This is a genomic window from Burkholderia sp. SR8 (assembly GCF_052851275.1).
In genome coordinates, this window is record NZ_JAULUC010000002.1 from 1 (window position 1) to 115,343 (window position 115,343).

The 115,343-nt window shown below is 62.1% G+C and carries 103 protein-coding genes, 1 tRNA gene and 1 pseudogene (1 of these 105 running past the window's edge); 43 read left to right on the plus strand and 62 right to left on the minus strand.

Annotated elements, in window-relative coordinates; translation table 11 throughout:
* Positions 1-792: 792 nt before the first annotated feature.
* From Q3A80_RS02285 to Q3A80_RS02315, 7 genes are all read right to left on the minus strand, one after another.
* Complete coding sequence (locus Q3A80_RS02285) at positions 793-1,992, minus strand: MFS transporter (protein WP_446327479.1); 1,200 nt, start codon at positions 1,990-1,992, stop codon at positions 793-795.
* Positions 1,993-2,075: 83 nt separating this feature from the next.
* On the minus strand, positions 2,076-3,419 hold the full coding sequence (locus Q3A80_RS02290) for an MFS transporter (RefSeq protein ID WP_446327480.1): 1,344 nt from the start codon (positions 3,417-3,419) through the stop codon (positions 2,076-2,078).
* An 86-nt stretch (positions 3,420-3,505) separates the two neighbouring features.
* Complete coding sequence (gene acdA, locus Q3A80_RS02295; protein WP_446327481.1) at positions 3,506-4,711, minus strand: 3-sulfinopropanoyl-CoA desulfinase; 1,206 nt, start codon at positions 4,709-4,711, stop codon at positions 3,506-3,508.
* 8 nt (positions 4,712-4,719) lie between these two features.
* The gene (locus tag Q3A80_RS02300; RefSeq protein ID WP_446327482.1) at positions 4,720-5,919 is read right to left on the minus strand and encodes a CaiB/BaiF CoA transferase family protein; all 1,200 of its coding nucleotides are present in this window, start codon (positions 5,917-5,919) and stop codon (positions 4,720-4,722) included.
* A 270-nt stretch (positions 5,920-6,189) separates the two neighbouring features.
* Positions 6,190-7,404, minus strand: coding sequence for a MalY/PatB family protein (locus tag Q3A80_RS02305; RefSeq protein ID WP_446327483.1), 1,215 nt, complete (start codon positions 7,402-7,404; stop codon positions 6,190-6,192).
* Positions 7,405-7,459: 55 nt separating this feature from the next.
* The gene (locus tag Q3A80_RS02310; RefSeq protein WP_321803485.1) at positions 7,460-8,749 is read right to left on the minus strand and encodes an amino acid permease; all 1,290 of its coding nucleotides are present in this window, start codon (positions 8,747-8,749) and stop codon (positions 7,460-7,462) included.
* A gap of 112 nt (positions 8,750-8,861) precedes the next feature.
* Entirely contained in the window at positions 8,862-9,335 is a 474-nt protein-coding gene (locus Q3A80_RS02315; protein ID WP_446327484.1) for a PaaI family thioesterase, read from the minus strand.
* Between the two features lie 257 nt (positions 9,336-9,592).
* Between Q3A80_RS02315 and Q3A80_RS02320 the strand changes: the two genes are divergently transcribed.
* A complete protein-coding gene (locus Q3A80_RS02320; protein ID WP_446327485.1) occupies positions 9,593-10,522 on the plus strand; it encodes a LysR family transcriptional regulator in 930 nt (309 codons plus the stop codon).
* Positions 10,523-10,699: 177 nt separating this feature from the next.
* Complete coding sequence (locus tag Q3A80_RS02325; protein ID WP_446327486.1) at positions 10,700-11,278, plus strand: cysteine dioxygenase; 579 nt, start codon at positions 10,700-10,702, stop codon at positions 11,276-11,278.
* Positions 11,279-11,419: 141 nt separating this feature from the next.
* Here the strand turns inward: Q3A80_RS02325 and gcvA are convergent, their stop codons facing one another.
* Entirely contained in the window at positions 11,420-12,328 is a 909-nt protein-coding gene (gene gcvA, locus Q3A80_RS02330; RefSeq protein ID WP_446327487.1) for a transcriptional regulator GcvA, read from the minus strand.
* Between the two features lie 176 nt (positions 12,329-12,504).
* Between gcvA and Q3A80_RS02335 the strand changes: the two genes are divergently transcribed.
* The 7 genes from Q3A80_RS02335 to tehA all read left to right on the plus strand — a co-directional run bounded on the left by Q3A80_RS02335 (position 12,505) and on the right by tehA (position 18,010).
* Positions 12,505-13,278, plus strand: coding sequence for an SDR family NAD(P)-dependent oxidoreductase (locus Q3A80_RS02335; protein WP_446327488.1), 774 nt, complete (start codon positions 12,505-12,507; stop codon positions 13,276-13,278).
* A 116-nt stretch (positions 13,279-13,394) separates the two neighbouring features.
* Positions 13,395-13,676: a hypothetical protein gene (locus tag Q3A80_RS02340; protein WP_446327489.1), complete on the plus strand. Its 282-nt coding sequence runs from the start codon at positions 13,395-13,397 to the stop codon at positions 13,674-13,676.
* A gap of 51 nt (positions 13,677-13,727) precedes the next feature.
* Entirely contained in the window at positions 13,728-14,072 is a 345-nt protein-coding gene (locus tag Q3A80_RS02345; RefSeq protein ID WP_446327490.1) for a carboxymuconolactone decarboxylase family protein, read from the plus strand.
* A 65-nt stretch (positions 14,073-14,137) separates the two neighbouring features.
* A complete protein-coding gene (locus Q3A80_RS02350; RefSeq protein ID WP_446327491.1) occupies positions 14,138-14,806 on the plus strand; it encodes a cupin domain-containing protein in 669 nt (222 codons plus the stop codon).
* Between the two features lie 2 nt (positions 14,807-14,808).
* Entirely contained in the window at positions 14,809-15,930 is a 1,122-nt protein-coding gene (locus tag Q3A80_RS02355; RefSeq protein ID WP_446327492.1) for a flavin monoamine oxidase family protein, read from the plus strand.
* Positions 15,931-15,986: 56 nt separating this feature from the next.
* Positions 15,987-17,072 (plus strand): alcohol dehydrogenase, encoded by a 1,086-nt coding sequence (locus Q3A80_RS02360; protein ID WP_446327493.1) that lies wholly within the window; start codon positions 15,987-15,989, stop codon positions 17,070-17,072.
* The gene (gene tehA / locus Q3A80_RS02365; RefSeq protein ID WP_446327494.1) at positions 17,051-18,010 is read left to right on the plus strand and encodes a dicarboxylate transporter/tellurite-resistance protein TehA; all 960 of its coding nucleotides are present in this window, start codon (positions 17,051-17,053) and stop codon (positions 18,008-18,010) included. Before Q3A80_RS02360 ends, tehA begins: the two co-directional genes overlap by 22 nt.
* A 481-nt stretch (positions 18,011-18,491) precedes the next feature.
* Here the strand turns inward: tehA and Q3A80_RS02370 are convergent, their stop codons facing one another.
* Entirely contained in the window at positions 18,492-18,701 is a 210-nt protein-coding gene (locus Q3A80_RS02370) for a hypothetical protein (protein ID WP_446327495.1), read from the minus strand.
* Here Q3A80_RS02370 and Q3A80_RS02375 point away from each other — a divergent pair.
* The 4 genes from Q3A80_RS02375 to Q3A80_RS02390 all read left to right on the plus strand — a co-directional run bounded on the left by Q3A80_RS02375 (position 18,700) and on the right by Q3A80_RS02390 (position 22,737).
* Entirely contained in the window at positions 18,700-19,029 is a 330-nt protein-coding gene (locus Q3A80_RS02375) for a hypothetical protein (RefSeq protein ID WP_446327496.1), read from the plus strand. The two genes, Q3A80_RS02370 and Q3A80_RS02375, sit on opposite strands and share 2 nt — an antisense overlap.
* Positions 19,030-19,226: 197 nt before the next feature.
* Positions 19,227-19,748 carry a carboxymuconolactone decarboxylase family protein gene (locus Q3A80_RS02380; RefSeq protein ID WP_446327497.1) on the plus strand — a complete coding sequence of 174 codons (522 nt, stop codon included), beginning with the start codon at positions 19,227-19,229 and terminating at the stop codon, positions 19,746-19,748.
* A gap of 144 nt (positions 19,749-19,892) precedes the next feature.
* Entirely contained in the window at positions 19,893-21,131 is a 1,239-nt protein-coding gene (locus Q3A80_RS02385; RefSeq protein WP_446327498.1) for a MalY/PatB family protein, read from the plus strand.
* A 172-nt stretch (positions 21,132-21,303) separates the two neighbouring features.
* Positions 21,304-22,737, plus strand: a complete 1,434-nt coding sequence (locus tag Q3A80_RS02390; protein WP_446327499.1) for an amino acid permease — start codon at positions 21,304-21,306, stop codon at positions 22,735-22,737.
* A 63-nt stretch (positions 22,738-22,800) separates the two neighbouring features.
* On the opposite strand, the gene Q3A80_RS02395 is transcribed toward Q3A80_RS02390, so the two are convergent.
* Positions 22,801-23,619, minus strand: coding sequence for an AraC family transcriptional regulator (locus Q3A80_RS02395; protein WP_446327500.1), 819 nt, complete (start codon positions 23,617-23,619; stop codon positions 22,801-22,803).
* Between the two features lie 165 nt (positions 23,620-23,784).
* Here Q3A80_RS02395 and Q3A80_RS02400 point away from each other — a divergent pair, with 165 nt between their 5' ends.
* The 5 genes and pseudogenes from Q3A80_RS02400 to Q3A80_RS02420 all read left to right on the plus strand — a co-directional run bounded on the left by Q3A80_RS02400 (position 23,785) and on the right by Q3A80_RS02420 (position 28,268).
* A complete protein-coding gene (locus Q3A80_RS02400; RefSeq protein WP_446327798.1) occupies positions 23,785-25,107 on the plus strand; it encodes a tetratricopeptide repeat protein in 1,323 nt (440 codons plus the stop codon).
* A gap of 163 nt (positions 25,108-25,270) precedes the next feature.
* Entirely contained in the window at positions 25,271-26,509 is a 1,239-nt protein-coding gene (locus Q3A80_RS02405; RefSeq protein ID WP_446327501.1) for an MFS transporter, read from the plus strand.
* A 104-nt stretch (positions 26,510-26,613) separates the two neighbouring features.
* Positions 26,614-27,522, plus strand: coding sequence for a LysR family transcriptional regulator (locus Q3A80_RS02410; RefSeq protein WP_446327502.1), 909 nt, complete (start codon positions 26,614-26,616; stop codon positions 27,520-27,522).
* A 197-nt stretch (positions 27,523-27,719) separates the two neighbouring features.
* Positions 27,720-27,923, plus strand: a pseudogene (locus Q3A80_RS02415) (hypothetical protein); the annotation flags it as partial.
* 78 nt (positions 27,924-28,001) lie between these two features.
* Positions 28,002-28,268 carry a hypothetical protein gene (locus Q3A80_RS02420; protein ID WP_446327503.1) on the plus strand — a complete coding sequence of 89 codons (267 nt, stop codon included), beginning with the start codon at positions 28,002-28,004 and terminating at the stop codon, positions 28,266-28,268.
* Between the two features lie 288 nt (positions 28,269-28,556).
* Here Q3A80_RS02420 and Q3A80_RS02425 read toward each other — a convergent pair whose 3' ends face one another.
* The 3 genes from Q3A80_RS02425 to Q3A80_RS02435 all read right to left on the minus strand — a co-directional run bounded on the left by Q3A80_RS02425 (position 28,557) and on the right by Q3A80_RS02435 (position 34,047).
* A complete protein-coding gene (locus Q3A80_RS02425; RefSeq protein ID WP_446327504.1) occupies positions 28,557-29,429 on the minus strand; it encodes a restriction endonuclease in 873 nt (290 codons plus the stop codon).
* 344 nt (positions 29,430-29,773) lie between these two features.
* Positions 29,774-32,860 (minus strand): TrlF family AAA-like ATPase, encoded by a 3,087-nt coding sequence (locus Q3A80_RS02430; protein WP_446327505.1) that lies wholly within the window; start codon positions 32,858-32,860, stop codon positions 29,774-29,776.
* A 158-nt stretch (positions 32,861-33,018) separates the two neighbouring features.
* Entirely contained in the window at positions 33,019-34,047 is a 1,029-nt protein-coding gene (locus Q3A80_RS02435; protein WP_446327506.1) for a hypothetical protein, read from the minus strand.
* Between the two features lie 976 nt (positions 34,048-35,023).
* On the opposite strand from Q3A80_RS02435, the gene Q3A80_RS02440 reads away from it, so the two are divergent.
* Complete coding sequence (locus Q3A80_RS02440) at positions 35,024-35,857, plus strand: DUF932 domain-containing protein (protein ID WP_446327507.1); 834 nt, start codon at positions 35,024-35,026, stop codon at positions 35,855-35,857.
* A 140-nt stretch (positions 35,858-35,997) separates the two neighbouring features.
* A complete protein-coding gene (locus Q3A80_RS02445) occupies positions 35,998-38,214 on the plus strand; it encodes a ParB N-terminal domain-containing protein (protein WP_446327508.1) in 2,217 nt (738 codons plus the stop codon).
* Here Q3A80_RS02445 and Q3A80_RS02450 read toward each other — a convergent pair.
* From Q3A80_RS02450 to Q3A80_RS02465, 4 genes are all read right to left on the minus strand, one after another.
* On the minus strand, positions 38,211-39,014 hold the full coding sequence (locus Q3A80_RS02450) for a hypothetical protein (protein ID WP_446327509.1): 804 nt from the start codon (positions 39,012-39,014) through the stop codon (positions 38,211-38,213). The two genes, Q3A80_RS02445 and Q3A80_RS02450, sit on opposite strands and share 4 nt — an antisense overlap.
* Positions 39,007-39,711: a nucleotide-binding protein gene (locus tag Q3A80_RS02455; RefSeq protein ID WP_446327510.1), complete on the minus strand. Its 705-nt coding sequence runs from the start codon at positions 39,709-39,711 to the stop codon at positions 39,007-39,009. Before Q3A80_RS02455 ends, Q3A80_RS02450 begins: the two co-directional genes overlap by 8 nt.
* 9 nt (positions 39,712-39,720) lie before the next feature.
* Entirely contained in the window at positions 39,721-40,197 is a 477-nt protein-coding gene (locus Q3A80_RS02460; RefSeq protein ID WP_446327511.1) for a hypothetical protein, read from the minus strand.
* 346 nt (positions 40,198-40,543) lie between these two features.
* Positions 40,544-40,975, minus strand: a complete 432-nt coding sequence (locus Q3A80_RS02465; RefSeq protein WP_446327512.1) for a hypothetical protein — start codon at positions 40,973-40,975, stop codon at positions 40,544-40,546.
* A gap of 152 nt (positions 40,976-41,127) precedes the next feature.
* Between Q3A80_RS02465 and Q3A80_RS02470 the strand changes: the two genes are divergently transcribed.
* On the plus strand, positions 41,128-41,607 hold the full coding sequence (locus Q3A80_RS02470; RefSeq protein WP_446327513.1) for a hypothetical protein: 480 nt from the start codon (positions 41,128-41,130) through the stop codon (positions 41,605-41,607).
* Between the two features lie 161 nt (positions 41,608-41,768).
* Here Q3A80_RS02470 and Q3A80_RS02475 read toward each other — a convergent pair whose 3' ends face one another.
* From Q3A80_RS02475 to Q3A80_RS02600, 26 genes are all read right to left on the minus strand, one after another.
* Positions 41,769-42,779: a relaxase/mobilization nuclease domain-containing protein gene (locus tag Q3A80_RS02475; RefSeq protein WP_446327514.1), complete on the minus strand. Its 1,011-nt coding sequence runs from the start codon at positions 42,777-42,779 to the stop codon at positions 41,769-41,771.
* A 546-nt stretch (positions 42,780-43,325) separates the two neighbouring features.
* Complete coding sequence (locus Q3A80_RS02480; protein WP_446327515.1) at positions 43,326-44,849, minus strand: LPD7 domain-containing protein; 1,524 nt, start codon at positions 44,847-44,849, stop codon at positions 43,326-43,328.
* Positions 44,850-44,906: 57 nt separating this feature from the next.
* A complete protein-coding gene (locus Q3A80_RS02485; protein ID WP_446327516.1) occupies positions 44,907-46,763 on the minus strand; it encodes a PriCT-2 domain-containing protein in 1,857 nt (618 codons plus the stop codon).
* Positions 46,760-48,475: a type IV secretory system conjugative DNA transfer family protein gene (locus Q3A80_RS02490; protein WP_446327517.1), complete on the minus strand. Its 1,716-nt coding sequence runs from the start codon at positions 48,473-48,475 to the stop codon at positions 46,760-46,762. Before Q3A80_RS02490 ends, Q3A80_RS02485 begins: the two co-directional genes overlap by 4 nt.
* On the minus strand, positions 48,472-48,846 hold the full coding sequence (locus tag Q3A80_RS02495) for a hypothetical protein (protein ID WP_446327518.1): 375 nt from the start codon (positions 48,844-48,846) through the stop codon (positions 48,472-48,474). The genes Q3A80_RS02490 and Q3A80_RS02495 overlap by 4 nt, the downstream gene beginning before the upstream one ends.
* Positions 48,847-48,854: 8 nt before the next feature.
* On the minus strand, positions 48,855-49,973 hold the full coding sequence (gene virB11 / locus Q3A80_RS02500) for a P-type DNA transfer ATPase VirB11 (RefSeq protein WP_446327519.1): 1,119 nt from the start codon (positions 49,971-49,973) through the stop codon (positions 48,855-48,857).
* Entirely contained in the window at positions 49,970-51,205 is a 1,236-nt protein-coding gene (gene virB10, locus Q3A80_RS02505) for a type IV secretion system protein VirB10 (protein WP_446327520.1), read from the minus strand. Before virB10 ends, virB11 begins: the two co-directional genes overlap by 4 nt.
* The gene (locus Q3A80_RS02510) at positions 51,198-52,022 is read right to left on the minus strand and encodes a TrbG/VirB9 family P-type conjugative transfer protein (RefSeq protein WP_446327521.1); all 825 of its coding nucleotides are present in this window, start codon (positions 52,020-52,022) and stop codon (positions 51,198-51,200) included. The genes virB10 and Q3A80_RS02510 overlap by 8 nt, the downstream gene beginning before the upstream one ends.
* Positions 52,019-52,717 carry a virB8 family protein gene (locus Q3A80_RS02515; protein ID WP_059676217.1) on the minus strand — a complete coding sequence of 233 codons (699 nt, stop codon included), beginning with the start codon at positions 52,715-52,717 and terminating at the stop codon, positions 52,019-52,021. The genes Q3A80_RS02510 and Q3A80_RS02515 overlap by 4 nt, the downstream gene beginning before the upstream one ends.
* A 209-nt stretch (positions 52,718-52,926) precedes the next feature.
* Positions 52,927-53,622: a P-type DNA transfer protein VirB5 gene (virB5, locus tag Q3A80_RS02520; RefSeq protein WP_446327522.1), complete on the minus strand. Its 696-nt coding sequence runs from the start codon at positions 53,620-53,622 to the stop codon at positions 52,927-52,929.
* Positions 53,623-53,638: 16 nt separating this feature from the next.
* Positions 53,639-54,808, minus strand: a complete 1,170-nt coding sequence (locus tag Q3A80_RS02525) for a type IV secretion system protein (RefSeq protein ID WP_446327523.1) — start codon at positions 54,806-54,808, stop codon at positions 53,639-53,641.
* On the minus strand, positions 54,808-57,273 hold the full coding sequence (locus Q3A80_RS02530) for a VirB4 family type IV secretion/conjugal transfer ATPase (RefSeq protein ID WP_446327524.1): 2,466 nt from the start codon (positions 57,271-57,273) through the stop codon (positions 54,808-54,810). The genes Q3A80_RS02525 and Q3A80_RS02530 overlap by 1 nt, the downstream gene beginning before the upstream one ends.
* Position 57,274: 1 nt before the next feature.
* A complete protein-coding gene (locus tag Q3A80_RS02535) occupies positions 57,275-57,595 on the minus strand; it encodes a type IV secretion system protein VirB3 (protein WP_413144194.1) in 321 nt (106 codons plus the stop codon).
* Between the two features lie 18 nt (positions 57,596-57,613).
* Positions 57,614-57,955: a TrbC/VirB2 family protein gene (locus Q3A80_RS02540; RefSeq protein ID WP_446327525.1), complete on the minus strand. Its 342-nt coding sequence runs from the start codon at positions 57,953-57,955 to the stop codon at positions 57,614-57,616.
* A 48-nt stretch (positions 57,956-58,003) separates the two neighbouring features.
* Complete coding sequence (locus Q3A80_RS02545; protein ID WP_446327526.1) at positions 58,004-58,675, minus strand: lytic transglycosylase domain-containing protein; 672 nt, start codon at positions 58,673-58,675, stop codon at positions 58,004-58,006.
* Between the two features lie 537 nt (positions 58,676-59,212).
* Entirely contained in the window at positions 59,213-60,055 is an 843-nt protein-coding gene (locus tag Q3A80_RS02550; RefSeq protein WP_446327527.1) for a ParA family protein, read from the minus strand.
* 757 nt (positions 60,056-60,812) lie between these two features.
* Positions 60,813-61,064 (minus strand): helix-turn-helix transcriptional regulator, encoded by a 252-nt coding sequence (locus tag Q3A80_RS02555; RefSeq protein ID WP_081052594.1) that lies wholly within the window; start codon positions 61,062-61,064, stop codon positions 60,813-60,815.
* Between the two features lie 280 nt (positions 61,065-61,344).
* Entirely contained in the window at positions 61,345-61,803 is a 459-nt protein-coding gene (locus tag Q3A80_RS02560; protein ID WP_407972617.1) for a hypothetical protein, read from the minus strand.
* Between the two features lie 154 nt (positions 61,804-61,957).
* Entirely contained in the window at positions 61,958-62,995 is a 1,038-nt protein-coding gene (locus Q3A80_RS02565; protein WP_446327528.1) for a porin, read from the minus strand.
* Between the two features lie 61 nt (positions 62,996-63,056).
* The gene (locus Q3A80_RS02570) at positions 63,057-63,611 is read right to left on the minus strand and encodes an amino acid synthesis family protein (protein ID WP_111020982.1); all 555 of its coding nucleotides are present in this window, start codon (positions 63,609-63,611) and stop codon (positions 63,057-63,059) included.
* Positions 63,608-65,020 (minus strand): amidase family protein, encoded by a 1,413-nt coding sequence (locus tag Q3A80_RS02575; RefSeq protein ID WP_446327529.1) that lies wholly within the window; start codon positions 65,018-65,020, stop codon positions 63,608-63,610. Before Q3A80_RS02575 ends, Q3A80_RS02570 begins: the two co-directional genes overlap by 4 nt.
* A gap of 52 nt (positions 65,021-65,072) precedes the next feature.
* Positions 65,073-66,251 (minus strand): ABC transporter substrate-binding protein, encoded by a 1,179-nt coding sequence (locus Q3A80_RS02580; RefSeq protein ID WP_446327799.1) that lies wholly within the window; start codon positions 66,249-66,251, stop codon positions 65,073-65,075.
* A gap of 8 nt (positions 66,252-66,259) precedes the next feature.
* Entirely contained in the window at positions 66,260-67,030 is a 771-nt protein-coding gene (locus tag Q3A80_RS02585; RefSeq protein WP_446327530.1) for an ABC transporter ATP-binding protein, read from the minus strand.
* Positions 67,017-67,751 carry an ABC transporter ATP-binding protein gene (locus tag Q3A80_RS02590; protein WP_446327531.1) on the minus strand — a complete coding sequence of 245 codons (735 nt, stop codon included), beginning with the start codon at positions 67,749-67,751 and terminating at the stop codon, positions 67,017-67,019. The genes Q3A80_RS02585 and Q3A80_RS02590 overlap by 14 nt, the downstream gene beginning before the upstream one ends.
* Positions 67,751-68,824: a branched-chain amino acid ABC transporter permease gene (locus Q3A80_RS02595; protein ID WP_446327532.1), complete on the minus strand. Its 1,074-nt coding sequence runs from the start codon at positions 68,822-68,824 to the stop codon at positions 67,751-67,753. The genes Q3A80_RS02590 and Q3A80_RS02595 overlap by 1 nt, the downstream gene beginning before the upstream one ends.
* Before the next feature lie 3 nt (positions 68,825-68,827).
* On the minus strand, positions 68,828-69,703 hold the full coding sequence (locus Q3A80_RS02600; RefSeq protein ID WP_446327533.1) for a branched-chain amino acid ABC transporter permease: 876 nt from the start codon (positions 69,701-69,703) through the stop codon (positions 68,828-68,830).
* A gap of 250 nt (positions 69,704-69,953) precedes the next feature.
* On the opposite strand from Q3A80_RS02600, the gene Q3A80_RS02605 reads away from it, so the two are divergent.
* Positions 69,954-70,193 carry a helix-turn-helix domain-containing protein gene (locus Q3A80_RS02605; RefSeq protein ID WP_059493326.1) on the plus strand — a complete coding sequence of 80 codons (240 nt, stop codon included), beginning with the start codon at positions 69,954-69,956 and terminating at the stop codon, positions 70,191-70,193.
* A 341-nt stretch (positions 70,194-70,534) separates the two neighbouring features.
* Positions 70,535-71,959, plus strand: a complete 1,425-nt coding sequence (locus Q3A80_RS02610; RefSeq protein WP_446327534.1) for an amidase family protein — start codon at positions 70,535-70,537, stop codon at positions 71,957-71,959.
* Positions 71,960-72,160: 201 nt separating this feature from the next.
* On the opposite strand, the gene Q3A80_RS02615 is transcribed toward Q3A80_RS02610, so the two are convergent.
* Positions 72,161-72,994, minus strand: a complete 834-nt coding sequence (locus Q3A80_RS02615; RefSeq protein ID WP_446327800.1) for a FadR/GntR family transcriptional regulator — start codon at positions 72,992-72,994, stop codon at positions 72,161-72,163.
* Between the two features lie 234 nt (positions 72,995-73,228).
* Here Q3A80_RS02615 and Q3A80_RS02620 point away from each other — a divergent pair, with 234 nt between their 5' ends.
* From Q3A80_RS02620 to Q3A80_RS02675, 12 genes are all read left to right on the plus strand, one after another.
* The gene (locus tag Q3A80_RS02620) at positions 73,229-74,488 is read left to right on the plus strand and encodes an acyl-CoA dehydrogenase family protein (RefSeq protein ID WP_446327535.1); all 1,260 of its coding nucleotides are present in this window, start codon (positions 73,229-73,231) and stop codon (positions 74,486-74,488) included.
* Positions 74,489-74,520: 32 nt separating this feature from the next.
* The gene (locus tag Q3A80_RS02625) at positions 74,521-74,799 is read left to right on the plus strand and encodes an acyl carrier protein (RefSeq protein ID WP_043177519.1); all 279 of its coding nucleotides are present in this window, start codon (positions 74,521-74,523) and stop codon (positions 74,797-74,799) included.
* Between the two features lie 121 nt (positions 74,800-74,920).
* Positions 74,921-75,820 (plus strand): 3-oxoacyl-[acyl-carrier-protein] synthase III C-terminal domain-containing protein, encoded by a 900-nt coding sequence (locus tag Q3A80_RS02630; RefSeq protein WP_446327536.1) that lies wholly within the window; start codon positions 74,921-74,923, stop codon positions 75,818-75,820.
* Complete coding sequence (locus Q3A80_RS02635; protein ID WP_446327537.1) at positions 75,817-76,764, plus strand: 3-oxoacyl-[acyl-carrier-protein] synthase III C-terminal domain-containing protein; 948 nt, start codon at positions 75,817-75,819, stop codon at positions 76,762-76,764. The genes Q3A80_RS02630 and Q3A80_RS02635 overlap by 4 nt, the downstream gene beginning before the upstream one ends.
* A gap of 50 nt (positions 76,765-76,814) precedes the next feature.
* Positions 76,815-78,434: an acyl-CoA ligase (AMP-forming), exosortase A system-associated gene (locus Q3A80_RS02640; RefSeq protein WP_446327538.1), complete on the plus strand. Its 1,620-nt coding sequence runs from the start codon at positions 76,815-76,817 to the stop codon at positions 78,432-78,434.
* On the plus strand, positions 78,431-79,639 hold the full coding sequence (locus Q3A80_RS02645; protein ID WP_446327539.1) for a pyridoxal-dependent decarboxylase, exosortase A system-associated: 1,209 nt from the start codon (positions 78,431-78,433) through the stop codon (positions 79,637-79,639). The genes Q3A80_RS02640 and Q3A80_RS02645 overlap by 4 nt, the downstream gene beginning before the upstream one ends.
* Before the next feature lie 28 nt (positions 79,640-79,667).
* Positions 79,668-80,777: an acyl-CoA dehydrogenase family protein gene (locus tag Q3A80_RS02650; protein WP_446327540.1), complete on the plus strand. Its 1,110-nt coding sequence runs from the start codon at positions 79,668-79,670 to the stop codon at positions 80,775-80,777.
* A complete protein-coding gene (locus Q3A80_RS02655; RefSeq protein ID WP_446327541.1) occupies positions 80,774-81,367 on the plus strand; it encodes a GNAT family N-acetyltransferase in 594 nt (197 codons plus the stop codon). The genes Q3A80_RS02650 and Q3A80_RS02655 overlap by 4 nt, the downstream gene beginning before the upstream one ends.
* Positions 81,364-82,404 carry a 3-oxoacyl-ACP synthase gene (locus Q3A80_RS02660; RefSeq protein ID WP_446327542.1) on the plus strand — a complete coding sequence of 347 codons (1,041 nt, stop codon included), beginning with the start codon at positions 81,364-81,366 and terminating at the stop codon, positions 82,402-82,404. The genes Q3A80_RS02655 and Q3A80_RS02660 overlap by 4 nt, the downstream gene beginning before the upstream one ends.
* A complete protein-coding gene (locus Q3A80_RS02665) occupies positions 82,401-83,327 on the plus strand; it encodes a 3-oxoacyl-ACP synthase (RefSeq protein WP_446327543.1) in 927 nt (308 codons plus the stop codon). Before Q3A80_RS02660 ends, Q3A80_RS02665 begins: the two co-directional genes overlap by 4 nt.
* A gap of 422 nt (positions 83,328-83,749) precedes the next feature.
* Entirely contained in the window at positions 83,750-84,454 is a 705-nt protein-coding gene (locus Q3A80_RS02670; RefSeq protein ID WP_446327544.1) for an autoinducer binding domain-containing protein, read from the plus strand.
* Positions 84,455-84,691: 237 nt separating this feature from the next.
* Positions 84,692-85,342: an acyl-homoserine-lactone synthase gene (locus tag Q3A80_RS02675; protein WP_446327545.1), complete on the plus strand. Its 651-nt coding sequence runs from the start codon at positions 84,692-84,694 to the stop codon at positions 85,340-85,342.
* A gap of 65 nt (positions 85,343-85,407) precedes the next feature.
* On the opposite strand, the gene Q3A80_RS02680 is transcribed toward Q3A80_RS02675, so the two are convergent.
* Positions 85,408-85,974, minus strand: coding sequence for a hypothetical protein (locus Q3A80_RS02680; RefSeq protein WP_226281331.1), 567 nt, complete (start codon positions 85,972-85,974; stop codon positions 85,408-85,410).
* A gap of 697 nt (positions 85,975-86,671) precedes the next feature.
* Between Q3A80_RS02680 and Q3A80_RS02685 the strand changes: the two genes are divergently transcribed.
* The gene (locus tag Q3A80_RS02685) at positions 86,672-86,965 is read left to right on the plus strand and encodes an H-NS histone family protein (RefSeq protein ID WP_059708362.1); all 294 of its coding nucleotides are present in this window, start codon (positions 86,672-86,674) and stop codon (positions 86,963-86,965) included.
* Between the two features lie 347 nt (positions 86,966-87,312).
* Here the strand turns inward: Q3A80_RS02685 and Q3A80_RS02690 are convergent, their stop codons facing one another.
* The 8 genes from Q3A80_RS02690 to fdnG form a co-directional block, all read right to left on the minus strand.
* Positions 87,313-88,566 (minus strand): tyrosine-type recombinase/integrase, encoded by a 1,254-nt coding sequence (locus Q3A80_RS02690; protein WP_446327546.1) that lies wholly within the window; start codon positions 88,564-88,566, stop codon positions 87,313-87,315.
* Between the two features lie 170 nt (positions 88,567-88,736).
* A tRNA-Sec gene (locus Q3A80_RS02695) sits at positions 88,737-88,832 on the minus strand.
* Between the two features lie 31 nt (positions 88,833-88,863).
* Positions 88,864-90,789: a selenocysteine-specific translation elongation factor gene (gene selB, locus Q3A80_RS02700; protein ID WP_446327547.1), complete on the minus strand. Its 1,926-nt coding sequence runs from the start codon at positions 90,787-90,789 to the stop codon at positions 88,864-88,866.
* Positions 90,786-92,225, minus strand: a complete 1,440-nt coding sequence (gene selA, locus Q3A80_RS02705; RefSeq protein ID WP_446327548.1) for an L-seryl-tRNA(Sec) selenium transferase — start codon at positions 92,223-92,225, stop codon at positions 90,786-90,788. The genes selB and selA overlap by 4 nt, the downstream gene beginning before the upstream one ends.
* Positions 92,226-92,297: 72 nt before the next feature.
* On the minus strand, positions 92,298-93,239 hold the full coding sequence (gene fdhE, locus Q3A80_RS02710; RefSeq protein ID WP_446327549.1) for a formate dehydrogenase accessory protein FdhE: 942 nt from the start codon (positions 93,237-93,239) through the stop codon (positions 92,298-92,300).
* Between the two features lie 108 nt (positions 93,240-93,347).
* On the minus strand, positions 93,348-93,974 hold the full coding sequence (locus Q3A80_RS02715) for a formate dehydrogenase subunit gamma (protein WP_446327550.1): 627 nt from the start codon (positions 93,972-93,974) through the stop codon (positions 93,348-93,350).
* Positions 93,971-94,885 (minus strand): formate dehydrogenase subunit beta, encoded by a 915-nt coding sequence (gene fdxH / locus Q3A80_RS02720; RefSeq protein ID WP_151062377.1) that lies wholly within the window; start codon positions 94,883-94,885, stop codon positions 93,971-93,973. The genes Q3A80_RS02715 and fdxH overlap by 4 nt, the downstream gene beginning before the upstream one ends.
* 10 nt (positions 94,886-94,895) lie before the next feature.
* On the minus strand, positions 94,896-97,967 hold the full coding sequence (gene fdnG, locus Q3A80_RS02725; RefSeq protein ID WP_446327551.1) for a formate dehydrogenase-N subunit alpha: 3,072 nt from the start codon (positions 97,965-97,967) through the stop codon (positions 94,896-94,898).
* A gap of 139 nt (positions 97,968-98,106) precedes the next feature.
* On the opposite strand from fdnG, the gene Q3A80_RS02730 reads away from it, so the two are divergent.
* The 3 genes from Q3A80_RS02730 (at position 98,107) to Q3A80_RS02740 (ending at position 101,583) form a co-directional block, all read left to right on the plus strand.
* Positions 98,107-99,039, plus strand: coding sequence for a YihY/virulence factor BrkB family protein (locus Q3A80_RS02730; RefSeq protein ID WP_446327552.1), 933 nt, complete (start codon positions 98,107-98,109; stop codon positions 99,037-99,039).
* 407 nt (positions 99,040-99,446) lie between these two features.
* Positions 99,447-100,604, plus strand: a complete 1,158-nt coding sequence (locus Q3A80_RS02735; protein ID WP_446327553.1) for a porin — start codon at positions 99,447-99,449, stop codon at positions 100,602-100,604.
* A 505-nt stretch (positions 100,605-101,109) separates the two neighbouring features.
* Positions 101,110-101,583 (plus strand): VOC family protein, encoded by a 474-nt coding sequence (locus Q3A80_RS02740; protein WP_446327554.1) that lies wholly within the window; start codon positions 101,110-101,112, stop codon positions 101,581-101,583.
* A gap of 295 nt (positions 101,584-101,878) precedes the next feature.
* Here the strand turns inward: Q3A80_RS02740 and Q3A80_RS02745 are convergent, their stop codons facing one another.
* Complete coding sequence (locus tag Q3A80_RS02745) at positions 101,879-102,196, minus strand: hypothetical protein (RefSeq protein WP_446327555.1); 318 nt, start codon at positions 102,194-102,196, stop codon at positions 101,879-101,881.
* A 258-nt stretch (positions 102,197-102,454) separates the two neighbouring features.
* Complete coding sequence (locus tag Q3A80_RS02750) at positions 102,455-102,904, minus strand: HU family DNA-binding protein (RefSeq protein ID WP_006492882.1); 450 nt, start codon at positions 102,902-102,904, stop codon at positions 102,455-102,457.
* A 268-nt stretch (positions 102,905-103,172) separates the two neighbouring features.
* Between Q3A80_RS02750 and Q3A80_RS02755 the strand changes: the two genes are divergently transcribed.
* Positions 103,173-104,291 (plus strand): acyltransferase family protein, encoded by a 1,119-nt coding sequence (locus tag Q3A80_RS02755; RefSeq protein WP_446327556.1) that lies wholly within the window; start codon positions 103,173-103,175, stop codon positions 104,289-104,291.
* Positions 104,292-104,499: 208 nt separating this feature from the next.
* Here the strand turns inward: Q3A80_RS02755 and Q3A80_RS02760 are convergent, their stop codons facing one another.
* The 3 genes from Q3A80_RS02760 to Q3A80_RS02770 form a co-directional block, all read right to left on the minus strand.
* Positions 104,500-104,781 (minus strand): hypothetical protein, encoded by a 282-nt coding sequence (locus tag Q3A80_RS02760; RefSeq protein ID WP_446327557.1) that lies wholly within the window; start codon positions 104,779-104,781, stop codon positions 104,500-104,502.
* Positions 104,782-104,917: 136 nt separating this feature from the next.
* Positions 104,918-105,805, minus strand: coding sequence for a UTP--glucose-1-phosphate uridylyltransferase GalU (galU, locus tag Q3A80_RS02765; protein ID WP_040139440.1), 888 nt, complete (start codon positions 105,803-105,805; stop codon positions 104,918-104,920).
* 229 nt (positions 105,806-106,034) lie between these two features.
* Positions 106,035-106,178, minus strand: a complete 144-nt coding sequence (locus Q3A80_RS02770; RefSeq protein ID WP_006479318.1) for a hypothetical protein — start codon at positions 106,176-106,178, stop codon at positions 106,035-106,037.
* A 208-nt stretch (positions 106,179-106,386) separates the two neighbouring features.
* On the opposite strand from Q3A80_RS02770, the gene Q3A80_RS02775 reads away from it, so the two are divergent.
* Together Q3A80_RS02775 and Q3A80_RS02780 are read left to right on the plus strand one after the other, a co-directional pair.
* Positions 106,387-107,562, plus strand: a complete 1,176-nt coding sequence (locus Q3A80_RS02775; RefSeq protein ID WP_446327558.1) for an acyltransferase family protein — start codon at positions 106,387-106,389, stop codon at positions 107,560-107,562.
* A 203-nt stretch (positions 107,563-107,765) separates the two neighbouring features.
* Positions 107,766-107,960: a hypothetical protein gene (locus tag Q3A80_RS02780; RefSeq protein ID WP_446327559.1), complete on the plus strand. Its 195-nt coding sequence runs from the start codon at positions 107,766-107,768 to the stop codon at positions 107,958-107,960.
* Between the two features lie 194 nt (positions 107,961-108,154).
* Here the strand turns inward: Q3A80_RS02780 and Q3A80_RS02785 are convergent, their stop codons facing one another.
* From Q3A80_RS02785 to Q3A80_RS02800, 4 genes are all read right to left on the minus strand, one after another.
* The gene (locus Q3A80_RS02785; protein ID WP_446327560.1) at positions 108,155-110,620 is read right to left on the minus strand and encodes a glycosyltransferase family 4 protein; all 2,466 of its coding nucleotides are present in this window, start codon (positions 110,618-110,620) and stop codon (positions 108,155-108,157) included.
* Positions 110,617-112,083: a flippase gene (locus Q3A80_RS02790; RefSeq protein WP_446327561.1), complete on the minus strand. Its 1,467-nt coding sequence runs from the start codon at positions 112,081-112,083 to the stop codon at positions 110,617-110,619. The genes Q3A80_RS02785 and Q3A80_RS02790 overlap by 4 nt, the downstream gene beginning before the upstream one ends.
* A 52-nt stretch (positions 112,084-112,135) precedes the next feature.
* Positions 112,136-114,328, minus strand: a complete 2,193-nt coding sequence (locus Q3A80_RS02795; RefSeq protein ID WP_446327801.1) for a hypothetical protein — start codon at positions 114,326-114,328, stop codon at positions 112,136-112,138.
* Between the two features lie 140 nt (positions 114,329-114,468).
* Complete coding sequence (locus Q3A80_RS02800; RefSeq protein ID WP_446327562.1) at positions 114,469-114,744, minus strand: hypothetical protein; 276 nt, start codon at positions 114,742-114,744, stop codon at positions 114,469-114,471.
* Positions 114,745-114,823: 79 nt separating this feature from the next.
* Here Q3A80_RS02800 and Q3A80_RS02805 point away from each other — a divergent pair, with 79 nt between their 5' ends.
* Positions 114,824-115,343, plus strand: partial view of an acyltransferase family protein gene (locus Q3A80_RS02805; RefSeq protein ID WP_446327563.1) — the start only. The gene runs 545 nt beyond the window's last position; only the first 520 of its 1,065 coding nucleotides appear in the window; the start codon lies at positions 114,824-114,826; the stop codon falls past the right edge of the window.

Sequence of the window (115,343 nt, forward strand, 5' to 3'; positions counted from 1 at the left end):
CTCTCCACACATCGATGTGTGTTTTATTGTGTGCAGCGTTGTGTGCATATTAGAAGGGCAAAATTCGACGTGTCAACGAGAAATCGCGCTGTGCGGTGGTCGGGTTTTCCCCGGGGGCATGGGGCATGGCACTTGATTGCTTCCGTGCGCGGGGTATCAGACGCAGCAAATCGCCCTGGGTGTTCCTGACCACGATCGATCGCACGGCAAGTGCAGCTACGTCTTGGCGATGCAGTTCGTCTATTGGATCTAATGCTGCATTGCATTATCGCTATTGAACTGCACAAAAATGCCCGGACACGTTATTGGCACTGTCCGGACGGCCGAGAGAGACCGAAGACGCCATTCGCGTAATCGAAGCGGAAATGACGACGGGAAGACCCGCTATTCAGTCGCTCTCGCTTGCCGTCCACACATGGGCCAATGCGCGGTTGAACCGATTCCAGCAGGAATTTGCATCGATCGACCCAGATTCCACATGACCTGGGCGCATCGGCCTGTCGCTCCGTGTGCAATACGACTCTCAATCCCTTGCCGCAAAAAAAGCCCCGTCAGACCGAGAGGACAGAACGAAAAGCGTCAAGGTATGGGTAGTGATCCAGTTGCGGTGTCACCATCACAATTGGACGATCTCGTGCACGGGGCAGGTCACGCCTCGTCGAAGAATGCGTCGATTCTCCACGTTGCCAATAACTCTTGTATCGACACGGAGCGTGTTGGCTGCGGTACCGCGTTAACGGTCCTCGAGAATCGCGGCGCCGGTGCCGGCTGTCCACCTGCGCCGTCGATCGCTCAGCTACGCTCTGCGGCGCCGGCCAATGAGCGCAGTGACGATTTCATCCAAATCGCGCCGATTATCGCCACGACCACCGGCGGCAGAATCAAGGCCGATACAAGCGACCACCCGAATTCGCTCAACAGGCTGCCCGACACGAAAGAACCGACGACCATCGCACCGAATACGACGAAGTCGTTGAGCGACTGCACGCGTGCCCCTTCTTCAGGCCGATGGCAAGCCAGAACCTGCGCCGACGCGCCAAGAAATCCGAGGTTCCAGCCCGCACCGAGCAGCAGCAGCGCAACCCAGAAGTGATTGACCGTCATTCCTGCCAGACCCGCCAACGCGGCAAGCGCGATTAGCGCGAGACCAGCCAGCGTTACGTTCAGCGCGCCGAAACGCGATATCAGGCGACCGGTAAAGAAGCTCGGCGCATACATCGCTATCACATGAATCTCAATGGCGACGTTCGCATTCGCCCGAGAGATGCCGCATAGCTCCATGGCGAGCGGCGCCGACGTCATCATGAAGTTCATCATCGTATAGCTCACGATGCCGCAGAGCATCGCCACAATAAAACGCGGCTGAGCCAGAATCGTCGCAATCGGGCGGCCGGATGCGCGGTCAGGGTTAGATGGCTTGCGCTCGGATTTCACGCCCGCTAATACGATGGCGGACAATACGGCTACGCCGGCCGCAGTAATATAGGTCACCGCATAAATGTGCGGTGACCACAAATTCATCGTGCCGGTGACCAACTGTGGTCCGAGCACCCCTGCAGCGACGCCGCCTGCGAGAACCGCCGACAATGCCCGTGGACGATGCTCCTCGTCCACACATTCGGCAGCTGCGAAGCGGAAAGTCAGTACAACAGCCGCATACGCGCCACCGAACAGCAACGCGAAGCAAAATAACGGGAAGGACTGGATCACAAGGGCCACCGCGGCGCCCAATCCAGCGACGACTCCGCACAGATTGCCGAACAGGAAGGCGACGTGCCGGCCGTAGCTCCGCGCCAACATACCAACCGGCAGCGTCGTCAGCGCCATCCCGACGACGAACACAGATATCGGCAAGGTCGCCAGTTCGGGGCTCGGAGCAAGAAGATTGCCGATGATCGCGCCGGTCGCATAGACAACGGTCGAATTCGCACCTGCCAGCGCCTGTGCGATAGCCAGTCGCACGACAGAGCTATTGAGTTTAGGATTGGACATCAGTAATGGGCTCCGGAAACCAGTCATCAACGTTCAAAGCTCCGGCTGAGGATTCGAATCCTTGGGATAGGCCGATGCTTTGCTTATCGTGCGATCGACGTCGACGACCCGCCGGCACCGACAGTGGCCGACTGCCCGTTTTTTTGAAGCGCTAGCGCGGCAACGGACGCTACGAGCCCGCCAGCGGCAAGCGGCATATACGCCCATCCCCACTGATGAGTCCAGTCAAGCGTCGCTCCGAACGTCATCGGCGCAAACGCACCGATGCCGAATCCGAGGATCGATCTGACTCCCATCACGCGCCCAAGGTACGCAGCGGGGATCTCTTCGGTCATCGCCGCTGAAAGCACGCCCGAATCAGCGAGAATAAAGAAGCTACCGACCGCCCCCAGGGCCACGACCCAGCGAGTGCCCCACTGCTCCGACCACCCGATGAGCATCGAGCACAGCGCGCCGATCGCGCCGACGCAAATGAGTACGCGCGCCCGTCCGCAGCGATCAGACAGCGCGCCGACGACCCCGGTTGCAATCATGCCCGATAGATGAATCGTGCACGCGACGATCAGGCTTGTCGTCATCGCGCCAAATCCGCAGGGGCGAAGTGCCGTCGCCAGTAACGTGGGCGTCCACGCCCAGCTTCCAAGTAACTCCCAGCAATGCGCAACATAGCCAATCAGAAGGCATAGAGACGCGGGGCCAAACACGCGCCGCCACTCGATCCTGGCCGAAGATGCGGCTCGCGCGGACCTGTGTTGTCGATTCTCGACTCCGATGAGGCCGATTTGCCCGAACACCGCACCCATTAGCGCGCCTATGGCGCAAATGCCGAATCCTGCCGCCGCACCATAGGCACTCGCCGCCCACATCGAGAGAAACACCGAGAGCAGATAGCCCAGCGACGCAGCGGCTAATATCTGCCCCATCGCTCGCCCTCGTTCGGCTGTCGGACTCAAATCTGCGATTAGCAGCAGTGCTGGCGCATACGCACCACCTTGTGTCAGCCCGACCAGCACGATAAGTAGCAGCGCGCTGTGCGGCGACCGGGCAAAGATCGCGAAGAGCATCAACGCCACAGCACCCGCCCACATACTGGTTAGATAGACGCGTTTAGCCCCAAGACTATCGGAGAGCCATGCGGTCACCAGCAACGCCAATGCATTGGACAGATTGAATGCTGACTGTATCGAACCTGCGGTTGCGGCATCCATGTGCCATGCCGCGCGTAATACCGGTAATGCACCCGCGAAAGCCATCGTGCCCATGCAGGTACCGGCACGACTCAGGCACAAAAGGAGTTGACGATTCATGGCCGCCTCCGCGTCGGAATACAGATGGGCATTACAGAGCGGCGTGCGCAGTGGCGAGACAAAAAAGACACGATGATCGTCAGTGTATTGAAGTCCATGATCGACGACGGGCAGACTCATGCGCGTCGTCGGGTCGTATAAGCGAGGCGCGGGCCATCGAAACATCCGAAGCGAGCCGGCGAACCAGCTCGCGCATCACCTCTTCATCATGCGGAGTTGTGCTGTGCGGCTCGCATGTAGCCTTCGCGCGTCTGCGGCAGTTTCATTCCAAGCAACGTTGCAGCGACCTGGGTCCGCAGAATCTGCGCAGTGCCGCCAGCAATGGTAAACATGCGCGCATCGCGCACATGCCGCTCCATCGCGTTATGCCGCCCGTAACCAGACGATCCGTAGAATTGCAGCGCGTCGTTGGTGACCTTATTGGCCGTTTCCGCCGCAAAGATCTTCGCCCGCGCCGCCTTGTCGATATCGGGAAAGTCCACACCGCTGGCAGCCGCTGACCGCAACAGCAAGCGCGCGGCTTCCAGTTGAGTCGACATGTCCGCTAGCATCCACTGCAATCCTTGGAATTCGGCAATAGGCCGACCGAACTGCTGCCTGGACTTGAGGTAAGCCATGCCCTCCTCGAAGGCGCCTTGGGCGATACCTAGCGCAACCGTTCCCGCGCCGACACGCTGGGCGTTGTAGGCAGTCATCAACGATGCGAAACCACGCTTCAGGCCGCCGGGAGGCATCACCAGCATCGACTTGTGTACCTTGAGGTCATGGAACTCGAGATGCGTTTCCGGAATGCCCCGTACGCCCATGGCGTACAGCCTGCGGCCAACGACGAGTTCAGCGGGTGTGTTGCCGTCTCGGACGCAGATGAACGCCCCAATGCCCTGCTCGACACCGTCGTCGAATACCCGCGCGAAGATGAGGTGCAACTTCGAAACACCACCGCCGGTAATCCAGTACTTCTCGCCGTTCAGGATGTAGTCATCCCCTTTCTTGTCGGCACGCGTCGTCATCTCGCTGGCGGCGCTACCGGCATTAGGCTCCGAGATGCAGATTGCCGGTTTGTCTCCCGCCAGCACGAGGTCAGCGGCCACCTTCAGTTGCGCGTCCGTACCGTACTTCGCAATGGCACCGATCGCACCCATGTTCGCCTCGACGGTGATGCGGCCCATGGTCGCGCACGCCTTGGCCATCTCTTCAATGACAACCACGGTATCCAAGTAGGAAAGACCACGTCCGCCAATACTACTGGGCAGAGTCATCCCCATGAATCCTGCATCGCGCAACGCTGCGACGTTGTCCCACGGATACCCTTCGGTGAGGTCGGTATTCGAAGCCGTGGGCGCGAACACAGATTGCGCAAGCTCACGCGCCTGCGCCTGCAGTTTCAGTTGTTCGGGGGTCAGTTCGTACATGGCGTCTCCTAGATTGTTCGATCGTTTGCAAGCCAATCCATCAGGACTTCTTCAGCATGCTCATCGAGCCGCGGCGGCGGTCGCCTGTAGCTCGGCGGCGTTGCGGACATCTTCAACGGGTTGGCGAGGAGACCAATCTCTCCGTCCATCGCCCAGTCGCACGGCATCTTCAGTTCGGCGCCGCGGGCCTTGACATGGGGATCGGCGAACACGTCTTGGAGATTGTTCACCGGACCGCACGGGACACCCACCGCCTCGAGCGCTTGCAACCAGGCCGCACGACGCCTGCCTCTCAGCGCCTTGTCAACGAGCTCACACAGTTCGACTCGATGACGGATCCGCATCGGATTTGTCGCGTAGCGTTCATCTGACGCCAGCTTGTCGACGCCGGCGACCTCGCAAAACCGGCGGAACTGGGCGTCGTTTCCAACGGCGAGAATCATTGGTGCGTCAGCTGTCTGGAACACCTGGTACGGAACGATATTCGGATGACCGTTTCCCAGACGCGGCGGAACCTTCCTGTCGGCCAGATAATTCGTCCCCGCGTTGACGAGCCATGCGATCTGCGTATCGAGCAGGGAAATGTCGATGTGCTGCCCTTCGCCAGTTCGCTCGCGATGGTGCAGGGCGGCCAGGATCCCGACCGTCGCATACATGCCCGTCATCACGTCAGCAATCCCGACGCCCACCTTCATCGGCTCCCCGTCCGGTACACCGGTCAAGCTCATGATCCCCCCCATCCCCTGGATCAGAAAGTCGTAGCCGGGCCGGGTCGCGTACGGCCCCGTTTGCCCGAAGCCGGTAACCGAGCAGTAGATCAGGCGCGGATAGCGATCCTTGATTTGCTCATATGCCAGGCCGTACTTGGCGAGGCCGCCCACCTTGTAGTTCTCCACCAGCACATCGGCCTGTGCAATCAGCTGATGCAGGAGCTCCCTGCCCGAATCCGACCCGAGGTCGATGGCGATCGACCGCTTGTTGCGATTGGCCGAGAGGTAGTAAGCACTTTCATCGGTTTCCTCGCCGGACGTCCCGCGTACATACGGTGGCCCCCATTTGCGCGTGTCGTCCCCTTCATCGGGCTTTTCGACCTTGACGACATCGGCGCCCAGGTCTCCTAGAAGCTGGGCTGCACTGGGCCCTGCCAGGATGCGGGATAGGTCCAGTACCTTGATTCCGGTCAACGCCGTCTTTCGATCTGCCGTCATGCAACACCGCCGTTCGAGCGTTGTTCGGCAGACTGGACGGTGCAGCCTCCTGCCCATCCCGAACCGCGTGAAAAGACAACCCGATCCATCGTCTTCCTCCTAAGTTGATATCGTATAGATCACGTTTCTCACAAACAATTGAACTGAACTTCAATAGTGAGCCGCATGTCGGCCCTGCATCGCAGGGCGGCCGCAATAGGTAGGTCGCCCATCAACCCTCGCGAACGCTCTCAGTCGGCGCACCTAGGCAAACTGAACCGCCGATGCTGCTCAACGTCCTGCAAGTGCTCTGGAGATGCGTTCGATCGCCAAGTCCACCGTTTGTCGCGAACAGCCGAGATTTGCCCGCATGAATCCGCACCCCTCTGCTCCAAACTTGGGCCCCTTGTCCAGCCACACCCGTGCCTTCACAAGCATGAAGTCCTCCAGCTGATCTGGCGACATTCCCAGGCCACGGCAGTCCATCCAGGCTAGGTAAAGCGAATCCATATCGATCACGCTGACGCCCGCATCGAGTGCATTGATGCGATCGGCAAAGTGCTTCTGGTTCTGCGAAACGTAGTTCACGAGCGCGTCCACCCACTCGGCGCCGTGCGCAAAAGCGGCTTCCGTCGCGACCATTCCGAGCAGGTTGATGCGCGTGTTGTGGTTCCTGTCGATGGTTCGCACGACCTCATCCCGCTTTGCCTTGTCGGCAATGAACATGTTTCCGCATTGCAGTCCTGCAAGATTGAAGGTCTTGCTCGCGGACGTGCACGTGATGCTGTTACGGGCGAACCTGGCATCGATCGATGCAAACGGCGTATGCTTCCGGTTCGCAGTCAGCACGAAATCGCAATGGATTTCGTCGGCCAGAACCAGCACACCATGCTTGAGGCAGATCTCGCCCATTGTGCGCAGTTCGTCTTCTGTCCACACATTGCCCGTGGGATTGTGCGGGTTCGAGAGGATGAAAACCTTTGTGTTGTCGCGAATCGCGTCTTCGAACACCTTCGCATCGAAGCGGTATCGCACACCATCGAACTGGAGTGGCGCCGCGGCGACGTGTCGACCATTGATCACGACGTCATTGTGGAAATGCACATATACCGGCGGCTGGATCAGCACCGAGTCGCCCGGCTGCGAGAACGCCTGCACGACGATCTTGATTGCGGCGACGACGCTCGCGACTGGCACCACCCACTCCGGACGCACGTCCCAGCCGAAGCGCTTGCGCTGCCATCCCGTCACTGCATCGAGGTAACCCTTCGTCGGCCCGGCGGGATACCCATAAATACCGTGCGCCACCGCATCGTACAGCGCCTCGCTCACCGCAGGCGGCGACCTGAAGTCCATATCCGCAACCCACATCGGCAAAGGCTCGGCTCGTGCCTGTTCAGCGCTCATGAAACCTGACGGATCGCCCCACTTCATCGAATTGCTTCGACTACGGTCCACGACGGTATCGAAGTCGAATCGGGGCCTCTCGGCCGGGGACGTGTTCATCACTTGAGTCATAATCTTTCATCCTCTTTCGGTCTGGCGTGGGTTGCAAACCGCATCAGTACCCCAGCGCCTTGAGTACGGGCGACAGGCTCACAACGACGCCAAACAGAAACACGAGCAACAAGCGGTAAGATCGATACTTCTTAAGGGCGGGTACCTTGCACACGAGCACGCACGGAATGATGAACGACGCGATGCCATAGATCGGAGAGGCAAGCTGTTGCAAGAGCAGAATCGAGAAGCGTGTCTGCACCCAGACCCACAAACCGAGCACGATGAATACGCACACGCAAACGGATACGACGCGGGAGTCGATACGCTCTTGTGGAACGAAGCGCGCGAGAATATTCAACACCATACCTTTGATCGATTCCTCGAACCCCAAGTAGATCCCTAGAAATGCAGTCAAAATGGCGAACACGTTAAGAGCCGTCGTCATATACAGCACAGCGTTCCCCGGCATAACGCTACCCGCCAACGCCAGGGCCGAAATGTTCTGCGCCTTGGCCGACAACGCCTGTTCATGGGAGATGGAAAGTGAAAACGAGGTTGCAAAGAAGAGGACCGCAATGACCAGTACCGCGTATGCAATACGGTTGGCCCGAACAGCTCGGTACGTCGCAACACACGGGTCTTTCTCTACCCTGCGGAACGCCACATTCATTGGACTGAGGATCTGCACGAACAGAATAGAAAACAACGTGAAGGGAACGGTCAAGATGGTGTCCACAACGAAGCGCTTGAGTTCGGGTAATGGCGGCAAGTTCGCACGAATATCCCAATGTGGGATCATTACCACACCAAGAAGGACAACCACGCCGAGCTTAAAGATCACCAGCGGGCCGGACACCTTGAATATCAGCTTCTCGCCCTGCGCCGCGATGAGCACCAGCCCGCACAGAAGTGATAGCGAGAATAGCGGGCTGTCGGAAAGCAACCTAGTCGTTACACCGAAGCTTTGCAGGTACTTGGCCGTGTCGAAGGTGACTGCCAGCGAGTACGTGAGCATGCCCTTGAGCAGCATAAGGAAGTACACGATGGCGAGCACGATTCCCCAATTCTTGCCAAAGTACTGCGAGATGATTCCCGCATAGTTTTCGCACTCAGTGCTTTCAGACAGGGTCTGCAGGTACAGTTTCTGCATCATGTACAACGCCGGATAAGCGAGTGCTACCGATGCGGCAAACACCCACACGCCGGTGATCCCTACCTGGACCGGCAGAAAGACGATGCCAGCGCCAATCGCCATACCGATGCAAAGGATGACCCATCCCATGTCATATCGAGTGAATGGAATCTTGCCAGCGGATTCAACGGGCGATACCAAATCAGCTAAAGCGCTCAATGTTGTCTCCTTTGTGTACGAGCGTGGCAACGCATCGAGACTCACATCACCACATTCAGTATTTCTTATTATCTATTTTGTAAGGTTCCGTGAACCAGCAACCAAAGCTCGGTTAATTGGCGCTTCGCTCCGGCAGCCGAATTGCCAGCATTTCGCCGACAGCGCATGTGACGCCACTCGCTGTCAATGTCAGGTCGATCCACGCCTTGCGCCCCTCCAGAGACCGAAGCGTGCCGGTTACGACGAGTTCGACGCCGAGCGGAGTGGGTCGCTTGAAGTCGATCTTCAGCGACGCCGTCACGAAGCGAATCGACTGCGGCCCCTCGCCGATCTCACGCCCCTCGCTCTGGTAAGCGAATGCCGCAGCCGACGCGGCGCCGTGACAGTCGAGTAGCGACGCGATCATCCCGCCGTACACGTGATCCGGAACGCCTCCGCTGTATTGAGCTTCGGGCGTAAACCTCGCGACTGTCTGGTCACCGACTAGGTGGCTCTTCAGGTGATGGCCGTGCTGGTTTTCAGGTCCGCAGCCATAACAGTGAGCAAACTCCGGGGTGTACAAGTCTTGGATCGCGCAAGTAGACATCTGTATGCCTCCTTTTCCTTGAATTTGAGGCTCCGGCAACTACCAAAACGCCATTGCGTGGCAACGGTTGGCTGTTTTCGGAGCCTGCAGTTATCGTACGTTTCATCAAATTCATGAACAATTGAATTTAATATCAAGTCTAAGACTAGGCTGACCGACTGCCGCGCTCGTCCCATGTGGCCCCAATCGACGTACCTTTCGGGATCAACTTGCAAGCGAGATGATTGGCAAATAGGATTCATGTAATCGACAATGACTTGAAGGGAAATTCAATGGCGCGTCGACTTGGCACAACGTCCCCGACCCTCCGGCAACTCGAGCTTCTGCTTGCCCTGACTTCCTCCGACGGAATAGCCGGTGCCGGAGCGAAGCTCGGCATGTCGCCGTCAGCTACCAGTCACGCGTTGCGCGCGCTGGAGACAGCGCTGGGTACGGAATTGATCGACCGGAATGCATCCGGCGTCGCACTGACCTATACGGGAGAACATGTTCTCCCTCACGTGCGAGATGTTTTTGCATCGCTTCAATTGGTTCAGGCGACGGCGCTGGCGGGGGCGGAACTGAAAACCGGCTTGCTGCGTCTGGGTTCATTCGGAGCGAGCGCCACGACGAGGGTTCTTCCACCGCTGCTCGATCGTTTCAAGGCACGCTATCCCGGCGTTGACGTCATGGTGACGGAGAAGCCGGATGAACAAACGTCGCGAGATTTGATCGAGCGGCGGCTGGAACTCGCCGCAGTCACGCTTCCAAAGTCGGATTTCGATTCGCAAACTCTTGCCGTTGACGAACTCGTCGCCGTGCTTCCCGCCGACCATCGGCTCGCGAAACTGGATGTCGTACCGCTCAAGGAATTGACGATGGACCCTTTCATCCTGACTCGCGCCGGATCGCAGACACTGGTCACCAAGTTGTTCGCGAGAAACAACCTGCATCCGCGAGTGGCGTACGAACTTCTCCAGTTGATGTCGATACTGGAGCTGATCGCAGGCGGGAAAGGAATTTCGGTTCTCGCGAAGCTCGCCCTTCCCAACCAGTACAACGGTACGGTCTTCCGCCCTATTTCGCCAAGTACTTCGCGGCGTATCGGACTGGTATGCCTCAACGAGAACCGCCTTTCACCAGTCGCACGCGCATTTTGGCAAGAAACTCGGCGACATCAAGCAAGCATCAAACCAACGTCTCGGTAGCTATTTCGCAAATCGGCAGGGAACAGCCACAGGCGACGCGGAAGTTGAAGTCAGATTCAATTGCTGATGATGACGGGTTGGAGAAGAATCAGTCATGGCCCCCATCGTGAAGCTAAATAGGCCTTGCAGAGAGAAGTTGGGATGGCCACGCCAATAGCCAATGTCCGGAGACACCCGATGCCCGTTTCATCGCCTCGCTTCGATCGCTTCGTCCACGAATTCACAAAGCTCGTTGACAATCTCTCGAACGACGAGCAGCAATTGCTCAGCAAAGGTCGCGAACTCCTTGCTGACATCGTCCGTCACGATGACTGGCTTCCGGATGAATACGCTCGCCCCCATCCTCAGTACTATCAGCAGTACCTTCTGCATGCTGATCCGGCCAATCGATTCTCGGTCGTCAGTTTCGTTTGGGGGCCGGGGCAGAAGACTCCGATTCACAACCACACGGTCTGGGCACTGATCGGCATGCTGCGAGGTGGGGAGCGCGCAGAGTCATTTGAACTGGGGCTGCCCAGCCAACCCATGCGGTCCGTCGGAGTTGAGTATCTGGAACCCGGCATTGTCGAAAGCATTTCACCAAAGACCGGCGATATTCACCGGGTCTCCAACATGTATGAGGATCGCATCTCAATCAGCATCCATATCTACGGCGGAAACATCGGGAGGATTTCGCGGCACGTCTTCGATGCTGAAACGAGCATGCTGAAACCGTTCGTCTCCGGCTACTCCAACGAGGCGGAGATACCCGCGTAGCCGCTCCGCGCTCGTAGTAATCTGTCCGTGCAAGGCGCGCTAATTTGCACGATGAAATCCTGATGCCATTCGCCCGCGTCAACGGCAACGTACTACGCTTGGCCATCGTACTCTTGGCTAAGGGCCGTGCGAGGCCATTCGCTACGACGCCGCTTCCTTGAGCAGCCAATCTCGAAAAGCCACGAGTTTCGCGAGACTAGAGCACTCTTCGCGAAACACAACGTAGTAAGCCAGCGGCGAAGCGTACGATATTTCTGGGAAGAGTCGCACTAGACGTCCGGCTGCGAGATCGTCGCGCGCCATGACACTACGTGCAAGCGCAACGCCGTGCCCGTCAATTGCGGCCTGAAGGACCGCGGCAGAATTGTTGATCTGCATCCCGCGCCCGGTCGCGACATCCATCACACCGGCTTTCTGAAGCCACGTATCCCAAGCGGGAAAGCCCGTGCGGCTATCCATCGACAGGTCGTGAATCAAGGTCTCCCGGGCCAGATCAGCCGGCTTTTGCGGCGAACGTCCGCGTAGCAGTTCGGGCGAGCACACGGGATAGACATCTTCGTCCATGAGCTTCTCCGCAACAAGCCCCGGCCAATTTCCCGTTCCATAGCGCACGCCGATATCGATCTGCTGCGTAACGAAATCTACCGGCTTGAGGTTGGTGTCTAGTCTCACATCCGTTTCTGGCCACGCGCTCTGAAAGCGCTCGATCCGCGGCAACAGCCACTTGGCCGCAAAAGCCGGGCTGATCGCCACGGTGAGCACCCCGCTCGCGGATCCCTCCTTCAACCGCTCCAGACCAACCGTCAGCCTGTCGAAGCCGGCGCGGATATCCGGTAGCGCTCGTTCGGCGGCCTCGGTCGGCACGAGTCGAAGGCGCCCACTGGAGCCGCGGCGGAATAGCGGCGTACCCAGCCATTCCTCCAGCCCGCGTACGAGTTGGCCAACGGCCGCGGGCGTCACATGTAGTTCGGCCGCAGCGGCCGAAAAGCTCTGATGACGAGCGCTTGCCTCAAAGGCACGTAATGCATTCAGGTGGACGGGCGACTTCATGGCGATAAAGATTTTCTTTCAATGAAGAACACTTTATCTCGTTTGCCGACGAAAGTGAATCGGCGAAGAATCCATTGCGTGTCAGTTCTTTACTCGATGCGGCGACGTGCGGGCCCGCGTCAGGGTTCATTCTGAGCTTCCTTTATCAATAGCTTTTCTTCTCAACGGATTTCACCATGAGCAGTCAATTCCACGGCAAGAAGCTGCTGGTCGTCGGCGGCACCAGCGGAATGGGGCTGGAGACGGTCCGCCTGGTTCTCGCCGAAGGCGGCAGCGCGGTCATCGTCGGGCATCGGGCTGACAAGGCCGACGCGGCACGCAAGGAGCTGGCAGCGCTGGGCTCGGTCGAGGTGCTGATGGCGAACCTGTCCAGCGACGATGGCCTCGCCGCACTGCTTCAGACGCTCGACGAGCAACACACGGATATCGATCTGCTGGTCAACGCCGCGGGTGTGTTCTTCCCCAAGCCGTTCCTCGAGCATGGGGACGCGGACTACGACCAGTATATGAAGCTGAACAAGGCGTTCTTCTTCATTACGCAGAAAGTCGCCGCGAACCTGGTCGCCAACGACCGCCCGGGTGCAATCGTCAATGTCGGCTCGATGTGGGCGAAGCAGGCGATCGCCGCGACGCCTTCGTCAGCGTATTCGATGGCGAAGGCCGGCTTGCACTCGCTGACGCAGCACCTGGCGATGGAGTTGGCCCCGAAGCACATTCGCGTCAACGCGGTGTCGCCGGCGGTCGTCCAGACACCGATCTACGAAGGCTTCATCCCGAAAGCCGACGTTCACGACGCGTTGCAGGGCTTTAACAGCTTCCACCCGATCGGCCGGGTCGGCACGCCGCAAGACGTGGCCGAAGTCGTCGCGTTCCTGCTGTCGGACAAGGCGAGCTGGGTTACGGGCGCAATCTGGGACGTGGATGGTGGAGTGATGGCCGGCCGCAACTGATGGACGGTGGGCAGAAGCACGACGTGCTCACCTGCCCCGTTCGATCCGGACTATCGAACCGCGCGGATCGACGCCAAAAATTCAATACGCATGCTCGCTTAATGAGGAGAAACGAAATGGTCTATTTGCAGATCACGCTGAAGATTGCCGACGTCAACCGCGCCGCAGCGGCCGAGATTTACAGGAAGTACAAGGCTTCCTTCCTCGACTCTGTCGTCGGAGCGAAATCGAAAGAACTGCTCCTGCGTGATGAAGACGTGCAAGTGCTGCATGGCTTCGATAGCGTGGAGCACGCCAAGTCCTATCTGCAAAGCGCGCTGTTCACCGCCGATGTCGTTGTCGGTCTTGAGCCGCTGCTGGATGCCGCGCCTGACGTGCGCATCTACCAGGTCGCATAGCCACACCGCTGGGCCCCCACCCGGCCCTCGGATCAGTTTGGAGAATTTGACATGATGAACGATTGGAACGCCTACCGCGCCACCCTGATGGAGCGCGTCGGCGACTACGCGAAACAGAGCCCTGACGTGGTGCGCGGCCTGGCTACGATTGACAATTCTGCCGCGACGACGGGTCATCTGGATCCCAAGATCCACGAACTGATTGCGCTGGCCGTGGCCGTGACCACCCGCTGCGACGGCTGCATTTCCGTGCACACCAAAAAGGCGGTCGAGCATGGCGCCACGCTGGAGGAAATTTCCGAAGCGCTGGGCGTCGCGATCGCGCTGAACGCGGGGGCCGCGCTGACCTACTCGACACGCGTCATTGAAGCACACGCGCAACTGTCCAATCAGTAATACGCACCTTGGCCAGCCGATCGGTGATCGGCTGGCCAAGTGTTCATCACGCAGGAACAGCATCCATGCTCGTCAACGCCGATTTCTCGCGCCGTGTCGTCGTCGCGCCTCACCAGTATCGATGGGTCGCCTCGCCGCAAGCGGGTATAGAGCGCGTGATGCTGGATCGGCTGGGCGGAGAGCAAGCCCGCGCCACGAGCATCGTACGGTACGCGCCCGCGTCGTGCTTCCCGGCCCACCTGCATCCTGAGGGTGAAGAGATCCTCGTGCTATCCGGCACCTTCTCGGAAGACGGTGCGCATTACCCGGCAGGCTGGTATCTACGAAATCCGCCCGGCTCCAGTCACCAGCCTTCGAGCAGCGACGGCGCGATCATCTTCGTCAAGCTTCGGCAGATGCGCCCGATCGAGCACCGGCGGGTACGCATAGACACCAACGACCCAACTACTTGGCGACGTCGTGACGGCCGAGAAATTTGCCCGTTGTTCACAAACGATACCGAACAGGTCAGTCTGCAGCGGCTGGTACCGCATGAAGCACTGTTTTCGGCACCGACAGACTGCGCCGAAGTGCTCGTTCTGACCGGGGAGATCGAAGACGGAGTTCAGTCTCACACAAAAGGCAGCTGGATGCGTTTACCAAAGGGCAAGTATCCGGAAATCGTCGCCGGAGCCAGCGGGGCCACCATCTATCTCAAGACCGGCCTTCCGGTCGGCATGACGGTGGAGGTATAGGCATGCAAACGGCGCGCATCGCCATCGTTGGCGCAGGCCTCAGCGGCCTCTACGCGGCCTTTCTGCTAGAGCAGCAAGGCCTAAGGGATTACGTGCTGCTCGAGGCGCGCGAGGTACTCGGCGGTCGCATCGCATCCACTTCGCAACACCTGGCTCGGGGAACAGCGACTGCGTCTAACGGCATGGATCGTTTCGATCTCGGCCCAACGTGGTTCTGGCCGCAGATCCAGCCTGGGCTGGACCACCTGATTCACGATTTGGGCCTGCAGCGTTTCGAGCAATACGAAGCAGGCGACATGATGGTGGAACGCTCGCCGAATGCCGCTCCCATCCGCATGCGGGGGTACGCGAACACGCCGACGTCAATGCGCGTGGTCGGCGGAATGAGCGCGTTGATCGACGCGCTGCACCGCCGCCTCGACACAACCCGCATCGTCACGGGCCAATCCGTACTGCGCATACGCGGCAACGAAACTCACGCAGAAATCGACAGCACAAGTGCCGCGGACGGCATGACAACCTGGCGCGTCGAACACGTATTGTTGGCGATGCCTCCACGGCTAGCCGAGGAACGCATCGAGTTTATTCCGCCATTACCAACGGCACTGGCCAGGCAATGGCGTGGGACAAGTACCTGGATGGCGCCGCATGCCAAGTACATCGCCGTCTATGACACCCCGTTCTGGCGCGCGCACGGATTGTCCGGCGAGGCGCGAAGTGCACGGGGGCCGCTGGGTGAGATCCACGACGCGTCCATGCCCGGTGCCAGTGCGGCATTGTTCGGCTTCTTCGGTATTCCGGCGCGCGTTCGCAGAACCGTGGCTGATGACGTACTGCGCGCGCATTGCCGCGCACAGTTGGTGCGCCTGTTCGGCGCGGACGCTGCGACGCCCGTTTTCGACGTCGTCAAAGATTGGGCGCAGGATCCTTTCACGGCCACCGCTACCGATCTCGACGACAACGGTCACCACATGGCCCCCCCTGCCGCAACCGCCTCATCAGGTGTCTGGCACACGCGTCTGACCGGCATTGCGAGCGAATGGTCACAACAGTTTCCGGGCTATGTCGCTGGCGCCATCGAAGCGGCAAGCGCGGGTGTGCACGCATTGCCGAAGCTCGGCTAACGGGACGGCGTTGCTTTTCCACGCCGAGTCCCATTCACGATTGAGGACAGACGATCATGAAAACCCATTACAGAGCCATGCAGGTCGCCCACCCCGGCGTTCTTGAACTAGTGCAACGCAAGACGCCCACGCCAGCGGCCGGAGAAGTGCTGATTTCAGTCGAGGCTTGCGGGATATGCGGCGCTGACGCCGCCGACATTGAACGCGCTGATCCGACCTTGCAACCACCGCGTGTTCCCGGCCACGAGATCATCGGACGGATCGCCGCGCTCGGTGCAAATGTGCCGTCGCGCTGGAAAGTCGGACAGCGCGTCGGTGTCGGCCGGCTTGGCGGCTATTGCAACGAGTGCGTTCAATGTCGCCAGGGACACTTTCAGCTTTGCCGCAATCAACCGGTTGTTGGTGCGACCTGTGACGGCGGCTATGCCGAGATGATGCTCGCACGCGGCACGGCGCTCGTGTCGATACCGGACGAACTTGGCACAGTCGAGGCTGCCCCGCTGCTTTGCGCGGGGATTGCGACGTTCAACGCACTCAAGAAGTGCGGCGCCACGGCCGGCGACGTCGTCGCCATTCTCGGTGTCGGGGGTTTGGGGCACATGGCGTTGCAGTATGCCCGCAACATGGGCTTCAAGGTCGTCGCCATTGGCCGCCGTGGAGAGATCGCCGCAGACGCACTGGCGTTAGGCGCACACGTCTACATCGATACCAGCCTGGAACATGCCGCCACCCGTCTGCAAAGCATGGGCGGAGCAATCGCGATCGTGAGCACAATCGGTAATAGCGATACGGTGTCAGGTCTGCTGGAGGGCCTTGCCCCGACCGGCCGCCTGGTCGTGCTCGGTGTCACCAAAGATCCGCTGTCCATCACATCAGGCCAACTGGTTGTTGGCGAGCGGACAGTACAAGGTTCGATTACGGGCTCGCCCTACGAGTGCGAGAAAGCGCTGGACTTCAGCGTGCTTACCGGAATTCGCCCCATGATCGAAGTCATGCCACTGGAGCAGGCCAATGAGGCCTACCGGAGAATGAAGTCGGGCGACGTCAAATTCCGGATGGTGCTCACGATAGCCGAAGAGTCCTCTGCTGAAGCAAGCGATGGTCCCCAACGGGAACAGGCATGGCAAGCACACGAGCGGTGAAGATCCCGGCGTCGCACTTCGGGATGGTGCTAGGTCTCGCCGGCCTTGGGCAGGCGTGGCGTGCGGCCGCGCGGCTATGGGCGCTACCCCCACTCGTGGGCGAAACGCTGCTGGTTATCGCTGCACTGACATGGGCCGTGCTAATCGTCGGTTACGTACGCCAGGCCATTCGTCAATTCGAGCAGGTGAAAGCGGAATTTCTGCATCCCGTGCAGGGTGGCACGCCGGCATTGATGTCGGCAGCCTCTTCACTTGTCGCGATGGCGGTCCAGCCGTATTCGATGATGCTGGCGTGGATATTATGCATCGTCAGCATCGCGTGGCACATTGGATTCAGTCTGTGGCACACGGGCACGCTCTGGCAAGGCGGGCGGAATTCGGAGGACACGTTGCCCACCGTGTATCTACCGACCGTCGCAGGAAACTTCACCAGCGCGGCGGTACTTGGTACGTTGGGTCGTCCGGATTGGGGATGGCTGTTTCTCGGCGCGGGCGTCTTCTCGTGGGTGGCGCTCGAGTCGCTGGTCGTCCAGCGACTGTGGCACCCGACGGCAGTGCCGGCATCGCAGCGCCCGTTGATCGGCATTCACCTGGCACCGCCCGCTGTATGCGCGATGGCCTGGCTGGCGTTGTCCCCCGGAAGCACCGATCACTGGATTCTCATGCTGTGGGGCTACGGTCTCTTTCAGCTGCTGCTCGGCCTGCGGCTCGCCACCTGGCTGCGCGCACAACCATTCGTCCCTGCGTACTGGGCCTATACGTTCGGCGCCGACGCTGCATTGGTTACCTGCCTGAAACTGGCTCAGGCAGGTGTCGGATCGGCCCGGGTACTAGCGCTACCCGTGTTCATCGGCACCAATCTTCTGATCGGGTATCTCGTCGTGCGTACCGTCGGGTTGCTCATCAGGATTCCGGTGCCCCGAGTCGGACGCCTCTGACTGATCGACGGTCGCAAATGTGATGCCGTCAGAAGTCTCGTGCTGTCGTGGCTGGATGCATCAATCCTGCTGCCGATCGGCGGCTCCGCCCTTCGCGTTTACACGGCAGGAAACGTCGACGTTTCAGGGATTGCACCGAAGTTGTTTGTTCTTGTCGATTCATCGGTACAGGTTGACGACCTATCGACATACAAGGAGCCGGCGCGGCGATAAATTGCCTCTTCGAAAATTCCGTTTGTCGTCCTGGAAGAGGAGAAGTCTCGAATGTTCATCGGTTGTATTCCGGTGCTGTTCGCGTTCGCCGCAGCACTCGTATCGCTTCGCAACTTGGCCGCCGCCAGGCTGATGTGATCGGCGAGCGCATTACTTGTCGTCGCGTGGACCGTCCATCACGGAAGCCATCACATGAAGGATCTGATGACGTTGGGTCATGGTAATGAAGCTTGATGCACATCGTCTCGAAGCATTCGACAGCGCAGCGCTACTCGGCATCGCCATCACGCTTCTCGCCGCCTTTTACTTCCAGCTTGCGCTGGGCTAACTCCCCTGCGCATTCTGCAACCTGATCCGGGTAGGCTTCATGATCTTCGGCAGCGGCCTGCTGCTGAATCTGCGTTTCGGCGCCCAGGCCTGGAACTATCTTGTCAGCGCCGTCGGCGCACTGATTGGTAGCCTGATCAGCCCTGTTCATGTTCGCAAAGGCGCCCTCCTATACGATCCCGACGGGTTCGGCGATTCTGGGTCTGCACATGTACACGTGGACTTATGTGATCTTCACGGCCGCGGTCATGTATTGCGTACTGATGCTGTGCTTGCACGCGCAGACCAACGCAACCTCGTCCGCGAACACGTTGCAGCGCCCGCGCTCGGCAGTTCGCTCGCTTGCGATGGTGCTCTTCATCGCGCTGGTGGGCGCCAATCTCGTATCTGCATTCCTGCAGAACGGCTTCCACTCGTTCAAGGCGGGCGGACAGAAGCACTACGAGATGCTATACGACGGTGACGTCATGAAACCCTGACACCGGTCAGGGCCAGGCGCCCGTGCCGCGTGACGGTCGGGTGCCGCCTCCGCTGGACATCATGCTAACGCGCCAGCCGCGTCTCACATCAGCCCATTCGCACGATACCACGCGTTGTATCGGCCAACCTATCCATGTCGCGATAGTCCGACCGGCCGTCAATAGCGGATCAACGAAATTTTCTTCTGGAGATAAAGATGTCGGATGTCAGAGTCGTCCCTTGGCAGGATGGGGAACCAGCCCCCGAAATATTGCTTGCCGAGATGCGTGCGCGTCGTCCGGGAGGTGAATTGATCGGCATCGACCGCGTGCTGCTCAAAAACGAGCCGCTGGCGACGGGATGGAACGAACTGCTGCGCCGGGTGCGTGCCGACTTCGGTTTGCCGCTCGTGCACCGCGAACTGATCATGCTGCGCGTGGCCGTGCTGAACGGTGCCGATTTCGAATGGAACGTTCATTACCCGGCCTATCTGGCGGCCGGCGGTACACACGCGCAAAGCGAAGCGCTGAAGGGGGTGAGAGTTGACAGCACGCTCTTCGGTGCCGCGGAGTGTGCATTGATTCGCCTGACGGATCAGTCGACCCGGCACGTGAACGTCGATGCCGACGTGATCGCCGAACTGAAGTCGTATTTCGGCGAAAGGCAGACGGTAGAAGCCGTCGCCACGGTGGCCGCCTATAACATGGTCTCGCGCTTTCTCGTGGCGCCGGCGATCTGAAATCCGCCGCGAGCAGGCATCCATGAACAGGGCTCACTGCTCCATGAGAACATACCATTGTTGCTCAAAATTTCGCGCTGCTACTCTATTCGCCATACGTGGTCACGCCGTCGGTGTGCCGTTATATCGCGAATGGAAGGGAACGTGAAGTCTCATTCTGAATTGTCTGCCGGCGGGGGCGCGTCCGAAACGCCCGGTTCGATCTTCGACGAAGTCATCGACCGCAAATCATCGAACTCGTTGAAATGGGCGTTCGGCGCAACGCTGCTGTCGCCCGAGGAGCATGCGGCTGATCCGTTGCCGATGTGGGTCGCAGACATGGATTTTCGCGCGCCGCGCCCGGTCATCGATGCGCTGCACGACGCAGTCGAATACGGCGTCTTCGGCTATTCGTGCGGCGCGACCGCACGCTATGTCGATGCCGTGATCGACTGGCAGGCGCGTCGCTTCGGTTGGGAAGTGGATCGCTCGTGGGTGATACAGGCGAGTGGCATCATCACGGCGCTGAAGACGGCAATTCAGGCCTTCTCGTTGCCCGGCGATACCGTCCTGATTCAGCCGCCCGTCTACGCACATTTCCACGACGACGTTCTACTCAACGGGCGACACCTCGTATTCGCACCGCTCGAGCGCGCGGGCACCGCCTATCGTTTCGACGAGCGCGCATTCGAGGCGGCGATACGCGACAACACACGGCTCTTTATTCTAAGCAACCCGCACAACCCGACCGGCAATGTCTGGACCGAGTGCGAATTGAGGGCGATGGGTGAAATTTGCGCGCGGCGCGGCGTGATGGTCATCTCCGACGAGATCCATCAGGATCTGATCCTCAATCCGTCCAAAAAGCACGTACCGTTCGCGTCGCTTGGAGAGCCGTTCGCACGTAATAGCATTACGTGCACTGCGCCAAGCAAAACCTTCAACCTTCCGGGTCTGCAGAGCGCAAACATTTTCGTACCCGATCGCCGTGTACGTGAAGCATTGCGGCGGCAGTTCGATCGGAACATGTATCAGTCGGTCAATACGCTCGGCATGGTCGCGGCCGAGGCCGCCTATACCCACGGCGAGTCGTGGCTCGAAGCGCTACTGACATACCTTCGTGGCAATCAAGCGCATTTTCGCGAAGCGATCCACGGCATCACCTCGCGCATCGAGGTCTTGCCGGCCGATTCCCTCTATCTGGCCTGGATGGACTGCCGCGGGCTCGGCATGGACCCCGACGTACTCAACCGCTTCATATTGACCGAGGCACGTCTCTGGCTGGACAAGGGGCAGAAGTTCGGTGTCGAAGGACATGGCTATATGCGCGCGAACCTCGGGTGCCCACGTATCCTGATCGACGAGGCCATCGAGCGCTTGAGTCTGGCACTAGCCGCGCTCTGACTTTATTGACGCAAGTCCGAGCGAAGCGGGACTAGCCCTCGCTTCGCATTCGATGCTCCGGTTCCGGATGCGCATGTCCCTCGAAAAGACAGCATCAATTATTAAGCAATACATACAAAAATTAAATTTCCATGCACCTGCACAGACAGATGAAGACACTCCCGGAGAAGACATGACACAGAACTCTGAAATCACGGCTTACGAACAGGAAGACCTGAAGCGCGACCTGTCAAACCGGCACATCCAGATGATCGCCATCGGCGGCGCAATCGGAACCGGCCTTTTCTACGGTTCATCATGGGCGATCCGCACGGCCGGACCGGCCATCCTGCTCGTCTATGTGCTCGCCGCCATCGCGATCTACTTCGTGATGCGCGCGCTGGGCGAGATGGCGGTCGAGGAGCCGGTCTCCGGCTCCTACATCTCATATTCGAACCGCTATATCCACCGCTTCGTGGGCTTTCTGAACGGCTGGAATGCCTTCATCTTCCTGTTGGCCACCAGTGCAGCGGATCTGAACGCGCTCGGCAACTACGTGCACTTCTGGTTCCCCGGCATCCCGATCTGGGTGACGGCAGGCACGGCCGTCTCGATCATGTTTTGCGTCAATATCATCGGCGTGAAGTTTTACGGCGAGGCCGAGTTTTGGTTTGCGCTCGTCAAGGTGGCGGCGATTGTCGCGCTGATCGTCTTCGGTACCGGAATGATCGCGTTCGGCATCGGCAACCACGGCGTACCGATCGGATATCACAATCTCGTTGCCAATGGCGGATTCTTCGCCAAAGGCGTGGGCGGCACCTTTCTCGCGATCGTGATGGTGGCCTTCTCGTTCGGTGGCGTCGAGAATCTCGGGTTGGCTGCCGGCGAAGCGAAAGACGTCCGCACGACCATGCCGAAAGCGATCAACGCGACGTTCTGGCGCCTGTTGATTTTCTATGTCGGCGCGATCGCGGTTCTTCTGATGGTGTTCCCGTGGACCTCGTTGACGACCAAGGGCAGCCCCTTTGTCGAGGTATTCACGAAGATCGGCATTCCCGCCGCAGCCGGCATCATGAACCTCGTCGTGATCATGGCGGTGCTCTCAGCCGTGAACGCAAGCGTATTCACCAACAGCCGCACCTTCTACAACCTTTCGCTGCAGAAAAACGCACCAGCTTTCCTCGGCACCGTCAACAGTCGCAAGGTTCCGTCCCGCGCGATCCTGATGGTCTTCGCAACGATGTTTGCGGGCGTACTGCTGAACTACTTGATGCCGGATCAGGCCTTCGAGCTGTTCTCGTCGGTAACCGTGTTCGCGCTCGTCTGTGCGTGGGGATCGATCGTCATCAGCCACTTGCGCTTTCGCAAGATTCGGATCGAGAACGGCGAAGCTGACAAACTCACTTATAAGATGCCGTTTTATCCGTACAGCAACTATATCGCGCTCTGCTTTGTCGCGGCGGTGCTGGCCTGTATTGCGATCTTGCCGGACATGCGGATGTCGCTGGTGGTGTCGGCGGTCTGGGTCGCGGTCGTGTACGTAGCGTATCGCTTCTACGTTCGAAACGAATCCGCAAACGCCAATGCCGCGTGCGAGTCGTGCGATACAAAGAATCTTCCGGTGTAAGCATCAGTGGGCGGATACGGGCATGCGAAACATCAGCCGGTATCCGCCCCGGCTCGGTTGGCTTCAACGTGTATGCAATGGCGCCCGTTCGCCGAATTCGGTCCCGCGGCCGCGCATGTAGGCCTGCGGGCTGCTACCCATCTCCAGCCGAAATGCATAGACGAAAGCCGATGTCGAGCCGTAGCCAAGTTCCATCGCGGCACGCGTCACGCCGTGTCCCGCCGCGAGTAGTTCAATCCCCCTGAAAAGGCGCATGCGACGGCGCCACGAACGCAGGCTCATGCCGGTTTCGGCGACGAACCGGCGTGCCAGCGTGCGCGCCGACATTCCTAACATCGCACCCCACTCGTCCGGGCCGCACGGATCCGCAGGATCTGCGTAGAGTCGCTCGCAGAGCGACATCAACGCAGCATCGCGCGGCCAAGGCAGCGCCGACGGGAGTGTTGGTGCGCGTCGCAGTTGATCCAGAATCAAATACGTGATTCGACCCGCATAGCCATCCTCGTCAGGTTGTCCGTCGATCTCGCTCGCCTCGACGATCAGCGCTTTCAGCAAGGGCGACACGGTAAGAACGCTCGGGCTCGCGTTCGGCAATGCCGCCCCCGCGTCATCCGAAATCCACAGGCTTCGAAATTCCGCGCCCAGGAGCGAGCCCACGCGATGCCTCGCGCCGGTAGCCAGCCAAACGGCCTGATCCGGCGAAATCACGTAGGAACCGCCTTCGGCTATCACCGTCAATGCACCAGAGATGGCGTATACCACCTGATGCCAGCGATGATGATGCTCGGGAAAGGAGTGGCGGGCAGGAATGAACTGCGCACGCACCCTAAGCGGTGCCGGTGGCGCCGCGTTTGCGGGTGCTTCGATCGTCTCCCAGACCATGATGATTCTCCAGTTGGCAGATATTCTATACATTCTGGCCATCAGTCGAAATACAGACATTGTGAATCTTGGTCTAATGACGATCACGCCTGACTCGCGGCAACGTGCGCAACTGAAATGCCGCTGTCCCGAACGCCCACGATTCATACTGGAGTTTCCCGCTTCATGGCCTGTTTCGACCGCTACAGCCTGCCCCTTTCGACACCCTCCGAATACGCAGCCAACCGCTATCGCACCGGCGTCGACTTGCTCCTGTCCTTGTGGCCGGGTGCCGCCGAAGCACTCGACGAGGCGATTGCTGCCGATCCGGAATTCGCGCTCGCACAGGCTGCCCGTGCGCGCCTGCATGCGATCCGGGCCGAGATCGGCGACGCGCGGGCGATGATCACGAACGCGGTCGCGCTCGTTGGCCGTAACGGCACACCGCGCGAGCGCAGCCATGTCGAGGTGCTGTCGCTCGCGATCCATGGGCAGGCCGCAAAGGCCCTGGCGGCTGCGCTCGAGCATGTCGATCGCTGGCCGCGCGACGTGGTCGTGCTTTCGCTGCCGCTCGGCGCGTTCGGCCTGTTCGCATTTTCTGGCATGGCTGATCACGACCAGGCGCGCGTCGCACTTTGCGAGCGCCATGCGCGTCATTTCGAGGACGACGACTGGTGGTTCCTGACGTATCGCGGCTGGGCGCATGGCGAAAACGGCGACGTCCGGCTTGGCCGCACGCTGACGCAACGTGCACTCGAACTGCGCCGTCACAATGTCAATGCCGCGCACGCGGTGGCACACGTGCTGTACGAGGCCGGCGCGAACGACGAGGCCGATGCGATGATTGCCGGCTGGCTGCCCGAGTACGACCGCAGCGGCATCCTGCATGGTCACATTGCGTGGCATGCGGCCCTGATCGCACTTGAACGCGGCGATACCGAGCGTGCGCTGGCGATCTATGACGCGCATGTTGCACCGGCGGCGTCGCTGGGCGTGCCGATCAACGTGGTCAGCGATACCGCTTCGTTTCTCTGGCGCATGCAGGCTTACGGCCACGCCGTTCCCGCCGGCAAGTGGGACGATGCGGCACGATATGCGTCGGATTACTTTCGGCAGGCAGGCTTCCCGTTCGCCGATGTCCATATGGCCTTGATCGCGGCGGCCACGGGCGCAACGGCGGCGCTCGAAGAGCGCGCGAGCGCACTCGACGTGCTCGTCGAGGCCGGCACGCTGCGGGCCGGTGCCGTGGTGCCGGCGATCTGTCGCGCGGCACGCGCATTCGCCGAGGAGAAATACGCGAAGTGTGCGGCCATACTTGAGCCCGTAGCGCACGAGGTCGTGCGCATCGGCGGCAGCGGCGCGCAACGCGAGATCGTCCAGGACACGCTGCTCATCGCCTGGATGCGCAGCGGCGAAGCCGGCAAGGCACGCGCGCTGCTCGATCAGCGCCTGCATCGTCGCCCATCGCCGCGCGACATGCGCTGGCTCAACCAGCTCGTCACAGCCTGACCGAGCCGGCAGAACCATCTACGGCGACGCGATCTGCGCCATCCGTTCCTCCCGGTCGTCGATGGCCGCCATCCCGCGCGGCTCTCGCAGCCGTTTCCGTTCGAATCAGCGCGATAACGGCACGCGCGGGCGCGAATGTTCGCGCAACCACCAAGGAAGTCATATGTGTTCAAGCATCGTGGAACCGCGCACCGGTTTGCAGCGCTGGCTAGTCGGCAGGGTCGGGCCGGTCACCGCGATCGCAATCGCCCAGCTCTTCGGTACGGCGCTATGGTTCAGCGCGAACAGCACGGCGCCGGACCTGATGCGCCTCTGGCAAGCGAGCGCTGCAGACATTGGTTGGCTGACCAGCGCTGTACAACTGGGCTTTATCTTCGGCACACTCGCGATCTCGCTGAGCGGTGCCGCGGATCAGTTTCGCGCGAGTCGAATTTTCGTGTTCAGTGCCCTGCTTGGAGGCGCCTTCAACCTCGGCTTTGCCTGGCTGTCCACCGGTCTTGCTACGGGAGCGCTTTTCCGGTTTGGCGTTGGCGTCTGTCTGGCCGGCATTTACCCGATGGGCATGAAACTGATCGTCGGCTGGGCGCCGGATCGAACCGGTTCCGCGCTGGCCCAGCTTGTCGCCATGCTGACGCTGGGTACGGCGCTGCCGCACGCACTGCGGGTAATAGGCACCGGGCTACCGTGGCAGTGGATCATTACGGCTTCATCAGTGCTCGCAGCGGTCGGCGCCGGAGTAATCCACGTCCTCGGGGACGGCGCCCGCGCGCAAACGAATACGCCGGTCGGGCCATCTGGCGGCCCAGCCGCCGTGCTCGGGGCGTTCAGGATCCGCGCGTTTCGCGCCGCAACACTCGGCTACTTCGGGCATATGTGGGAGCTCTACACGCTCTGGACCGCCGTGCCTCTACTGATCGCACATACCGCACTGGCGACGCGCTTCCCGCGTATCGGCGTGTCCGGCATGGCCTTCTGCGTAATCGGCGCGGGAGCAATCGGTTCACTCGTCGGCGGAATGCTTTCGCGCACGCTGGGTAGTGCCAGGGTCGCACTCGGTGCGCTGGCAATCTCTGGAGTCTGCGGACTGACCTTTGCACTGGCATGGCGCGTCCTACCACCGGTGGCAATGGTCGTGCTGCTCGTCGTCTGGGGTGCGTCGGTGGTCGCAGATTCGCCGCAGTTCTCGGCGCTGGCGGCACGCGCCTGCCCGCCTGCATGGGTCGGTGGTGCGCTGGCGATTCAGAACTCAATCGGCTTCGCCATCACGGTCGTCTCGATCGCCGCCACGACAGCGCTGCTCGAGAGGATTGGGCTAGACGCGATCTGGCTGCTGGTGCCCGGGCCGGTTCTAGGGCTGTCGGCATTCCTGTGGACCTCGCGCCGGGGAACGTCGAAAGCTTGATCCTGACGGTTACCCGGCCTCGCAGTGCCTTCGGCCGGCAAGTATCACGGCACCCGTAGCTGTCTCCACGACGGTCGGTTGCATGCAATATGGGGAGTTCAACGATGCTCGATCTCCAGTATCTTTCGATCCTGATGGAAGTTCAGCGGCTCGGCAGCCTGACCGCGGCAGCCGAGCGCCTCAACGTCACTCAGTCAGCGCTGTCGCATATGGTCCGCAAGCTTGAGGAACGACACGGTGTAAAGTTGTGGACCAAGAACGGGCGAGGCCTACGCTTCACGCAAGCGGGCGAATACCTGCTTGCGTTGGCCGAGCGCGTGCTGCCGCAGATCGAGCATGCCGAGCGCACACTCGTCGAGTTTGCCGAAGGGCGACGTGGCGCACTGCGCGTCGGGATGGAATGCCATCCGTGCCAGAAATGGCTAACGCGCCTGACATCACACTATCTCTCGAGCTGGCCCGACGTCGATTTCGATGTGCGCACCGCGTTCCGCTTCGACGGGGTGGCTGCACTGCTTGGTTATGAAATCGATTTGCTCGTCACGCCCGACCCGATCGCGCTGCCCGACATCGTGTTCGAACCGGTTATCGACTATGAACTGATGCTGGTGGTACACGAGCAGCATCCACTTGCCACGCGAGAATTCGCGCTGCCCCATGATCTGCTCACCGAGGAACTGATTACGGTGCCGGTCAGCAATGAGCGGCTCGATATCTACACGCGCTTCCTGGTGCCGGCCCATTGTAGACCCAAATTCCATCGGACGGCCGAGCAGGTCGAGCTGATGCTGCAACTCGTCTCCGCGCGACGTGGGGTAGCAGTGCTGCCGGACTGGCTGGTTCTAGAGGAAGGAGCGTCAATGCCGGTCCGCACTGTGCGCCTCGGCCAGCACGGCATCCAAAAAAGCATCCACGTCGGCGTGCGTCGCGGTGAAGAGGATACGGCCTATATCGCCGGCTTTTTAGCGCTGGCCCGTGGGTCGGACATCAAGGTCGGCGGCGACGTCGACTGAGCGGTCCGTGCAATCTTGGTGCTGCGATGTATAGCGTATTAATCGCATTCCTCACAATGCTCTGTTCACGTTGGTCGCATTCCGGTAGAGCTCTGATCAGAGCCAAGAATCGCTCGCCGCGGCGTCATCCACATGGCCCGTGCGCTGGAACATCTTGATAGCCTGGAACAGCCGGCGAACCTTGCCCCTTAAGCGACCGTGCCGAAGCCACCTACCTGAACATTGTCGGTGCCATGCTGGCGCTGATGCTCGGACACTCGCCCGCTGGCACTGCCTACTCCAGCTTCAAGAGCCAGGAAGCCATCGCGAGCGCACTGATCGCTCATCATGGCCATCTCATGGGCATCACCGAGCGCACGCTGCAAGCCAAATTCGCCCAGGCGCGGCGCAGATTGCAATAATCGTCTGATCCATGAAGTCGGTAAGCCCGTAGCTATACCGCAAATCCGTATTGCGAACATCGAGAGGGAAGAAAAAGTATGGTGGATTTGTTGCCAGTATTCATCAAGGCGACCAAGACGATCCAGCAACTGATGAAACAGTGGTTCTCCGGCTACCCCGCAGGGATGCCATGGAACATCGTTTCGGACTACTACATCGGAGATGAAGGCAAGAAGAACGACGTCTTCTCCTTCGTGGTCATTGCCAATCACGACACAACGGACAACATCTCTGCATACCTCTCGGCTGCAGCCCCCCGTGACATCAAGAATGTCAGGCGGATTCCACTAGGGCTGAAGCAGTAAACATGAGGCACGACCCGTATCCAACAGATCTGCTCCAGCGTGCCAAGAATGGTTGGCAATGAATCTGACGAAATACCCAGATTGCTGCAAAAGCCATGAAAACCGACAATGTTCTGGATCGTGTCCAGGCCTCGAATATGAACGGCAAGCTGCGCAGCCATGCCGATCTGCCTTGTAATCGGTATCGTGGCCGACACACGCAGGTCCGAGACATCCCGCAGTCCGGACTGCACGTCTTGGGCTCGCCGCCCGATCGCTTCGCGCTCCATGCAAAACCCCTCAGTTTATTTACGACTTCTTCTCAGCGCCCGACAATGGGTGAACGTAGATCAGGCCTCTGGTTTGCGCGGCTTTCACCTTGCGGTCGATCATCTCTCTCATCGTCAGGTGTCCTTCCAACACCAGTATCAAATCCTCACCATCGATAAACAAGGTCTGGATCTCCTTGCCGATGACGAGACTACGAACGACCTCGGGACTGAACCCGTTCACCGAGATAAAAAGGCCGCGCCCGTACAACTTGCCCGCCACCTTGCCGGCAAACTGATAAACCGGCTCGTTGCTCGACGATCTTTCCTGCCACTTGGCTTCGATGAGGTAGTGCTCTCCGTCGAACTTCAGCGCGCCATCGACCTGCTCGCCGTTAACGCGGAACGCTTCGGTGGTTTCCAGTTGCGAGAGGCGGGAGAGTTCGGCGAGGATGCGCTCCAACGCGTAGCCCCGCTGCTGCCGTGACGTCTTGTTGGCAAGCAGATCGAGATATTCGCTCCGCAGCTTGTCTAGTGATGCGGTTGGCCTCTGTCGAGCCTCGTCCTGGGCAGTCCGCCGCTCGCGATCGGCTTTGATCTTTGCGTCTCGAATCTCCTGCAATTGGCGCAGGTGTTCGAGGTTCCGCGTCGCCGCCGCGCGATCCAGCTTTTTAAGATTGTCAAAGTAGTACGGATCGAAGTGCGACCACGTCAAAAGCGATTGCAGCATGGCGCGAAACGGGCCCAGACCGTGATCAGGTCGAGTCGCGAGCGCACCGAACAGGACATCGACCACCTCGTGCCGCCGCGATGCGTGCTCGCCTTCGAGCCGCAGCAGGCCAATTTCCGCCTTCGTGCATCCGTGCTTCTCAAAGAAACCGACAATATCCTTACGTGGCCAGAACAGCGACAAGATGCAATCCTTCATGCACCCTTTGATATCCGCCGGAAAGTCCATGTTGTCCCCGTCAACCAATCGACCAAAACTTGGCGATCCCGTCTCGCGCTTGCCCGCTGCCCGCACCACCCTATGCCCGGTCATCGCTGCCGGACTGCCATCATAGCCCGTTCGCGCCTTCGACTTCCAGTGAGGCCTGGGTGCGATTCACGGTCATTACGCGTGTGCATCTAGGCGGAAGCGGCCGGCACTGACGTGCGGGCCTCACTCGTCGAAATCGGCGAAAACACTACGACCGCTATCGCGGTTTGAATTCGGCCCCTCTAACCGCTGACAGCCCCCTTTCGCCCCCCGACGCGTCAAACCAGTCGATATTTCGACTGCCTGTTCCGGAATGCCGGCTCGGTGCCTTCGAGAATCTGCACCACCCTGTTCTTGATTTCAGGCTGCTCGATCGAGCCCGCCTCGTACTCAAACCGGACGCCCTCGCCATTCCGGAACGCATAGATGATCTGCTCCGCATCACATACAACGGCCAGGTTCGGGTTATGCGTAACCATGATGACCTGGCGCCGTTCCTTTGCCTTCTTGATGCACTTGACCAGGATTCTGTAGATGGTCTGGTTGTCAAGATTCTCTTCCGGCTGGTCAATCACGATCGGGATGTCGTCCTTGTCGACCAGGAGATAGAACACCAGCAACAGCAGCCCGCGCTCTCCCGGTGACAACAGCCCAATGTCCTGCCCGCCATAGGTCAACGAGTAGCGCGGCCTGAGGTATTCGAGGCCAAAGATGTAGTCGAGCATCTCGTTCGCTGCGGTGCCTCTGCGCAGCTGATCGGCCAGTCGAGTCTCGCGCTCGTCCTGCCCCTCCCGCTGGTCTGAATGCAAGGCGCGATCGATCTGCTCGGCGAACGCTATGGCGTTGTCCGGCTCCGCGAAGCTGGCCTCCTGCAGCATGCGCCGCACGAGCTGGTTGCTTTCGTCGACGCCCGAGAACGTGCCTCTGACCTGGCGATTCAGCTTGCCCAGGAACTGCTCCTGGAATTCAGCCTCCTCGATGCGAACGTGAAATTCGAGCGGAAGGTTCATATCCATCTGGTCCGCCGACTGCACAAACGCCTGAACGGGCAGGTAGAGCCGCTGGAATTCGGCAACCATGCCGCGAATCAGCCCATGAATCTCTCTTGAAAGCTGGGCGCGCTGCTCCCTCAGCGTCTTGACCTGCGCGGGCACCCCTTCCAGCGAATCAATCGCCGCTTGCAACCAGGTAATGGTGCCCTGCTTTTCGGCCGGCCCCACAATTTCAGCTTTCGACTTGTCCCATCTGGCCAGCTCCTCCTTGTACAGCACAAAGAGTCGCTGGCGCTCGCCGAGCCTGCTCTTGGCTTCGGCTACGGAAGCGGAAAGTGCCTCGCGCCGCTTCAGAATGCCATCCGGCTCTGTGCCTTGAAGCTTTCCGTCGATCAATTCGGTCTCGGCCTGCATCGCCCTGACAACGTTATCCGCAGGCCGGGTGTCGATCCTCACCTCGAACAACGAGCTGAGCGGGATGTCAGCGCCGAGCTCGGCCAGAAGCGCTTTCAACTCGCCTTCGAACGTATCGTTCTGCTTCTTCTGGTTGACCAGAGCCTGGGCAATCCGACGCGCGAGCGCCTGCTTTTTGGCAGCGGCGGCCTTCGCCTCGCGCAGTGCCGCTTCTTCCCTTCCGATTGCCTCGAGCTGTTGCTCAAGCCCGTCGATTCCGGCCGCTGCCTGCTTCGATTCCTCCAGCGCTTCGGGTGACGCGTTCGGGTCGTCGACCTGCTTCGGCCTGGCTTCTTCCAGCGCGGCGAGCTCGGCTTTTCTGGCTGCAAGCTGCTCAACCAGGCCCTTTCTGAATTCCGGGGAAAGCCTGCTTTCCGCATTGATGATCTCAACGTTGAGCGCGGACACCCGTCCCCGTACGGCCTCTATGGCCTTGTTGATCTCGGCCACCTTGAAATCGAGCAGGGCGTCCATCGACGGCTGGCCCAGCTGGTCCTCCGGCGGCACGTGGGAATAGATGATCTTCCGCAGCTCCGCATCGAAAGTTGCCGAACCGCCCGCGCCCAGCTCATTGCAAAGCGTCTCAAGATAGCTCTGCGGCAGGTACTTGACGCGCTCGACACTGCTGGATTCCGGATCCTTATCCAGATCCCGGGAGGTTTCCGAGCCGTCGCGCCACGTCAGGGTCCCGGTGAAGTGCTGCGCGAGCTTCGCGCGTGGCTCCCGGAAACGAACGTCGTTCAGGAAGGAGAAACTGCGGTAATTTCGTGTATTGCCTGCGAGCGCAATGATGTCGGCAAGCGCACTCTTGCCGCTGCCCTTGTTGCCGATGATTGCGACCAGGTCCGGATTCAGCGGTAACCCGGCATCGAACCACGTGTCAGCGAGCTTCGAGCCCTCCTTCCTTGCCACCCTGACGGCGCGGATAAATTTCGTCCGGTTGAGCTCAACGTGCTGGCGCTTGGGCGGGTTATCGCCGACGTAGACGCGGTCATCGAACTCTTCGATCGCCTGCAGAAGGCCTTTGAACGTGCAATCGGCCTTGATCCAGGTGAAGCAGTTGCCAATCCGATCCTTGTCCGTGGACGTGCTCAACCAGTGAGCATCCGAGCAATCGAGCAGATTGGCGTTGACCCCCGTCACGCGCAATTTCGCCTTGGCCTTGGCATGGTCATCGGGGGTTTCCGCCGCAGTGAAAACGAGGTCGGCCTCGTTGATAAGGGTCTTTTTTTCTGCGATCGAATGGTCGTCCCACTTGAGGTTCTCCCACTCCGTCTTGCCGACAGCGACGACGAACTTTCCTTTCAGGGCTTCGTTTTCGAGCGCCTTGCGCAGACCATCGGCGCTCACATTGAGGTTGTTAAAGCCCTCGATCAGCTGCGTTCCGTAGGCATCGCGCTTGTCCGCGGGAACCGACTCGATAATCGCCGCGCCGAGTGCCTCGATACTCTGGCGCGAGATCACCGAGTTCCACTTGCCTTCGCCAGTCGATCCCGGAAGCAGGCGGTAGCTCGGCGCAATCGCCGAAATGAACTGCTGGCGAATAAAGTCCGGATCGACCTGATCAAAAATCACGTGGATATTGATCCTGCTCCAGCTCGACGGCGCATTGCCGTGCTTGCCACCCTGAACCACACCACCGAACTTGTCGAGGCGCAATTCGACCACCGGCAGGATCAGGTCGATATTCTTCAACCTGTTCTGCTCGCGCTTCGCCTTCAGGGCTTTCTCGTAACCATCGACGAGCACATAGTCGTTGATTCCGATGACCTTGAATTCCTCCGGGAGCTGCTCGATATCCGACAAAAACGCCTCCCAGGCCTCTTCATGGGTTCCCGGGTAGTTGTGATAGAAGGACTCGGGCGTGTGCACGTGCAAGTCCCATTTCTTCCATGTGGATCCAACGTGAGCGATCGGCATATTCTTTCTATCCTGACAATGGTGCGTCTTGTCACATCACACGTCCATTTACGCACCGGGAAGCGGCAGGAACCCACCTCACCCCGGCCCTTGCGACGCGTAGGCAACGCGGGGACACCGCCTTCAGTCGATGCCATGACGATGCGCGACTATGGTTGCTACTCTTCGATCCGTATCACCTGGCGCCGGAATTTCGGCTCAAGCATCAACTTGTACGTCACATACGTGACGGCCCTGGATGGGTTTCGCGGGTCCTTGCCCTGCTTTTCCACCTTGTCCTGCACCCGCCAGAGACCAAACATAACAACGTCGGCACCCGCCGGAAAGCCCGAAAGCCAGGTCGCGTCCTCGTGGGCCACGCTGACTTCAAACGTTTCCACGCGGTCAGGATCGCCCGTTTTCCGGTAAAGCGGATGGCAGTTCAGAAAGGCATTCTTGAACTTGTCTCCCGGTGACGGGACGTAGTACGAACGCACGGTCGCCGCCAGCACGATCGGGAAGGCGTTCGTCCCGCCCTGCCTCACCAGCTCCCACGCTTCGTCGTACCGCTCACGCTCGAAAAAGAAGACTTTCCATGCGATGCGTCGCGTACCGAAACGCAGAACCAGTTCCGATGCCAGAAACGTATCCGATTCGCATAACGCGCGAAGGGCGACGAGGTCGGCCGTCGTTCGGACGTAACCCGAGAGCTTCTTCTCCGACTGGACAACGTCGATGGTGGCATTGCCGCCCGGCGTCCCGGTACCGATGCCGGGACGGACTGGCGTCGTGCCGGAAAGCCCCTTGCCGCGTAGGCCATTGTGCAGCACGAGCAGCCGCAGTTCGCGTTTACCGGTGTCGAGTGCCTTCACGAAATCCGGATCCGACTGTGCAACGATTGCCGTCAACCGTCCCGGTGCGTCATAGCGGCATCCGGCGACATGCTCGGAATCACTGGTCAGGCCGATGTAGGCGGGCACATCGATTGGCTCGATCCGGTTGGAGTGGTTCTGCTGGTAGCGATGTACGAAACGCACCGCGCATCCGCACGGCGCATGATCGCAGACAAGGTCCGGTACCTCCCGCTGAGCGTCATGGAGTGTCTGCAACGCCTCGACCGTCCAGGCCTTACCCCGGGGGTCGAGCGCCGACCGCATCCTGATTCCCTTTCCCATCGTTCTGAATGATTTGCTGTCAGGTGCAGGCATGTTATCTCATCGCGCTCCCCGTGCGAGCAACGGAAACGGCAATATGATGATGCACGGCGAAGGGAACGTGCGGCGATTCGCAAGCCCAGACAGGGTGAGAGCCCATAGCAGACAGCACAATATGCGGCCCACGCAAACCAGCCCGCAAAGGGATGTGAAATTCAGAGCCAAAACCGGGTGGCGCGCTGGATTTGTGCAGTCCCAGATCGCATTCATCGCGGGAAGCGGATCAGCGAGACAGGCACTCTCCAACGCCCCAACAGGTTCCCCGTCTGACCGCCGCCAGCTTATGTATCTCGCATTGAACTGGCACGGCGGTGCGCGCAGGTGTGAACTGTTGACAACCGTTGCCCGCGATCCGCCGATGGACCGTCTCTCGACAGAATCCGCCATCGGTGCTCCGTCCATACAGACGGATGGACCTGTCATGAATGCGGGTTTCCCGCCTTTCGCGCCTGCGATCTGCGCCGTTGGCAGTTAAACCCTGCGCCGGCCGAGTCGTCCGGGCGCCTCCCGCCGCTCACGCGCCGTGACCGGGCTTTCGCGCTTGCGCGTCGAGCCGCGTCCCGCGTCTCGCCCCTGACGGGCTTCAATCCCTGGCGCGGCAGTCAACCCCGCCCCCTCCTATCCAGGCGTGGCCCTACGGCCACGCAGCCGCGCCGACGGCGCGGTTTCTTCGCCCGGTCAACCCGGAGCATGGCATGCACCCGGCTCCCAGGTTCCCGCCCTTCACCCGCGACCGTAGCCGATAGCGTGCAGGCATCAAGGGGCGAGGGACCGTGTTGCCCGCACCCCTCCCTCGCCATTTTCCTTGACGCCTGCACGCTCTCGGCTCCTCGAGTCGCACGGGCGGGAACCCGGGAACCTGGCGGCAGCAACGCCAACCCCGAGTTCCACCGGGAGGTGTCCAGCCGCAACGGCAAGGCACACATCCCCGCCCGGTTCAGGTCCTCAACCTTGACTGTGGAGAACTTCCATGCAACTCGCTTCCTCTTTCCGTTATGGCTCCCCGATGCTGCGCGCCGACTCGCCCCTGTCGGACGACCAGATTCGCCGCGTTGCCCCGTCCATCTTCGCGGATGGCAAGCACGAAAGCCGCTCTGAACGCTACACCTACATTCCGACCATCGACGTGCTGCGCGGCTTGCGCAACGAAGGTTTCCAGCCGTTCATGGTCTGCCAGACCCGCGTGCGCGATCAGGGCAAGCGTGAATTCACCAAGCATATGCTGCGGCTTCGCCATGTCGAGCAGATTCCCGGCGACGAAGCCAACGAAATCGTGCTTTTGAACTCGCACGACGGCTCGAGCGCGTACCAGATGCTCGCGGGCGTGCTGCGCTTCGTCTGCCAGAACGGCATGGTTGCGGGCGAGAACGTTGCCGATATTCGCGTGCCGCACAAGGGCAACATCGTCCAGAACGTTATCAACGGCGCATTCGATGTGCTCGACGGCTTCGACCTGATCCGCGAGCAGAAGGACGGCATGTGCGCCGCCACACTCGACCGCGACGAGCAGCACGCCTTCGCCCGCTCCGCGCTCGCGCTGCGCTATGACCCGACCGATGCCGAGGCACCGGCCCCCGTTGCCGAAAGCCAGCTACTCGCCCCGCGCCGCTTCGAGGATCGCCGCGATGATCTTTGGACCGTCTTTAACCGAGTGCAGGAAAACCTCACCAAAGGCGGCCTGCATGGACGCTCACGCACGGGCCGCGCGATGTCCACCCGTCCTATCACCGGCATCGACCAGAACGTGAAGCTTAACCGCGCACTGTGGATGCTCGCGGACGCAATGCTCCAGATGAAAGGATAGCGACCTTCGGGGCAGCGCCTGCATGGTCGCCGCGTTGCCCCGGCTTCCAACTTGTTCCGTCAGGATTCCTCACCGGGTCGTAGTCCCGGCGGAACGCGCCTCAGAACGGCCCGGCACGCTTTCCTGTTCAGGAGTCAGTCATGCAAGCTCAAGACATTGAAACGGTCGCCGCAGCAACCGGCACCGACGAATGCACCACGATACTTGAAACGACCTTCGGAGACGAGCAGCCGGTCGTGACCGTGCCGTATTCGTCCCTGTGCCGCTCGCCGTTGAACGCGCGCACGAAGCCGATGACGGACATCGGTTCGCTTGCCGTCAGCATTCGGGCGAAAGGGTTGCTGCAGAATCTCGTCATCCACCCGTTGAAGGGATCGCGCGGCAGGCAGCGCAAATACGGTGTCTGCGCGGGCCAGCGCCGACGGGCCGCGCTTGACCTGCTGTTCGAACGGAAGCACATCGCCGCCGACTATCCGGTGCCCGTGCGGATCGTCAGCGAGGGCGAGGCGCTCGCCATTTCACTGATCGAGAACAGCGAGCGCGAAGGGCTCGACCCGTTCGATGTGCTGCGCGCCTACCGGATGCTGGCCGAGGAAGGCCGCAGCGTCGATTACATCGCCGCGCTCTTTTCCGCCTCGCCGATTACGGTCAAACGGCGCATGAAGCTCGCAAATGTCTCACCCCGATTGCTTGCTCTGCTGCGCGAGGACGCGATCACGCTCGACCAGCTTGCCGCGCTCGCGCTCGCCGACGACCACGAAACGCAGGAGCATATCTGGTTCGATGCGAATGAATGGCAGCGCCAGCCCCACTACCTCCGGCAGGCGATCACGCGCAACGAGACCGACGCGAGTCGCAGCCGTCTCTTGCGCTTCGTCGGTCTCGCCGCCTACGAGGCGGCTGGCGGCCACGTGCGCAAAGACCTCTTCAGCGACGACGAGAACGCGGGCTACATTGCCGACGCCGAACTACTGCAACGCCTCGTTGCGCAGAAGCTCGACGCCGCCGCCGAAGAACTTCGCGCCGAGGGTTGGGCATGGACCGAGACCAGGGTCGAGCGCGACGTGCTGGAACTCAATCGCTACGGCAGACTACGCCCCATACAGCGCCCCTGCTCCGTGGACGAGCAGCGCGAGATGGACGCCCTCACCGCCCAACAGGACGACCTAGCAGCGAAGTTCGACGCGCTGTCGGAGGACGACGAGAACGCCGACGAGGAAGCCGACCGGCTCGATGCGGAAATCGGGCGGATCAATGCTGCGATCATCGCGCTCGAAAGCTGCGCCGTGATGTGGGATGTGCAACAGATGGCCGAGGCTGGCGCATTCGTGATTGTCGGCCCGCAGGGCGAATTGCTGATCGAGCGCGGCCTTGTGCGGCGCGAGAACAGCGCGGCGCTCGACGCGGCGGGCGCAACCGTGACCGGCACCCCGGAAGCCGAAGCAGCCGATACGGAGGGCGCGCCCGCACCCAGGGCCAAGCCGGTCCACAGTGCGGCCCTCTGCCAGCGACTCACCGCGCACCGGGCGGCTGCCCTCCATGCGGAACTGATCGCGCAGCCCGTCGTCGCGCTCGCCGCCCTGCTGCAACGCCTGATCCCGCAGGCGCTGCCCGAGCACGATCCGCACACCTCCGCGCGCGACTGTCTGGCCTTGTCCGGCAAAAACAACCAAGACAACCTGCTGCGCGCGGCAGACGACCTGCCCGCCAGCCCCGCGTGGAACACCATCGAAGCGCAGCGCGCGCGGTGGATGGCCGAACTTCCCGCGAAACAGGCCGACCTGCTGCCGTGGCTAATCCAGCAGGACCCTGGCACAACGCTGCTCGACCTGCTCGCGTTCTGCACCGGCACCCTGCTCGACGGCATCACAGGCGAAGACGCGCCCCATGCGATCAACGCACTCGCGAGCGCGCTGAACCTTGACATGACCCGGTACTGGACGCCGACCCGGGCCGCGTATTTCGATCATGTCAGCAAGGCGCGCATCGCCGAAGTCGTCTCCGCCGCCGTGTCCCCGAAGGTCGCCGGCGACCTCGCCAAAATGAAGAAAGCTGACGCCGCAGCCGCCGCCGAACTGCGGCTCGCAAAAGTCACATGGCTCCCGGAAATCCTCACCAATCGCGATATTCCGGCCATCCCTTCATGGACGATTCGCGACGACCAGGATGAGGACGAAGCCAACAAAGACGAGGCGCAGGACGACGCGAATGCCGACGCAGAACCGGCAGCCAGCAGCGACGGCGAACACATCAACAACACGCCCCGTCCTGCGCAACCGTCGCCTGCCACCGGCAGCGAACAGCGCCCGTGGCCGTTCCCGACAACGGGCAGTGTGAACGCCCCGCACGCTGACTAGCGTGCGGCGTAAACGTCGCAACTCGCCCCGGTCGCGGGGCGAGGCAGACGGCATCCCCTCGCAAGGGTTGCCGTCTGCCAGCCGGAAGTGTGCGATGTCGTCCCCTCCGCCAGACGCGACCCCACCCGCCAGCCCACTGCCCCCGTTGCCACCACCGCCGCCAGCAGCATCAGTCCAAGGACCGCGCCGCCCACCAGCAACCAACGACGCATCGAGCGCGCGAAGTCCTTTTCCACTCGCGACGCCATCGCCTCGACACGCGCCGTCGCGGCCTCAACCGCCTGTTCGAACGCGCGGATCGTGCTATCGAGTCGCTCGCGCTGCGTGCGTGCCGCGACCGCCATCGAGCCAACCATCCGGTTGCCCGCCGTGCGCGCGACCTGATTTGACAGCCGCGCCAACAACGCCGTCAGGGCGGCCTCATTTAGCGCGGCGAGCGTCGCTTGATATCGTGCCTCGTGCTCGTGGAGCATGGTTTCGGCCAACTGGATGGTCGCCTTGCATCGTGCGAGCGCGTCCCGATGCTGCTCTATCAGCGCTTCCGTCGCCCCGCCGACTTCCCGGCGCGCGGTTTCGAGGCTGCCCTCACTCGCCCACCGTATGCGTTCCGGCATCGCTTCATACAGGCGCGCGTAGTATTCGAGGGTGGCGATGACCGACCATAGCGCATCATTGTCTTTCAGGTTCAGGACAGTCGACACCCGACGCATTCGCGCAAGACTGGCCTCGTCAGGCACATCGCCGGATATTTCGTGAAACAGGCCGACGAGCCGGTCGACGGGCTGCGCCCGCTTACTCATGTGCGGCCCCGTCGGCGCTGATCATCCGCGAGAACATCGCATCGCACGCCGCACGCCAGCGCAGCAGTTCCGCCCGCTCACCGATATGCATCGATTCCGCCGCCTGGCGGATCGACATCCGTCGGCTGCGCAGTTCGTCCGCCACGCGATCCGCGAGATCAGGAAAGTCGAGCGAGCGCCCTCTTGCCTCGATGGTCTTGCGCAGCTGCGACGCGTGATACAGCGTGAACTTGTCGGGCGTGCCGAAATAGCCGTTTCTCACGACGTGCGTCACCGCGTCGGGAAAGGTCCGGCTAAAAGCATGCAGTAGTTCCAGACTATCGCGCTGCCGGTTGATCACCCACAGCACGACCAGTTGGCGCCGCAACTCGCCCAGCGTACTGGCAAGCGTCGAGCCGAAGCGAGCGACGCCCGTCTGACTGCGCGCCGCCGTGTTCACGATGATCGCTGCGTCCCGGCGCTCGTCGCAAGCGTTGACTAGACCGATCCACCCGTCTGCTTCGTCCAGGTCATAGGCGATGCAATGGATCTCGTCCTGAACGGACTTCATCACATCGGGATTGGACGTATCGGTTTCCACCAGCGTGACGGGCATGTCCTGCCGCTGCATGTAATCGGCCAGCGCGAGCGAAACAAAGCTTTTGCCCACGCCGCCCTTGCTGCCACCCACCAGATAAATGGGGTAAGTCGTCGCCATGTGAGTCCTCTACAGGTTGTCGGTATCGGGCGTGATCTCGAACGAAAACGCATCCCGAATCACCATTGCCCCCGGCTTGTTGACTGCCCTTCCCCCATCCTGACTCGATTCATTGGTGGCCCCGTCCATGCGCGAGCGGCTTGACACACCGGCCTTTCTGCCGCGAGGCGACGGTGCGCGCGGTGGCGTGGGCGAAGTCGTCTCGATGCGCTTTCCCGCGACATTGGCTGCGCCCTCCTTCGCCGCACGTTGCATCGCATACCGTAACGTGCTCGCGCTGATCTCCACACCGTCCTGAGCCAACTGCGCGACGATCTCGTCCAGCGTGTAGCCTTTGCTTTGCGCCCCTGTGATTTGCGATCGCATCGACTTCACCGCATCGCGGACGTTGACGCGATGCTCATGCGCGGGTTTTTCTGGCAGCGCGTCCAGACGCCGGGCCGCAGCATCCCATTGGGCTTGAGTAAAGCTCTTCACGGCCGGCATGATCCGCCTCAACACACTGCCTTGATGCCATCTTGCAGAGCAGAATCATGGCCGTCAATGCCTGAAAACGGGCGGAATTCGGGACATTGGACCGCGATGGAGCACGGGAGAATTGTCTGGAATCCAAAATTTTTTTACGTTGTCGCGGGCAGCCAACGTCGCCTGTATTGCGCACGAAAACGCGGGGCGATCACGCTTTTCCAACTGAGCCCGCAACCGCGGTCCGTTGACAACCAACCGCGTTTGCAATCCATGTCCCGCGATGATGCGCGGATGATCGCGGGACCTTTTGCAGTCTGCGTGATCACCTCGGTTTTCTTGCGCGGCTCCGTGGTAGTCGACTTGTTTAATCCGCGTTCGTGCTCGCACCCTGCCGCACCAACGCAACCGCTTTCTGCGCGACGCAGGATAGATCCTCTCTCGAATGTCGCGGCGGCCCTGTGACCTTCGCGCTTTTCTGGATCCCGCTATTTGCGGAAACAGAGACAGGTGCGCTCACGCGGTCCGCACGTTTTCTGTCGTACATGGGTTCACCTTGCCGCGCGAAACATGCGGTTTTCTCGCGTTGCCCGGTGGGCCTTTTTGCAGCGGTAGCTCGCCTATCCGTGCAGCCACGGTCCACTGCGCTCATGGGATTTTCGAACAGCGCATTTGAAGAGATAAGAACAAGTGATGGCAGGATAGGCTTGCGCCGGTTTTGGGCACCATTGAACTTTACCGCGACAAGACATTCTCTTTCCACCAACCACGTCACTTTCGAATTCAGCACCTGCAGCATGAGCACGCAGCACCAGGCACTCGGAAATTTTGAATGTCATCACCATGAACGCAAATTATCAATATTCTGTATAACGAGATTGTTGCGTTCACGGAACGGACGTCTATATTTGAAGGAGCGGCAGCCAGCACGTCGCATTTTGCTGCACCCTCATGTCGACCAACGAGGCACCACCGGACCCAGCTCTGGAGGAACATTCCGTGGCATTTCTTAAACTTGCGATCGCATTTGGCACAATCATTGCGACTGCGAAGATCATTCAGCTCTTCGGCCATCACGCTCGACGCCAGTACGGCTACAGTTTTTTCACGGCACGTGGTTTTTGGCTCGCTGCGATCGGCATCAATCTCGTGTGGTGGGGATATTTCGGATGGGGCGCCGCCCTGCTGCGTCATGAACCGACGTGGAGCGGCCTCGTACTCATGGCAATGGGGCTTGCGGCAGTGATCCGGTTGATCTACGAAAACGTTCGGGGTACGGGCGCGTTACACGGCTTCTGCGGATCAGTGCTGCAGTTCATGTTGTTTTTCCCAGTGGCACTCTACGGCGTACCGCTTCTCGCGATCGCGGTGCTGTTTCTGCTCTTTGCGACATTCAAGGCCGGACCGGTATGGTTCGCTGATCGTGAATAAATAGAGCGCCTCAGGACAGCAGTGTCCGATGCACCTGACCATGAGCAATATCCTCACAACCGGTCGAATCACCGTCAGAATAGGTTCAACGGATCATCCCTTGGTTCCACGACTCCAGAAGACCGCGACCATGTTGAACAAAAGACGCCACGCATCGGACATCAACGCTCCACATCCCGAGTCGCGTCGTCTAAACGATCTGAGTCCGGTCCCCGCCAGGTCGGCTGCTCACGTCCATTATCCGGATTGCGCGCTACCACTGGCCGCTCTTGTTGCACCGGCATGGCCCCCACGAAGTACGCCATTTCAACGGCCATCAAGCGATCCTCGCGAACGCGCGATCTTGCCATCGCGTAGGCCATCTCCCGCCACGCGGTGAATATACCGCCCTGTGCGACCCATCGTGCGTCGCGCTGAGCATCGGTCGGCAGCGGTTTCCAGTACCTCGGCGTTTCGCCGCGTGCGACCATATGAACGACAGCCTGCTTCGGATAGCGTTGCGTTATGCCGCGAGCACGCCGAGGCGTCGCATTTGCCTCGACGCCATACTCCCGCAGTTGCTCCGCAAAACGCTCGCGCCATCGCTGCAGGTCCATGTGGCGCGGATTCAGGCCGCGCCCGTTAGGGCCACGTACCTGGACACTCAGATGAACATGCGGATGCGCTTCGTCGTCGTGTGCAGCGAAAACGTACGCACGCCCGTCGCCGAACTCAAGTGCCGCGAAATCGCGCGCCGCATCACGCACGGCTTTTCGATCCGTTCCGGGCGGCATCGACAGCAGGATGTTGAAAGTTTCACGCCGCGTACTGGCCTCCGGGATGCCCCAGCCGCCCAGTTGCCATGTCTTTACGAGATCGCTCAGCGCATCCTTGCCTTCAATACGGTTGCCGTTCTGATCTTCCAGTTCGATCCGGCCGTTACGGGAGATATAGCGCAAATGCTGACGTACTGCTCCCATGCCTTGCGCACTCCCCGCCTTGTTGGTGATCTTGACCATCACCTCCGGGGTACGCCTGAGCGTGCGGGCGACCCGAGCGCGCATGAGGGCGGCGGCGTTGCGAATATCCACATGTGAGAGCCGCGCGGCACGCGCATGTCGTAGTGGCTCCTGAAACAGGCGGTCACCCCAGTTCACGAGCATCGCATCGATGTAGATCCTCGGATATGGCATGTCAGCGGCTCCATCGGTCAAGATTCGCGCGAATGATGACAGCCGCCGTACGCAGGTGTTCATCAACGCGCCTTCGCAACCCTACCCATTCGGACCTCAACTCCCGACGGGCCGGCTCTGCCTCGTCGGCCCGTGCAAGTTGGCCCAACAGACGGCCGATCTCGGCAAGCTGCCGATTTGATACGGATAGGGCATGCAATTCGGGCTCGCCCAACTGCGGCTCTCGGGTCAATTGCGCACGAATTAGTGACACGATCCAGCGATTACCGCGCAGGCCCATTGCCATCGCATGTCGTTCGACAGCACTCCGTTCTGCAATAGTCAGCCGGATTTCGATACGCGTGCGCGGCTCCCCGACCACCGGCCGAGGTAAGCCACACGTGGTCGTGCCAGGTTCCCCGGCCGCATCTTCACGGATAGCGGTTGCAACCAGCTGGCGCACGCCCTCGCCTGCGGTCAAACCGCGGCGCGCACACCAGTCTTCCCAGTGTGACCTGAGTGCACCGAGCTCGACGCACAGACGCTCGCGGCCGACCACGATTCACCTCAGCGAGATGGTGATGGCGGTGACGGTTCGCCAGGCATTCGCTCGATCTCTCGGGTAGGCGTGCGTTCGGAGGTCCGATGCTTGCGACGATTCCGGTCCGATGGCGCGTTCGGATCAAACACCTTCGGCGTCGGTACCGGGATGCCCTCGCGCTGGAACGCGACCAACATGCGCTCCGCACGCTTCTGTACCAGAGCAATGGACCGCTGGCTAAAACCCTGCTCGCGCATAGCTGCCGTCAGCACGGCCAGATGAAGCTCCCGTTCATTTTCTGAATCGAGCGCGCCATAACGTCCTTGAGGCTCTGGCTCCCCAACCGGGGCAACGTGTGAATCCGCAGATCGGGCTTCTTCGCCCGGCGGATTTTCTGATTGCCGCGCGACAGAAACATCACGCCCCCGCTGCGCGACTTCCACCTGCCACGTATTGCGGTAAACGTCTTTCTCGTCTTCGCCAATCACCCGTCCTTCGTCATTCAAAATCGGCACTCGAACCGTGACGAGGCGTTTGCCGAGATTCTCGAGCATCACCTGCTGCCCGATTTGAGCATTCGCTTCACGCACCCCGCGCTCGAGATCGACACCCCACACCACCTGATCGATTCCAGTCTCGTCGCGAAACACGACGTAATACGAGCCGCTGCGCGCCGGATTGTGTTGGTATGGTGCGCCACCATGCTCACGCAGTTCCCCGACGTAGCGCCGTGGACCATCGATCTCGTCGTGTGCAGCGTTCTGGTTTCCCTCGGGAATAGCCGATTCAGAAGGGGCCGGACGGCGTGGTGCAAATGAAGGAGATGGGTTGACGGCCATCCTTGCGTCGACGCGAGGCGCGGATGAAACCATCGTTCGATCATCTAGGCGACCCGGTGCGTCCGCAACAGGCGGTGATCCGGCGTGCGCCGCTACCTCAATGCGATTGTCCAGCCGCGCCTGCCGCGCATCCGCCAGACGCGCCAGATCAGCCGCTTTTGGCTCGTAGCCGCTCACCTCGATTCCAAGCAGCGTGCCTTGCAGCCACGCCTCGCCGCGAAACACCTCGTGCCCCGACACTCGAATGCGCCGCCACGACTTCGCATGCGCCATGTCGATCATGGACTCCACTACGTCCGGGCGGTTGTGCTCGGTAACGAGATACGGCCCCAGATCTTCAAATGCCAGCTGATACGGCGCGTCCTTCAGGAAATACTGGTTGCCGGTCCGCAGGTAGCGCTTGCGTACTCGTTCAGGCGGTTGGTCGAGCGGCGCACTGACTCGATTCGTCTCGTCCGGTATCCCGTTCGGCGACAGAGTCTCGGCATGCTGGGCGACGGTGGCATCATCGCGGATCGCCTTCTCTCGCAATCTAGCCAGGGCAGCGTCGAAGTCCCGTCGGCGTCGAGCCGATACTGCTTCTTTCGCGGCCAGATTCAGCCTCTCATGACGTTCGTCCACCGCAGCTGGACCTACACTGTCGCCCGTTAAATCCTGTTCAATCATGTTGATAACTGGATCGGCTTCATCGGCGGCAATTCTCTGGGCCATGTCACCACCTCGCATTTTCAAGATCGGCATTGCACGTGCGCGCTATGCTGACGAGCCTTATCGGTCGGGCCTCGACCCAGTTTCGCGAGACGCCTCCTGTTCCCGCGACTTTTCGAGCGCGGCGGCCCGCGCCTCCCGAATGCGTGCCCAGGATCTCGCCTGCAACTGATCGAGCATCCCCTCCAGATTGGGGCTGTAATTCAGCTCGCGGGCGGATTTCTTCAGCGAGCCGACCATGCGTTCGAGCAGGTCGCGGGCGCGGTCCCATGGATAGACCTTCGGCTGGGCACCATCGTAACCTACCTGTAACTCGGCCCCGTTCAGCCGCGCGTGTTCGTCCATCCATTTCAGACGCTCGGACACAAACGTCATCTGATCCTTGCGGTGGAACACGACACTACGCGTCGCGACCTCCTGCACCAGATAGTGTTCCGTGTTGAATACCTCGCCGCGATAGAGGCCGCCGTTCTCGCGCGGCGTGGCCATCCTGAGCGGCGAACCGAACCGGTGTTCAGCCAACGCCCTGACCTCGTTCGGAACGTCGCCCACCTCGAACAGCGGTTCGCCTACCGGCGGTCGCGACGATGCAAACCTCGGAGGATCGGCAACCGGAGGGGCAACAGCCGGCGATACAGCAGCAGAAGGATCCGCCGATGGTGGCGCCGAACCGGACGCGCCATCCGCGGCCGGCATATCTGGTGCAGCCTGTTTTGGCGTACTGCGCTTCGAGGACCGGCGACGCGGCGTCCCTTCGTCGTCGGTTAATAGCTTTTCCTTGACGTTGCCCATCTTTTCGCCCTCCTCATGCTGGTCCACCTCAAACACTGTCGTACCGGATACGGTGGAGATATCCGGTTGACCATGCGCCTTCTCAACAAAACGGACCGCGGCGTGCAGGTATGCGTCGACGGCATCAAAACCCGACAACACCGCCATGTCGCTGAAGTCGTTCGGCACGTTGCCGTCGATGCGCGCCTCAGGAGCAAACTTCGGCCAGACCACACGCGCCTGCGCTGCCGCCGCGGCCTGTCGCGCCTGCGTCTCACCGCGGCCTACTTCACCCAGCACGATCAGGTTCGCATCGGGAAATCTTTCACGCAGGCTCTGCGCCACCAGCCTCAGGTTCCCGCTCGACAACGCCGCCACTGCGAACCAGTCCGTCGCACGTGACGCGGACAATGCCGTCGCCATGCCCTCTGCGATCAGAATCTGCGACGATTCGTGTCCGAGAACGAGCGTCGGCGCCGTCATCCAGTAGCCACCCTTTTTCATACCGCCGGCCAGCGACGATTTCCGCCCGTGCTCGTCGATCAGCTCCAGTGTCGAGATGGGCCCGTTCCAGACTGGCAGGATCAGCACGCGCCCCGTCAGCGGTTCCTCCTCGCTGGCCGGCGTATAGCCAAGCAGCGCACGCAGTTCAAGCGCATCCAGCTCACGCAGCGTGACGGTCGGATCAAGATGCTTGCGCACAAGGTAGGGATGCTCCGGACCGACTGGTCTCGCCCACGCCCAGATTGATGCTGCCTCGCGAGCTACTACTGCATGACGCGCCTCTCGCTGCTCCTCCTGCTTTGCGCGCTGCGCCAGCACCTCGGGCGAGGCTGCGAGTATGGCTGTCACACGGTCGGGATAATGCGTTCGCTTCAGGTCAAAGCCATGCTGGCGCGCCTGCCAGAACAACGTGGCAAGCGTCTTGCCACCCGATGCGCTAACCGAGCGCCACGTGGTCCGAGCCGCACGCTCGTTATAGTTGGCGGCCGTCCGGCTCCACGCATCCCACATTTCAAAACCTTCTTCGCCGAAGCCCTGCTTGAGCGCGAACGCCATATCGACCCATATCTCGTAGTCGTCGGCCGGAATCACCGCAAGTGCAGCACGCGCACGGTCTGCATCATGCACTTCAGATGTCGTCATTGCCGGACTCCCATACTGAGTGGGCCGCTCGCGGCTGCATGCCGCGCCGACTCAACAAAATCGAGTTCAGCCACGTCCAGATCGGCCACGCTCAGGTGACGACTTGCCTGGACAACCTTGCTGGCCGGGACGCCCAGCAGCGTGAAATGCCGTTCCACGTAAGCCACGGCGTCCTCCTCACTGATGTCGTTTAGGTTCGGCGGCAGGTCACGTGGATCCCATGCCTGTAATACTTCGAGGTATTCGGGCGGCAGACTGATAAGCCCCGCACCGTCCGGATCGATCTCAGCGGGATGCAGATCGCGCAATCGGCGCTCGACAACCGCACTGAAATAGGCCATGTTCAGGGCCGGCACGGACGGCGCAGTCAGGACGCGCGACGCAAACTCGGGATCGCGCCAGTAGCAGATCTTGTCGGCCAGGATCGGCTTGGTGTTTTCGAGCAAGATGATTTCCTTGTCACGCCCCAGTTCCTTCAGTTCCTGCGGCAACAGCAACGGTCGGCGCTGTTCCGATACGCTTTCGCTCGAGCCACCCCGGCCAAAGAGCGCATTGGAGCGGCTCACACTGCGCGACTGGCCGGTGAACGTACCGAGCATTTCCGAATAGTCGTTCGCGTCCTTCTGCTCGCGCGGTGCATAGATAATCTGCATTGCATGGTTCGTAATGAACGTACGAGCGTCAGCCCGCCCGTACACCGATTCGAGTTGCGCGATCGACTGGACGATCGATAGCAAGCGCAGGTTGTAGCCCGCCATATAAGCGACCGCGCGTGCAATGATTTGGATCTTCCCGATCGAGGTCATCTCATCGAGCAGCAGAAGACACTGGAATTGCAGCGTGGGATCGGCTTCAGGCAGTTGCTTTGTGTTCAGGTTGACGAGTTGCGAGAACACAAGATTGACGAGCAAAGCCGCTTCGGACAGATGGTCGGGTGTAATGCCGATATAAATCGACATGCGACGACGGCGCACGTCGCGCAAATCGAAATCGTTCGCGCTGGTCGCCGCGTCGACGAGCGGATTGGCCCAGATCGTGAGTGGCGCGTTGAACGTCGCCAGCACGCTCGCCAGTACCTTGTCGTCGTTGGACAGAAAGCGATTCAACGCATCGATGCATTGCCCCGAGAGCAGTCCACGGTGTCGGACCAGCGCACGTTGCAAGTAGGCCTTGACCGGCATGCCATTGCCCGACGATTGCCGTAGCACTTCACCCATCGTGACGGGAAAGTCGGGGATCGACGCTCCCTTGCCGGCTCGGCGAGCCTCGCGCCATTCGCACAGCAGGAGCACGATGCCGAGGAACAGATTTCTCGCCTGGTCTTTCCAGAAGTCGTCGTGGCCGCCTGCGGGATACAACGCGTAGCCGATCGCGAGGATGTCGCCCACCCGGAACAATCCATCGGAGATCGCCGACAGCGGGTTGTAGCGATGCGTCCGGCCGTCCTCAGCAAACGGGTTGAACAGGTACACATCCTGCCCATGTGCTCGGCGAAAGCCCGCCGTGGCTGTATAGTTTTCCTGTTTGACGTCGAGCGCGACCACCGAATCGGGAAAGGTGAGCAAATTCGGGATCACCACACCGACGCCTTTGCCCGAGCGGGCCGGCGCCGCGAGCAGCACGAACTGCTGGCCCGCAAACCGCAGGTAGCGACCACGCCAGACGCCAACGACTATCGCCGATGGAACATCCAAGTGGGGGCGCGTCGTCATAGCAGGCCCGCCCGGCGAATTTCCGACTCGCTCGCAAAGCGCGCGCTGCCATAGAGGCAACGTCGGCTCGCACCCGTCCATAGCGCATGCAAAGCAAATCCCGGACCGCCAAAGGACAGGAGCCCGCCTAGGAGCGCCGCCCCCGCCAACTGGCGACCGATGTTCGGCATCGCCCCATCTCGCCAGGCCAACGCCGCATCGGGCCAGCCCCACAGCCCAGCGTGCAGCGGATTGATTCGCAGACTGGCATACAGGAAGAACGACGCGAGCCAGAGCGACGCAGCGATTCCCCCCATCAGGCAAGCCAGCACCGCCACCGTCACGGCTGCCGTCCGGATATGCTCAAGCAAAGGGGGAGCGATATGGTCCATATTCGCCCCTACACGAAGGCGGTGCGCGCCTTGCGCACCGGATCGAACCAGACTTCGGTCATGCCCCAGCGCCTGCCGATCTGTTCACCCACCGCATTGAATATCGGGCGTGACTCCATGTGCGCAACAACATCGACGGTCAGGAACAGCAGCCTCTTGAGCGCGGCATCGTCCCAGGCGACAGCCTCCGGGTGTTCCTTCGCCATCAGCGCGAAGCGCTCGATTGCGACGGCCGCATTGGGGGCGTGATAGCTCGTAATCGAACCCGCATGCCCAGTCGTCAGGAGCTTCAGGAAGTCGTAGGCTTCGGCGCCGCGTAGCTCAGCCAGCAGCACACGGTCCGGACGCATGCGCATTGCACTCGCAATCAGATCTGCGGGTGTTACGCGTGCGTGTCCATGCCCCCCCTTGCTGTACTGCAAATGTACGCAGTTCTCGATATGCCGGATGAACAGTTCGCGAACGTCCTCGATCGTCACGATCCGCTCGGTGGCCGGAATCGAACGGCACAATGTCTTCATGAAACTGGTCTTCCCAGACCCTGTATTGCCGACCACAGCGATATTGAGTCGGCCCCTGACAGCGTGATCGAAGAAGGCGCTCCAGTCGTGCGCGTCCAGGGTTTCGATAAGCTCGCGATCGTCGGCTCGCAATGCCGACAACGCTGAATCGAGTCTGTCCGGCCGGCGCCATACCGTCTCGTCGAACAACCCCTCGTCACGACACGCATCGAGCGTCTTTTCGTCGGAGGACGGACGACGGATGGTGACCGACACCGTTCGCTGCGGCACGACCGGCGGCACCACGATCTGGATACGCGCGTCATTCGGCAGCAGCGCTGAAAGGACCGGATACTGAGACGATATTTCCTGGTGGGTCAGCGTGGCCACTGCCACGGCGAACGACATCAGCCGATCAAAGTCAAGATCCTGGCAATCATGGCCGTGCCAGCCGAGCGAGTCCTCGGTCAACGCACGCTTTGGCCGATTGATCACCAGTTCTGTCACGTCGGGATTGTCGAGCAGCAGCGCAAATGGACGCATCAGTTCGCGAACCGATGCGTCCTCAGGTAGCCGAACCAGTTCGGGGTCACGTGACAAATCCTGCCCGTGTGCGCGAATCGTCATCGCATGCCCTCCGGCTGCAGGGCATACACCGATCCGAAGTCCAGATCGCGGGCAATCACAATTGTGAACTCCGCACCCTGGTTCTGGGTGAGCGTCGGCGGAATATTGATCGTGCTATCAAGCACGCGCGTGGCCATGTCGTTACCCTGCTGTTGCGTGCTCTGGAACACCACCGAGCCGTTGGTATTGCCGCCGCGTGTAGACAGATAGCCGATTGCGTCCTGAACTGAGCCGAGCAGCAGCGCCGCGCCGAAGCGCTCGCGCCAGTGGTTGTCCACGTAACCGTCAATACCCATTCGGCCGAGCGCATCGGCCGCCGGCGAGTCGATTTCGACCGTGACGCCGTAGGGCGTCTTGATGCGGGCCGACAGCACGAACACCCGCTTCTGGCCCGGGGACAGGTTCGAACGGTACTGGCTGTTGATCTGCGAACCCCGTTCTATCAGCACGACGCTGCCATCGTCGGAATACACGTTCTTGCTCACGGTACAGGTCGACAGGCCAGCCTCCGTCGAGTCGAACGCCGTGTCACCCACGCAGTCGATCTTGGCGCCTTGCGCGAGCACCAGACTTCGATTGCCGAGCGTTCCCGCCTGAACTCGCGGTGTAGCGCTCGGCGTCAGCGCCTGAGCGAGTGAGCCGCCAGCTTGCCCCGACCGTGGAGCTAACGCGCCTGCGGCCCTCGTGACACCTGCTGCAGCTGAGGAAGTTGCGTCCGTCACCCCATCCGACTCCAGCACGCCGGGCTCACCACCCGCTGAACCCTGTCTACCGACCGTTTCGAGCAACGGCGCGTCGTAGTAGCTGCGAGGAACTGCAGCGCGTACGGTACGAGCAGGCGCGAGTGCCCCCGCCGTGGACGCGGGAAGGACGGTAATCGGGCTTGCGGGTACCGGCGCCGAAGCTGGGCCACCGGCCGACGACGCGGGCAGCTCCTTGAACAGGCGTCCCTGAGAAGATGTGCCAGCCACCGCATCGCGCCGCGCCTTCGCTTCGGCATCGTGCCGCGCGAGGAAACCGTGCACGGTCCACACTGCGCCGACGCCGACGACCAATACGATCCCAACGGGCGTGAGCCACCAGGCGCGCGGACGAGCACCGCGGTATTGCCCCAGCTCCGGCATACCGCGATCTGCGGAAATACTTGATGCCCCCTCGTTCTGGTCGTGTCCAGACTGCGAGTCAGCGGCATTGTCGGGCTCGATCGCATTGCGCGGGTTATCGTCATTCATCACGATGGCTCCGCAGCACGCGCTTCACCCCATTGACCGTCGTGCCGTCACGGGGCGGTACGCCGTCCATGTCGTAAGCGTCGTTCCAGATTCCAACGACCTCTCCTGCCAGCCGCAACACGAAACGCTTCGCCACCTCGTGCACAACGATCGTGTCGCCGTCGACGTGCTTGTCGACGACGCTCTCCGTGCCGTCGTCTGCCACGCGAAAAATCGCCGGCATGCGTCGATTTTTCGGAATGCGCAAATAAGTAAAGCGTCCGTCGTCCCATGCCGCGGTCGGTGCGATATCGTCGGAGTTCGGCATGACCTGCATCGAATATTGTGCGTTACGCACGGCTGCTGGCTGCGCAAGACGTTTCGCGACCAGTTCGACATCCGAATTCCCCTGTGCTTGCTTGGCCAACTCGTCCAGATAGACGAACGTCACGCGATACATCACACGGCCATTGCCGAACTTCGACTTGAGCGGAAGCACGACCAGATCGAAGCTGTAGCTGTGACGATCGGTGCGGATTTCGAGATTCGAGTCGTGCGCGGCGAGCTGCGGCTTCAGGTACACATCATGATCGCCCTTGCTCGCCACCACCTGCCAGCCATCCCGATCTCCGGGTGCGACCACCTGAATATGCTCGTGTGGCCCCAACGCAATGTGCGTCGCGAAGCCACGCTGGGCCTCGACGCGCACCACGTCATCCGCTCGATAGATCACCTGGCGGACACGCGAGTCTTCATTCCATCCGGGAAGATTGACAGCCTGCACTGCACCTGCGAACAACATGCTTACCAGCACAGCTCCCAAAGGAAGCGCTTTCATGGTGTGCCTCCTGCTGATGACGCTGGCGGCGTGTATTCCGCATCGCGGCTATAGGCGGTGACCTTGAAGCCGAACGGATTGGCGATCGCCACGCTCTCGCGCGTGAACACCGGCGGTCGGTAGGTATAAGCCAGCGTGATCACGAAACGCTGCGCAGGCTCGGCATGAGCCTCGCCGTTCTTGAACGACGTGCGCTCGACATGCACGACCGCATGGCCCGGTTCGTCGGGTGGCAGCGTGATCGAAAGAATCCGGACGCGCCGTTCGATACCCGCTCCTAACTGCTGGTCCAGTGCGGACGGACCGCTGTAAATACCGCGATAATCGCGGGCGACGGCGTCATCGCTCATCGCGAGCACGCTGTCATAGTCCATCTGCAGCAGTCCCCAGTCGTAGCGCTCGCGGGCTCGCACATAGTTCTCGACCCAGTGCTTGTCCTGGATTTCCTTTGTGTGCACATGGCGCGCGTCGAGCACGTCGATCACCTGGGATTCGCCCGTCAGACGATCGACCTCGATCGGCAAGGGGACCACGCGATAGAACGGCACCATCACCGCAAGCGCAATGGCACAAAACACCGCGACACCGACCGCCGCATACGCGACATACCACGCACGTCGTTCAGAGCGCTCCTGGAGGTCAGTCAGCGACGCCTCGATGTCGAGCACGCGACCATAATCGTGCGACGCGTTCATGATCGGTCTCCAGCATCCGACGATGCCGGCTGGTTCGGAGCGGTGGGCACCGCCATTGGCCTGTCCGGGACGGGCGGCACGCGGTTGATCGGCACGCGATGCAAACCGTCCGGCAACACGGGTTTCGGTGGCCCGCTGCTGCAAGCGGCCAGACTCCAGGCGAGGCACCCGGCCAACGTCAGTGAGCTCAGCTTGAACATGGCGTCACCTCAGTTTCCGAATGACGCAGGCGCCATACGGTCCTGTGGCCGGTTGGTCCTGCCCGCTCGGCTCAATACCAGCTCGCTCCGCTGTTCGGCCACGAGCTCGTCCTCGGTCTCGGCCAGCATCCGGAAGAGTTGCAGCTTCGTCATCTCGTTGCCGACCGCTGTCGATTCCGTCTGAATGCGCGCCTGTAACTCGGCCACGCCCTTCGGATCCTGCGTCGCATTGATCTGTTGCGCCAAGCTCTGGATCTGGTTCAGCTCCTGCAACTCGGTCTGGTATGCCTGCAGGCCAAACGCCTTATCCTGGTAGGGCTTGTTGAGCGCGCGCTGGCACAGCTGTCGATCGATTCCGGTCTGATCCTCGCAGTTGTAAATCTGACTGGCCGAGCGCAACGCCTGCGCGCTGCCGGTCAGGCCCGCGTAACCACCGTTCTGGATGGCGGTATAGACGCCCTGCCAGTTCGATGGCAACGAGTTGGCGACGATTGGATTGCTCAGCAGCGCACCGAAGCCGCGTGTACCGACCGTCGACTGGTAGATCTGGATTTCCTGCTGCACCTGCTGCTTGAGCTGACCGACAGTCGCAATGGCCTGCACCACGTTCTGCGCGTCATAGACTGGGATCCCTTGCGCGTGAGCGCCGGCGCACCACGCCGCCCACATGCATACGGCACGCAACCATCTGCTTCGTCCGTTCATGGTCGTCACCTCCCTCTCAACTGTTCTGCTGGCCCAAATTCGCGCGCGCCACGCGCTGGTAAGCCGGCGCTGCGCCGCCGCCCGATCCACCACTCGATCCGCCACCCGACCCGGTCCGGTCGCGAATCTCACCACCGGAGCGCGGTCCTTGTCCGTTACGGACGAGCACCCGGCCGAGCGCCGTGACGAGACTTCGCGACGCCATGCCAGCCGCAAACGCCCCAAAGCCCGATAGGGTTGCGCCGCCAGACAGGCCGGCCGCAACAGATGGCAACTGCCAACCGACCATCGCGAGGAACAAGCCGGTCGCAAACATGCCAATCGCGGCGGCGGCCGGAGCGGCATCGTCAAGGGAGGCGGAAATGGCTTGCATCAGGGCTAACGAGTCCGCACCGGGTGAACTGCTCGTCGCATGGAGCGAGGTGAGCTCGGCCGAGAACGCTGTGAGCGCCATACCTAGGAACGCTGCGACAAGCACCTGCAGCAACGCGTAATTGGCAAGCTTCGCGGTCCACGCTTCGAAAAACCGCCCGGTGGGCGCAAATGCCCCGCACGCGATGAAGATCGGGCCCAGTCCGAGCACGAGTTCGAGCAGCATCCTCGCCATCACCACCTCGAAGGCCAGGACAATCAAAAAGATCGAGCCACCGAGCGCGGCAATCAGGCCGCAGAGGAAATCCCCCATCGCGGCGGCCAGACCGCTCGGGCTGATCCCCTCGTGCGTCGCCTTGTTGAAGTAGGCGTCCATCACGAGGTCAACCTGCTGGTCGTAGCAGTCGAGCGTCTCATAAATGCTGGTCGCAGCAGCCTGTCCTGTTACGCTACTGCCATTGGCCGAACCGCATCCCGGATTACCCCCACCCGTCGTGTTCGCCGCATTCTGGATTGTCTGGGCCAGCCCCGCCGTTGCACCGTTGACCGCACCGACGACGTGCTGCTGGTAGATCCCGGCGCTCAGCGCGAACGCCAGCGTGATCGCCACTTTCAACCCTCGCCAGGCAAAGGCCGGCACGGCCTCGTGGGCCTCGCCGCGTACCACCGCGAGACCATAGGCCAGCACCCAGATCGTCACGGCCGTGGTCGCAACGGGCACGAGTGCCCCGGAAAGCGCCGACGACACATTCGTCACGTAGCTCGACATGCCGTTTTCAAGAGTGCCACCCACGGCGGTAAAGAGGCCGCTCATCACGCACCTCCCGGACCTGGCTTTGAAGACGGTCGCGCTCCGACCTGCGCCGCGCGGCGCTTCGCGAGCTCGTCGTGGAATACGGGTAGCCAATCGTGCGGTGCGTCGCCGACCTGAGCGCGGATCGTGTCGAGCAATTCCACGTTGTCGGTCGTGCCAGAGAGCACATCGAGCACATCGCCGAGCCCGGCGAGATCGAGCCGGCCGATCGCGGAGCGATGGCCTTGCTTGACGAGGAACAGGCGGCTGCTCTCGCCCAGGTTGCGCACGATATTGAATTCCGCTTCGGTCAGCTTGAAGCCATGCACGTAATCGTCGTAGTCGGCACGCGGATTCGGCAGGAAGAAGAATGTCGCGCTCTGCTCGATCAGCGCACTCGCGATGTCACTACGCAACACATCGGCCGGCGATTGAGTGTCGAAAATCCCAAGCCCGTTTTGTTTGCGGATCGTCTTCTGCTTGTTTTTGGCAAAATCGGTAAAGACCGGATCGCTGAGCCGCTTCCAGAATTCGGTCATCACGTAAATGAAGCGTCGACCATCAATCAAGTGCTCGGTCCGATGCAGCAGGTACATCGTGACGGGCGTCGACACCTCGGTATCGTCCAGCAGCTCGGTATCGTCGAAACCAAACAGGTCCGCGTGCGCCAGATCGATGCGATCGGCCGGATTGTCCAACACCCAACCCAGACGCCCGCCCGCACACCATTTCGACAGTCGCACGTGCAAGCTGTTTTCACCGACGTTCGGCAAAAGCTGCCGTACCATCGACAGGCGGCGCAGCGGTTTATCCATACGCGCGACCTCGCGAACAGCACGCGAGATGTCGAGTTCGTCCTTCGCCGACAGCGGCGCACCAATGTCGACAAGTTTGCGCACAAGGCGCTCCCAAAAGTCGATCACCAGTTCATCCGGCGCCATCTGGAACGGATTCAGCCCAGTTGGTTCACCGCGGCGGAATACCGTATAGGTCCCACCCATCGCACGAATCGCGATCTCCGTGCCGCGGTCCTTGTCAAACAGCACGGCTGTGATGCCATACTTGGTCGCCATGGCCAGCAGGAATAGCTCGAGCACCGTCTTGCCCGCGCCGGCTCGGCCGATGATCTGGGTGTTGGCAAGCGCCTTCTCGTCGAACGAGTCCTGCTTGTCGGGTGTCGCGTGGAAGTTCAGATAGAGTGGCTGGCCGCTCGGCGTCTTGACGATCGTGATTGCCTCGCCCCACGGATTACCGTCACGTTTGCCGGTCGCGAAGTTGTGCAGACTCGCCAGGCCACAAAAATTGCGCGACGTGAGCTTTGCCTCGCGCGGCCGGTAGCGCCAGTTGGCCGGCAGTTGCGCGAACCACGCCGCATCAGCCACCAGATCGATCAGTGCCGTCTGGAAGCCGGCATCGGCCAGTTGCGTACGGGCTTTGGCGATGCTTCGTGACACTTCGGCCAGCGTGTCACCGAGCACCGCCAGCGAATAGTGGTACTCGCCGAGAACGAAATTCCCGTTGATCAGCTCATCGAGCGCCTGGTCGATCGCTTCGACCTGGGACACAGCGACATCTTCGCCGGCGATGAGCTGATTGCGCTGCCGCTCCAGCGCTTCCTTCCCTGTGGGTTTGTCCAGGATCGTAAAGCTCTGCGTCTCGATATACTCGAAGTCCCCGTACAGCAAGCCATTGAGCATGCCTGGTTCGGTGTCTTCCGGATAATCCTTGAGGTCGAGCATCGCCGCGAAGCGCGTTTTCGTCGGCATACGAATCTCGACTTTCTCGGCACCGACAAACAGCCGCGAAATCGGCAGCGCCTCGCGAATCGGGCCGGCGGGCACGGGTTCGCGCTCCCAAACCCCGTTGACCAGATAGCCTAGCAACTCCAGCGCCGACGAATAGCGGCGCGAGGTCCGCCCGACGGGGCTGGGGCGGCGATAAACGCCCAGCGCAATCGGCTCGTACGGTTTGAGGCTGGATTCAACCTGGGCGGCGAGCTCCGTCATGACCTTCAATGCGTCGATCTGATCGCGTCGGATATCATCGCGCGTGCGGCGTGCCGCACGGCTGAAGACACGTCCCAGTCGCGTGCGGTTTGGCCGGTAGACCACCGTCAGATACAACTCGTTGGCCATCATCCGGTAGCCCGAAAAGCCCCCGTAGTAGCGTGTCGCCAGCTCCTCGCAAAAGCGATTGCGGTACTGGGTCGAAAACTGGTCCGACACCCGCCGACGCAAACGATGCGACCACAGCGACACATGGCCGCCCGCGAGTCCACGCACGAACTGGTTGAACCCGTCATGCCGCGCGAGGATATCGGCAGGATCGGCCGCCTCAAAGGCGATGCCGGCGATCTTCCAGATTTGCACGTAGTCGCCTTCGCGCGTCTTGATAACGTGGTCGGTCACATGTGTCGAGTACGGGATATAGCCGGCAAGAGGTACTTCCCGGTTCGAGACGGACACGATCGGCATTTTTCCAGCCATCTCACGCCCTCCTCTTCAGGCGCACCGGCACATAGGCATGCACGCCCCAGAAGCGCCGATTGCGCTGGCACAGCGCCATACGAACGCGTCGCCCGTGCTGCGCGAGCCGCTGGTCGTCATGGCGCGTGATCCACCGCATCGCGACGAATACGGGAATCAGCAGAAAGAGGATCGCGACGCCCAGCAGCGGACTGGCCAGCAGTGCCCAGATGGCCGGAATCAGCATGCCGCCGCCGATCATCAGGAATGGAACCAGCGGCACCCCCCACAGCATCGCGGGACGGGTGCAGCCTTTGAAGACGGGATCTTTGAGTGCGTGCATGGTTCGGCGCCGCCCGGATCAACTCGTCGGGATCAACATGCCGGCGATGACCGTCGCGCAACCGACGAACAGGCCGCCGATAAACACATTCGCGATATCACCGAACCGGGCGTGCTGAAACATCATTCGAAATCCCGCCCAGATAATGGAAATCGAACAGATCACGCCGCCGACGCTCAACAGTGTTGTCTGGATCATGTTCAGCAGCGCATTGACCTGAGAGAGTTGCGCCCATGCCGGAACAACGAACATCAGGGACGAAGCGGCCAGAGCGATTGCGCGAGCCGCTCTTCGCCCGGATAGCAGTCTCACCACCCACACATCGATCACGCATTTATTGCATCGTATTCCTAAGTACATGTCCGACTCCGCGTCGATTGATCACCACCTGATTCCTAAAATGAAGAGCTAGAACACCACTGCACTCGCTTCCGGTTCGCGCTCCGGATCCGCAGCGGGCGACACCGCATTCACTCCGTCGTAATCCCGTCGCGATGGCTGCTGAATCAAAGATCGAGAGCGTGATGAACGGATAGGCGGCACAGAACCGATCGGTAAGACCGGAATAGGCACGATCTCCGGTACGGAAGACTTCAGCGTCGCGGCGTTCTCGACGACATGCTGTACGTAGCCCGTCCGGTAGCCGGTCGAGAAATTACCGCTCGCATAGCAGGACAGACCCGCGCGCAGCGCGGCTTGGACATCAGATTGATGATCGGTCAGTACACGGAACTCGCTGGCCTTCGCCGCCGCGCTAAAACAACGGTGGAGGATCGCCGCACCGGCCGCCAAGTTGCGGCACGGCTCAAACGCGTTCTCGGGGGTCATGCCGTAGGCCGGCCAATTCTCCCGATTCACCTGCGCGAGTCCGACGCTGAAGTTCCAGCCGGTCTCCTCCAACGCACGTGCTGTCGCGACCGCTTCGGCGGCACTCAATGGCTGTCGACGCAACCGACCGTGTACGACGCCAATCGCGTAGGGATTGAATCCAGATTCGGTCCGCACGATCGCCGCCATCGTGGTCGGGTCGATCTGCGGCGCACAGCGTTGCGCGATGGACAAGAAATCGAGCGGCATCATCGATTCCTCCAACCAAGTCGATTGACCTGCTGCAGGTGATCCGCTGTCGAATTTCCAAGGTCATAGGTCGACGGTGCGCTGCCAGCGCCATAGAATTTCGTGACCGTCGGTCTCTGGTTTCCGACACGCCGCCAGACACGATCATCGAGTTGATAGTCGACCTTAGCGTTGATCGCACCAATTGCCCGGCACATACGTTCGCTCTGCTCCGACCCGGCCCAGTACAACATGGGTTCTCGGCAATAGCTGGCGTCGGCGAACGTGTTGGTCGCCGATCCGCCTCGCGCGCCACCTGTAGCGAAATCGCAAGTTGGAAACGGATCACCGTGTCGCAGCGCGTCCCATAATCTTTCGATTGGCGGTTCGCATTCCGCGTACTGCTCCGGGCCACCCGGATTAGACAGACACAACATCACCTGACAGCCCCAATCGTCCGCATGCGTCACATCGGGCCACGCCATGAACGTGCCAAGCACGACGGCAAGCGAAACCACACCGAACCGCACAGTTCGACGTATACTCGGAATCGACGTGAACTTACACATGACACGCCTCGCTCCATTCCGACTGCAACGGGGCCTTGCGTATGGCATCGAGTCGTCGAGCGATCACATCGAAACACGCGCTCATGGCCATCCATTCGCGATGAACATTCTCATCGCCCTGGACAAGTTCCGCTACCGATATCCCACATGCCTGCGCCCGCGGAATGACGTCCAGCCGAGGCAGCAACAGATAGCCTGTTGGACTTTGATCATGCGGAACCAGCCATGCGCCCATGGACGCCTCGAACCGCCTGAGCTGACTTTGCTGCGAAGCCGGCTCGTCGCAGTTGGGCACCATGCCGATAAAGCAGAGCGATGGATTGAGGCGCGCGCGTACATCGCGCACGCCCTTGTCGCCGTTGACAAAATCGACGATCGGCGCCAATGCGTCTGGCGACAACGTAACTGGACTGATCAGCGCATCCGCGAGCGCCGCCGCGCATACGGCACGCAAATCAGGCCACGGTGAACTATCGATCAGACAGATGTCGAACAATGCACCGACTTGGGACAACAAGTGTCGCAAGTTGGCGTAACAACGCGCGCCGACCGGATCGTCCCGATATGCAATGCCGGCGACGGCGGCTGCGGCGAGCACACCAATGCACGGTCTGGCCGTGTCAGACAGTCGATTGCGCCGAACATTGGATGACGGGCACTTCGTCATGCACGCGCAGGTGCCGCGTGTGAGCGAAATGGCACTGCATGCCGGCTCGGCCAGATCAAGCACCAACACCCGGTGTCCACGTACCAGACGAAGATAATGGGCGAACTGACACACGAACGTCGTTCTGCCTGTACCACCATGAGCCGAAGCCACTAGAAGCGATTTCATGACCGTCTTTCCTCGGATGAGCTCCGAGCGTCGACGGCCGTCCATGAAAAAGAGAACCCGCGGCGTCACAAAGACCACCGCGGGTTCAACGGGGAATCTTGAAACCCAACCAGCAAACAAAAAGCCTGCGATTGCGAACCAATCGCAGGCCTTCTCATGTGCCCTACGGCACACCTTTACACTGACATCGATGCATCGGGGCCGCTAACGCGTACTCGGTCGTGCTACGCACGTTGACCGGATCAGATTGTTGGCTTCACTGTAGGTCAGTCATCACGGCGATTCAAGCGCAGACGCTCGCCAACAGAACGCATCTCGTTCCCAGTCGCGCCGCAATATTCCTTGATGTTCCTAAATTTATTTTGCGTTTGGTAAGAACGTGATCTTGTCCACGGCTCACCATCACGATGCGCCTGCGCTTCGCGCTGCATGAGCGCCTATTTCAACTGAACTTGCCGAACATTCGTCCCAGTAACGCTACTGTGTGAACTTGCCTTCCTCAAGGGCGCGGGCGAGCGCGGACCGCGCAACACAGAGTTCGAGATCGAACAGATGACGTGGATGGCGAACGATCTTCAGCCGTCGACACACGACCTCCCGACTCGCATGCCAGAGGTAGACCATCCGCAGAACCTCTCGATGTCGTGGCTGCAGCGTTCGCCACGCCCGGGTTACACGTTCGGCATCGCCGGGATCGTACGCGCCGCGATTCGACTGCCCCCAATTGCGAAGACGCTCATCGAGTGACGGCGATTGCTCATCGTGCTTCACCGCCATCTCCCCTGTCTTCCGTCTCGTGCGCCTGGGATGCTCGATATCGCGACGGATCGGCCAGGAATTGTTCGATATCGGTCGCCCGCCACCCTACCATTCGTCCACCAAGCGGAATGGCAGGCGGAAACGTTCCGTCTCGCATGCGCTTATAGATTGTCGATCTCGATAGGCCCGTGCACCGCTCGACTTGTCGGCGGCGCAAGATCGTTCGCGTTCCATCATCATTCCAAGACATGATTGGCCCTCCATATCCGGCACGAACATGGCCGGAACTGAAAGGCATTCAAGCAGCAAGGATGACCAGATACCAAACCCGTCTTACCGACGGGACATTCCGTCGGTTAAACATGGTGTCTCTGCAGAGATTGCACACGACATGCTCGTGATCCGTCGCAGCGAAGCATGGCAACGCCATCGCGTTTCGATGCGACCGTTCCACAGTGACCGATGTGGTATTGGCCACGCGGAGGCTGAAAGGATGATCTCAGGATGCGCTTACGGTAAGCGGTTTGGCTTCACGGCGCCGCGCCCGACGTCGGAATGGGCGACCGGATCTGTCCGGTCATGAATCGCTGAAGGTCTTCCCAAGCGGTGCAGTACCTGTGCATCGATACCGCCGCCAACTGCTCGTCATGGACGACCAACAGTTGCTCGATCGTGGACTGCTCGCGATCGAGCAACAACCAGGCAGCGCCCTGCTCCGCACGTGCAATGCAGGCCTCCAACGCGGCCTCGGCTTGCCGGTACAGGTTCAAATCCGCCCCCGCTCCCGTCTCGTTGCGCATATAGAATGCGAGATAGACGACCCGTAGCAGACAACTAATTTGCTCTTCTCCCCCGTGACCAGCCCTTACAGCGGCCAGTGCCATATGATTTTCGAGGGACAGCGCTCGGACCTTCGCGGTCGGCAACGGCAGAAGGTCGCCTTTGGTAAGCGGCTTGCGCCCCGCGCGTCGGACTTTCGGCAAAACCATGAGCCATGAAGTGTTCGTGATGATGTTGGGACATGATACCGCGAGCCTCACGTCGAGGCAGAGTGCACCGTGCTCTGTCGAATCGATGCGTGCGCGACGCAGCCGAAGTCGGATACCGGCCCGGCCGCGTTCTGCTGCAACGAAGCGGCGCACCTTAGAACTTGACCCGCATCCCGGCGCCTACACTATTGCCAGTCGCCCCACCTGTGATCGTGTCATAACGCCAAGCTGCATACACATCGGTCCGCTTCGACAACGGGTAGTCGTAGCCGAGCGCGAGCGTCGACCAACGGAGATGATCTCCGACCGACGGTCGCCGCCGCGTTCCCGCCCACGACATCAGTACGCTTCCTAACCCTACCCGAACGCTTGCCCCGAGTTGCACCGTATCGTCCGTGACGTGATTGTTGTTGTCCACGCGCTCGTACTGGGCGAACAGCTTGACCACACGCAACCGATACGCGCCACCGACCATCCATGCGGTCTGAGAAGTGGCACCGTTGAGAAACAGCGATGCCGTGTGCAAACTCTGCACGGCGGCCGTCGCGGAAAAGGGACCGGCAAAGTACAAGACGTTCGCGCTGTAGTTGGCCTGCCCGGCATGGCCGGCAACGCCAGCGTTGCTGTACAGCAGGCTTCCGGACAGACCGGCAACCTCGGGAGTCTGATAAAGGAGCGAATTGTCGATCGCCGTGTCGCTCTGGAGCGACGCAGCACCCATGCCGGAGCCAAGGAAACTATGCACGACAATCGGCGAGAAGACGAACGAGTTGCCGAACGGATTGAACAGCAGCGTCGACACGAACAGCGGCGCGGTATTGCGCCCCAGCGTCAACGCTCCGAAATGGCCGCTCAGACCAACGAAGGCATTTCGCCCGAAAAATGACTGTCCAGGAAACGAGCCGGCCTGGCCGCCGTTGATACGATAAAAGCTCTCGAGCGTGAAGACGGCCTTCGTCCCCCCGCCCAGATCCTCCGTACCGGACATCCCCCAATACGAAGTCGTCATCCCGCCAGAGCCGACTTGCCACGCGTTGCCGGCTGCACCAGCAGGATGCACTTCGCCAATGAATGCGTCCGCTAGCCCATACAGCGAGACCGATGATTGCGCATGTGCGATCCCGGCACCGGTGCACACGCCCAACGTTACAGCCAACTTAGCCACGCTTCCCCGAAATGTTCTTATCTGCATGATGTCTCCTTCGTCTTTGTGATTGTTTGTTCGTGTCGTGCCGTCTTGGCATCGACACTGTTCAGTCCGGTCGCACACGCGCGAGCGGTCTACCCCTGTCGGCCAGCGCGATCGCCACCACGATCTCGTTCGGCGCTGGCGCATCGGCGAGCGTCAGCGAGACCGTGTCAAAGTGGTCAAAGCTCCACATGTCGGTGCTGCCGTGGAGCGGAATGTCCACACATGCGCCAGGCGCGGCACGTTTGGTCACCGACGGAATCAACGACGTGGCGCCTGGCAAGCTCTCGCGCATGGCCCTTCCCATACGGGGATGCAAGAGTGCCGCCGCACATTCGAGCGGTACCGCGCTGCCCACGAGCGCGGCCTTGCCGTAGGCCTGAATTGCCGACGGCGCGACATCCAGCGCCCATCGCGCCCGTCCGGTCAGCAACGTGCCAAGCTCAGCGCCCAGTTCATAGAGCGGCTCGAGCGCCGCGAGCGGCGCGTCCGCGTGCCAGTCGTCGAATCGGAGAACTGCTGCCGCCACGACCTGCCGATGTGGCGGGTCAACCGGTACGTGCAATTCGGTGCGCCGCTCGAGGAGGTGGACGACGAATTTGGTGATGGGCGGATTCATGTCAGCACCTCCACGCCCTCAGTCTGGCCTTGCATTGCTTCTGGTGGAGCCGGAAACAGGCCACGTGCGGACTCGTACGCCCGTGCCGCGCGCAGCACCAGCGCATCGCCGCCCGACGGCCCGATGATCTGTAGGCCCGTCGGCAACCCGCCAGGCAAACCACACGGCACGCTCGCCGCCGGCAACCCAGTCTGGTTGCACCACGACGTCAACGGCGGCGCCATGCGCGAGTGCTCGGGGCGTCCCTCCGCGAGCGGCGGGGCACAATGGAATGTCGGCGTGAGCAGTAAGTCGTAGTCTTCAAAGAACGCGGCCATCGCGACCGTCAGCGCGTGTCGCGCCTGAAGCGCATCGACGAAGGTCGAAGTGAGGACGCTACTGCCCGCCTCAGCCAACGCAGACACATCCGGATCGAGCTGCGGCCGCGCAGAGGGAGGAAGCTGCCGGGCCCTTTGTGCAAAGAAGACCGCCCACTGGATTGCGTGCATGCGACTCTCCAGATAGCCGTCCAGCGGCTTCACATCCGTTTCCTCGACCTGTGCCCCGAGCGCTTCGAACAGGCCCACCGCCTGACGAACGCTCACGGTGATTTCAGGTTCAACCTGTACGCCCGCAGGCGCCGGGCAATAGGCGATGCGCAACCCGGCAATGCCATCATCCAAACCGATGCGCAGATCGGAACAAACAGTAGCCGGTCTTCGAGCATCGCTCTGGCGGGACATCACGGTCAGCATCCACGCCGCGTCGCTTACGCAACGCGCGATCGGACCAAGCGTCGATAGTTGCGTCCAACTCACCGCCGCGCCGGCTGGCACAAGGTTGAACGACGGTTTCATTCCGACCACCCCGCTCCAGCATGCTGGGACGCGGATCGAGCCGCCGCCGTCGGTGGCCAGCGACAACGGTCCCATGCCGAGCGCAACCGCTACAGCTGATCCGCCGCTGCTCCCGCCGGACGTGAGACGCCGATCCCATGGGTTACGGGTAATGCCAGTGAGCGGGCTGTCCGTAACGATCTTGTTGCCGAACTCTGAGGTCGTGGTCTTGCCGAACAGCAGCGCGCCGGCCTGTCGCAGTCGTGCGACCGCGGGTGCGTCATCGGCCTCCGGCGCGCTGGGTGACGTGAGCGATCCATATCGGGTAGGCAGTCCGCGCACGGCGACGAGGTCCTTGACCGAGACCGGCACGCCATCCAGCAATCCACATGGCTCCCCGCGCATCCAGCGTTGCTCCGACTCGCGTGCGGCGGCCAGCGCGCTGTCCTCGTCGAGGTTGCACACGCCGTTGACAAGGGGATTGACGAGCGCGACCCGGTCAAGAACCGCGCAAATAACCTCGACGGGAGAGAACGAGCGGCGCCGGTAGCCGACCATAAGCTGCTCGACGTTCATTTCCAGTACGTCATTCATATGGATTCCTTAATAATTGAGAGAAATTGGAACGTGTTTGATTACCTCATGCCTATCCCTCGCACTGCGGCGGAATCGGTCCAGCCGAGTCCAACACCGCGAAACTATTGTCCGAAAGCGCCCTGCCGATACGGGTTTGGCATAACACATGGTCGCCGTCCTGGCTCACGCCCGCCTTGCCACGCGGCAAATTCAACGAAACACCCGACAGCGCGGCTTTCACGCGGGTGACGTCGACGCTGCCGGCCACCTTGACAGCCGCTGCAAACAGGCGAAGTCCGGCATACGTGCACTCGCCGTGCGGTAACACCACGGCCAACTGCCCTAACCGAGGGTCGTTTGGGCCAGCTTCATGCGCCGTGTAACGCGCGAGAAAGTCCCGGTTCTCCGGGTTCTCGACGCTCATGAAATACGAGGAAACGCCAACGATCCCGGTCGACGCGCCCGTGGTCGCGATCGACAGCGACTCATGCGCAATGTCAGTTACCAGTTGCGGTTTCATGCCGAACGAGCGGTACTGCTTGACGAAGGTGACCGGATCGTCGCCGATGCTGTGCCAGACGATCTGTGGGCGCTGGCTTGCGATCTGCTGTAACACCGCACCATAATCGCGTGTGCCGAACGGCAACCAATACACGTTGAGAAACTGCCCGCTGTAACGCTTCACCGCTGCCTGCAGCGCGGGCACCAGCACCTTGCGGTTGCTGCCGATGTCCGAGACCACCGCGCAGACCGTGCGACCACCCTTGCGCATCAGCCAATCGATCAGTGGATCGACGCGCTGGTTGACAGTCAGGCCCGTAGTGAACAGATTCGGATCGCAGCGCCCCTCGTCGAAGTTCGGGTAGATCACGAGCCGCCCAGCGGACTTGGCGGCCTGCAACGCAGCTTCGCGCTCGGACGGTAGCACCATGCCGGTCAGGACCGCGACCTCATCGCGCATCAACAGTTGCCGGGCCTTCTGCAGCGTCACGGCGGTGGACATCTGCGTATCCTCGACGCTCAGTTGCAACGGGCGTCCCAGCAATCCACCGGCGGCGTTGATTTCGTCGACAGCCAACTGCGCGCAGTTGCGGTTGGTCTCGCCCACGCGGGTGAGCGGACCGCTCAATGGCGCGAGCAAGCCGATCTTGAGCGGCGTGGTGGCCCGTACCAACGACGGCATAGCAGAAGTGGCGAGTGCGCCGACGGCACTGAATAAGGCGGTTCGGGTAAAGGCGCGACGATTCATCGTAGTCTTCATCGGGTGAGATCCAGGTGGGATTGCGTCGAATGTGGCGAAGAGCTTGAAGACGTGTCAGACTCGGCAGCCGGCGACAGGTATTGCGCCAACGGATGAGCCCCCGCCGAACCGCTTCGTGGCTCGATGCGGCCGGCATGGGCAACTCGTCCATTCTTGAGCACGATGCAGCGCTGCGCGCTGCGCAGCACGAGATCGAGGTTCTGCTCGACGAGCAGCACCGAGAGCTGCGATCGGCGGCACAGCGTTGGGATGACCTCGCCGATCAGCTCGACCAGATTCGGCTGCACACCGTCGGACGGTTCGTCCAGCAACAGCAGTTTCGGCCGACCGCACAGCGCGCGGGCAATCGCGAGCACCTGTTGCTCGCCGCCGGACAGCGTGCCGCCGTGCTGCGAGAGTCGGGACTTGAGAATGGGGAAATACTCGAACACTTCGTCGAGAATTGCCCCACCACCCACAGCCTGCGTGCCCATCATGAGGTTTTCGCGCACGGTCAGCTTGGGAAAAATCCAGCGCCCCTGAGGAACCAGTCCGATACCGCGTCGGGCGATCGCATGGGTGCGCAAGCCGTTGATGGATTGCCCCTGAAACCGCACGTCGCCTGTCACGCGTGGCAGCAAGCCCATGATCGCTTTGACCAGGGTCGTCTTGCCCACGCCATTGCAGCCGAGTACTCCGACAACTTCGTTTGGCCCGACGTCGAGGTCGAGTTGATGCAGCACTGCTACGTCGCCATACCCGGCAGACAGATTCTCAATGTGTAGCATGACCCGCTCCCTGACCGAGATAGATGCGCCGGATCTCTTCATCGCGCGCGATGTCCGCATAGGAGCCCCGTCGAACGATCCGGCCGCGGTGCATGACCCAGGTCTCGCACCGTAGCGCTTCGACAAAGCTCAGGTCGTGCTCGATCGCGAGTACCGCGCAGCGCTCGCGCAGACGGTGAATCAGGCATACGAGCCGCTGCGCATCGGCGACCGAGAGACCAGCGGCCGGTTCATCGAGCAAGAGCAACGCGGGTTGGCACATCATCGCCATACCGATCTCCAGCCACTGGCGTTCACCATGCGGCAGGGTCATCGCACATAAGTTGGCCTGGTCCGACAGTCCTATCTCGTCCAGAATGGCGTCCGGGTTCGGCATCGGCGTGTCCCGGTACGCGGTAACACCAAGGCCCGCGACGACGAGGTTCTCGCGCACGCTCATTGAAAGAAATGTGTTCGTGCCTTGGAACTTGCGAACCACGCCGCGTCGGCAGAATCGGTGCATCGGCCGCCCCGTCATGCGCTCACCGGCGAGATACAGCTCTCCGGCCCCTGGCGCGATCGCACCGGACAACAGCCCGACCAAAGTGCTCTTGCCAGCGCCGTTCGGGCCAATCACGCACAGCAGTTCGTGTGAGCCAATCGACACATCGACGTTGTCGACCGCGTGAATGCCACCGAACGCGCGCTGCAACCCTTCACCCTTTATCAGCGGCGTATCCATTACCGGCCTCCTTCCACGCGTTCGGCACGACGTAAGGGGCTACGTCCCCGTCGAATTCGATCGATCCGACGTGTCCCGGCATTCAAGCCATCGAGTCGTACGCCGTTGGGCAGGAACAGCACGCAGCAGAGGAACAATGCGCCGAGCAGCAGCGGCCATCCGTCAGTAGTTACGCTCGATACCGTTTGCTTAAGCAGCGTCAACCCAACGGCGGCGAGTACCGGACCACCGAGCGTGCCTTTACCGCCGATCGCCACCCATAGAATGACTTCGGTAGCCAGCACCGGCGAGAACACATCGGGCGCCACTACCCCCGAACAGGCGGCCATTAACGTTCCTGCAATAGCGGCAAGTCCGGCCGATGCGACGAACACCAGCAAAAGGTGCCCCGACGTGTGATAGCCGCACGCCTTTGCGCGCCATTCGTTCGTCGCGATCGCGGTCAGCACTTTGCCGTACCGGCTGCGGCATACGAACCAGGTCGCGACGAGCAGCACGGTAAGCACGATCACGACCGTGTACCAGGACCCGCGCGCCCCGCTCAAATCGAGCGTCTGCCCGACCGGTGAGAAGGACAATCCCGGAATGCCGAGGAGGCCCGTGTCACCGCCCGTGACGGACTGCCAGCTTGTCGCCAGTTGCTGGACGACAATTAGCACGGCCATGCTGATAATGGCGAAAAAGTGCAACCGCACACCTGCGAACAACAGGAAATAGCCCAACACGGCCGCGACGACCATGGCACAGATCAGCCCCACGATCACTCCAACGGCGGACGTCTGTCCATATTGCACGGTGGCGATTGCGAAACCGTACGCGCCGAGTCCGAAGAAGGTCGTGTGTCCGAGCGTGAGCACACCAGCCCTGCCCCACAACACGTCGTAGCTCAGCGCGAGCAGTCCCATGATCAGCGCATCCCGCACGGTCGAAAGCTGGTAGCTCCCCAGGCAATATGGCAAGATCAATGCGGCAGCAACAATCGCGGCGCCGATTGTCATCGGAGAGATGTCTTCGATACCGAGCGCTGGCTGAAACAGCCAGCGGTGCGTACTCGAAAGAAGTTGTCGGAGCATGATTCAACCTTTACCGTGGAGCTGATGGGCGGCGCTGAAACCGGGCAACAGCCCTTGTGGCCGAAAACGGATCAGAACGATGGACAGAATCAGCACGATCGCCGAGGCGAGCGACGGATCCACGCGATAGCTGAGCAGCGTTTCAGCCGTGCCGACGAAGGCGCTGCCCAGCAGACTGCCGGCGATCGAACCGATACCGCCCAACACGATCACGAAGAACGCCTTGGCCAGATAGGCGACGCCAAGATGGGACTCAACCGATATCATCGGCGCGACAAGTACACCGGCCAGCGATGCGAGTGCGGCACCGCCACAGAACGCCAGCCGGTTCAGCCGTCGCGTGTCGATACCGACGGCCTCCGCCATCGCGGGGTGTTGGATTACAGCACGCAGTTGAATTCCGAAGCGCGTATAGGCGAATAGCAGCCAGCAACCGGTCGTCACCACCGCTGCAACGCCAATCACGAAGAGTCGATACGCTGGATAGCTGCCCCCCGGCACGGGAATCGCCCCATCTACGGGCGCGTACACCAACATCGGATGTGTGCCGAAAATCAGTTCGAGGGCTTTCTGGACGATCAAGCTGATCGCGTACGTCGCGAGCAATGTGTCGAGCGGACGGTCGTAGAGCAGTCGGATCACGAGGCACTCAAGGAACCACCCCAACACCGCGCCAACCGCCGGCGCGACAAACAATGCGAGCCAGAACGCATTCGGGCCGCCCAACGATTGCGCCACTGCCAACGTATATGCCCCGATCGTCACCCATTCCGCGTGTGCAAGGTTCACGATGTCCATCAGGCCGAAAACAATGGCTAGCCCCAAAGCAATCAGCATCAAGATGCAGACGTAACTCAATATATTAAGTACTCCTACCATATATCCCTCACAAACTCACACCAATCAAAGGGGCGCGTGCGATCTCAACGTGACACGTCACCCTAGCGGGGTCGACGTCCCCTGACTCAAACACCCCGTCCATCCGCCGGCCCAGCGCTTGACCGACATCCCCACAAAATTCACAATATATTGTGAATATTAGGACAAAACAAATCGAATTCACAATTTATTGTGAATTTCGGAGCGAATGCTCCCCGATACTCGATTTGCCTAATCAAATCGAGTTGGCATGACCACAGAATCATTCATCAAAGCGCTCGGCAACGAGATACGCAGCCGTCGCAAAAGAAAAAAGCTGACACAGGTCGGACTCGCTGTTCGCGCAAACGTCCATCCCAACACCGTCTCGCTCATCGAACGCGCTGAGACGGTTGCCGGACTCGAAGCCCTGCTCGTTCTGGCTGAGGCACTCGACACGCCGCTGTCGCAAATCATCAAAGGCGCCGAGGACCGCATCAGTATTCGTTGATCTGTTCTGTTTCGGCTCCCCATCTCTGCGGAGTTCTCCCCCGTCGCAACACTTGCCGTAGCCCTACCCGCCAACACCGCACTATCAGCCGTGGTGGCGCACGCTCGGGGACATATCTGACTTCGCCATCGAGCGAGCTGGAAGCGCTAGACCATACAGGCCGCTCTCGAGCGGCGACACCGTTCTTCGGCAGATTTATTATCACTAATCTACGAGCCTAATAATCAGCTGTCAACGGCCGTCATCGTCGCGTTTACCCTACAAATATCAACCGCATGGTGGCCTTGACATATACCATCATCGCACCTACCTTCAATTTATTATAATTAATTGGAGGCGAGATGACGAACAACCTTTGCGAGCTAACGACCCACGAGCTCAGCGCGCTCTACGAAAACGGTGAAGTCTCGCCGGTCGACGTCATGCGTGACGTGCTCGATCGCATCCAGTCGCTCGACCCGGCGGTCAATGCGGTCTGCGAAATTACCGACACAGCGCTCAGCATGGCAGAGGCCTCCGAAGCTCGATGGCGACGCGGCATATCCCTGGGGCCGCTTGACGGCGTACCGATCACCATCAAGGACAACGTTTCCATCGCGGGCGTCGCAACTCGGTTCGGCTCTCGCGTTACCGGGTCAGAAGCGTCGCATTCGGACAGTCCCTGCGTTGCAAGACTGCGAGAAGCGGGTGCAATCTGCTTTGCCAAGACCACGCTACCCGACTTTGCACACAAAATAGTCACAGATAGCCCTCTTACCGGTACTACACGCAATCCGTGGGATTTCACGCGTACGCCCGGCGGCAGCAGCGGTGGCGCAGCAGCAGTTGCGCTCGGGATGGGCTCCGCAGCGATCGGGACCGACGGCGGGGGTTCCATTCGTATTCCCGCTGCATTCACCGGAACGTTCGGGTTCAAACCAAGCTTCGGGCGCGTGCCTCATGCGCCACGCGGCCCGTTCGGTTTGCTCAGCCACGTCGGCCCTATGACGCGCTGCGTCGAAGATGCGGCGCGCATCCTGACCGTGATCAGCCTGCCAGACAGCCGTGACTGGTACGCCCTACCGTTCGATGGTGGTGACTACGCACGCGGTCTGCAATGTCGGCCTGTCCCCGACGGTATCCGTATTGCCTGTAGCCCAACGCTCGGGCTACCGATTGCGGTTGAACCTGGAATCCATGCCGCCGTGATGCGTGCCGCAATCACCCTCCGCGAATTAGGCGCCCGAGTTGATGCTGCCGACCCGCCCAGCATCGGTCGATGCAACGCCATCCATGCGACCCTCTGGCGCGCGTTTTGCCGACAGCTCACGTCCGGCCTGCCAAGTGGCATCGATGATCTGGATCCGACGCTACAGGCATATGCTCGTGAAGGAGAGGACGTGTCGCGCGAAACATTGCTTGGCGCGTTGATCGAACGCGGCGACCTAGGTGCGGCAGTCAATGCCTTTTTCGAGCGACACGATATCCTGATCTGCCCTGTGTACCCGCGTGTCGCCATGCCGCTCGCCGAGGTAGCGTCTACCAATGAGCTGTTTCCACATTTCACTGCATGGTGTAATCAACTCGGCTTGCCCGCGGCGAGTCTTTACGCAGGCTTAACGGACGACCAACTACCCATTGGCGTACAGATCGTCGGAGGCCGTCACTCTGATGCATTGGTCCTTTGGGTCAGCCATGAGCTTGAGGTCGCATTGGGAAGAGCGCCATTTGCTAAGATGACGCGCGCTCTGTCGGCTTCCGGCGCCAGCGGGGCGCGGATGATCTGAGACGCCCAAGCGGATTACGCCTCGATCGTAGCGAACTTAAGCTGATGCGTCATGCGGACGCTGACTGGCGGAAAGAGCCGCAACGTCCGCGCACATCCAAACTCATCGAATCGACGGCGCGCTGTAGGGGCGGGCAATCGATGATGTCACTGCCGCGTCGTCGAACCGACGCTCGTAGTGAATGTCAAAATTCACTGCCCATCATGACTCGCCGCGGTCGCCAAGATCCAATTCGGAGTCCAGCACCAGCTTCTGCTGCAGCGCAGCGTGCACTGTGCGCAACTGCGAATGCGCTTCGTCCATGTGCGCCGTCATGAGTTGCGCGACCGCGTCAACATCTCGGCGTCGCGCGGCGTCCAGTATCGCGCGGTGCGCGGCAACCGTGTGCCGCCCGAATGCCTGATAATCCTGCTGTGTCACGTTTCCCGCCACGATCACGAGCGTGTGCAGCATCTGATTGATGATCTGGCACAGGCTGCGCAGAAACGCATTCGGATGCGCGGCAGCCAGTACATCGTGGAAATGGATATCCTCGTGTCGCTGGTCGAGCGCCTCGGCGTGACGTGCCTCGAACGGCTCGCAGACGGACACACTGCGCTCGAGCGCATCGAAGTCCGCGTCGCTCAGATGGGGAACCGCACCCGCCGCCACCATGGGTTCCAGCGTGCGGCGTACCGCATAAATGTCCTCGAGCGTGACGCTCTCGAAAAACAGATAGTTCTGCAGCGACTGGAATGCTCGGGCCAGTGGCACGCGCGTAATCGTCGCCCCGCCATCCGGCCCGGTACTCAGGCTCACGAGTCCTTGTATCTCCAGTGCCTTGAGCGCATCGCGCATCGAGCCGCGGCTGACGTTGAACATTTGCTGAAGCTCGGCCTCCTTGTTCAAGCGCTTTCCTGGCCGTGCCTGCCCGTCGTTAATCCAACGCTTGATCTGCTCGGCCACTTGGTCGCCGCGCTTGATTGCGCGCGAGCCTCGTTTATCCGGCTGCGCCGGCGACATCTTCTTTTCGGTTGTCGGTTTTCGCCCTGCCATATCGGTCACGTCCGTCGTTGGCCATTCACTGCTGTATTCCGGCGCCATTATCGGGCATCCGCGCCCGATACGGACAAATTTCCGGTTCCATGCAAGCCTCCCTCCCAAGGTTAGGAGTAGCCGGGATAGTGACCAGGACCTACGCTGCAATCCGAACACCATACGCCGAGTACCCATCACCACTTCCCTGCATGTCGGTCACTCGATGTCGGTTGCCATCAGGAGAAATCCCTCATGTCACAGTCGGTGAAGTCGTCTCAGATGCAATCCGCGCTTGCGACCATCCGAGCCACCCTCTCGGCCGACGGGCTAGATCTGGATCAACTTGCTGCACGTATGCGTTTGCACGGCCCGGAAGCCGACCGGACACGGCAGATTCCAGATGCAGTTTGTGCACCCTCGGACGTTCCTGTGCTGAACTTGAATCTCGTTCCGGCCGCGTATGGAGGTTGCGCGGACGTGCAATCCCTGATGTCGCGCTCCACACTGATGGAATATCTCGGGTACGCCGACGCGGCACTCGCGCTCGCGCTGCCCGGCCCCGGCCTCGCAATGCCGCCCGTCCTCGCACTCGGCAGCGGCGAGCAACAGACCCGCTTCTTCGAACGATTTCGCAGCGACACACCGCGTTGGGGTGCGTTCGCCATTACAGAGCCCGACTGCGGCTCGGATGCGACCGCAATGCGGACCACCGCTCGCAAGACGGCGCGCGGCTGGGTGCTGAACGGCACCAAGTGCTTCATCACCAATGGCGCACGCGCGGACGATGTCATCACGTTCGCCACCATCAATCGGCACGCTGGTCGCTTCGGTGTTCGAGCGTTCCATGTCGATCGCAATACCCCGGGCCTCTCCGTCGATCGCGTCGAGCAAATGGCGGGGCTGCGCGCCAGTCAACTCGCGGTTCTCTCCTACAACGACTGCGAAGTACCCGACGACGCACTTCTCAGACGCGGTGACGAAAAGCCTCTCAACGACGCGTTTTCGGGCGCACAACACGCATGGGACTACTTCCGCCCCCTACTTTCCGCGGTCATGGTCGGCGCATGTCAACGAGTACGCGACGATCTCGCGGCCTACTTCGACGCAGGCGGACATCCTGTGAATCAACGCCATCGCACTGCCGACGTGAACGACGCTCTTCTCGATATCGATCGGCAAATCACTACAGCCCAGTTGCTCTGCCGACACGCGGCGTGGAAAACAGATCAAGGAATGGCCACTTCGGAGGACGCGTCAATGGCCAAGGCGTACGCGTCACAAGTAGCCGCCCGCATCACCCGAGTTGCAATCGAACTCGCCGGCCTTGATGGTATCGCTGCCTTTCCGTCGCTTGAGCAAAGCTATCGCGATGCAAAGGCCTTCGACATCATGGAAGGTACCGGGGACCTGCAGCGACTCATGATTGCTCGCTCCACACTCCGCTCGGCTTCTCTTCCCTGGGAGGTCATCTCTCCCGCGCCGCACCGCTCTACAGAAGCGCACCCATCCTGAACCCATCCGAAACTTCGCACTGGAGATCGTTCATGGCAACCCATCCCGTTTCCCCCAGCTCCGCCAGCGTATCCGAGACAGTGAAAGCTTGCTTGCTATCGGTACTTGGCAGCACCCTGAGCACCGATCTCATCGTAGACGACACGAACCTCTTCGATGTCGGTGTGGATTCGATGAATATGACGGACTTGCTGCTGCAACTCGAACAGCGCTTCGGTTTCACGCTGGCCCCCGAGGATCTATCCGCCGATCTGTTCCTGCGCTTCGGCAATCTCGTCTCTTTCGTCGAATCCCATGCGTCCTTCGACTAACTTCACTGGCGCCGAACCGCGCATTGTCGCCACGGCGCGATATATCCCACAGCACGATGTCCCGGCCGATGCACATTCCGAACCATTCATGGTTTCCGGTGGGTCCGCACGAGAGGACGTGATGCAAGCAGTGTATGCCGATACGCTGCGGTGGCGCGACAGTGGTGCCCCATTCGGCTTGGCCGGTATTCCGTTGCCGCAAGCATCACGGGCTACTGAAAACCGGGTCGCTGCGGAATCCGACCAGACATTGTCCGACATGGCACTTGCCACTGTGCGAACGCTGCTTGAGTCGTCATCTCAGGTCGTCGCGCTCACACTCGATCAAATCATCGTATGCACAACGAGCTTCGAACATGATCTGGCATTGTCGTGCGCCTGCCGTCTCCACAGCGAACTTGGATCAAGCCGAGCACCGCTGGCGGTCGGCCAGCTTCAAGGCGTGTCGTTCCTGATGGCGTTGGAGATTGCCGTGGCGATGATGGCCGCTGACATCCGACTGAATACCGTCGTGATTGTCGCCGCGGAGCGCTGGCGCCGGCCATTCCCACGTCGGATAGGTGCGCAGATCGACATGGGCGACGGGGCCGCTGCCGTACTGATCGCGAGACACCCCGGCCCCGGATGGCGGATAAGCGGGCTCACAGTACGGACGCCCGTAATCCCACCTCTCGCAAGCGAGCGCGAACTCATCTACACATCGACCCTCACGGATGTCATTGGCGAGACGTGCGCAAGCGCGGGTTTTCAACCTGGCAATGTCGACTGGGTACTTCCTGCGCCAGTCGACACTCATCTGGCTCACGAAATCCACACGCGCTGTGGATTGCGGCCCGAACGTGCCTGCCGCATATGCATGGACGCGCCCGGCCATTTCTGCGCAGCCGACACGCCCGCGCGACTCGACGCGCTGCTGCAATCGATCAACCCTAACGAGGGACAACATACCCTCGTTTGGTCTGCCGGTTTCCAAGGGCAGGCCGGTTGCGCTCTCCTTGAATTTCGTCGAGGTGGATCATGATTGCGTCGCAACAAGCCGGCTCCCTTTCTCTATCTGGCATCGCGTTCAGCCTGCCAGATCGGACTGTGGATGCGCTTCGCTGGGCGGAGCGCTGTGGTCAGCCGTCGACTCGTGCGCGCGCACTGATCGAAAACGGCGTAACGCAGTTCCACGACGCAGTTGGCGAATCGCCCGTGACACTTGCCGTCGACGCTATATCGTCCCTGCTGCGCAACACCAGAACAGCACCCGAAACGATCGATGCGTTCGTGTACACGCACACGATTCAGACCAGCGTTATCGCACCACCCGCGAGTACTACGCAACAGATCCAGTCCCAAATGAATCTGAACCGTGCGCTGGCATTTTCAATCATGCAACAGCACTGCGTCTCACCAATGGCCGCGATCCGTGTGTTGCAGGCACTCGCCTCGCGACAACTCACCATCCGGCGCGCGATTGTGGTCTGCGCCGACGTGATCGGTTCCCACTGCGATCGGCTGCGAGCAATCCAGGATCTTGCGCTCCATAGCGACGGTGCCTGTGCGCTGCTGCTAGAACGAGGCGGTCACCGAAACGCGATCGCGGGCTTGCACTTGTATACAGACGGACGATCCTTCCGCGGTACGGACGAGGATCTGCAGCCGGTTCCCGACGATCGATACTACTGGTCTGCGTTCACGACCATGCGTGCCGCCATTCAGCAAGCGGGCATTACGACACGCGAGATTACGCACGTACTGCCTCACCACGCCAATCTTCCGGGCTGGTCCAGGCTGATGGCAATGCTAGCCATCCCTCGCGAGCGGCTCTTCACGGCGAACTTCGCGCCGATCGGCCATGTCTTTGGCGCCGATCCCTTCATTAACTTCCAGACATGTTCGAACCGGGAACCGGGCGGTTACTCGCTGCTGTTCTCATGTGGCCTAGCAGGGTGCTTTGGTGCAATGGTGGTCCACCACTGATCAGCCCATCGATTTCCTTTCAACGCTCGACATTCGATCCGGATACCGTCATGAGAAACATACTCGACCTCGTGGAAGCGGCTGCAAGCCGCACACCTGATGTGGAAGCGCTCGTCTGCGGTTCCGCCCGCATAAGCTACCAAGATCTGGCTCTGCGCGCGCGCGGTATGGGCGACGCCCTCCACGCACTTGGGTTCACGGCCGGCGCGCGCATTGCGATTTATCTGGACAAACGTGTCGAGACGGTCGTGTCGATGCTGGGTGCCGCCGCGGCGCAATGCGTGTTCGTTCCCATCAACCCGCTCCTCAAACCCCAGCAGGTCGCTCACATCCTGCTCGACTCCAGTGCCGATTGCCTGATTACCAGCGCGCTGCGCGCGCGGGTCCTTGACGAACATGGTCTTACCGGCGTTTCCTACACGATTATCGTGGACGATGCCGGCTCCGCAAGCCGACACCTCCGAACAACAACGCACGTTCAAAGCTGGCCCGAGTCCGCAAGCGGAAATCGCACGGAACGCGATGGTGACAATCCGCCACAATCACCGGCGTCGGCCAATGTCGACACGGATCTGGCTGCCATTCTCTACACATCAGGCTCGACCGGATTGCCGAAAGGCGTGATGCTGAGCCACCGCAACCTGCTCGAAGGTGCCTGGAGCGTTGCTCACTATCTGAACAACGTCTCATCCGATCGAATCCTCGCCGCCCTGCCGCTCAGTTTCGATGCTGGTCTGAGTCAGCTCACATCGACTTGGGCGTCGGGAGCCACCGCCGTGCTCATCAACTATCTGGCACCGCAAGACGTCATCGATGCCTGCGCGAGCGAACGCATTACGGCGATCACGGGCGTACCGCCCTTGTGGATGCAACTGGTCCGTGCGGCTTGGCCTGAAACGGCACGCCGGACGCTACGCTACTTCGCGAATACTGGCGGCCGACTTCCGGCGCCCGTCTTGCAGCAACTCCGGGCATTGTTTCCGCAGGCCAAACCCTATTTGATGTATGGCCTGACCGAGGCATTTCGCTCCACGTTTCTCGATCCCTCAGAGGTGGACCACCGCCCCGATTCCATTGGGAAAGCCGTACCTAACGCCCGAATTCTGGTCGTGCGCGATGATGGCTCGCCTTGCGGGCCGGACGAAACCGGAGAACTCGTCCATGTCGGAGCCTGCGTCACGCTCGGTTATTGGAATGACGCGACGCGGACAGCCCAGCGCTATCGACCTTCGCCCGAGTTGAAACCCGGTGGCGCGCCGCGGGATCGTGCTGTCTGGTCAGGCGATCTGGTACGGCGCGATGCAGAAGGATTCCTGTACTTCGTCGCACGCAACGACGCCCAAATCAAGAGTTCTGGTTATCGCATCAGCCCGGAAGAGATCGAAGAAGTCGTTCACGACAGTGGCCTGGTCATGGAGGCGGTTGCCTTCGGAATCCCTGACGATGAACTTGGGGAAGCGATCGTCCTGTTGGTTGTGCCGGTCGCCACGTGCTTCGATGCTCAAACGCTTCAGGCCTGGTGTGTGGAACATCTACCGCGCTACATGGTGCCGCAACGCATCGTGGTCCGCGAGACAGTTCCGCGCAACCCCAACGGGAAATTCGATCGGGCCGCATTGCGCGCCGCCTTCTCGAGCTCTGACACCGTCTCCGAAGTGAGGCAGTCGTGAACGGGCTGTTTGGGGAGCACAACGGCGTCCTCACCATCGGCGGCGTCGAGATCAATCGCCTAGCCGATCGTGCAGGGCGCACGCCGTTCTTCGCCTATGATCGCGCAACGCTCGACCAGCGTGTATGCACGCTGCGCGATACGCTGCCAGCCGGTATCGACCTACATTACTCGATTAAGGCGAACCCGATGCCCGCGGTCGTCCATCACCTTGCGCCACAGATGGATGGGTTCGATGTGGCATCGGCCAATGAGATGGCACTTGCGCTGAATGCCGGCATGCCCGCAGAACTGATCGGCTTCGCCGGGCCTGGCAAGAGCCGCGACGACTTGCGTCGCGCCGTCGCAAGCGGTGTCAACATTCACCTCGAATCGACCACGCAGTTGCACCTCGTGACTGCGCTCGGCTGGGAGCTCGGTGTGCAGCCCAAGGTCGCCATTCGAGTCAACCCAGACTTTCACGTCGATCACAGCGGCATGCGCATGGGTGGCGGGGCCACCCCTTTTGGGCTCGATGCGGAGCAGGTGCCCGAGCTACTGCGCGAGCTCGATGCAAGGGAAGTGGCACTGGCCGGCTTTCATATTTTCTGGGGGTCCCAGTGTCTACATGCCCCGACCGTCATCGAAGCTCAACGCAAGAGCGCGGATCTCGCCGTGAGATTGGCCGGCGGCCTGCCAGTCGCGCCGCAATACGTGAACTTCGGAGGCGGTTTCGGCATCCCCTATTTCGCGGGGGAAACACCACTTGACCTCGCTGCGGTCACCGATGCCATGCACGATTGGCTCGGCGTATTCCGCGGTCGCTTACCGGACACGCGCGCGATCTTGGAATTTGGGCGATATTTGGTCGGGGAAGCCGGCATCTATGTCTGCCGAGTGATCGATCGCAAGGTATCCCGAGACCGAACATTCTTGATCACCGATGGCGGCCTGCACCACCATCTAGCTGCATCGGGAAACTTCGGGCAGATCCTGCGCCGTAATTTTCCGGTCGCCATCGGGAATCGCCAAACACAAGCCCCTACGGAGCGTTGCCACATCGTCGGATGCCTGTGCACGCCGCTCGACCGGATCGCCGACGACGTGCTGCTTCCCGAGGCTCGCATTGGGGACTTTGTGGTCGTCTTCCAATCAGGTGCGTATGGACGCTCGGCCAGCCCTAGGGACTTTCTCGGCCACCCTGATGCGATCGAGATGCTCGTCTGACCACCCTCGTCCTTTGTGGAGGATTGTGATGTTCTCCCCCGACTCCTTCCCGCCAGGGCCCGCTCCGGCGCCGTGGGCACTGACCGATGATCAACGCAACCTCAATATCGCGAGCCAACGCTTCGCGCGCAACCGACTGGAGCCTTTGCTTGCCGGTTCACCCAACGTAGCAGCGTGGCAAGAAACCGTCAGACTCGCTGCCGCCACACTTGATCTTGGAGCAATGGTCCTACCCGAGGAACACGGCGGCCTCGGAATCGACCGTCACGGCCTGGCACTTGTTGTCGAAGCGCTCGCCGCTGGACCGCTTGAGCGTGCGTTGGAGTTGACGCTGACAGCACCCGCGCTCATGGTGCTCCGGACGCACAATGCACTCGGTCCAGTTCTGGCTCGGCCAGTTCAGGCGTATTTCGACGGCACAACAGCGATCGCGTTGTCCGTGCCCGGCATCGACAACGCAACAATATGGCAACTCGGTCCACTGGGCGACGCTGTGACCCTCGCCATGCGGATAGATGACAAGCGGCGCCTCCTCCTCACCGAGCGCCCACGTGATCAGCGACCTTCGAGATCGACAGGCATCGCGACGCTCGGCACCCTCGTTTTGGAGCAATTGCATTCGGACGAAGCCGCGGCCGAAACGCCCCTCGCCGTGATTGCGCGAGCCGACAGCGATAGCGTTCCTCCCGCGCAAACGTACATGACGGAAATCGGCCTCTATCTCGCTGCGCTCTTGACGGGCGCCATGCAACATAGCGTCCGGTTCGCGTTCGATTACGCGACGACTCGGCAAGCGTTCCGAAAGCCGTTAGCAAGCCACCAGCTCGTCGCGGCGCGATTATCCGACATGCTGATCGTCACCCATGGCACTCACCTGTTTTTGCAGGCAGTAAGGACGGCTCGCCCGTCGGCGCCGGTCCCGTTGGTCCGTCAGTTACTGCGACACGTCGCGGCCGAGTCGGTCAACGTCAGTCGTGAATTCGTGCAGCTTTGCGGTGGGCACGGCTACGTTGAAGGTCTCCCGCCGGCAGCCCGCTTCCAGAGCAGCCATTGGGTTGCCCAACTCCTGCTGCGCATCGACACAGCGCTCGGCTGGCTCGCGGAACCGCGGATCGAAAATGGGGAGGTAGACGTATGAATGGTAACGCCCCTACGGATGGCGCGCTTCAGCCCTCAATGGGCAACGCTGCAACGCATGTAACGTCATCCACGTGCTGGTTACGCAAACCAGGGCCGAATGACATCAACGATATCGTCGCCTGGCTCGCTCAGCCGACCATCGGTCGGTGGTTCGACTTCGGGCTCGGCCGCCAAACCCTACCCGCATTGGCGGTGCAAGCAATGGTCCATAGCAGACAGCATCGAATACGCGTATTCGGTTCGGTTGGCTATACAGTGCCGAGCGGTATAGTCGCCGTCAGTGATGTCACGCATCTCTTCGCGACAGGCACATTCTGGATCCTCCGCGACCGGTTGCGGCCAACTTGCGTCAATATGGCTTTCAACGCAGCGACATACCTCCTTCATGAAGCGTTCGTCCGTGATCGGCTGCGGTGCATCACTGCATGGGCTGTCGACTGCAATGTGCCGTCGCAACGTCTGCTCGCGCGCCTGGGTTTTCGTCTGATCGGACTGCAACGAGACTGTCATCTCATCGATAGCACGCGCGTCGGGCGGCTCCTTTATGACCTGCTGCCCGACGACCTCGCGCTACCACGTGCACGATGAATACACCTGTGATCACGGCACTTGCCAGCTATGTGCCGCACACAGTCGCTGTACAGCGTGAGCGCGGAATCGAGCCGACGCTCGGTGCTCCGATGCGGTCCGGTTGGCACGCTTGGGTCGCGTCGTGGCAAGCGGATTACGCCCGTCACCCCACAAAGAAGGCGGCTTCAACCGGAAGCGCTGCAATCAGCGCAGCGCCGGACGAATTTCGTTGTGTCCCTGTTGAGCGCGATACCGATCTATCTGGGCTCGCCGCGAAAGTGGCGCAGACAATATGTGCTGCGCGGCCAGCCAATGCAGCGCCGATCGATATTGCAATGTTCTGCCACAGTAGCCTCAACGAGCATGTGTCCACCACGACCGCTGGACGCTTGCGTGCAGTAATCGGCACGCCCTGCTTCCCGTTCTCCATCTCCCAACAGCAGGGGGCCTCCACGTTCACGGCCCTCCAGCTGGCGAGTGATCTGCTGATTGCGGAGCCCGAAATCCACACCATCTTGATCGTCGCTGCAGAAAAGTGGTGTCCGCCGTTCTCGCGATGGACCGACCAAGGAATTGTGCAGGGCGATGCAGCCGGTGCCATCCTCGTGGAACGCTCCAGACCCGCGTCTTGCGGACTGGTGGTGATCGACGCACGCACCAGCCGCCTCCACCGGTTCGCGCCACCCGCCCCGCTCTCAAGCCTAGACATCCGCACCGATTGGGTTCCGGCGCTGCAATCGACGATCGACGCGATACTGCTCCGACACGCGCTTCAGCCGAACGACCTCGGCACCGTCGTAGGAGCAGGAATAGATCCGCAACTTGAAGAAGCTATTTGCCGACATCTCAGTCGCCGTGTCGTTGAATTTTCCGACCGCCGCCGCGCCCATCTGGGCGCAGCCGAACCTATCGTGCGGCTCGCCAACACACTCGAATCTCACGACCTGTCAGTGTGCGACCGAATCCTGACGTGGGGCGTCGGCCTGGGCGGTTTCGTCGGTTGCGCACTGTTCGAATCGCATGGCAGGCCGCACTTATATCTCAACCCGTCATGAGCGCTTCTATTGGGATCGTCCATACCGCTTACTATCTGCCTGAGCCGGCCGAAGATGTCCGCAGTTGGGCCCAACGAACCAAGCAGTCCGTCGAGACCGTCAAACGCCTCGAAGAAGCGGGGGTGCACTCGTTCTATGACGCTCGGGGACAGACTGCGCTTTCGCTCGCCGCGAACGCCATCCAATCGCTCGTTCGTGCGACCCATCTTGCTCCCGATACGATCGACTTTCTCGTCTACGTTCATACGCTTCAGGGCAGCGTCGCCCCTCCGCCGCTATCCCTGCCACGCCTGCTATGCGAACACTTTGGTTTCGAGCAGGCAGACGCATTCTCGTTTGCGCAACAGCATTGCGCCTCATCACTGGGCGCGCTACGGATCATTCGCGCGATGTTTTCCGCCCGTCCAGCTATCAACCGCGGCCTGCTGGTCGGCGCAGACGTCATGCCCCTCGCAAGCGATCGGTCAATAGCCGGGGCGGGATTGCTCAGCGACGGCGCATGTGCTGTGCTCGTCGAACGCGATACCTCGATCAATCGATTGGTCTCGCTGGCGTTTCACGCGAGTGGAGAAGGTTGGCTAGGCACACTGGGAGAAGATGAATCGCGTATCGCAGCTCAGTACTTCTTTGCCGCGCGTCGACTCGCGACGCAAACGAGCGCTGAGGCGAATGTGCCCCAAGCTGAAATTCAGCGCATCTTGCCTTCCCATCTTGATCTGCCAACCTGGCTTCGAACTACCGCATCGCTCGGTCTTCCAGCACGATGCCTGTTTACGGACAACTTTGCTCGCGTCGCGCATGTGACGGTCAGCGATCCATTCATCAATCTCGCCGACTGCGATGATCTGGTTTCCGGTAAGCCTTTCCTGCTATGCGCCCGCGGAGTGGGAGGATTTTCCGCAGCGGCACTCTTCGTTCGCTAACAGGATCGTTGAATTCAGGAAATTTCGCTGATGGCGCGGCACGCGATCGCTAAATACGCTGCAATATCGTTCTCGTTCCGAGACGGTGACTTTTAAAAATAAAATCGCGTATTAAATTATTACAATCTATTGGATGACGTTCCGGTTCAAACCATTAGACTCCACATTAGCTACGCACCCAACGTCCTTCTCGACGCAACCTCCGACGTCGGCCATCGCATAGCGAGTGCGCAGGTATTCAGCACCCCACTACCATACCGTTTGCCGGAGTCGCTGCCACAGTGATGGCGCCCTGCTCCAGCATTTCTCTTGAATGCCACTAGGCAATAAGTGAGGCAGAAGTCATGAGAACGCGATTTCGCCATCGCACAAGCAAAAAAGCGTCCAAGCCACCACCGTGGAATGTCACATTAGCCACCCGAATGGCACCAATCCTGTCTCTCTTTACCGATGCAAAGGATATTTCTTCTCTTTCTGACTTGCTTGGCAATGCGGTGCTTCCATTGGGTTTTCCATGTTACGCCGTCACACGGATCTCCCTGACTTGCATTCGCTCTAGACCTAGCATGTCTATGGAGGCAATCTGCTCGCATTATCCCAATAACTGGGTGCAGCACTATCTACAGCACAACTATGGCCCCGTTGATCCCGTACATCGAGCGGCTTTTACTTCCTCAGGACCTTATCGCTGGGGCGATATTACCGATTTGAACCATGCTGAGCGACATGTGCTCGTGGAAGCATGCGACGCCGGACTCAAAAACGGGCTGAGCATTCCAATTCGTGAGATCGGGGGCAGTATTTTGCTCATCAATCTGTCAGGGCCGTCATCCCGTATCAATGCGGGGACGAGTCGGCAACTCGCGAGCGTAATCAGCAATCTATTCCGTTTGGAGCTGGATCGGTTCGCTCCTCCCCATCCGAGGGCGTTCATTCAGCTTTCCCCGCGTCAGCGCCAATGTCTTTCATGGGTCGCACAAGGAAAAACATCGACGGATATCTGCATGATTCTCGAAATATCCCGCCATACCGTCGAATATCATATCACTGAAGCAATGAAGGTCCTGAACGTGAATAGCAGGATAGCAGCCGCCGTCATTGCCTCCAATTACGGCCTACTTGATTAGCCACCTTATTTTCCGTCAAAGCTTTCCGTGTGTAAGCGCGCAGCCGGCGTGTTTTAACCATACCCCACGCCGCTCGAATCCCATATATTGATAATTCCTGACTAGCCGGAGATCTTCAATCTCGAACGGATAATGCGCGGCCAATATTCATTTTCGCCACCCTCCCTACCTAACTAGTTCCGCTTGTTGCTTCGACTTGATACGGTGGCGCCCATCGATAAACGATGGAGAACGCAAATGCCACTCATTATCGCGGGTAGGTTGTGCGACTTGCCGCTTGAACTTCGTGATGGACTCGGTGCGTTCCGGTACGACGTGTTCGTGCGCCGCCTCGGCTGGCCGCTCCCCGATGTTAAGGAAAATGAAACCATGGAATGGGATCACTTCGATGGCGAAAACACCATTCAGGTTGTTGAACTCACTTCCGAAGGACAGATATGTGGTTGCGCGCGTCTGATGCCAACTACCGCCCCGTACCTGCTCCGAGAACTACTTCTTCGTTCGTCGGACCTCGATTTTCCCTCCTCACCGACCGTATGGGAGCTATCGCGGTTCGCCGGTTCGGGCATGCAACTGTTTCCCTATGTCATGGCCGTCGCGGCGTCCCTCGGCGCGACCCGCATCATTGGTGTCGTCACCCAGGCAATCGCACGACTGTATCGCCGCTTTGGCCTCGATCTTCAGTATGTGGGACCTCATCCGGAGACCGCTGCCTCTCCGTTCGTGGTCTGTGCCATTGATCTCACGGCCGTCGCGTTCGCCAACCTTGGAACCGACCTCGAGAGCCTCCGATCATCAATCACGTGGCATCGATCGCTCACGTCGAACGTTCCTGGCTCGCTGAGGACCGTGCCACGCGTTGCTCATTGCACGGCAGACGTGCAATAGATCCCGTCCCGGCCGGGACCGTCGCGCTCCGCGGGAATTGGTGCGCTCGACCTCCAAGACCACAATTAGGATGTGGATCGCCGGCGGTGATGCCGGTTATCCGCGTCCTTTACCCAATCCGGCCGGATGGCGGACGCATAGGCCTGACCTGTGCGCGAACCTTCGCCGCTTGCCTGTGCGCGCAGTCCGAGACGTTCGTCAATTGCATGGGCGATAGTCGAAGATTTTGGCAGGCGGCCGTCATCGCAGTCGCCCCAAAATACATGCATCGCATCAAATAACACTGACAGAATCGCGGTTAGGTACGGCAACCGAACGATCACACCGCCTCCCATTGACTCGCCATGAATGGGACCGTGATACTCGCTTAACACGTCGGCCGGCATATCGATCCGTAGTGCGTCGAGCTCACGCTGCAATCGCTCTTCGACGCAATAGTGCGCGGTCGCCGAGTTCGCCAGGACCTTGCCAAGCTCGCGGAGCTTCTCGTCTTTCAGTTGCACGCATCTTGTGAGACGACGAATCTGTGCTTCGGCGTGTCGCAAGCGGATCTGCAGCGCCTCGCAATCGCAGGCCGGTGCCAAGCCTGCGTTTGTATCGCTTGATCGCCAAACATTATCGCGTTGCTCCATAGCAGGCCTCGCCTCGAACATGGCGATATGTACTCCACACACCGCGAAAAATCGGATCGCTGATACACCGAACTGACCGGACCCATCGCGCCGGCCTAGATCAGTGCGTCTTTTTTCGTTCCTTCCCGCTGCAGTGTCAACTGTGAAGATTAGGGGGACGTCATCCGGCAATGAGCTCGTCTGCCAAGTTCGAGCTATCTGGACAACCGAAACGTCAAATTACAACATTGGGTCAGAGTGAGTCCGTCTATGGCACGACATCATGCACGCACGAAAAAAAATAACGCGGGTTGTCTGACGTTTTACGCTTCGGCACGACCTGGCGAATACAAAATAGGCCTCCTCATTGTGTCTTCAACGCAATCCAATAGAGACAGCCCCAACCCGCCCTAGCGGATCAAAGCAGCTGACTGCACATCGCCGCCCAGCGCGTGACCGTCCAACAAGCCGCTGATGATCGTCGGAAATTTGCGTACCCAACCGCAGTAGCCCAATGGACGGCTTCGATTGTTCCGCCAGGTCCGCGGCCCCGGAAACGATAAATGATCGACTCCCGGTCCAAACGATGAGAAAATCATGCAATCGTTCCAATCGCGCTGCCGACAATGACATGTCGCAGACATGATGCGTCGCACCGAATTGCGCTGTTCAAAGCGACGATTTCAATACTGTTTCTTTTAACCACGTGGAGTGAAGAATGGCCACCTATCAAGAGTTGAAAGCCAAGGCTGAAGCACTGCTCGTGCAAGCGGAAGAAGCTAGGCAGGCCGAACTAGAGACGGTGCTTGAAGAAGTTCGCGCGCGGGTTCAGGAGTACGGACTCACGCCAGACCAGATCTTCGGCCGTAAGCGCGTACGTAGCGCGAATGGCAGCCAACCCGCAACGCCGAAGTATCAGGATCCGAAAACGGGCAAGACGTGGAGCGGGCGTGGCCGTGAACCGTCATGGATCAAGGGTAAGAAACGCGATCGCTTCTTGATCGCTGAATGATCGCCGCAGCGTTGTAACCGGTCACCCTACGGACACCCTCTGGGCCCGCGGCTTCATGCTGCAGGCCTAGTTGAATCTGTATCAAGCCGTGCCGGCCCAACCGATTCAGATCCGCCTTAGCCGACCAACGTTGAATACTCCCCCCGGTCCTTTGGAATCCATGCCGTTCGTCTCTGCGGCGACTCTATTTCACACATAGCAGCGATACCGCCAAATGTCGATCAATTCGGCCTGCATTGCAGTAGAATCAAGCGACATACCGACGACACAGCCCGCGCTCGCAGTACCGGGCAAGTGCGAACCCGCCCGACCCGCAGCACTGTTCCTAGAACAGAGGCAGCGTCGATTTAGGCAGCGAACGTTTGCGGCATAACCGGCGCCATTGACACTTCAAGCGTGCGTCCGCTTGAACAATACGCCCCCCAGTCTTCCATCATGAGCCGCCGTCTTTCAAGTTGATCGCGACGCCGATAAGCCGCTATCGTCTGCGAAGTAATGATGTGCGCCAAAGCTTCTTCTGCCAAAGAGTCCGGATAGTCGGTGCATTCGGCGACCCAATCACGAAATGTCGACCGGAAACCGTGCACGGTGATCCCTGAATACGACATGCGTTTCAACAGGGCCAACATTGCCATGTTCGACAGTGGGCGCCCTTCCGTGCAACCGGGGAAAAGATACCCATATTTGGCCTTCGGTAGCGCAGCACGCACGACTTCGACGGCTCGCTCACAAAGCGGCACGCGAAGCGGCCGACCGCTTTTCGTGCGATCGCCCGGGATGCTCCAGACGCGACTGTCGAGATCAAATTCGTCGACTCGTGCAAACCGTGCCTCGTTCGTGCGAGTCGCCGTGAGAATAAGCAGGTGCAGTACCCGTGCCGCGCGCCGGGGACGGAGTTCCAGTTCACGGACGAACGTCGGCAGGTCTTCCCAAGGCAGCGCAGGATGATGTTTTATCTGCGAGCGTTTCTTCGAGCGCGGCAATACCATTTGGAGATGGTCAACGTACCGAGCAGGGTTGCCACCGGTGCGGTGCCCCATCACGGTCTCCGCGTCGAGGATCGCCTTGATGCGACCGCGCACCCGGCGTGCCGTCTCTGCCTTTTTGGTCCAGATCGGCTGGAGAATGCGCACGATCATCGCGGTGTCGATGTCACGCACGCGCACATCGCCGATAACGGGATAGGCGTAGGTCTCCAGTGTATTGCCCCATTGCTGGACATGCTTGCGGTTTCGCCATTCCGGTTCGCGTGCGCGGATGAATGCTTCGGCCGCCTCACGGAAGGTCACATTGGCGTCGACCGAGAGATCAAGCTGTCGCCGACGCTGTTCTTCACGCCGTGCGAGGATAGGATCGATCTGGTTCCCGACCATCTCGCGATATCCGCTGGCCAGTTTCCGGGCTTCTCCAAGTGAAACCCGCGAGAGGGGGCCGAGGCCCATTTCCCGCCGACGTCCGTCGAGCTTGAAGCGAAACACCCAAGAGCGTGCGCCGCTGTCGGCGATCTGCATGTAGAGGCCACCGCCGTCCGCGTAATGGCCGGGATCGGCCGCCTTCGCGACGCGCAGCGCGCTGAGTCGATGCAACTGTCGTCCCGCCATGTCGTTCTCCTTTCCTACCCACAAAACCCACGCCGCTACCCATACTTTGTGCGGAAATTGTGCGGGACGCGAGCGGAAGCGGCAAGCACGCCGTTACCCACAAATCGCTTTGAAATCAGCGACCTGCGGCGCGTTTACGGAAGTCACCGGAATGCGCGGGAAGCCTTGACTGGCGGAAGGCAGCCGGAGTCGAACCGACCCGGGAGTGTCTGACACCCCCAACCGGGTTTGAAGCCCGGCCGTACCACCGGATACGAATGCCTTCCGAGGGAAAAAACCGAAAAGAACAACGAGCGCCTACGCCTGAATACCCGCCCAACCGCTGTCAGGCCGCAGGAAGTGAAGATCGCGGTGGAAGCGAGTATACCCAACCCGATCGAAGAACTCGAGAATCTGGATCGCGCGCTTGCGGCCGAGCCCGGTCGCATCGCGGAACGTCGCCGCGTCGAGCCCGCCGCCGCGCGTCGGCGCGAGATGCGCAACCAGCCCGGCGAGTTCGCGCACGACGTCCGCGCAATAGAACAGGTCGCGCACGATCTGGTGCACGTCGCCGCGCCGCGCGAGCTTGCGCAGCAGCGTGCGCACGGCGTCCTCGGCCGCGCCGGTATCGCGCGCGAGATCGCGGACCCACGGCGGATCGAAGCGCCCCGCATGAATCAACGGCAGCAGTTGCTGCGCCAGCGCTTCCTCGCGCGTATCGAAACTCACCGTGTGCGACGGCAGATGCAGCCACGGCCCGCTGCGCGCGAGCGCGCCCTCCTCGATCAGCGCGTCGACCAGCGCGCGCCACAGCGCCTCGCCGACGAGCGGCGCCGCCATCCGCCGCAGACGCGCCGCATCGAGGCCCTGCTCGTCCGGCATGCGCTCATGATAAGCACGCAGCACGTCGATCGCACGCGCCTGCAACGCAAGCCAGTGCGCGCGCGCGATCAGCGTGCCGTCGTTCGACGTGCGCTCGCGCTGACCAATCGAAAGCGCGTCCTCCGGCAACACGAGCACGTCCGGCGCAAACCCGGTCAGGTGCGTGAGCGTCGTGCGCGCGACACCGAGCGGCGCCTGCGCGAGCAGTGCATCGAGCCGCCCTTCGTCGAGCCACTCAGCCAGCGCGTCGAGCCACGCGCGCCGCGCGGGCGTGCGACGCTTGCGCGCCGGCCCGAACGGATCGAGCACACGGCCGCCGCCGACGGTGCGCGTCGCTTGCGGATTGCGGACGATGAAGCGATCGCCCGGTAGCGCGAACACCGGCTCGTCGAACACCAGTTGCACGCGCATCTTCTGTCCGGCAGAAAGCGTATCGCCATCGAGCAGCGCGACGTGCGCGACGCGATGCAGCGTGCCGAGATGCACGTGCAGCGGCGCCCAGTGCGTCAGCGTGAGTCCCGCATCGGCCAGCAGCGTGAGGTCGACGTCCAGGCGCGGCGAGGTCGCGACGAGCCGCGCATCCGCGACGGTATCGCCGCGCGCGATGTCCGCCTTGTCGACGCCGGCCAGGTTCAGCGCGCAGCGCGCGCCCGCACGCCCCGTGTCGACCGGCCGGTTCTGCGCATGGATGCTGCGCACGCGCGCGGCATCGCCGGTGCGCACGATCGCGAGCGTGTCGCCGGTCGTCACGCAGCCCGCGAATGCGGTGCCCGTGACGACGGTGCCCTGCCCGGCGAGCGTGAACACGCGATCGACCGCCAGCCGGAACAGGCCATCGTCGCGGCGCGCGCGCCACGCGAACGCCGCATCGGCGAGGTGACGCTTCAATGCAGCGACGCCCGCATCGTCCGCATGCGTCGCGCAGGTTTCGAAGATCGGTGCGCCGTCCAGCGTCGACCCGTGCAGCCATGCGGCGATCTCGTCGCGCACGGCCGTAACGCGTGCGGCATCGACGCGATCGCACTTCGTCAGCGCGACCGCGCCGTGCGTGACGCCGAGCAATTGCAGGATCGCGAGGTGCTCGCGGGTCTGCGGCATCACGCCGTCGTCGGCCGCGATCACGAGCAGCGCGAAATCGATCCCGCTCGCGCCGGCCGCCATCGTGTGAATCAGCTTCTCGTGGCCCGGCACGTCGATCAGGCCGAGCACGTCGCCGTTCTCGAGCGGCGTGTACGCATAGCCGAGCTCGATCGAGATGCCGCGCGCCTTCTCTTCCTTCAACCGGTCGGTGTCGACGCCCGTGAGCGCCCGCACGAGCGTCGTCTTGCCGTGATCGATGTGTCCTGCGGTCCCGACGATCATGCAGCCGGCCCCGCGAACTGCATGCACTGCGCGACGAATGCCGCTTCGTCGGCCGCTTCGAGACACCGCAAGTCGAGCCGCAGCGCATTGTCGGCGACGCGGCCGATCACCGGGCGCGGCCATTCGCGCAGCCGCTTTTCGAGTTGCACGAGCGCACGGCCGCCGCGCTTGCCGTCCGGCGTGCGCACGACGAGCCCGGCGCTCGGCAACTGGTCGACCGGCAGCGCGCCGCTGCCGATCTGGCTGAACATCGGCTCGACGCGCACGTCGAAGCCGCTGCCGAGCGCGGCCTGCAACGCCGGCCGCACGCGCTCGGCAGCCTCGGCGATGTCGCGCTGCGGCCGCGTCAGCAGACGCAGCGTCGTGAGGCGCTCGCGCAGGAATTCCGGCGCCTGGTAGAGCCGCAGCACGGGTTCGAGCGCGGCGAGCGTCAGCTTGCCGACCCGCAGTGCCCGCTTGAGCGGATGCTTCTTGATCTTCGCGACCAGCGCGCGATCGCCGACGATCAGCCCGGCCTGCGGGCCGCCGAGCAGCTTGTCGCCGCTGAACGTGACGAGGTTCGCGCCGGCCGCGACGGTTTCCTGCACCGTCGTTTCGTGCGGCAGGCCCCACTGCGACAGGTCGGCGAGCGTGCCGCTGCCGAGATCGACGGCCACCGGCAGCCCGCGCTCGCGCGCGAGCGGCGCGAGTTCGGCGAGCGTCACGTCCTTCGTGAAGCCGCTGATCGCATAGTTGCTGCAATGCACCTTCATCAGCAGCGCCGTGCGCGGGCCGATCGCGTCCGCGTAGTCGTGCAGATGGGTGCGGTTGGTCGTGCCGACCTCGCGCAGCTTCGCGCCGGCGCGGCTCATGATGTCGGGAATGCGAAACGCGCCGCCGATCTCGACGAGTTCGCCGCGCGACACGATCACTTCGCGTTTCGGCGCGAGCGCGGACAGCGCGAGCAGCACGGCCGCCGCATTGTTGTTCACGACCGTCGCGGCCTCCGCGCCGGTCAGTTCGCACAACCGAGCGTCGATCAGATCGTCGCGGTCGCCGCGGCGCCCGGTCGCGAGATCGAATTCGAGGTTGACGGGTTGCGTGAGCGCGTCGACCACCGCGCGCACCGCTTCGTCGGGCAGCAGTGCACGCCCGAGATTGGTGTGCAGCACGGTGCCGCTCAGGTTGAACACCGTGCGCACGGCACTCGCGCTTTGCGCGGCCAGCGCGCGGGCAACGGCCGCCGCGATGCGCGGCTCGTCGAGCGGCTCGGCCGCAGACGGATCCTGCTGCGCGGCGGTGCGCCAGCGTTCGAGCTCGGCGCGCACCGCGTTCAGCACGCGCGTGCGGCCATACTCCGCGAGCAGCGGCTGCAGCGGTGCGGACGACAGCACGCGCTCGACGGACGGCACGCGCGCGAGCACGGCATTCAGTTCATTCAAACCCGGTTCGGTCACGTAATCGTGGCTCCCTTTCGATGCATGGAGACGCGCGGAGCCGGCGCGCGCGCCCGCGCCGGCTCCGTGCCGTCAGTCCGCTTCCGCTTCGCGCGACATGTCCGGCCACAGCAGCGGGTTCGGTGAACTGCGCTGATAGCCGGCTTCGTTCATCAGCAGGTCGAGCGTGAGGCTCGCGAGATCGTCCGCCAGCGGCTCGAACTCGTAGTCCTTCTCCTGGTAGCCGATCTTGCGATAGGTCTTGCATTCGTCGCACGATTCGGCCTTGACGGCTTCGCTGCCGCCCTCGATCCCGTGATAAGCGATGCCCTTGGTCGAATCGCAGTGCGAACATTTCGTGCGCACCATGTGCCATTCGGTCGTGCACAGCCCGCACTGCAGGAAACGATAGCCCTGGAACTGGCCGCCGACGCGCACGACGCTCGCGACCGGATGCGTGCCGCACACGGGGCACACGCCCGGCTGGTCGAGATACGGGACGTCGGCCGGCGCGACGCGGCTCGCGAGATCGGTCCACACGACCTGCAGCGCGGCCATCAGGAACGGCGCGGTGGCCGGATCGACTTCGGCGAAGCGCAGCGCGAGGATCGCGTCGGCCTGCGCATCGAGTTCGGCGGGCGCCATCAGGCGCAGCCGGTCGAGCAGCTTCGCGAGCGACGGGTTGACGAGCCCGGCGCTTTCGACGCGGTCGAGCACTTCATACAGCACGGCGCGCCACTGCGGGTTGCGCTCGCCGTCGAGCGCCGGCACGAGCGGCATCGAATGCTGCTGCGCACGCGCGATCGCGTCGGCCGACGGCATCGGCAGGTTCAGCGCCTGCAGCGTCGCGTGCTGCGCGTCGGCCACGGTGGCCATCAGCCGCAGGTAGCCGCTGATCGGGTTCAGGTCGGCGAGCTTGCGCAGGCGGGCGGCACGCGCGGCGAACGCGGTGCCGCGCTCCGGCAGGCGGAAGCGCGGAATGGCCGAATGATCGAGCGCCGAAATCTCGGTCGGCTCCAGAATGCGTTGTGTCACGAAAATGTCTTCCAAAAAACGAAGCGCCGACGGATCGGCGCTTTCAGGCGATTCCGGCGGTTGGCGGAGCGCTACACCGCAATCGGCGTACCGCCCCGCTCCCGTGCGTTACTTCACGCTTTCGCGGAACCACTTCGGGTGGTGCTTGCGGGCCCAGCCCAGCGTGACGGTGCCGCGCACCATCGCCCCGATCGAACCCTTCACCCACAACGCCGCGTAAATGTGCACGATGATGCTCGCGATCAGCACGAAGGCCGCCACCGCGTGCACGACGGCGGCCGCGCGGATCACCCCGATCGGGAAGTAGAACGAGAAGTAGCGCCGCCAGATCACGATCCCCGACAGCAGGAGCAGCAGCAGGCACGCCACCAGCGTGAAGAATAGCAGCTTCTGTCCGGCGTTATAGCGCCCGACCGGCGGCAGCCGGTCTTCCCGGTTGGCCACCACGTCGTCGATCTGCCGCAGCCATTGACGGTCGTCCGCGTCGAGCACGTTGTGATGCCAGAAGCGCACCACGAGAATCGCGAACGACACGAACATCACGAGGCCGACGAACGGATGCAGGATCCGCGTCCACTGGCCGCCGCCGAACAGCGCGGTGAGCCAGAACATCGACGGATGGAACAGCGCGAGCCCGGACAGCGCGAGCAGCACGAACGTGATCGCGGTGATCCAGTGGTTCGTGCGCTCGTTCGGCGTGTAGCGGACGATCAGGTTGGGGTCGTCATGCTTCATTTTCCGTCCTCCTTGATGCGTCGCGCCTCGTCGCGGGCGGCGGCTTCTTCTTCGTCGGTGACCTCGTTCGGACCGACCCGCGTGTAGTGGAAGAACCCGGCCAGCGCGGTCAGCGCGAGGCCGGCGACCGCGAGCGGCTTCGCGATGCCCTTCCACAGCTTCACCATCGGGCTGATCGACGGATTGTCGGGCAGCCCGTGATACAGCGACGGCTTGTCCGCGTGGTGCAGCACGTACATCACGTGCGTGCCGCCGACGCCCTGCGGGTCGTACAGCCCCGCATGCTCGAAGCCGCGCTCCTTCAGGTCCTCGATCCGCTCGGCCGCGTGCTGCTTCATGTCCTCCTTGGTGCCGAACACGATCGCGCCCGTCGGGCAGGTCTTCACGCAGGCCGGTTCCTGGCCGACCGCGACGCGATCGGAACAGAGCGTGCACTTGTATGCGCGATGATCCTTCTTCGAGATCCGCGGCACGTTGAACGGGCAGCCGGTCACGCAATAGCCGCAACCGATGCAGTTCTCCTCGTGGAAATCGACGATCCCGTTGTTGTACTGCACGATCGCGCCCGGCGACGGGCACGCCTTCAGGCAGCCCGGATCCTCGCAGTGCATGCAGCCGTCCTTGCGGATCAGCCATTCGAGGTCGCCGGCCGGGTTCTCGTATTCGGAGAACCGCATGACCGTCCACGAATGTTCGGTCAGGTCGGCCGGGTTGTCGTACACGCCGACGTTGGTGCCGACTTCGTCGCGCAGGTCGTTCCACTCCATGCACGCCGTCTGGCATGCCTTGCAGCCGATGCACTTCGATACGTCGATCAGCTTCGCGACGCTCCCGGTCACCGGTTCGCGCGCCGTGGGCGGCGGCGTCGTGGTGGCCGAGACGCGCTTGATATCCAGCGATTGCAATGCCATCTCTTCCCCCTTACGCCTTTTCGACCTTCACCAGGAACGACTTGAATTCCGGTGTGTACGAGTTACCGTCGCCGACGGACGGAGTCAGGGTGTTGGCGAGATAGCCGGGCTTCGTCAGACCCTTGAAGCCCCAGTGCAACGGGACGCCGACCGTCTGGACCTTCTTGCCGTCGATCGTCAGCGGCTTGATCCGCTTCGTGACGAGCGCGACCGCGACGATGTGGCCGCGCTTGGACGACACCTTCACGCGATCGCCGTGCGCGACGCCGACTTCCTTCGCGAGGTCTTCGCCGATCTCGACGAATTGCTCGGGCTGGATGATCGAGTTCAGCCGCGCATGCTTGGTCCAGTAGTGGAAATGCTCGGTCAGCCGGTACGTCGTCGCGACGTGCGGGAACTCCGACACCTTGCCGAACGACGCGCGATCGTCCGGGAACACGCGGGCAGCCGGGTTGTTCAGCGCCTGCGGGTTGTCGGGGTGCAGCGGGTTCGCCGCGAGCGGCGTCTCGAACGGCTCGTAGTGCTCGGGGAACGGACCTTCGTTCATCGCCGCGCGGGCGAAGAAGCGCGCGACGCCTTCCGGGTTCATGATGAACGGCCCCATGCCGTTCTCGGGCGGTTCGTCCACCTTGAAGTCCGGCACGTCGACGCCCTTCCACGCGCTGCCGTTCCAGCCGATCAGCTTGCGGGTCGGGTCGAACGGCTTGCCGCTCACGTCGCACGACGCGCGGTTGTACAGGATCCGCCGGTTCGCCGGCCACGCCCACGCCCAGTTCAGCGTCTGGCCGATGCCGGTCGGGTCCGAGTTGTCGCGCCGGCCCATCTGGTTGCCGGCCTGCGTCCATGCGCCGCAGAAGATCCAGCAGCCGCTCGCGGTCGTGCCGTCGTCCTTCAGCTGCGCGAACGCGGCGAGCTGCTCGCCCTTCTTCACGAGCGTCTTGCCCGGCTCCTTCGGATCGGGCAGATCGGCGAGCGCCTTCCCGTTGAACTCCATCGCGAGCTCTTCGGGCGTCGGGCTTTCCGGGTTCGCGTACGGCCACGTCAGGTTCAGGATCGGATCCGGATACTTGCCGCCTTCCGTCTGGTACATCTTGCGCATGCGCAGGAACAGCCCCGCCATGATCTCGAGATCGCTCCGCGCCTCGCCCGGCGGCTCCGCGCCCTTCCAGTGCCATTGCAGCACGCGGCTCGAACTGACGAGCGAGCCGTTCTCCTCCGCGAAGCACGTGGTCGGCAAGCGGAACACCTCGGTCTGGATCTTCGACGGATCGACGTCGTTGAACTCGCCGTGCGGCTTCCAGAACTCGGACGTCTCGGTCGCGAGCGGATCCATGATCACGAGCCACTTCAGCTTCGCGAGGCCGGCCGCCGTCTTCACCATCGACGGCGCCGCCGCCAGCGGGTTGAAGCCCTGGCAGATGTAGCCGTTCATCTTGCCGGCATTCATCAGCTCGATCGCCTGCAGCAGGTCGTACTGCTTGTCGAGCTTCGGCAGGTAGTCGTATGCCCAGTTGTTCTCGGCGGTCGCCGCATCGCCCCACCACGACTTCATGAAACTGACGTGGAACGCCTTGTAGTTTTTCCAGTAGCTGAGCTGGTTCGGGCGCAGCGGCAGCTGCGTGCGCTTCTTGATGTAGCCGTCGAAATCCTGCTCGGCCTGCATCGGCAGCGTCATGTAGCCCGGCAGCAGGTTCGACATCAGCCCGAGGTCGGTCAAGCCCTGGATGTTCGAGTGGCCGCGCAGCGCGTTCATCCCGCCGCCGGCGATGCCGATGTTGCCGAGCAGCAACTGCACCATCGCGCCGGTGCGGATGATCTGCGCGCCGATCGAATGGTGGGTCCAGCCGAGCGCGTACAGCACCGTGCCGGCGCGGCCGGGCACGGCCGTGCTCGCGAGCATCTCGCACACCTTCAGGAATTTCTCCTTTGGCGTGCCGCACGCCTGCTGGACCAGGTCCGGCGTATAGCGCGCGTAGTGCTGCTTCAGCAGGTTGTAGACGCAGCGCGGGTGCTGCAGCGTCGGGTCCACCTTGACGAAGCCGTCGTCGCCACGCTCGTAGTCCCAGCTCGATTTGTCCGGATACGCGTGCTTCTCCGCGTCATAGCCGGAATAGATGCCGTCGTTGAACGCGAAATCCTCGCGCACGATGAACGTGAAGTCGGTGTAGTTCTTGACGTACTCGTGCTGGATCTTGTCGTTCGTCAGCAGATAGTTGATGACGCCGCCCAGGAAGACGATGTCGGTGCCGGTGCGGATCGGCGCGTAGTAGTCGGCCACCGAGGCCGTACGCGTGAAGCGCGGGTCGACGACGATCAGCCGCGCCTTGCGGTGCGCCTTCGCCTCCGTCACCCACTTGAAACCGCACGGATGGGCCTCGGCTGCATTGCCGCCCATCACGAGAATCACGTCCGCGTTCTTGATGTCGACCCAATGGTTCGTCATCGCTCCACGGCCAAACGTCGGGGCAAGACCTGCCACCGTCGGGCCATGTCAGACACGCGCCTGATTGTCGAATGCGAGCATTCCGAGGCTGCGGACAGCCTTGTGCGTCAGGTAGCCGACTTCGTTGCTGCCCGCCGACGCGGCCAGCATGCCGGTGGTCAGCCAGCGGTTGACCTTCGCGCCGTCTTCCGCCGTCTCGACGAAGTTCGCGTCGCGGTCGGCCTTCATCAGCTTCGCGATCCGGTCGAGCGCGTCGGCCCAGGAAATGCTCTGCCACTTGTCCGAACCCGGCGCACGATACTCGGGATGCGTCAGACGATTCGGGCTGTGGATGAAGTCGATCAGGCTCGCGCCCTTCGGGCACAGCGTGCCGCGATTGACGGGATGGTCGGGATCGCCTTCGATGTGAACGATGCTCGGCTGCGCGTTCTTCGCGCCGTCGCCGAGGCTGTACATCAGGATGCCGCAACCGACTGAACAATATGGACAGGTGTTGCGCGTTTCGACTGTGCGCGCCAGCTTGTACTGTCGGACTTCGGCGAGCGCTTCGGTCGGAGAAAAGCCCATCAGGGCGAGACTCGATCCGGCAAGCGACGTGGCCGTCACCTTCAGGAACTGGCGCCGGGACATTTGTAGCATGATGGTCTCGGCGTTTTTGTGGGGTGGGGTACAACTGAAAGGATTATAGACAGTCATCGCAACTATGATGGAATCTTCGGATCAATACCGATTTGTCTGATCCACCGATGTCCGGCGATCAACCCGCAACCGAACCGCCATGAAACGACAGATCACCTCCGAGGCCACGCGCCTCGCGCAACGGCAGGCCAACTGGGCACTCAACGCATTCAAGCGCTTCTCGTCCGACCGCTGCTCGGCGATGGCCGCGAGCATCGCGTTCTTCTCGGCGTTCTCGCTCGCGCCGACGCTCGTGATGGTGATCGCGGTGGCCGGGTGGTTCTATGGCGACGAGGCCGCGCGCGGCCAGGTGTTCGAACAGGCGCATCAGTTGATCGGCGACGACGCGGCCGCCAGCATCCAGACCATCGTGCAGAACGCGCATCGCGCAGGCGAGCGCGGCGGCGTCGCGACGCTGATCTCGTTCGCCGCGCTCGCGCTCGGCGCATCGGCCACCTTCGCATCGCTGAACACCGCACTGAGCGTGATCTGGCCCAGCACGGAAAGCCGCTGGTCGAGCGTGTTCGGGCTCGTGCGCGTGCGGCTGATCTCGTTCGGGCTCGTGCTCGGCGTCGCGTTCCTGCTGATCGTGTCGCTCGTGCTCGATACCGCGATCACGTTCATCGGCACCTGGCTGCTCGGCAATTCGCCGTACGTCGCGATCACCAACGTGCTGCAGTTCGTCGTCGGCATCGCGGTGCTCGCGGGCGCGTTCGCCGCACTGATGAAGTTCCTGCCCGACGCGCGCGTCGCGTGGCGCGACGCGATGGTCGGCGGGATCGTGTCCGCGATCCTGTTCTCCGGCGGCAAGAAACTGTTCGCGCTGTATCTCGCACGCGCGGGCACCGCGAGCGCGTTCGGCGCGGCCGGGTCGTTCGCGGTGCTGCTGATGTGGCTGTACTTCTCGGCGGCCGTGCTGCTGCTCGGCGCGGAATTCGCGGCCGCGCGCGGCGATGCGCATGGCCGCACCGGCAAGGTGCCGGCCGCAGCCGAGCCGGCCGATCGCGCTGCCGACCGCGCACGCGACCACTGACCTCCCGCCTATCGCTTCGCCCGCGGCCGCGCTACGCGATCGCGCTTCGTTTCGCAACGGCGTCATCCCCCACGCATGGCTGCACGTTGATGCGTTCGTTGCATCGGCGCGCGACGCGCGCTGCAACGGCAAACGTTTGCACACCCCGATTTCCGCGCGCGGACCCGCGAAATCCGCCCGCTTGTTGCCGAGCGCACCATCCGCTGCAACAATCGCAGCGCAGCAATTGTCAACTGTTTCAAAAAGAGGAACAGTCGTTGATGTGCTTGATCTATATGGATTTTTTCTCGCTGTTACCTTTTCGAGACACTTTATTTTTTAAGCTTTCTTGCATGTATGGCACTGAGCTATTCTCCAATCCGCAACAAATAACGAATGACGAATCATTTGCGTGGAGATACTCAACGATGAAGAAACTCGCTCTCTCGACCCTCTCGCTCGCCCTGCTGGGCGCCGCTGGCGCTGCTCACGCTCAGTCGAGCGTGACGCTGTACGGTGTGATCGACACGTCGATTGCATGGGTTCACGGCAATAACGGCCAGGCCAACAACTCGTGGCAAATGCTGTCGGGCAACCTGCAAGGCAGCCGCTGGGGCCTGAAAGGCGCCGAGGACCTCGGCGGTGGCCTGAAGGCGATCTTCCAGTTGGAAAACGGTTTTGATCCGGGCACGGGTCACCTGAACCAGGGCAACCGCCTGTTCGGTCGTCAAGCGTTCGTCGGTCTGCAGAGCAACCAGTACGGTACGCTCACGCTGGGCCGCCAGTACGACCCGCTGGTCGACCTGGTTCAGGCAGTCACGGCCGACAACTACTTCGGCAGCGTGATGGCAACGCCGGGCGACGTCGACAACAACGACAACTCGCTGCGCGTCAGCAACGCGATCAAGTACACGTCGCCGGTCTGGGGCGGTCTGCAAGTCGAAGGCATGTACGCACTCGGCGGCGTCGCAGGCAAGACGGGTTCGGGCCAGACGTGGTCGGTCGCAGCTGCATACAACAACGGCCCGGTCGGCGTTGCAGCAGGCTACTTCTACGCAGCCAACCCGTCGCCGACGACGACGGCTGGCCGTGCAGGCTGGGGTTCGACGACGTCCGACGCGATCTTCGACGGCCCGATCAACTCGGGTTACGCAACGGCGAAGTCGATCGCCATCGCGCAAGTCGCAGGCCAGTACGCAATCGGCCCCGTGACGTTCGGCCTCGGCTACAGCAACGCACAGTACAAGCCGGACGCATTCTCGGGCTTCGGTTCGACCGAAAAGTACAACACGGGCCGCGCGTTCGTGACGTACCAGGTCACGGCACCGCTGCTGCTGGGTCTCGGCTACTCGTACACGAAGGCGAGCGGCGATACGGACGCGAAGTACCACCAAGTCGGCGTCGGCGCGGACTACTCGCTGTCGAAGCGTACGGACGTCTACCTGGTTGGCGCATACCAGCACGCGAGCGGCACGCAGCTCGTCGACGGCGTTCGCCAAACCGCGCAAGCGTCGATCGCTTCGTACGGCTTCGCCGGCAAGAGCTCGGCCGAGCTGGTCGCGGTCGGCATTCGCCACAAGTTCTAAGAAGTACGTTTCCGGTGTGCATGGCGTCTCCGACGCCGTGCCGCCGAACTGCAAAACCAGTCACCGGTTTCGGCCGTGGCTGGTTTTTTTTCGTCCGTTGCCGGCTGCGCCGTGGCGGGCGACGAGCGTGGTCCGGAACTGCCGGGGTTCGGCGCTCGATCACGAGCGGCGCGTGGGCCGCCTGTCAGGCGCGCGAGGTCATTCCGGCGCGTAGCGCTGTCGCGGTGCCCGCGTATGGCCCCGTATGACCGCGCACGACCGCATTGGCGCCTGAAGCGACGGCCGCCGCCGTCCGCCCGTGCGACATGCCGGCCGGAACGTATGCCGGCCGAAGCAGAAGCCGGCCGCGCACGCCATGCCGGACTCCGCCCCGCTCACCCCGATCTCTCGATGTGCCGACACGAACCACGTATGCTTCGACGTGTCGATTTCGACGGCCGTCGTCTGTCGTATCGATGGCGGCACGCAGCGTGCCGCATCACCGACACCCGACAGGAGACGCTCCATGACGATTCAGAAGATCACGCCGTTCCTCTGGTACTCGACGGAAGCCGAAGAAGCTGCGGCGTTCTATGCGGGCATTTTCCCGAACTCGCGCGTCGTGCGCGTCACCGAGGTGTCCGGCACCGCCGGCACGCGGATGGTCGAATTCGAGCTGTTCGGGCAGCCGTTCATCGCGATGAGCCATCCGCGCACCGAGACGTTCAATCACGCGATCTCGCTGATGGTCAGCTGCGCCGACCAGGCGGAACTGGACCGCTACTGGAGCGCGCTGCTCGACAACGGCGGCACGGCCGACGGTTGCGGCTGGGTGCGCGACCGGTTCGGCGTGTCGTGGCAGATCGTGCCGGACGAACTGATCCCGATGATGGCCGACCGCGACGAGGTCAAGGCGGCGCGCGTGGCCGCGGCGATGATGCAGATGACGAAGTTCGACGCCGCCGCGCTGAAGGCCGCATACGAAGGCACCGCGGGCTGACGACGCGCCGGTACCACGCGCCCGTTCACGGGCGGCCGAGCCGCCGATGCGGCGCGTGCAGTGCGCACGCCCACGTCGCCACGGCAACGCCATGGGCAGGATTGCATCGTGCCGTTACGCAATCGCGGGCAGCCGGTGTTCGCGCGCCGCGCCGCTACGTCGGCAACATCGCCTCGACGATCCCGCCGCGCGCAGCGAACGAATGCGGCAACCGGTTCGCCGGACAGTAGCGCAGCGTCACCGTGCCCGCGCAGATAGACGGCGCGCGCAGCCGATACGCCGCACGCGACGACGATCACGTCCGGTACGCGCAGCGCGTCGCGCCACCCGGCAGCGGCGACACATCGAGCAAGTCGGACATCGGCGCGCGCCGCACGGCATCGCGCGGCGACGCGCCGATCGTCACGGGCAGATCGATGTCGCCGTGCGGTTTCGATTCGCCGTCGAACGCCGAACCGAACACGTGAATCGCCTGCAGCGTCGCTGCCGAGATGCCGAGATGCCGAGATGCCGAGATGCCGAGATGCCGCTCGATCGTCGCGCATGCAACCGCCGCGCGGGCGGCGATCTCGACGGGAACGATCGTCGCGTTCGCGCTCATCACGTCAAGCACGTGCGATTCGCGCGCAACGCGCGGCTGGCTATCCGGCGACGCGCGCCGGCACGAACCCGGACACGGCGATCCGGCCATCGTCGAGAATGCCGCGCGGCACCGGATGCGCGTCGCATCGTGCAAGCCGCGCCGCATGACATGACGCAATGCCTCGTCGGTTTGCGCGACGCAATAAAAATCCCCGCACGCTTTCGCGTGCGGGGATCGTCGGACATCGCACCGGCCGCCGACATGCATTCGGCGGCCGGTGCGCGGGCATTACGCCGCCGCGTCCTTCAGCTTCTTCAGCGCACGTGCCTTCACGCGCACGCTGGCCGGCTTTGCCGGGAACCAGCGCTCTTCGCCCGTGAACGGATCCTTGCCGAAGCGCTTCTTCTTCGCCGGCACGACTTGCGCCGTGATCTTCAGCAGACCCGGCAGCGTGAATTCGCCTGCGCCCTTCTTGTGAACCGAGCCCAGCACGACGTTCTCGAGTGCGGCGAGCACTGCCTTGACCGCCTTCACTTCGACAGCTGCGCGCTCAGCGATGTGCGTTGCGAGCGATGCCTTCGTGAACTTGTCCTTCAGCGGCGTCGGAGCGGCCGGTGCTGCCTTCGCGACAGCCTTCTTGGCCACTACTTTCTTCGCGGGCGCAGCCTTTTTGGCAGCCACTTTCTTGGTGGCCGGTGCGGCAGCCTTCTTGGCCACCTTTTTTGCGGAAGTCGCCATGTTTCTCCTACCAGGTGTGGTCGTTGGATACACGAAGCGTGCAACGCGCGCGCTTCAACGCCGGATTCTACAAGCGCCTTGACGCTTCGTGGAGTACTTTTATGCGTTTTCGCGGGGTTTCCCGCAGGTTTTGTTGCGCGCGACCGACTCCGGGGACGCTCGAGCATCGAAAAACACCTTCACGTATACGTCGAAACGCGCCCGAACGCGAATTACGTTCGATATTTGCGCACCTATACTGACCTCGCTCAGTGCCCCGGATGCCTTCATGCGCGAAGTCAGATACGTCAAAGGACTCGACGGCCTGCGAGCCATCGCCGTCATCCTCGTTTTCCTGTCCCACAAGGGCCACGTCCTCGCTGTCGACGTGGGCAAGCTCGGTGTGTGGACGTTTTTCTTCATCAGCGGATTCCTGATCGTCGGCGAACTGCATCGCAACCGTCAGGCGATCGAATGCGGCACGATGACGCGCCGCCATGCGCTCGCGCTGTTTCTCGCGAAGCGTGCACTGCGGATCTTTCCCGTCTACTACCTGCTGCTCGCCGCGCTCGCGATCGCGCACGCGCTGTTCTACCAGCGCGGCGTCAATCTCGGGCTCGCATGGCACGCGACGTTCCTGTCGAATTACTGGATCGGCGTCGTCAAGGACGGCTGGCCGGGCTCCACGTCGCACTTCTGGAGCCTCGCCGTTGAGCAGCAGTTCTATCTGATTGCGCCGCTGACGCTGCTCGCGGTGCCTGCCGCGCGCCACGTCGCGCTCGGTGTCGCGGCCGTCGCGCTGTGCGCGTTCGCGCATCTCGCGCTGTATGCGGTCGACGCGTCGCCGGTATTGATCTACGCGTTTTCCCCGTGGAATTTCGCGCTGATCGCGCTCGGCGGCATCGGCGCGATGGCGCTCGCCGATCGCGGCCCGGCCGTCGTCCGTCGCATTCCGCCCGGCTGGCTCGGCGCAGCAGGCGTCGTGTTCTTCCTCGTCCTGCCGGCACTCACGACGTTGCCGGACCTCGTCACCGGGTTCGTGGATCTCGGGCTGTCCGCGTCGCTCGGCGCGCTGATGCTGTGGATCGTCACCGAGCCCGACCATCCTGCCGTCGCGCTGCTCGACTGGGGCCCGCTCGTCTATCTCGGCACGATCAGCTACGGCTTCTACCTGTTCCACAACCTGATTCCCGCACGATTCGGCGAGATGCCGGCACTGTTCGCGCACGTGCCGATGCCGGAAATCGTCCGCGCAGCGCTGCCCGAACTGCTGCAGTTCGCGCTCGCCGTGCTGCTGGCCCACCTGTCGTGGCGCTTTCTGGAAAAGCGCCTGCTCGACCTCAAGAAACCGATCGCCGCGATGCTCGCGCGGTACTTCGTCGCGCGGCCGAGCACGTCGGCACGCTGAGTGACGGCGAACGCGACGGCACGCGCGCCGCGGCGCGATAGCGGCGACACGCCGGCGATGCGCGTTGCCGGACCGGCGCGATGCGCGCTCCTTCGTTCTTCCGAAGCGGGCGTTGCATCGGCGGACGACGGTGCCGCACGGCGCAACATGCCGGGGCGACCCCGGCGTCCGTTCCGCTTCGACATCCTGCGAGCCGGAATCGGTGCCATCATGCCGCGCGACAATCCATCAAACCGCACGCGACCCGCACGTCGGCACCGGTTTCGTCATCGCGGCATTCGCGACACCACCCATCACGCATGGCCCCCGAATCGACGCGCGAGGCGGCCATCCGTCGTTGCCGCGCGCGTTCATCGCGATCGGTCAGGTCACGAAGCAGAGCGACGCGCTCGCTGCCGAGCGTGATGCACCGGGATCGCCACGAACGCGCCAGTTCGATCCGATTCGCCGCCACCGCTGCAGCCGCCGACTGCCCCGCTGCCGCCACCATGCACCAGCGCAGCCGCTACCCCAAGCATGCGCCGACTCACCGCGCGCTTCGCCCGCACGCAAAAAAGCCCCGGCGCACGAAGCGGCCGGGGCCAACGGAACAACCACCACCTGAAACAGCGGAGCAGCGCGGCTGCTTATGCGACGGCAGCCAGCGCGGGCAGGCAGGTACGCAGGTACGCCTCGAATTCGCGGCTCACTTCCGGATGCTGGAGCGCGAGCTCGACGGTCGCCTTCAGATAACCGATCTTGCTGCCGCAATCGAAACGCGTGCCGTAGTAGCGGTACGCGAGCACCTGTTCGTTCGCGAGCAGCGACTGGACGGCGTCCGTCAACTGCAGCTCGCCGCCCGCGCCCGGCTTGAGCCGGCGCAGGTGATCGAAGATCGTCGGCATGAACACGTAGCGGCCGACCACGCCGAGATTCGACGGCGCGTCTTCCGGCGCCGGCTTCTCGATGATGCCCGACAGCTTGATGATGTCCTCTTCCCATTCGCGGCCTTCGACGACGCCGTACGAACGGCTGTCCTCGCGCGCGATCGTCTCGACCCCGATCACCGAGCTGTGATAGTGGTCGAACACGTCGACGAGCTGCTTGAGCACCGGCTGTTCGCCGTGCAGCAGGTCGTCGGCGAGAATCACCGCGAACGGCTCGCCGTGCACGAGCTTCTCCGCGCACAGCACCGCATGGCCGAGACCGAGCGCTTCCGGCTGACGCACGTAGAAGCAGTTCACGTGGCTCGGCTTGATGCCGCGCACGAGCTCGAGCAGCTTTTCCTTGCCGCGCGCCTCGAGTTCGGCCTCGATCTCGTACGACTTGTCGAAGTGATCCTCGATCGCGCGCTTGCTGCGCCCCGTCACGAAGATCATCTCGGTGATACCGGCGTTGATCGCTTCCTCGACCGCGTACTGGATCAGTGGCTTGTCGACGACGGGCAGCATTTCCTTCGGGCTCGCCTTCGTTGCCGGGAGGAACCGCGTGCCGAGACCGGCAACGGGGAACACGGCCTTGGTGACTTTCAACATGTTCGCATCCTGATTGCGTTGACTGCGCCGCGTCGCCCTGCGACGCGGCGCGATTGTTTTCCGAACGGCATATCGAGAATCGACGGCACGGCCAATTCCACTCCGCTCATTTTCGATATGAACCGATTGCCCACGCTTTCCGGAAAAGAGATAATCTGGCGATCCGGTCGATATTGCCGAACCGATTGCCGAAGCAGAAATAAATTACCGATTTTCCGGATACAAATTCTTACGATTCGAATTCCTCGATATACGGGACGCCGCCCCGCTCGAGGCCGGGGCGAATCGGCTCGTTCTTCAGCGCCTCGCGGTACGCCGACAGCACGGCCATGACCAGCAGTACTGCCGCGCTCGCGATCCAATGCATGTCCATCTTGCCGCTCCTTGCATCAATCAACTGGAGCTTCAAACTATCAGAAAAAAATCGGCAAATAATTGTAGCGCCTGCGAAACCGCTTTCAGGCCGGGATAAAACCACCATCTGAAATACCATTATTCCGCGGCACGATTTTTTTATTGATTCGCTCGAATTCTTGCGCATTACGATTGGACCATCCCCTTCATCCGTCGCAAGGAATCGCATGCAAGCTTTCAGCGGATCGCCATTGGCTGCGCCGCCCGTCGCCGACCACAAGGAACACGTGATCGACGCGATGCGCGGGTTCGCGGCGCTGCTCGTCGCCTATTTCCACTGCCGGCAGGTCGTCTGGGTCGGCATGCAGAGCTTTCATCGCGCCTACGGTCACGCGCTCGACCCGAGCGTAATCGTCGGCTACCTGACGTTTCCGTTCGCATGGGGGTCGGCCGGCGTGCCGATCTTCTTCGTGATCAGCGGCTACTGCATCCACCGCAACGCGGCGCTGAAGCTGGCCGCCAACCCCGCGTACCGGCTCGATGCGCCGAACTTCTGGGCGCGCCGTTTCGCACGCATCTATCCGGTGCTGCTCGCCGCACTGCTGTTCACGCTCGCGATGGACGCGGTCAGCCTGCAGATCGCGCCGGTCAGCCACAAGATCCGCGACGTCGGCCTCGCTGCGTTCCTCGTGAACCTGTTCTCGCTGCAAGGCGTCGCCGGCTACACGTACGGGTCCAACGGCGCGCTGTGGACGCTGTCGCTCGAAGTGCAGTTCTATGCGATCTATCCGCTGCTGTTCGCGCTGCGCCGGCGCATCGGGATGCCGGCCATCGTCGCGGCCGTCGCGCTCGTCAACGTCGCGTCGGCATGGCTGCTGGAGCGGCACGACCTGCAGTTCTTCACGTCCTACTGGCTGTCCTGGACGGTCGGCGCGTGGATCGCCGACGTGCGCGCGCAGCCGGCGCGCGGCGCGGCCGACGTACCGTCGCGCGCCTGGTACGGCGCGGCCGCCGTGCTGCTCGCCGCGGGCTGCGGCGCGTTCCATTTCGGCCAGTACGGCGCGTTCCAGCTGTGGGCGGCCGGCTTCGCGTGCTTCCTGTACCGCGCGCTCGCGTGCCCGCCGCGCCCGACGCCGCTGCTGCGCGTACTCGGCTGGTTCGGCGACTTCAGCTACTCGCTGTATCTCGTCCACCTGCCGCTGTTCGTGTGCCTCGGTTCGGTGCTGTTCCATTCGGAACTGCAGCTGTCGATCTGGCCGTCGATTGCATTCATGGCCGCCGCGATTCCGGTCGCCTACGTGTTCTACCGGCTGTTCGAACGCCCGGCGATGCTGTGGTCGGCCAGCCTGAAGCCGGCGCGCCCCGCGCGCGTCGTCGCGCCGGCGCCCGAACAGGCCGCCTGAACCCGAACGCGCCATTCCGGCGCTCCCGGCCCCGTGCGCCGTCAGCTTGCACGGGGTGTTTTCATGCGCGGGGCGGGCATATAGCGGCGCTCACGTGTCGGGCCGGGGCCGCTGCAACGGCCGACGTGTGTCCGCGATGCATATCGGCTTCCTGGGCGGCTGCGCTGCCGTCGCCGCGGCCCACCCCTTCCGGGATGGGGTCAATGACCGCATCGAGCCGCCTGAAGGCGTCCGCACGGCGTTCCCGGTCGGGCGGGACGGCCGGCTTCGCACCGGCGAGCCAATCATCCGGGCTGATGGGCGGCGGCATGGTCGACACGCGCGATCGGGTCAACAGCTCGTTCGCAGGCTGCGGCGGCCTGACGTTGGAGTCGGCGACGGCGGCGCACGGCGAGTGAATGCGGCGGGAAATTCCTCCACGCCGGCCCTCGCGACGAGCGCCCGGCGCGCGACATCCCCCCAACCGCCCACAGGATCCAAACGCCAGGACCCCCATGCAGCACACCGCCGCATGAGGGCCCGTTTCGCGCCGGTCCGGACGACGGACGACCGAGGACGACGACACGCTTCGCGCGCCGCCGCCGACTGCCGCCTACCGCTTCTTCGCCTTCGCGGCCTTCGCGGTATCCGCGAGAATCTTCTCGACGCGCTCCACGTACGTTTCGGTGCCGAACCGGCGCACCGCGGTCGCGCGCCCGCTCGCGACGAGCCGCTCGCGCAGCGCGCCGTCGTGCTTGAGCCGGCCCAGCGCATCGGCGAGCGCGGCCGCGTTGCCCGGCTCGCACAACAGCCCGTTCTCGCCGTCCTCGATGATCTCGACGACCCCGCCCGCGCGCGCCGCGACCACCGGCCGCCGCGCGAGCATCCCCTCGACGATCACGCGCCCGAACGGCTCCGGCGTGATCGACGTATGCGCGACCACGTCGACCGCCTTCATGCACGCGGCCACGTCGCGCTGGAATCCGAGGAAGTGCACGCGGTCGTCCATCCCGTGACGCGCGACGGTCTCGTGCAGCTGCGCCGCGTATTCGTCCTCGCCGAACAGCGGCGCGCCGACCAGCACCACGTGCATGTCCGGATGGCGCGCGGCGGCCTCCAGCAGCAGATGCTGGCCCTTCCAGTGCGCGAGGCGGCTGAACGAGCCGACCAGCCACGCGTGCTCGGGCAGCCCGAAGCGCGCGCGCAGCGCGGCCTGGCTGGTGGTATCGAGCGCGTCGAACGGTTCGGCCGAAATGCCGTTGAACACGACGTCGACGTGCTGCGGCGTGAAGCCCGTCAGCGCGCGAAACGCCTGCGCGGACGCATCGGAGTTCGCGATCACGCGCGTGACGCCGAACCGCGCGCAGTACTTGATCGCAGTCAGCTGCTTGCTGCCGAAATGCTCGCCGCTGACGATGTCGCGCAGATGCCAGACCACCGGCTTGCGCGCGAGCCGCCCGGCCAGTGCCGCGACCACCATCGCGCGCTGCGTATTCGCGTAGATCACCTCGGCGCGGCGGGCGCGGCGCGCGACGTCGCGCACCAGCGTGAACAGCTGCTTCAACGCGCCGGCCGACACGCCGCCCTGCTTGCGCACGCCGGCGAGCGCGCCCTGGTCGAGCACGTCGACGCGCGCGCCGATCTCGTCGAGCGCCGCGCGGAACGGGCCGTCGTCGAACAGCAGTACGTCCGCGTTCGCGCGCATGTGCTTCATGATCTCCAGCAGCGACAGCTCCGCGCCGCCGAGCACGCCGCTCTGGTCGAGCACGAGCGTCGCCGGGCCGCGCGCGGCCGGCATCGGCGCGACGGCCGTGCCGCGCTGCGCGGTCGAGCCGGGCAATGCGGCTTCCACATAGTCGAGAAAGCGCCGCCGGAACGTGTCGGCGGAGAAGCGCTCCGCGTTCGCGCGGCACGCGTGCGGCGTGAAGCGCTGCGGCGCGCGTTCGAACGCGTCGACCGCCGCGACGATCGCGTGCGGCGTCTGCTCGTCGAAGAACAGCCCGGTCGGATGCGCGTGCGCGCGCGGCTCGAGCACGGTCTCGAGCGCGCCGCCCTTCCCGTATGCGATCACCGGCGTGCCGCAGGCCTGCGCCTCGACCACCGAAATCCCGAAATCCTCCTCGGCCGCGAACACGAACGCCTTCGCGCGCCGCATCCGGTCGTGCAGCACCGCGAACGGCTGGTAGCCCATGATCTCGACGTTCGGGCCGGCCTTCGCGCGGATCTTCTGCATCTCGGGGCCGTCGCCGATCACGACGAGCTTGCGCTCGGGCGTGCGCGAGAACGCTTCGACGATCAGGTCGATCTTCTTGTACGGCACCATCCGCGATGCAGTGAGGTAGAAATCGTCCTTCACCTCGTTCAGCGAGAAGCCGTCGACGTCGACCGGCGGGAAGATCACCGCCGCATCGCGGTGATACACCTTGCGGATGCGCCGCGCGATGAACGCGGAATTCGCGATGAAGCCATCGACCGCGTTCGCGGTGCGCGTGTCCCAGTTGCGGATGTAGTGAAGGATCATCCGCGCGAGCAGCGACTTCGGCCCGTGCGTGAGGTTCGACTGTTCCAGATACTGGTGCTGCAGATCCCACGCGTAGCGGATCGGCGAATGCACGTAGCTGATGTGCACCTGGTCCGGGCCCGTCAGCACGCCCTTCGCGACCGCATGGCTGCTGGAGATCACGAGGTCGTAGTCGGACACGTCAAGCTGCTCGATCGCGAGCGGCATCAGCGGCAGGTAGCTGCGGTACTTGGTGCGCGCGAACGGCAGCTTCTGGATGAACGACGTCGTCACCGGCTTGCCGCGCACGAATGCGCGGTCCTCGAGAAAATCGACGAGGCTGAACAGGTCCGCGTCCGGAAAGCACGCGACGATCTGTTCGAGCACGCGCTCGGCGCCGGCATAGGTGACGAGCCAGTCGTGGACGATCGCCACGCGCAGCGGGCGGGACGCATCGCGGGTGCCGGCCTGCCCGGCCCGTTCGATCCGGCGCAGTGCGGCGGCGTCGCCGGTTTCGGCCACGGCGGTATCGGCCGTGGCGAGATTCAGGACGGCGTGTTCCGCCAGATCGCGATTCATGCAGTTCTCCTCGCATTGAGACGGACAAACAGATCACGCACGAGTGCGCGCAATCCCGGCGTCATCGTGAGCGACCACGCGACGTTCAGCACCAGCACGACCGCGCACATGCCGATCGACTGGACCAGCCCCGGCCACGCCTGCGCGAGCAACAGGCTCGCGAGCAGGAAGACGAGATGCGCGAGCATGTCGAGCACGATCGCGCGCATCCGGATCGCCGACAGGTACAGCAGCACGCCGTAGTCGACCAGCGCGCGCGCCGCGACAACCACCGCCGCGCCGATCAGCCCGAAATGATGAATGCCGAGCCACAGGCCGCCGACGAAGAACGGCATCTCGACGAGGCCGGCGAACGCGGCGCGGGCCGGGTTCACCTGCGACTGGATCAGGATCCGCGTGACGCTCGCCTGGCCGACGAGCCACACGCTGATCACCAGCACGCGGCCGACCGGCGCCGAATGCGCGGCCAGATCGGCGCCGACCCACAGCGTGAGGAACGGCGCGAGCGCGAAGATCGCGACGATGCCGACCGGCGTGAACACGCCGTTCAGGAATTCGAGCGACTGGCGCGCGAGCGTGTCGGCGTGGTCGCGGCCGACCGCCGACAGGCGCGGGAACAGCGTGCGCACCAGCGCGTTCGGCAGCATGTTCAGGCGCGTGACGAGGTTCTGCGGCACCGTGTAGTACGTAACGAATTTCGCGCCCATGCCGGCGCCGAGCATCACGCGGTCGAGCGTGTCGGCGATCATGCTGGTCGTGCTCGCGATCAGCATCCAGCCGCCGAAGTTGAACAGCCCCTTCGCGGTGCCCCACTGCGGCGGATCGATGCGCCGGATCCCGAGCACCTTGATGCTCGCGTGGCCGAGCATCACCGCCGCGATCAGTCGCGCGACGACGGCCGCGGCGAGCACCGTCTGCAGGTTCGGCGCGATCCACCATGCGGCGCCGAGCGGCAGCAGCTGGAACAGGAACGTGCCGATCGTCTGGTTGGTGTTGAACACGCCGAAGCGTTCGGCGCCGTTGATCGCGCCGGCGAATACCCACGACACGTTCGCGAGCGGAATCGCGAGCGCGAGCCACGGCAGCGCGAGATACACCTCGTGCTGCATCGCGGCCGACACCTTCGTGAAATACGCGGTGTAGACGAACGCGCCGAAATAGATCAGCAGGCCGCCGGCGATGCCGGTGCCGAGGTTCAGCCAGAACGCGCTCCAGAACACGCGCGCGCTTTCGTCCGCGTTGCCGCTCGCGAGCGCCTTCGAGATGTGGTTCTGCGCGGCCATGCTCATCCCGAGATCGAGGATCCCGAAATAGCCGATCAGCGTCCACACGAGGCTGACGACGCCGTAGCGTTCGACGCCGAGCGCGTGGATATATGCGGGCACCGTCACCAGCGACACGAAGGTCGGCAGGATCAGCCCGATGAAGTTGATCGAAACGTTCTTGAGTATGCCTTTGTCCATGCTTGAGCCTTGTGTGACGGCGACGGCGGCCGCAGCGACGGCGCACCGCCCGTCACGGTTTCCAGCGATACATCAGTACCTTGCCGCGCGCGTCTTCCTCGACGAACACCAGGTATTCGCCGTTCTCGCGCCGGAACGCGCTGATGCCGAACGGCACGTCGACCCAGCCCGACGCCTTGCCGACTTCCGCGCCCGGGCTCATCACGCCGACTTCCTTGCCGGTTTCCTTGTCGTACACGTGGATCTTGCCGACCGGCTCCACCGTGAAGATGTAGCGGCCTTCGACCGTGATCCCGATCAGGTCGAGGATCGGTTTCGCGTCGAGCTGCCACGGCAGCGCGACCTGGTAGCGCACCACCGGCGAGCCGCTCGACCACTTGTCGAAGCGCACCAGCACGCGGCCGACTTCCTTGTTGATGCCCGGCTGCGGCTGCGCGTCGGCGGTGTAGCCCGTCACGTACAGCGTGTCCGTCTGCGGCTCGTAGATCGCGCGGCGCAGCTGCGTGAACGGCTGCGGCATCGGATAGGTCGTGACCTTGTCGTACGAGTAGATCGGGTTGCCGGCCTTGTCGAGCCCGCCATAGCTGAAGCGGTGAATGCCGCGCACGTCGCTCGTGCGCCAGATGTCGCCCTTCGTGTCGACCCACCAGCCCCAGCCGCCCGCCTTCGCCTTGCCCGTCGTGTTGGTCGTGAATTCGTCGGCGTCGAGCCGGCCGTTGCCGTTCGTGTCGCGCCAGATCCAGTCGCCGCCCGGCGGCTTGTTCGGCACCTTGTCGACCGGCCGCGCGCGGCCCGCGATCAGCCCCGACGGAATCGCGACCTCGCCGTCGCGCTTCGCGTCGAAGCGGTAGATCTTCAGGTGATCGGCGTACATGTCGGTCAGGTACAGGAACGTGCGGCCGTCGACGCGCCGCGCGAACGGCATGCCCGGATACTGGTCCGTGTGGAACACGGGATCGTCCGGATACTTGAAGCGGTTCGACAGGAAGCCGACGTATTTCCAGTCCTGGCCGGGCGGCTTCGACAGATCGAGCTCGAAGCGCTTGTTGCCCGTGTACACGCTGTTCGGCCGCGCGGGATCGAGCCACGCGCCGTCGACGAACAGCAGGCCCTGCACCTGCCAGCGCAGCTTGCCGTCCGGCGTGTAGCTCTCGAGCACCGCACCGAGCCCCGCGCCGATCGTGTCGTGACGCGGGCCGATCCCGTTCATCGACACATAGACGTTGCCCGCGCGATCGACGCCGACGCCCGTCAGCCCGTTGAAGCGCTGCGGCCCCGGGCGCCCCGGCACCGGGCCCGCGAAGATGCCGCCGCGCTCGCCGAGCGTGCCGGACGCCGCATAGCCCTTGCCGCCCTTCGAGAAGATCAGGATCTGCTGGCGCGGGCCGTTGTCCGCGACCAGCACGCGCCCTTTCGCGTCGACTGCAACGTCCACCGCTTCGGTGCCTTCGGGCAGCGCGGGCGCGTCGTCGAGCTTGCGGCCGTCCGCGCGCACGTGCACGAGGTGCGCGGGCCCGCTGATCGTATCGGTCAGCAGCCACAGCGTGCCGTCGCCGGCGAGCGCGATGCGGCCCGGCTCGTGCGCGCTCCACGTGCCCTTCTTCTGCATCGTCTCGGCGTCGTACACGTCGACCGCATCATGCGACGGGTTCGTCGCGAACAGCGTCTTGTCGTCGGCCGCGAGGCCGCCGACCTCGGCCTTCGCCTCGCCCACTTCCGAGCGCGCCGGCGCCGGCACCTCGTTGACCATCATGAAGCTCGCGGCCATTCGCGCACGGCCCGCATCGGCGCGGCCGCCCGGCGCAACCTGCGGCGCCGCGCGAAACGGCGCCGGCTGCTTCATGTCGCCGATCGTGCGGCGCGAGATGCCGAACCACTGCTTGCCCTTGTCCGGCCAGATGCCGGGCGCCTGCAGATGGCCGCGCTCGTTGCCGACGCCGATCGCGACGTACGCATATTTGCCGTTCACCGCGACCGCGTTGCCGCCGAGATTGCCCCAGCCGTGCGTGCCGCCCGCGAAGCCGAGCATCTTCCCGTCCTGGTAGACGCTCGCCTCGGCGCCGCTCTCGTCCCACGGCGCGTTCGTATACACCTTGCCGTCCGGCGTCACCGCGATCGCGCGGATGTCGATCTGCGTCCAGCTGCCGTCGCCATAGCCGAACGTGTTGCCGATCCACGACGTGGTCGCGGGCAACACCGTTTCAGCCGCGGCGACGCTCGCGGACAGCGCCGCGCATACCGTCATGCCAATCAGAATCAGACGTCGCAATGCGCTCTCCAGACTCGATGCAAAGCGACCGGCGCCGCGGCGTACTGCAATGCCCGGATGACCTGTCGCTCTAAATGGGTTTCAAACGTCGCGATGCAGGTTACAAGCAAAAATAATCACAAGAAATTTGGAAATATTTGGGGATGTTTCGGCATGAAATATCGCACCGGAACAGCCGGATTCAGGCTCGGCAAAGCGGCAATATCGACCGGCTTTCGCGGCACCAGTGCGTAGAAAATGCCGCTCCGGCCCGCCCGCCGGGCTGCGCAGCCTGCAAAGCTTTCATTCCGCGATTGCCGCGAGCGGCATTCGAATGTTTTCAGCCGGATAAATGACACGCGTTTTTTTGCCGATTTCTTTTCCCTAGAATCGATTTCGATTCCATATTTCATTTAAACGCATGCATTACGTTCACGCATCGGATGCGCGGCGCGCCACGGCATTGGCCGCGCGTCGCGAAGGAGCGGCGCGATGACGGGCATCTCGCGCAGCGCCGACCTCGCCCCGCCGCAACACGGCCGCATCGTGCAGCTCGACGGGTTGCGCGCGATCGCGGTGGGCGCCGTGTTCCTGCAGCACGCGCTGAAGGCGCCGCTGTGGATGGGCGTCGACCTGTTCTTCGTGCTGAGCGGGCTGCTGATCACCGGCATCCTGCTCGACCGGAAAGCGCGCGGGCAGTCTTACTTCAGCCACTTCTACGCGCGCCGCGTGCGCCGGATCCTGCCGCCGTACGTGCTGCTGCTGCTCGTGTCGACGCTGCTGTTCGGCGCGAGCTGGCTGCCGCACTGGCCGTGGTTCGCGTTCTTCTCGACCAATATCGGACTGTCGCTCGGCAGCATCGGCCACGACAGCCTGAACGTGCTGTGGTCGCTCGCCGTCGAAGAGCAGTTCTACATCTTCTGGCCGTTCGTCGTGCTGTGGTGCTCCGAGCGTGCGCTGCTGTGGATCGCCGCCGCGCTGATCGTCGCCGCGCCCGTGCTGCGCGCGATCG

What these genes read in the sequence shown, in the direction of transcription:
- Q3A80_RS02570 (WP_111020982.1), bottom strand. Translation starts at nt 63,611, where the DNA reads ATGAATCCGCCCATCACCAAATTCGTCGTCCACCTCCTCGAGCGGCGC.
- Q3A80_RS02640 (WP_446327538.1), top strand. Translation starts at nt 76,815, where the DNA reads ATGAGAAACATACTCGACCTCGTGGAAGCGGCTGCAAGCCGCACACCT.
- Q3A80_RS02300 (WP_446327482.1), bottom strand. Translation starts at nt 5,919, where the DNA reads ATGACGGCAGATCGAAAGACGGCGTTGACCGGAATCAAGGTACTGGAC.
- Q3A80_RS02495 (WP_446327518.1), bottom strand. Translation starts at nt 48,846, where the DNA reads ATGGACCATATCGCTCCCCCTTTGCTTGAGCATATCCGGACGGCAGCC.
- Q3A80_RS02615 (WP_446327800.1), bottom strand. Translation starts at nt 72,994, where the DNA reads ATGGCAGGGCGAAAACCGACAACCGAAAAGAAGATGTCGCCGGCGCAG.
- Q3A80_RS02565 (WP_446327528.1), bottom strand. Translation starts at nt 62,995, where the DNA reads ATGCAGATAAGAACATTTCGGGGAAGCGTGGCTAAGTTGGCTGTAACG.
- Q3A80_RS02445 (WP_446327508.1), top strand. Translation starts at nt 35,998, where the DNA reads ATGCAAGCTCAAGACATTGAAACGGTCGCCGCAGCAACCGGCACCGAC.
- tehA (WP_446327494.1), top strand. Translation starts at nt 17,051, where the DNA reads ATGGCAAGCACACGAGCGGTGAAGATCCCGGCGTCGCACTTCGGGATG.
- fdxH (WP_151062377.1), bottom strand. Translation starts at nt 94,885, where the DNA reads ATGGCATTGCAATCGCTGGATATCAAGCGCGTCTCGGCCACCACGACG.
- Q3A80_RS02430 (WP_446327505.1), bottom strand. Translation starts at nt 32,860, where the DNA reads ATGCCGATCGCTCACGTTGGATCCACATGGAAGAAATGGGACTTGCAC.
- Q3A80_RS02600 (WP_446327533.1), bottom strand. Translation starts at nt 69,703, where the DNA reads ATGGTAGGAGTACTTAATATATTGAGTTACGTCTGCATCTTGATGCTG.
- Q3A80_RS02550 (WP_446327527.1), bottom strand. Translation starts at nt 60,055, where the DNA reads ATGAAATCGCTTCTAGTGGCTTCGGCTCATGGTGGTACAGGCAGAACG.
- Q3A80_RS02650 (WP_446327540.1), top strand. Translation starts at nt 79,668, where the DNA reads ATGTTCTCCCCCGACTCCTTCCCGCCAGGGCCCGCTCCGGCGCCGTGG.
- Q3A80_RS02785 (WP_446327560.1), bottom strand. Translation starts at nt 110,620, where the DNA reads ATGAATCGCGATCTGGCGGAACACGCCGTCCTGAATCTCGCCACGGCC.
- Q3A80_RS02660 (WP_446327542.1), top strand. Translation starts at nt 81,364, where the DNA reads ATGAATACACCTGTGATCACGGCACTTGCCAGCTATGTGCCGCACACA.
- galU (WP_040139440.1), bottom strand. Translation starts at nt 105,805, where the DNA reads ATGTTGAAAGTCACCAAGGCCGTGTTCCCCGTTGCCGGTCTCGGCACG.
- Q3A80_RS02485 (WP_446327516.1), bottom strand. Translation starts at nt 46,763, where the DNA reads ATGACGACATCTGAAGTGCATGATGCAGACCGTGCGCGTGCTGCACTT.
- Q3A80_RS02580 (WP_446327799.1), bottom strand. Translation starts at nt 66,251, where the DNA reads ATGAATCGTCGCGCCTTTACCCGAACCGCCTTATTCAGTGCCGTCGGC.
- Q3A80_RS02370 (WP_446327495.1), bottom strand. Translation starts at nt 18,701, where the DNA reads ATGAACAGGGCTGATCAGGCTACCAATCAGTGCGCCGACGGCGCTGAC.
- Q3A80_RS02290 (WP_446327480.1), bottom strand. Translation starts at nt 3,419, where the DNA reads ATGAGTCTGCCCGTCGTCGATCATGGACTTCAATACACTGACGATCAT.
- Q3A80_RS02440 (WP_446327507.1), top strand. Translation starts at nt 35,024, where the DNA reads ATGCAACTCGCTTCCTCTTTCCGTTATGGCTCCCCGATGCTGCGCGCC.
- Q3A80_RS02715 (WP_446327550.1), bottom strand. Translation starts at nt 93,974, where the DNA reads ATGAAGCATGACGACCCCAACCTGATCGTCCGCTACACGCCGAACGAG.
- Q3A80_RS02630 (WP_446327536.1), top strand. Translation starts at nt 74,921, where the DNA reads ATGCAAGCAGTGTATGCCGATACGCTGCGGTGGCGCGACAGTGGTGCC.
- Q3A80_RS02635 (WP_446327537.1), top strand. Translation starts at nt 75,817, where the DNA reads ATGATTGCGTCGCAACAAGCCGGCTCCCTTTCTCTATCTGGCATCGCG.
- Q3A80_RS02325 (WP_446327486.1), top strand. Translation starts at nt 10,700, where the DNA reads ATGCCCGTTTCATCGCCTCGCTTCGATCGCTTCGTCCACGAATTCACA.
- Q3A80_RS02355 (WP_446327492.1), top strand. Translation starts at nt 14,809, where the DNA reads ATGCAAACGGCGCGCATCGCCATCGTTGGCGCAGGCCTCAGCGGCCTC.
- Q3A80_RS02760 (WP_446327557.1), bottom strand. Translation starts at nt 104,781, where the DNA reads ATGGTGGCGGCAGCGGGGCAGTCGGCGGCTGCAGCGGTGGCGGCGAAT.
- Q3A80_RS02340 (WP_446327489.1), top strand. Translation starts at nt 13,395, where the DNA reads ATGGTCTATTTGCAGATCACGCTGAAGATTGCCGACGTCAACCGCGCC.
- Q3A80_RS02575 (WP_446327529.1), bottom strand. Translation starts at nt 65,020, where the DNA reads ATGAATGACGTACTGGAAATGAACGTCGAGCAGCTTATGGTCGGCTAC.
- Q3A80_RS02380 (WP_446327497.1), top strand. Translation starts at nt 19,227, where the DNA reads ATGTCGGATGTCAGAGTCGTCCCTTGGCAGGATGGGGAACCAGCCCCC.
- Q3A80_RS02535 (WP_413144194.1), bottom strand. Translation starts at nt 57,595, where the DNA reads ATGCACGCACTCAAAGATCCCGTCTTCAAAGGCTGCACCCGTCCCGCG.
- Q3A80_RS02740 (WP_446327554.1), top strand. Translation starts at nt 101,110, where the DNA reads ATGACGATTCAGAAGATCACGCCGTTCCTCTGGTACTCGACGGAAGCC.
- Q3A80_RS02410 (WP_446327502.1), top strand. Translation starts at nt 26,614, where the DNA reads ATGCTCGATCTCCAGTATCTTTCGATCCTGATGGAAGTTCAGCGGCTC.
- Q3A80_RS02525 (WP_446327523.1), bottom strand. Translation starts at nt 54,808, where the DNA reads ATGAGCGGCCTCTTTACCGCCGTGGGTGGCACTCTTGAAAACGGCATG.
- Q3A80_RS02305 (WP_446327483.1), bottom strand. Translation starts at nt 7,404, where the DNA reads ATGAACACGTCCCCGGCCGAGAGGCCCCGATTCGACTTCGATACCGTC.
- Q3A80_RS02555 (WP_081052594.1), bottom strand. Translation starts at nt 61,064, where the DNA reads ATGTCTTGGAATGATGATGGAACGCGAACGATCTTGCGCCGCCGACAA.
- Q3A80_RS02400 (WP_446327798.1), top strand. Translation starts at nt 23,785, where the DNA reads ATGGCCTGTTTCGACCGCTACAGCCTGCCCCTTTCGACACCCTCCGAA.
- Q3A80_RS02620 (WP_446327535.1), top strand. Translation starts at nt 73,229, where the DNA reads ATGTCACAGTCGGTGAAGTCGTCTCAGATGCAATCCGCGCTTGCGACC.
- Q3A80_RS02375 (WP_446327496.1), top strand. Translation starts at nt 18,700, where the DNA reads ATGTTCGCAAAGGCGCCCTCCTATACGATCCCGACGGGTTCGGCGATT.
- Q3A80_RS02795 (WP_446327801.1), bottom strand. Translation starts at nt 114,328, where the DNA reads ATGACGGTATGCGCGGCGCTGTCCGCGAGCGTCGCCGCGGCTGAAACG.
- Q3A80_RS02755 (WP_446327556.1), top strand. Translation starts at nt 103,173, where the DNA reads ATGCGCGAAGTCAGATACGTCAAAGGACTCGACGGCCTGCGAGCCATC.
- Q3A80_RS02655 (WP_446327541.1), top strand. Translation starts at nt 80,774, where the DNA reads ATGAATGGTAACGCCCCTACGGATGGCGCGCTTCAGCCCTCAATGGGC.
- Q3A80_RS02780 (WP_446327559.1), top strand. Translation starts at nt 107,766, where the DNA reads ATGACCGCATCGAGCCGCCTGAAGGCGTCCGCACGGCGTTCCCGGTCG.
- Q3A80_RS02465 (WP_446327512.1), bottom strand. Translation starts at nt 40,975, where the DNA reads ATGCTGCAGGTGCTGAATTCGAAAGTGACGTGGTTGGTGGAAAGAGAA.
- Q3A80_RS02730 (WP_446327552.1), top strand. Translation starts at nt 98,107, where the DNA reads ATGAAACGACAGATCACCTCCGAGGCCACGCGCCTCGCGCAACGGCAG.
- Q3A80_RS02735 (WP_446327553.1), top strand. Translation starts at nt 99,447, where the DNA reads ATGAAGAAACTCGCTCTCTCGACCCTCTCGCTCGCCCTGCTGGGCGCC.
- gcvA (WP_446327487.1), bottom strand. Translation starts at nt 12,328, where the DNA reads ATGAAGTCGCCCGTCCACCTGAATGCATTACGTGCCTTTGAGGCAAGC.
- Q3A80_RS02490 (WP_446327517.1), bottom strand. Translation starts at nt 48,475, where the DNA reads ATGACGACGCGCCCCCACTTGGATGTTCCATCGGCGATAGTCGTTGGC.
- Q3A80_RS02560 (WP_407972617.1), bottom strand. Translation starts at nt 61,803, where the DNA reads ATGGTTTTGCCGAAAGTCCGACGCGCGGGGCGCAAGCCGCTTACCAAA.
- Q3A80_RS02670 (WP_446327544.1), top strand. Translation starts at nt 83,750, where the DNA reads ATGGCACCAATCCTGTCTCTCTTTACCGATGCAAAGGATATTTCTTCT.
- Q3A80_RS02605 (WP_059493326.1), top strand. Translation starts at nt 69,954, where the DNA reads ATGACCACAGAATCATTCATCAAAGCGCTCGGCAACGAGATACGCAGC.
- Q3A80_RS02675 (WP_446327545.1), top strand. Translation starts at nt 84,692, where the DNA reads ATGCCACTCATTATCGCGGGTAGGTTGTGCGACTTGCCGCTTGAACTT.
- Q3A80_RS02435 (WP_446327506.1), bottom strand. Translation starts at nt 34,047, where the DNA reads ATGCCTGCACCTGACAGCAAATCATTCAGAACGATGGGAAAGGGAATC.
- Q3A80_RS02350 (WP_446327491.1), top strand. Translation starts at nt 14,138, where the DNA reads ATGCTCGTCAACGCCGATTTCTCGCGCCGTGTCGTCGTCGCGCCTCAC.
- Q3A80_RS02665 (WP_446327543.1), top strand. Translation starts at nt 82,401, where the DNA reads ATGAGCGCTTCTATTGGGATCGTCCATACCGCTTACTATCTGCCTGAG.
- Q3A80_RS02585 (WP_446327530.1), bottom strand. Translation starts at nt 67,030, where the DNA reads ATGCTACACATTGAGAATCTGTCTGCCGGGTATGGCGACGTAGCAGTG.
- Q3A80_RS02405 (WP_446327501.1), top strand. Translation starts at nt 25,271, where the DNA reads ATGTGTTCAAGCATCGTGGAACCGCGCACCGGTTTGCAGCGCTGGCTA.
- virB11 (WP_446327519.1), bottom strand. Translation starts at nt 49,973, where the DNA reads ATGACGATTCGCGCACACGGGCAGGATTTGTCACGTGACCCCGAACTG.
- Q3A80_RS02510 (WP_446327521.1), bottom strand. Translation starts at nt 52,022, where the DNA reads ATGAAAGCGCTTCCTTTGGGAGCTGTGCTGGTAAGCATGTTGTTCGCA.
- Q3A80_RS02790 (WP_446327561.1), bottom strand. Translation starts at nt 112,083, where the DNA reads ATGGACAAAGGCATACTCAAGAACGTTTCGATCAACTTCATCGGGCTG.
- Q3A80_RS02285 (WP_446327479.1), bottom strand. Translation starts at nt 1,992, where the DNA reads ATGTCCAATCCTAAACTCAATAGCTCTGTCGTGCGACTGGCTATCGCA.
- Q3A80_RS02800 (WP_446327562.1), bottom strand. Translation starts at nt 114,744, where the DNA reads ATGAAATATGGAATCGAAATCGATTCTAGGGAAAAGAAATCGGCAAAA.
- Q3A80_RS02690 (WP_446327546.1), bottom strand. Translation starts at nt 88,566, where the DNA reads ATGGCGGGACGACAGTTGCATCGACTCAGCGCGCTGCGCGTCGCGAAG.
- Q3A80_RS02770 (WP_006479318.1), bottom strand. Translation starts at nt 106,178, where the DNA reads ATGGACATGCATTGGATCGCGAGCGCGGCAGTACTGCTGGTCATGGCC.
- Q3A80_RS02775 (WP_446327558.1), top strand. Translation starts at nt 106,387, where the DNA reads ATGCAAGCTTTCAGCGGATCGCCATTGGCTGCGCCGCCCGTCGCCGAC.
- Q3A80_RS02390 (WP_446327499.1), top strand. Translation starts at nt 21,304, where the DNA reads ATGACACAGAACTCTGAAATCACGGCTTACGAACAGGAAGACCTGAAG.
- Q3A80_RS02545 (WP_446327526.1), bottom strand. Translation starts at nt 58,675, where the DNA reads ATGATGCCGCTCGATTTCTTGTCCATCGCGCAACGCTGTGCGCCGCAG.
- Q3A80_RS02345 (WP_446327490.1), top strand. Translation starts at nt 13,728, where the DNA reads ATGATGAACGATTGGAACGCCTACCGCGCCACCCTGATGGAGCGCGTC.
- virB5 (WP_446327522.1), bottom strand. Translation starts at nt 53,622, where the DNA reads ATGAACGGACGAAGCAGATGGTTGCGTGCCGTATGCATGTGGGCGGCG.
- Q3A80_RS02475 (WP_446327514.1), bottom strand. Translation starts at nt 42,779, where the DNA reads ATGCCATATCCGAGGATCTACATCGATGCGATGCTCGTGAACTGGGGT.
- Q3A80_RS02460 (WP_446327511.1), bottom strand. Translation starts at nt 40,197, where the DNA reads ATGCCGGCCGTGAAGAGCTTTACTCAAGCCCAATGGGATGCTGCGGCC.
- Q3A80_RS02680 (WP_226281331.1), bottom strand. Translation starts at nt 85,974, where the DNA reads ATGGAGCAACGCGATAATGTTTGGCGATCAAGCGATACAAACGCAGGC.
- Q3A80_RS02540 (WP_446327525.1), bottom strand. Translation starts at nt 57,955, where the DNA reads ATGTACTTAGGAATACGATGCAATAAATGCGTGATCGATGTGTGGGTG.
- Q3A80_RS02685 (WP_059708362.1), top strand. Translation starts at nt 86,672, where the DNA reads ATGGCCACCTATCAAGAGTTGAAAGCCAAGGCTGAAGCACTGCTCGTG.
- acdA (WP_446327481.1), bottom strand. Translation starts at nt 4,711, where the DNA reads ATGTACGAACTGACCCCCGAACAACTGAAACTGCAGGCGCAGGCGCGT.
- Q3A80_RS02420 (WP_446327503.1), top strand. Translation starts at nt 28,002, where the DNA reads ATGGTGGATTTGTTGCCAGTATTCATCAAGGCGACCAAGACGATCCAG.
- Q3A80_RS02530 (WP_446327524.1), bottom strand. Translation starts at nt 57,273, where the DNA reads ATGGCTGGAAAAATGCCGATCGTGTCCGTCTCGAACCGGGAAGTACCT.
- Q3A80_RS02750 (WP_006492882.1), bottom strand. Translation starts at nt 102,904, where the DNA reads ATGGCGACTTCCGCAAAAAAGGTGGCCAAGAAGGCTGCCGCACCGGCC.
- Q3A80_RS02480 (WP_446327515.1), bottom strand. Translation starts at nt 44,849, where the DNA reads ATGGCCCAGAGAATTGCCGCCGATGAAGCCGATCCAGTTATCAACATG.
- Q3A80_RS02470 (WP_446327513.1), top strand. Translation starts at nt 41,128, where the DNA reads ATGTCGACCAACGAGGCACCACCGGACCCAGCTCTGGAGGAACATTCC.
- Q3A80_RS02335 (WP_446327488.1), top strand. Translation starts at nt 12,505, where the DNA reads ATGAGCAGTCAATTCCACGGCAAGAAGCTGCTGGTCGTCGGCGGCACC.
- Q3A80_RS02450 (WP_446327509.1), bottom strand. Translation starts at nt 39,014, where the DNA reads ATGAGTAAGCGGGCGCAGCCCGTCGACCGGCTCGTCGGCCTGTTTCAC.
- Q3A80_RS02610 (WP_446327534.1), top strand. Translation starts at nt 70,535, where the DNA reads ATGACGAACAACCTTTGCGAGCTAACGACCCACGAGCTCAGCGCGCTC.
- Q3A80_RS02395 (WP_446327500.1), bottom strand. Translation starts at nt 23,619, where the DNA reads ATGGTCTGGGAGACGATCGAAGCACCCGCAAACGCGGCGCCACCGGCA.
- Q3A80_RS02590 (WP_446327531.1), bottom strand. Translation starts at nt 67,751, where the DNA reads ATGGATACGCCGCTGATAAAGGGTGAAGGGTTGCAGCGCGCGTTCGGT.
- selB (WP_446327547.1), bottom strand. Translation starts at nt 90,789, where the DNA reads ATGATCGTCGGGACCGCAGGACACATCGATCACGGCAAGACGACGCTC.
- Q3A80_RS02625 (WP_043177519.1), top strand. Translation starts at nt 74,521, where the DNA reads ATGGCAACCCATCCCGTTTCCCCCAGCTCCGCCAGCGTATCCGAGACA.
- Q3A80_RS02515 (WP_059676217.1), bottom strand. Translation starts at nt 52,717, where the DNA reads ATGAACGCGTCGCACGATTATGGTCGCGTGCTCGACATCGAGGCGTCG.
- Q3A80_RS02315 (WP_446327484.1), bottom strand. Translation starts at nt 9,335, where the DNA reads ATGTCTACTTGCGCGATCCAAGACTTGTACACCCCGGAGTTTGCTCAC.
- virB10 (WP_446327520.1), bottom strand. Translation starts at nt 51,205, where the DNA reads ATGAATGACGATAACCCGCGCAATGCGATCGAGCCCGACAATGCCGCT.
- Q3A80_RS02360 (WP_446327493.1), top strand. Translation starts at nt 15,987, where the DNA reads ATGAAAACCCATTACAGAGCCATGCAGGTCGCCCACCCCGGCGTTCTT.
- Q3A80_RS02595 (WP_446327532.1), bottom strand. Translation starts at nt 68,824, where the DNA reads ATGCTCCGACAACTTCTTTCGAGTACGCACCGCTGGCTGTTTCAGCCA.
- Q3A80_RS02455 (WP_446327510.1), bottom strand. Translation starts at nt 39,711, where the DNA reads ATGGCGACGACTTACCCCATTTATCTGGTGGGTGGCAGCAAGGGCGGC.